This window comes from Streptomyces sp. NPDC026500, assembly GCF_055567635.1.
Genome location: NZ_JBVHQB010000021.1, coordinates 1 through 114,889 on the forward strand (window position 1 = coordinate 1; position 114,889 = coordinate 114,889).

General features: G+C 71.3%; 92 protein-coding genes, 2 pseudogenes and 1 riboswitch (1 of these 95 cut by a window edge). Of the genes and pseudogenes, 62 read left to right on the plus strand and 32 right to left on the minus strand.

Features of this window, described 5'->3' with window-relative positions:
• The 3 genes from ACZ4N5_RS31515 to truA all read left to right on the plus strand — a co-directional run.
• The coding region (locus ACZ4N5_RS31515; protein WP_324612174.1) for a DNA-directed RNA polymerase subunit alpha C-terminal domain-containing protein at nucleotides 1–384 on the plus strand (384 nt) is incomplete at its 5' end.
• 125 nt (nucleotides 385–509) lie between these two features.
• A complete protein-coding gene (gene rplQ, locus ACZ4N5_RS31520) occupies nucleotides 510–1,007 on the plus strand; it encodes a 50S ribosomal protein L17 (RefSeq protein ID WP_328670906.1) in 498 nt (165 codons plus the stop codon).
• Nucleotides 1,008–1,099: 92 nt separating this feature from the next.
• A complete protein-coding gene (gene truA / locus ACZ4N5_RS31525; protein ID WP_467760441.1) occupies nucleotides 1,100–1,966 on the plus strand; it encodes a tRNA pseudouridine(38-40) synthase TruA in 867 nt (288 codons plus the stop codon).
• Between the two features lie 202 nt (nucleotides 1,967–2,168).
• On the opposite strand, the gene ACZ4N5_RS31530 is transcribed toward truA, so the two are convergent.
• A complete protein-coding gene (locus ACZ4N5_RS31530; protein WP_467760442.1) occupies nucleotides 2,169–3,056 on the minus strand; it encodes a hypothetical protein in 888 nt (295 codons plus the stop codon).
• Between the two features lie 312 nt (nucleotides 3,057–3,368).
• Between ACZ4N5_RS31530 and ACZ4N5_RS31535 the strand changes: the two genes are divergently transcribed.
• From ACZ4N5_RS31535 to glmM, 4 genes are all read left to right on the plus strand, one after another.
• Nucleotides 3,369–3,746: a hypothetical protein gene (locus tag ACZ4N5_RS31535; protein ID WP_467760443.1), complete on the plus strand. Its 378-nt coding sequence runs from the start codon at nucleotides 3,369–3,371 to the stop codon at nucleotides 3,744–3,746.
• 596 nt (nucleotides 3,747–4,342) lie between these two features.
• Nucleotides 4,343–4,786 (plus strand): 50S ribosomal protein L13, encoded by a 444-nt coding sequence (gene rplM / locus ACZ4N5_RS31540; RefSeq protein WP_168529673.1) that lies wholly within the window; start codon nucleotides 4,343–4,345, stop codon nucleotides 4,784–4,786.
• 42 nt (nucleotides 4,787–4,828) lie between these two features.
• A complete protein-coding gene (gene rpsI, locus ACZ4N5_RS31545; protein WP_351126548.1) occupies nucleotides 4,829–5,356 on the plus strand; it encodes a 30S ribosomal protein S9 in 528 nt (175 codons plus the stop codon).
• 194 nt (nucleotides 5,357–5,550) lie between these two features.
• A complete protein-coding gene (glmM, locus tag ACZ4N5_RS31550) occupies nucleotides 5,551–6,909 on the plus strand; it encodes a phosphoglucosamine mutase (protein ID WP_467760444.1) in 1,359 nt (452 codons plus the stop codon).
• A gap of 84 nt (nucleotides 6,910–6,993) precedes the next feature.
• On the opposite strand, the gene ACZ4N5_RS31555 is transcribed toward glmM, so the two are convergent.
• Both ACZ4N5_RS31555 and coaA read right to left on the minus strand, forming a co-directional pair.
• Entirely contained in the window at nucleotides 6,994–7,947 is a 954-nt protein-coding gene (locus tag ACZ4N5_RS31555; protein ID WP_467760445.1) for a DUF389 domain-containing protein, read from the minus strand.
• A 91-nt stretch (nucleotides 7,948–8,038) separates the two neighbouring features.
• Nucleotides 8,039–9,028, minus strand: a complete 990-nt coding sequence (gene coaA, locus ACZ4N5_RS31560) for a type I pantothenate kinase (RefSeq protein WP_467760446.1) — start codon at nucleotides 9,026–9,028, stop codon at nucleotides 8,039–8,041.
• 167 nt (nucleotides 9,029–9,195) lie between these two features.
• Here coaA and glmS point away from each other — a divergent pair, with 167 nt between their 5' ends.
• The 7 genes from glmS (at nucleotide 9,196) to tsaE (ending at nucleotide 17,638) form a co-directional block, all read left to right on the plus strand.
• A complete protein-coding gene (glmS, locus tag ACZ4N5_RS31565) occupies nucleotides 9,196–11,043 on the plus strand; it encodes a glutamine--fructose-6-phosphate transaminase (isomerizing) (protein ID WP_467760447.1) in 1,848 nt (615 codons plus the stop codon).
• A 52-nt stretch (nucleotides 11,044–11,095) separates the two neighbouring features.
• A complete protein-coding gene (locus ACZ4N5_RS31570; protein ID WP_467760448.1) occupies nucleotides 11,096–11,467 on the plus strand; it encodes a holo-ACP synthase in 372 nt (123 codons plus the stop codon).
• Nucleotides 11,468–11,936: 469 nt separating this feature from the next.
• The gene (locus ACZ4N5_RS31575) at nucleotides 11,937–13,367 is read left to right on the plus strand and encodes an NAD(P)H-hydrate dehydratase (RefSeq protein ID WP_467760449.1); all 1,431 of its coding nucleotides are present in this window, start codon (nucleotides 11,937–11,939) and stop codon (nucleotides 13,365–13,367) included.
• A 197-nt stretch (nucleotides 13,368–13,564) separates the two neighbouring features.
• On the plus strand, nucleotides 13,565–14,473 hold the full coding sequence (locus ACZ4N5_RS31580) for a L,D-transpeptidase family protein (RefSeq protein WP_467760450.1): 909 nt from the start codon (nucleotides 13,565–13,567) through the stop codon (nucleotides 14,471–14,473).
• A 114-nt stretch (nucleotides 14,474–14,587) separates the two neighbouring features.
• On the plus strand, nucleotides 14,588–15,760 hold the full coding sequence (gene alr, locus ACZ4N5_RS31585) for an alanine racemase (RefSeq protein WP_467760451.1): 1,173 nt from the start codon (nucleotides 14,588–14,590) through the stop codon (nucleotides 15,758–15,760).
• 143 nt (nucleotides 15,761–15,903) lie between these two features.
• Nucleotides 15,904–17,139 (plus strand): alpha/beta fold hydrolase, encoded by a 1,236-nt coding sequence (locus ACZ4N5_RS31590; RefSeq protein WP_467760452.1) that lies wholly within the window; start codon nucleotides 15,904–15,906, stop codon nucleotides 17,137–17,139.
• Nucleotides 17,105–17,638, plus strand: a complete 534-nt coding sequence (gene tsaE / locus ACZ4N5_RS31595) for a tRNA (adenosine(37)-N6)-threonylcarbamoyltransferase complex ATPase subunit type 1 TsaE (protein WP_467760453.1) — start codon at nucleotides 17,105–17,107, stop codon at nucleotides 17,636–17,638. Before ACZ4N5_RS31590 ends, tsaE begins: the two co-directional genes overlap by 35 nt.
• A 796-nt stretch (nucleotides 17,639–18,434) precedes the next feature.
• Here tsaE and ACZ4N5_RS31600 read toward each other — a convergent pair.
• Entirely contained in the window at nucleotides 18,435–18,989 is a 555-nt protein-coding gene (locus tag ACZ4N5_RS31600; RefSeq protein ID WP_467760454.1) for a hypothetical protein, read from the minus strand.
• Nucleotides 18,990–19,099: 110 nt separating this feature from the next.
• Between ACZ4N5_RS31600 and tsaB the strand changes: the two genes are divergently transcribed.
• The 4 genes from tsaB to ACZ4N5_RS31620 are packed head-to-tail and all read left to right on the plus strand — an operon-like array spanning nucleotide 19,100 to nucleotide 21,594.
• A complete protein-coding gene (gene tsaB / locus ACZ4N5_RS31605) occupies nucleotides 19,100–19,753 on the plus strand; it encodes a tRNA (adenosine(37)-N6)-threonylcarbamoyltransferase complex dimerization subunit type 1 TsaB (RefSeq protein WP_467760455.1) in 654 nt (217 codons plus the stop codon).
• Between the two features lie 17 nt (nucleotides 19,754–19,770).
• Nucleotides 19,771–20,244 carry a ribosomal protein S18-alanine N-acetyltransferase gene (gene rimI, locus ACZ4N5_RS31610; protein WP_467760565.1) on the plus strand — a complete coding sequence of 158 codons (474 nt, stop codon included), beginning with the start codon at nucleotides 19,771–19,773 and terminating at the stop codon, nucleotides 20,242–20,244.
• Nucleotides 20,237–21,340: a tRNA (adenosine(37)-N6)-threonylcarbamoyltransferase complex transferase subunit TsaD gene (gene tsaD / locus ACZ4N5_RS31615; RefSeq protein WP_467760456.1), complete on the plus strand. Its 1,104-nt coding sequence runs from the start codon at nucleotides 20,237–20,239 to the stop codon at nucleotides 21,338–21,340. The genes rimI and tsaD overlap by 8 nt, the downstream gene beginning before the upstream one ends.
• Nucleotides 21,337–21,594: a hypothetical protein gene (locus ACZ4N5_RS31620; RefSeq protein WP_467760457.1), complete on the plus strand. Its 258-nt coding sequence runs from the start codon at nucleotides 21,337–21,339 to the stop codon at nucleotides 21,592–21,594. The genes tsaD and ACZ4N5_RS31620 overlap by 4 nt, the downstream gene beginning before the upstream one ends.
• Before the next feature lie 232 nt (nucleotides 21,595–21,826).
• On the opposite strand, the gene ACZ4N5_RS31625 is transcribed toward ACZ4N5_RS31620, so the two are convergent.
• Genes ACZ4N5_RS31625 through ACZ4N5_RS31640 form a run of 4 tightly spaced genes read right to left on the minus strand, consistent with a single transcriptional unit; the run spans nucleotide 21,827 to nucleotide 27,306 of the window.
• A complete protein-coding gene (locus tag ACZ4N5_RS31625; protein WP_467760458.1) occupies nucleotides 21,827–24,133 on the minus strand; it encodes a beta-xylosidase/alpha-l-arabinosidase in 2,307 nt (768 codons plus the stop codon).
• Nucleotides 24,134–24,183: 50 nt separating this feature from the next.
• A complete protein-coding gene (locus tag ACZ4N5_RS31630) occupies nucleotides 24,184–25,083 on the minus strand; it encodes a carbohydrate ABC transporter permease (protein WP_467760459.1) in 900 nt (299 codons plus the stop codon).
• Nucleotides 25,084–25,087: 4 nt separating this feature from the next.
• Nucleotides 25,088–25,996 (minus strand): carbohydrate ABC transporter permease, encoded by a 909-nt coding sequence (locus ACZ4N5_RS31635; RefSeq protein ID WP_467760566.1) that lies wholly within the window; start codon nucleotides 25,994–25,996, stop codon nucleotides 25,088–25,090.
• A gap of 2 nt (nucleotides 25,997–25,998) precedes the next feature.
• Nucleotides 25,999–27,306 (minus strand): ABC transporter substrate-binding protein, encoded by a 1,308-nt coding sequence (locus ACZ4N5_RS31640; RefSeq protein ID WP_467760460.1) that lies wholly within the window; start codon nucleotides 27,304–27,306, stop codon nucleotides 25,999–26,001.
• A gap of 138 nt (nucleotides 27,307–27,444) precedes the next feature.
• Between ACZ4N5_RS31640 and ACZ4N5_RS31645 the strand changes: the two genes are divergently transcribed.
• The 7 genes from ACZ4N5_RS31645 (at nucleotide 27,445) to ACZ4N5_RS31675 (ending at nucleotide 34,942) form a co-directional block, all read left to right on the plus strand.
• Entirely contained in the window at nucleotides 27,445–28,473 is a 1,029-nt protein-coding gene (locus ACZ4N5_RS31645) for a LacI family DNA-binding transcriptional regulator (RefSeq protein WP_467760461.1), read from the plus strand.
• Between the two features lie 223 nt (nucleotides 28,474–28,696).
• The gene (locus ACZ4N5_RS31650; protein ID WP_467760462.1) at nucleotides 28,697–30,064 is read left to right on the plus strand and encodes an endo-1,4-beta-xylanase; all 1,368 of its coding nucleotides are present in this window, start codon (nucleotides 28,697–28,699) and stop codon (nucleotides 30,062–30,064) included.
• A gap of 106 nt (nucleotides 30,065–30,170) precedes the next feature.
• Complete coding sequence (locus tag ACZ4N5_RS31655) at nucleotides 30,171–31,226, plus strand: LCP family protein (protein ID WP_467760463.1); 1,056 nt, start codon at nucleotides 30,171–30,173, stop codon at nucleotides 31,224–31,226.
• 281 nt (nucleotides 31,227–31,507) lie between these two features.
• The gene (locus ACZ4N5_RS31660) at nucleotides 31,508–32,374 is read left to right on the plus strand and encodes a hypothetical protein (RefSeq protein WP_467760464.1); all 867 of its coding nucleotides are present in this window, start codon (nucleotides 31,508–31,510) and stop codon (nucleotides 32,372–32,374) included.
• 59 nt (nucleotides 32,375–32,433) lie between these two features.
• The gene (locus ACZ4N5_RS31665) at nucleotides 32,434–33,012 is read left to right on the plus strand and encodes a Uma2 family endonuclease (protein ID WP_467760465.1); all 579 of its coding nucleotides are present in this window, start codon (nucleotides 32,434–32,436) and stop codon (nucleotides 33,010–33,012) included.
• A gap of 153 nt (nucleotides 33,013–33,165) precedes the next feature.
• The gene (locus tag ACZ4N5_RS31670) at nucleotides 33,166–33,522 is read left to right on the plus strand and encodes a YciI family protein (RefSeq protein WP_467760466.1); all 357 of its coding nucleotides are present in this window, start codon (nucleotides 33,166–33,168) and stop codon (nucleotides 33,520–33,522) included.
• 136 nt (nucleotides 33,523–33,658) lie between these two features.
• On the plus strand, nucleotides 33,659–34,942 hold the full coding sequence (locus tag ACZ4N5_RS31675) for an RNA polymerase sigma factor (protein WP_467760467.1): 1,284 nt from the start codon (nucleotides 33,659–33,661) through the stop codon (nucleotides 34,940–34,942).
• Nucleotides 34,943–35,233: 291 nt separating this feature from the next.
• On the opposite strand, the gene ACZ4N5_RS31680 is transcribed toward ACZ4N5_RS31675, so the two are convergent.
• On the minus strand, nucleotides 35,234–36,427 hold the full coding sequence (locus ACZ4N5_RS31680; RefSeq protein ID WP_467760468.1) for a THUMP-like domain-containing protein: 1,194 nt from the start codon (nucleotides 36,425–36,427) through the stop codon (nucleotides 35,234–35,236).
• 91 nt (nucleotides 36,428–36,518) lie between these two features.
• On the opposite strand from ACZ4N5_RS31680, the gene ACZ4N5_RS31685 reads away from it, so the two are divergent.
• From ACZ4N5_RS31685 to groL, 4 genes are all read left to right on the plus strand, one after another.
• On the plus strand, nucleotides 36,519–37,460 hold the full coding sequence (locus ACZ4N5_RS31685; RefSeq protein WP_467760469.1) for a polysaccharide deacetylase family protein: 942 nt from the start codon (nucleotides 36,519–36,521) through the stop codon (nucleotides 37,458–37,460).
• On the plus strand, nucleotides 37,457–38,209 hold the full coding sequence (locus ACZ4N5_RS31690) for a polysaccharide deacetylase family protein (RefSeq protein WP_467760470.1): 753 nt from the start codon (nucleotides 37,457–37,459) through the stop codon (nucleotides 38,207–38,209). The genes ACZ4N5_RS31685 and ACZ4N5_RS31690 overlap by 4 nt, the downstream gene beginning before the upstream one ends.
• Nucleotides 38,210–38,473: 264 nt before the next feature.
• A complete protein-coding gene (gene groES / locus ACZ4N5_RS31695) occupies nucleotides 38,474–38,782 on the plus strand; it encodes a co-chaperone GroES (protein ID WP_261705370.1) in 309 nt (102 codons plus the stop codon).
• A gap of 155 nt (nucleotides 38,783–38,937) precedes the next feature.
• Nucleotides 38,938–40,563: a chaperonin GroEL gene (gene groL / locus ACZ4N5_RS31700; RefSeq protein WP_355844042.1), complete on the plus strand. Its 1,626-nt coding sequence runs from the start codon at nucleotides 38,938–38,940 to the stop codon at nucleotides 40,561–40,563.
• A 276-nt stretch (nucleotides 40,564–40,839) separates the two neighbouring features.
• Here groL and ACZ4N5_RS31705 read toward each other — a convergent pair.
• The 3 genes and pseudogenes from ACZ4N5_RS31705 to ACZ4N5_RS31715 all read right to left on the minus strand — a co-directional run.
• A pseudogene (locus tag ACZ4N5_RS31705) lies at nucleotides 40,840–41,133 on the minus strand (ester cyclase); the annotation flags it as partial.
• Nucleotides 41,134–41,308: 175 nt separating this feature from the next.
• Nucleotides 41,309–42,082 carry an SDR family NAD(P)-dependent oxidoreductase gene (locus ACZ4N5_RS31710; RefSeq protein ID WP_467760471.1) on the minus strand — a complete coding sequence of 258 codons (774 nt, stop codon included), beginning with the start codon at nucleotides 42,080–42,082 and terminating at the stop codon, nucleotides 41,309–41,311.
• Nucleotides 42,083–42,224: 142 nt separating this feature from the next.
• The gene (locus ACZ4N5_RS31715; protein ID WP_467760472.1) at nucleotides 42,225–42,893 is read right to left on the minus strand and encodes an MOSC domain-containing protein; all 669 of its coding nucleotides are present in this window, start codon (nucleotides 42,891–42,893) and stop codon (nucleotides 42,225–42,227) included.
• Nucleotides 42,894–42,972: 79 nt separating this feature from the next.
• Between ACZ4N5_RS31715 and ACZ4N5_RS31720 the strand changes: the two genes are divergently transcribed.
• Nucleotides 42,973–43,869 carry a LysR family transcriptional regulator gene (locus tag ACZ4N5_RS31720; protein ID WP_467760473.1) on the plus strand — a complete coding sequence of 299 codons (897 nt, stop codon included), beginning with the start codon at nucleotides 42,973–42,975 and terminating at the stop codon, nucleotides 43,867–43,869.
• A 237-nt stretch (nucleotides 43,870–44,106) separates the two neighbouring features.
• On the opposite strand, the gene ACZ4N5_RS31725 is transcribed toward ACZ4N5_RS31720, so the two are convergent.
• On the minus strand, nucleotides 44,107–44,436 hold the full coding sequence (locus ACZ4N5_RS31725; protein WP_467760474.1) for a WhiB family transcriptional regulator: 330 nt from the start codon (nucleotides 44,434–44,436) through the stop codon (nucleotides 44,107–44,109).
• Nucleotides 44,437–44,825: 389 nt separating this feature from the next.
• Between ACZ4N5_RS31725 and ACZ4N5_RS31730 the strand changes: the two genes are divergently transcribed.
• From ACZ4N5_RS31730 to ACZ4N5_RS31745, 4 genes are all read left to right on the plus strand, one after another.
• Nucleotides 44,826–45,437, plus strand: coding sequence for a response regulator transcription factor (locus ACZ4N5_RS31730; RefSeq protein WP_003948568.1), 612 nt, complete (start codon nucleotides 44,826–44,828; stop codon nucleotides 45,435–45,437).
• 268 nt (nucleotides 45,438–45,705) lie between these two features.
• On the plus strand, nucleotides 45,706–46,281 hold the full coding sequence (locus ACZ4N5_RS31735; RefSeq protein WP_315903658.1) for a sigma-70 family RNA polymerase sigma factor: 576 nt from the start codon (nucleotides 45,706–45,708) through the stop codon (nucleotides 46,279–46,281).
• 446 nt (nucleotides 46,282–46,727) lie between these two features.
• Nucleotides 46,728–48,236: an IMP dehydrogenase gene (gene guaB, locus ACZ4N5_RS31740; protein ID WP_355844078.1), complete on the plus strand. Its 1,509-nt coding sequence runs from the start codon at nucleotides 46,728–46,730 to the stop codon at nucleotides 48,234–48,236.
• A gap of 136 nt (nucleotides 48,237–48,372) precedes the next feature.
• Nucleotides 48,373–49,497 carry a GuaB3 family IMP dehydrogenase-related protein gene (locus tag ACZ4N5_RS31745; protein ID WP_328553915.1) on the plus strand — a complete coding sequence of 375 codons (1,125 nt, stop codon included), beginning with the start codon at nucleotides 48,373–48,375 and terminating at the stop codon, nucleotides 49,495–49,497.
• 157 nt (nucleotides 49,498–49,654) lie between these two features.
• Here the strand turns inward: ACZ4N5_RS31745 and ACZ4N5_RS31750 are convergent, their stop codons facing one another.
• Nucleotides 49,655–50,227, minus strand: a complete 573-nt coding sequence (locus ACZ4N5_RS31750) for a hypothetical protein (protein ID WP_467760475.1) — start codon at nucleotides 50,225–50,227, stop codon at nucleotides 49,655–49,657.
• Nucleotides 50,228–50,380: 153 nt separating this feature from the next.
• Nucleotides 50,381–51,589, minus strand: coding sequence for a nucleotide sugar dehydrogenase (locus ACZ4N5_RS31755; RefSeq protein WP_467760476.1), 1,209 nt, complete (start codon nucleotides 51,587–51,589; stop codon nucleotides 50,381–50,383).
• A 271-nt stretch (nucleotides 51,590–51,860) separates the two neighbouring features.
• Here ACZ4N5_RS31755 and ACZ4N5_RS31760 point away from each other — a divergent pair, with 271 nt between their 5' ends.
• Complete coding sequence (locus ACZ4N5_RS31760; RefSeq protein ID WP_467760477.1) at nucleotides 51,861–53,567, plus strand: glycerol-3-phosphate dehydrogenase/oxidase; 1,707 nt, start codon at nucleotides 51,861–51,863, stop codon at nucleotides 53,565–53,567.
• Nucleotides 53,568–53,643: 76 nt separating this feature from the next.
• On the opposite strand, the pseudogene ACZ4N5_RS31765 reads toward ACZ4N5_RS31760, so the two are convergent.
• Nucleotides 53,644–54,029, minus strand: a pseudogene (locus tag ACZ4N5_RS31765) (serine hydrolase); the annotation flags it as partial.
• Between the two features lie 209 nt (nucleotides 54,030–54,238).
• Between ACZ4N5_RS31765 and ACZ4N5_RS31770 the strand changes: the two are divergent.
• The 7 genes from ACZ4N5_RS31770 (at nucleotide 54,239) to ACZ4N5_RS31800 (ending at nucleotide 69,341) form a co-directional block, all read left to right on the plus strand.
• Entirely contained in the window at nucleotides 54,239–56,425 is a 2,187-nt protein-coding gene (locus ACZ4N5_RS31770; RefSeq protein ID WP_467760478.1) for a serine/threonine-protein kinase, read from the plus strand.
• A gap of 169 nt (nucleotides 56,426–56,594) precedes the next feature.
• Nucleotides 56,595–59,690, plus strand: a complete 3,096-nt coding sequence (locus ACZ4N5_RS31775; RefSeq protein WP_467760479.1) for a protein kinase — start codon at nucleotides 56,595–56,597, stop codon at nucleotides 59,688–59,690.
• Between the two features lie 188 nt (nucleotides 59,691–59,878).
• Entirely contained in the window at nucleotides 59,879–61,636 is a 1,758-nt protein-coding gene (locus ACZ4N5_RS31780) for a serine/threonine-protein kinase (RefSeq protein WP_467760567.1), read from the plus strand.
• A gap of 62 nt (nucleotides 61,637–61,698) precedes the next feature.
• Nucleotides 61,699–63,366, plus strand: a complete 1,668-nt coding sequence (locus ACZ4N5_RS31785; protein WP_467760480.1) for a serine/threonine-protein kinase — start codon at nucleotides 61,699–61,701, stop codon at nucleotides 63,364–63,366.
• A gap of 108 nt (nucleotides 63,367–63,474) precedes the next feature.
• A complete protein-coding gene (locus ACZ4N5_RS31790) occupies nucleotides 63,475–65,283 on the plus strand; it encodes a serine/threonine-protein kinase (protein WP_467760481.1) in 1,809 nt (602 codons plus the stop codon).
• A 209-nt stretch (nucleotides 65,284–65,492) separates the two neighbouring features.
• Complete coding sequence (locus ACZ4N5_RS31795; protein ID WP_467760482.1) at nucleotides 65,493–67,448, plus strand: succinic semialdehyde dehydrogenase; 1,956 nt, start codon at nucleotides 65,493–65,495, stop codon at nucleotides 67,446–67,448.
• Nucleotides 67,449–67,520: 72 nt separating this feature from the next.
• A complete protein-coding gene (locus tag ACZ4N5_RS31800; RefSeq protein WP_467760483.1) occupies nucleotides 67,521–69,341 on the plus strand; it encodes a GMC family oxidoreductase N-terminal domain-containing protein in 1,821 nt (606 codons plus the stop codon).
• A 170-nt stretch (nucleotides 69,342–69,511) separates the two neighbouring features.
• Here ACZ4N5_RS31800 and ACZ4N5_RS31805 read toward each other — a convergent pair whose 3' ends face one another.
• Nucleotides 69,512–70,153 carry an LPXTG cell wall anchor domain-containing protein gene (locus tag ACZ4N5_RS31805; RefSeq protein WP_467760484.1) on the minus strand — a complete coding sequence of 214 codons (642 nt, stop codon included), beginning with the start codon at nucleotides 70,151–70,153 and terminating at the stop codon, nucleotides 69,512–69,514.
• Here ACZ4N5_RS31805 and ACZ4N5_RS31810 point away from each other — a divergent pair.
• Nucleotides 70,146–70,559 (plus strand): hypothetical protein, encoded by a 414-nt coding sequence (locus ACZ4N5_RS31810; protein WP_467760485.1) that lies wholly within the window; start codon nucleotides 70,146–70,148, stop codon nucleotides 70,557–70,559. The two genes, ACZ4N5_RS31805 and ACZ4N5_RS31810, sit on opposite strands and share 8 nt — an antisense overlap.
• Nucleotides 70,560–70,711: 152 nt before the next feature.
• Nucleotides 70,712–71,911: a hypothetical protein gene (locus tag ACZ4N5_RS31815; protein ID WP_467760486.1), complete on the plus strand. Its 1,200-nt coding sequence runs from the start codon at nucleotides 70,712–70,714 to the stop codon at nucleotides 71,909–71,911.
• Nucleotides 71,912–72,442: 531 nt separating this feature from the next.
• Here ACZ4N5_RS31815 and ACZ4N5_RS31820 read toward each other — a convergent pair.
• Nucleotides 72,443–72,727 carry a chorismate mutase gene (locus ACZ4N5_RS31820; RefSeq protein ID WP_467760487.1) on the minus strand — a complete coding sequence of 95 codons (285 nt, stop codon included), beginning with the start codon at nucleotides 72,725–72,727 and terminating at the stop codon, nucleotides 72,443–72,445.
• Between the two features lie 364 nt (nucleotides 72,728–73,091).
• On the opposite strand from ACZ4N5_RS31820, the gene guaA reads away from it, so the two are divergent.
• Complete coding sequence (gene guaA, locus ACZ4N5_RS31825; RefSeq protein WP_467760488.1) at nucleotides 73,092–74,672, plus strand: glutamine-hydrolyzing GMP synthase; 1,581 nt, start codon at nucleotides 73,092–73,094, stop codon at nucleotides 74,670–74,672.
• 26 nt (nucleotides 74,673–74,698) lie between these two features.
• Here guaA and ACZ4N5_RS31830 read toward each other — a convergent pair whose 3' ends face one another.
• Nucleotides 74,699–75,169, minus strand: coding sequence for a pyridoxamine 5'-phosphate oxidase family protein (locus ACZ4N5_RS31830; RefSeq protein WP_467760489.1), 471 nt, complete (start codon nucleotides 75,167–75,169; stop codon nucleotides 74,699–74,701).
• A 156-nt stretch (nucleotides 75,170–75,325) separates the two neighbouring features.
• Between ACZ4N5_RS31830 and ACZ4N5_RS31835 the strand changes: the two genes are divergently transcribed.
• Entirely contained in the window at nucleotides 75,326–76,120 is a 795-nt protein-coding gene (locus ACZ4N5_RS31835) for a class II aldolase/adducin family protein (protein WP_467760490.1), read from the plus strand.
• Nucleotides 76,121–76,175: 55 nt separating this feature from the next.
• Here the strand turns inward: ACZ4N5_RS31835 and ACZ4N5_RS31840 are convergent, their stop codons facing one another.
• A complete protein-coding gene (locus ACZ4N5_RS31840; RefSeq protein WP_467760491.1) occupies nucleotides 76,176–77,057 on the minus strand; it encodes a DUF4429 domain-containing protein in 882 nt (293 codons plus the stop codon).
• Between the two features lie 604 nt (nucleotides 77,058–77,661).
• On the opposite strand from ACZ4N5_RS31840, the gene ACZ4N5_RS31845 reads away from it, so the two are divergent.
• Both ACZ4N5_RS31845 and ACZ4N5_RS31850 read left to right on the plus strand, forming a co-directional pair.
• On the plus strand, nucleotides 77,662–78,900 hold the full coding sequence (locus ACZ4N5_RS31845; protein ID WP_467760492.1) for a hypothetical protein: 1,239 nt from the start codon (nucleotides 77,662–77,664) through the stop codon (nucleotides 78,898–78,900).
• A gap of 270 nt (nucleotides 78,901–79,170) precedes the next feature.
• Nucleotides 79,171–79,701, plus strand: coding sequence for a DoxX family protein (locus ACZ4N5_RS31850; protein WP_467760493.1), 531 nt, complete (start codon nucleotides 79,171–79,173; stop codon nucleotides 79,699–79,701).
• Nucleotides 79,702–79,708: 7 nt separating this feature from the next.
• On the opposite strand, the gene ACZ4N5_RS31855 is transcribed toward ACZ4N5_RS31850, so the two are convergent.
• A complete protein-coding gene (locus ACZ4N5_RS31855; protein WP_467760494.1) occupies nucleotides 79,709–79,933 on the minus strand; it encodes a hypothetical protein in 225 nt (74 codons plus the stop codon).
• Complete coding sequence (locus ACZ4N5_RS31860) at nucleotides 79,920–81,296, minus strand: PspC domain-containing protein (protein WP_467760495.1); 1,377 nt, start codon at nucleotides 81,294–81,296, stop codon at nucleotides 79,920–79,922. The genes ACZ4N5_RS31855 and ACZ4N5_RS31860 overlap by 14 nt, the downstream gene beginning before the upstream one ends.
• A gap of 176 nt (nucleotides 81,297–81,472) precedes the next feature.
• On the opposite strand from ACZ4N5_RS31860, the gene ACZ4N5_RS31865 reads away from it, so the two are divergent.
• Together ACZ4N5_RS31865 and ACZ4N5_RS31870 are read left to right on the plus strand one after the other, a co-directional pair.
• Entirely contained in the window at nucleotides 81,473–82,765 is a 1,293-nt protein-coding gene (locus ACZ4N5_RS31865; RefSeq protein ID WP_467760496.1) for an ATP-binding protein, read from the plus strand.
• Nucleotides 82,762–83,535, plus strand: a complete 774-nt coding sequence (locus tag ACZ4N5_RS31870; protein ID WP_467760497.1) for a LuxR C-terminal-related transcriptional regulator — start codon at nucleotides 82,762–82,764, stop codon at nucleotides 83,533–83,535. Before ACZ4N5_RS31865 ends, ACZ4N5_RS31870 begins: the two co-directional genes overlap by 4 nt.
• Before the next feature lie 12 nt (nucleotides 83,536–83,547).
• Here ACZ4N5_RS31870 and ACZ4N5_RS31875 read toward each other — a convergent pair whose 3' ends face one another.
• On the minus strand, nucleotides 83,548–84,639 hold the full coding sequence (locus ACZ4N5_RS31875) for a C40 family peptidase (RefSeq protein WP_467760498.1): 1,092 nt from the start codon (nucleotides 84,637–84,639) through the stop codon (nucleotides 83,548–83,550).
• Nucleotides 84,640–85,082: 443 nt separating this feature from the next.
• On the opposite strand from ACZ4N5_RS31875, the gene ACZ4N5_RS31880 reads away from it, so the two are divergent.
• Nucleotides 85,083–85,436 (plus strand): hypothetical protein, encoded by a 354-nt coding sequence (locus ACZ4N5_RS31880; protein WP_467760499.1) that lies wholly within the window; start codon nucleotides 85,083–85,085, stop codon nucleotides 85,434–85,436.
• Between the two features lie 96 nt (nucleotides 85,437–85,532).
• On the opposite strand, the gene ACZ4N5_RS31885 is transcribed toward ACZ4N5_RS31880, so the two are convergent.
• The gene (locus ACZ4N5_RS31885; RefSeq protein WP_467760500.1) at nucleotides 85,533–86,513 is read right to left on the minus strand and encodes a tellurite resistance/C4-dicarboxylate transporter family protein; all 981 of its coding nucleotides are present in this window, start codon (nucleotides 86,511–86,513) and stop codon (nucleotides 85,533–85,535) included.
• Nucleotides 86,514–86,679: 166 nt separating this feature from the next.
• Nucleotides 86,680–87,864 carry a C40 family peptidase gene (locus ACZ4N5_RS31890; RefSeq protein WP_467760501.1) on the minus strand — a complete coding sequence of 395 codons (1,185 nt, stop codon included), beginning with the start codon at nucleotides 87,862–87,864 and terminating at the stop codon, nucleotides 86,680–86,682.
• Between the two features lie 8 nt (nucleotides 87,865–87,872).
• Nucleotides 87,873–88,026: riboswitch (cyclic di-AMP (ydaO/yuaA leader) on the minus strand.
• Between the two features lie 637 nt (nucleotides 88,027–88,663).
• On the opposite strand from ACZ4N5_RS31890, the gene pcrA reads away from it, so the two are divergent.
• Nucleotides 88,664–91,150, plus strand: a complete 2,487-nt coding sequence (pcrA, locus tag ACZ4N5_RS31895; protein ID WP_467760502.1) for a DNA helicase PcrA — start codon at nucleotides 88,664–88,666, stop codon at nucleotides 91,148–91,150.
• Between the two features lie 109 nt (nucleotides 91,151–91,259).
• On the opposite strand, the gene ACZ4N5_RS31900 is transcribed toward pcrA, so the two are convergent.
• On the minus strand, nucleotides 91,260–93,044 hold the full coding sequence (locus ACZ4N5_RS31900; RefSeq protein WP_467760503.1) for a M23 family metallopeptidase: 1,785 nt from the start codon (nucleotides 93,042–93,044) through the stop codon (nucleotides 91,260–91,262).
• Nucleotides 93,045–93,194: 150 nt separating this feature from the next.
• Entirely contained in the window at nucleotides 93,195–94,058 is an 864-nt protein-coding gene (locus ACZ4N5_RS31905) for an esterase/lipase family protein (RefSeq protein ID WP_467760504.1), read from the minus strand.
• A 774-nt stretch (nucleotides 94,059–94,832) separates the two neighbouring features.
• On the opposite strand from ACZ4N5_RS31905, the gene ACZ4N5_RS31910 reads away from it, so the two are divergent.
• Nucleotides 94,833–95,249: a cobalamin B12-binding domain-containing protein gene (locus ACZ4N5_RS31910; RefSeq protein WP_037626795.1), complete on the plus strand. Its 417-nt coding sequence runs from the start codon at nucleotides 94,833–94,835 to the stop codon at nucleotides 95,247–95,249.
• Between the two features lie 284 nt (nucleotides 95,250–95,533).
• Here the strand turns inward: ACZ4N5_RS31910 and ACZ4N5_RS31915 are convergent, their stop codons facing one another.
• Together ACZ4N5_RS31915 and ACZ4N5_RS31920 are read right to left on the minus strand one after the other, a co-directional pair.
• A complete protein-coding gene (locus ACZ4N5_RS31915; RefSeq protein ID WP_467760505.1) occupies nucleotides 95,534–97,153 on the minus strand; it encodes a DUF5691 domain-containing protein in 1,620 nt (539 codons plus the stop codon).
• A gap of 61 nt (nucleotides 97,154–97,214) precedes the next feature.
• Complete coding sequence (locus ACZ4N5_RS31920) at nucleotides 97,215–98,570, minus strand: SWIM zinc finger family protein (RefSeq protein ID WP_467760506.1); 1,356 nt, start codon at nucleotides 98,568–98,570, stop codon at nucleotides 97,215–97,217.
• A gap of 132 nt (nucleotides 98,571–98,702) precedes the next feature.
• Between ACZ4N5_RS31920 and ACZ4N5_RS31925 the strand changes: the two genes are divergently transcribed.
• The 5 genes from ACZ4N5_RS31925 (at nucleotide 98,703) to sucD (ending at nucleotide 106,464) form a co-directional block, all read left to right on the plus strand.
• Nucleotides 98,703–99,848 (plus strand): ATP-binding protein, encoded by a 1,146-nt coding sequence (locus ACZ4N5_RS31925; protein WP_467760507.1) that lies wholly within the window; start codon nucleotides 98,703–98,705, stop codon nucleotides 99,846–99,848.
• Nucleotides 99,845–102,685: a DUF5682 family protein gene (locus ACZ4N5_RS31930; protein ID WP_467760508.1), complete on the plus strand. Its 2,841-nt coding sequence runs from the start codon at nucleotides 99,845–99,847 to the stop codon at nucleotides 102,683–102,685. Before ACZ4N5_RS31925 ends, ACZ4N5_RS31930 begins: the two co-directional genes overlap by 4 nt.
• Nucleotides 102,682–103,854, plus strand: coding sequence for a VWA domain-containing protein (locus tag ACZ4N5_RS31935; protein ID WP_467760509.1), 1,173 nt, complete (start codon nucleotides 102,682–102,684; stop codon nucleotides 103,852–103,854). The genes ACZ4N5_RS31930 and ACZ4N5_RS31935 overlap by 4 nt, the downstream gene beginning before the upstream one ends.
• Nucleotides 103,855–104,380: 526 nt before the next feature.
• Nucleotides 104,381–105,559 carry an ADP-forming succinate--CoA ligase subunit beta gene (gene sucC, locus ACZ4N5_RS31940; protein WP_351133701.1) on the plus strand — a complete coding sequence of 393 codons (1,179 nt, stop codon included), beginning with the start codon at nucleotides 104,381–104,383 and terminating at the stop codon, nucleotides 105,557–105,559.
• A gap of 20 nt (nucleotides 105,560–105,579) precedes the next feature.
• A complete protein-coding gene (gene sucD / locus ACZ4N5_RS31945) occupies nucleotides 105,580–106,464 on the plus strand; it encodes a succinate--CoA ligase subunit alpha (RefSeq protein WP_467760510.1) in 885 nt (294 codons plus the stop codon).
• A 76-nt stretch (nucleotides 106,465–106,540) separates the two neighbouring features.
• On the opposite strand, the gene ACZ4N5_RS31950 is transcribed toward sucD, so the two are convergent.
• Nucleotides 106,541–107,743, minus strand: coding sequence for a helix-turn-helix domain-containing protein (locus ACZ4N5_RS31950; RefSeq protein ID WP_467760511.1), 1,203 nt, complete (start codon nucleotides 107,741–107,743; stop codon nucleotides 106,541–106,543).
• 108 nt (nucleotides 107,744–107,851) lie between these two features.
• Between ACZ4N5_RS31950 and ACZ4N5_RS31955 the strand changes: the two genes are divergently transcribed.
• Entirely contained in the window at nucleotides 107,852–109,720 is a 1,869-nt protein-coding gene (locus ACZ4N5_RS31955) for a cell division protein PerM (protein WP_467760512.1), read from the plus strand.
• A 129-nt stretch (nucleotides 109,721–109,849) separates the two neighbouring features.
• On the opposite strand, the gene ACZ4N5_RS31960 is transcribed toward ACZ4N5_RS31955, so the two are convergent.
• A complete protein-coding gene (locus tag ACZ4N5_RS31960) occupies nucleotides 109,850–110,734 on the minus strand; it encodes a hypothetical protein (protein WP_467760513.1) in 885 nt (294 codons plus the stop codon).
• Between the two features lie 471 nt (nucleotides 110,735–111,205).
• Between ACZ4N5_RS31960 and purN the strand changes: the two genes are divergently transcribed.
• Nucleotides 111,206–111,826, plus strand: coding sequence for a phosphoribosylglycinamide formyltransferase (purN, locus tag ACZ4N5_RS31965; protein ID WP_467760514.1), 621 nt, complete (start codon nucleotides 111,206–111,208; stop codon nucleotides 111,824–111,826).
• Nucleotides 111,823–113,412: a bifunctional phosphoribosylaminoimidazolecarboxamide formyltransferase/IMP cyclohydrolase gene (gene purH / locus ACZ4N5_RS31970; RefSeq protein WP_467760515.1), complete on the plus strand. Its 1,590-nt coding sequence runs from the start codon at nucleotides 111,823–111,825 to the stop codon at nucleotides 113,410–113,412. The genes purN and purH overlap by 4 nt, the downstream gene beginning before the upstream one ends.
• Before the next feature lie 279 nt (nucleotides 113,413–113,691).
• Here the strand turns inward: purH and ACZ4N5_RS31975 are convergent, their stop codons facing one another.
• The gene (locus ACZ4N5_RS31975) at nucleotides 113,692–114,327 is read right to left on the minus strand and encodes a hypothetical protein (protein ID WP_467760516.1); all 636 of its coding nucleotides are present in this window, start codon (nucleotides 114,325–114,327) and stop codon (nucleotides 113,692–113,694) included.
• Nucleotides 114,328–114,594: 267 nt separating this feature from the next.
• On the opposite strand from ACZ4N5_RS31975, the gene ACZ4N5_RS31980 reads away from it, so the two are divergent.
• Nucleotides 114,595–114,889, plus strand: partial view of a bifunctional methylenetetrahydrofolate dehydrogenase/methenyltetrahydrofolate cyclohydrolase gene (locus ACZ4N5_RS31980; protein ID WP_081218974.1) — the 5' end (the start) only. Its footprint extends 560 nt past the window's final position; only the first 295 of its 855 coding nucleotides appear in the window; it begins with the start codon at nucleotides 114,595–114,597; its stop codon lies beyond the right edge, outside the window.

Below are 114,889 nucleotides of genomic sequence, written 5' to 3' on the forward strand. Positions count from 1 at the left end.
ACCCTGGTCGAGCTGTTCGGTCTGGCCCGCGAGCTCAACATCGACGCCGAGGGCATCGACATGGGCCCGTCCCCCACGGACGCCGCCCTTGCCGCCGATCTCGCGCTGCCGATCGAGGAGCTGGAGCTCACGGTCCGCTCGTACAACTGCCTCAAGCGTGAGGGCATCCACTCCGTGGGTGAGCTCGTCGCCCGCTCCGAGGCCGACCTCCTGGACATCCGCAACTTCGGCGCGAAGTCCATCGACGAGGTCAAGGCGAAGCTGGCCGGCATGGGCCTGGCCCTCAAGGACAGCCCGCCCGGATTCGACCCGACCGCCGCCGCCGACGCCTTCGGCGCCGACGACGACGCGGACGCGGGTTTCGTGGAGACCGAGCAGTACTGAGCCAGTACTGGGACGGCTTCCGTCCTCCGGGGTCCTTCGGGACCCCGGATCTTCGACGGGCAATCGCCCGCTCGGACACTGTCCCCGGTACCTGATACGGCCGGGGCAGACACCTAGGAGAAACAATGCCGAAGCCCGCCAAGGGTGCCCGTCTGGGCGGCAGCGCCGCGCACGAGAAGCTGCTCCTCGCGAACCTCGCGAAGTCGCTCTTCGAGCACGGCCGCATCACCACCACCGAGGCCAAGGCCCGTCGCCTGCGTCCCTACGCGGAGCGTCTGGTCACCAAGGCGAAGAAGGGTGACCTTCACAACCGCCGTCAGGTGCTCTCGGTGATCACGGACAAGAGCATCGTGCACACGCTCTTCACCGAGATCGGCCCGCGTTACGAGAACCGCCCGGGTGGCTACACCCGTATCACCAAGATCGGTAACCGCCGTGGCGACAACGCGCCCATGGCTGTCATCGAGCTGGTGGAGGCCCTGACCGTGGCCCAGCAGGCCACCGGTGAGGCCGAGGCGGCCACCAAGCGTGCCGCCAAGGAGACCGAGGCCCCGGCCAAGGTCGAGGACACCAAGGTCGAGGACGCCGCTGAGGCTCCCGCCGAGGAGTCGAAGGACGCCTGAGGCACTGCCTTGCTGTGAGCGGGTCCGTCCCTTCGGGGGCGGGCCCGCTTTCGCGTTGCCGGGGAGGAACCCGGTGCTGAGAGGATCTAGGTGTGAGTGACGAAGCGGAGCCCGGGTTCGTACGGGTGCGGTTGGACCTGTCGTACGACGGGAGCGAGTTCTCCGGATGGGCCAAGCAGGCCGGGGGACGCAGGACCGTGCAGGGCGAGATCGAGGACGCGCTGCGGACGGTGACGCGGACGAAGGACACCACGTACGAGCTGACGGTGGCCGGGCGGACCGACGCCGGGGTGCACGCGCGCGGGCAGGTGGCCCACGTCGACCTCCCCGAGGAGCTGTGGGCCGAGCATCGGGAGAAGCTGCTGAAGCGGCTCGCCGGGCGGCTCGCGAAGGACGTACGGGTGTGGTCGCTCACCGAGGCGCCGGCCGGTTTCAACGCGCGGTTCTCCGCGATCTGGCGGCGCTACGCCTATCGCGTCACCGACGAACCCGGCGGCGTCGACCCGCTGTTGCGCAGTCATGTCCTGTGGCACGACTGGCCGTTGGACGTGGACGCCATGAACGTGGCGGCCGAACGGCTGCTGGGGGAGCACGACTTCGCCGCCTACTGCAAGAAGCGCGAGGGCGCGACGACCATCCGTACGCTCCAGGAACTGAGCCTGGTACGCGGTGAGGACGGTGTCATCACCGCCACGGTGCGGGCCGACGCCTTCTGCCACAACATGGTGCGGTCGCTGATCGGGGCCCTGCTGTTCGTGGGGGACGGGCACCGCGGGCCCGAGTGGCCGGGGAAGGTGCTCGCCGCCGGCGTACGGGACTCGGCCGTTCATGTCGTACGGCCGCACGGGCTGACGCTCGAAGAAGTCGGTTACCCCGCGGACGAGTTGCTGGCCGCGCGGAACAAGGAGGCCCGGAACAAGCGGGCGTTGCCGGGTGCGGGCGGGTGCGAGACCTGCTGACACCTGCGCGTGTTCGCCGGGCGCGGAGCCTCGACCGGGAGTGCCTCGACCGGCAGAGCCTCGGCTGGCAGTGCCTCGACCGAGGGCGCTTCAACTGCCGAGTGCCGGGATCCACTTGATGACCGTGGACGGTCGCGGGTGACCCGGCGAGGGCGGCGGAGCGGGGCGGCGGCCGGTGTTCGTCGGCCGCCGCCCGGAACCGCTACTGGTTGGCCGCGGCCGATGCCTGGGCCTGGCCCCGCCGGCTGATCTGACGGAAGGCGAACTCCGCGAGATCGTCGCCGGTCGTGAACACCGCGGTGTCCTTCGCCGTCACGTCCTTGCCGTTGGTGAAACCGGCGAGGGTGAAGTAGGCGTAACGGCCGTAGGCGTTGGTGGTCGAACGGCAGACGGCCGAATCGCAGAACGCCTTGATGCCGTTGCCGGGGAGCGAGGCGATGATGCTCTTGTTGTCCGCGTCGGCCTTGGCCTTGTTGGCCTTCGCCTCGGTGTCGAAGACCGCGACGCCGACCGTCACCGCCACCCCGTCCTTGACGTAGGTGACGCGCAGGAAACGGGTGCAGCCGTCCTTGGTGAGGACCGGTGGCAGCGTGCCCTTGGCGGCCGAGGCGCAGTTCTTCGTGTCGGCCGTCGGACCCTTGCGGTACACGCGGTCGCCCATGGTGAGCTGCGTACCGGGGAAGAGGATGTCCGGGCTCAGCGGCGCCGTGTCCTTCTGCGCGCTGGCTATGAACTGCTTCGGATCCAGCGGCGGCGGAGCCGAGGTCGGCGCGAAGGACGGAGCGGGAGTCGTGGCGCCCGGGATGTCCGCGCTGGCGGGCAGTTTGGACGGCTCGTTCCCCGCCTGATTGTTCCCGTTCGCGTTGGCGACGGCCATGGCCACGGCCGCGCCGACCGCGACGGTGGCCAGCGCCCCGCCCACGATGAACAGCACTTTGCGGCGCCTGTTGCGCGTTTCGGAAGCCTCTGCCATTGCGGCCCAGTCGGGATTCCCGCCGGACCGCTGATTGCCCCACTGAGGCGGTTGCTGAGACCCCGGCTTCCAGGGGTCCCACGGGGGCTGCCCCTGCCCACCCTGCCCATAACTCATGCGCCGCATCTTAGACGGGCGTTGGGGGGTGCCGGTCCGCTCCACCGGGCACTTGAGCCCCTAGCGTGATCTGACTGCGGATGGGCAAAAGTGACATCTCCGGGTGGTTGGTACGTAGGGCCTCCTGGCATGCGTGGGCGGTGTCGGGTGCGGTGCTCTGCGTGCATGCCGTGGAGGTCGCGCGCGACACCGCGACAGGCGGGACGGAGCACGCGATCGTCGTACGGGCCGCGCGCACCTGGCTGGATGGCGGCTCGCCCCACGCAGACCGGCGCTTCCTCTATTTCCTGAGCGCGGTGCTCGCCGCGGTGCGTGACGGCCGCCGCGGCGCTGCCTCTCGCCCTGCTGCAGGCCGCGCGGGGGCGGCGGGGGTGGGCCGGTGTGGTCGTCGGCGCGCTCCTCGCCCTGAAGCCGCTGCTCGCGCCGGGCGGCGCCGCTCTTCCTCTTCGCGCGCCGCCGGCGCGGGCCGGCCGTGGTGGTCCTGGTGCCGGCCCCGGGGCGGCACTGCTGATGCCCGATCCTGCGGCGTTCGTCACACGGACGCTGCCGTTTCCGCTGCGGAGCCGTGATCGATTCGTACGCCTTTACGAAGCTTCTCCGGTGGCGGTGCCGCCGCGGCTCGGGGTGCCGTCCTGGGTGGCGGTGCCGCTCGCCTGCGCGGCGGCGGGTGCCGGGGTCCTGGGCGCGTGACGCCGCTGGTCGGGCGGTGTTCCCGGGCCCCTGCGGCTCGTTGGGGCCGCGGTGCCGCTGATGCTCTCGGCGTTCCTGGTGCCCCGGCCGTCGTACGACCACTGTCTGCTCGTCGTGGTGCCGCTGCTGCTCGCGGGGCTGCCGTATCCCGGTTCGGCGGCCCGTGGGCCCTCGTTCCGGCCGGCTCTGGTGTCGCAGGCGCCCGGCGCCGAGGGGCCCAGGCCGGAAGCGCAGTCCCGGCGTTCCGTCCGGGACTGCTTTACCCTGTGTATTGACTGCATCGGTGGCGCTCCGGCGTCCCCGGCATCTGCCGCTCGGCGGCCCCGACCACTTCGTCGCTCCGCGGCAGGGACGACGGGCGACGAGGGTGTGAGCACTCGCGTTTTGACCCTTCCGGGGCCGCGCGGGTAAGCTTGCAGTTCGTTATGTGTATTGGCTTGCTCATTCTCACGTGAGGGGCCCTTACACCGGTCCACCGGGGCTGATGACCAGCGACCAGCACGCGGTATGCGTCACCGCAGTGCGGTCAAGGCTGTCGTGATCGTCCGTGGTGGCCATGTCAGGACCCACTCACTGAAGAAGCGAAGGCTACGACCGTGCGTACGTACAGCCCCAAGCCCGGCGACATCACTCGCCAGTGGTACGTCATCGACGCCCAGGATGTCGTCCTGGGTCGTCTGGCGACCACTGCTGCGAACATTCTGCGCGGCAAGCACAAGCCGATCTACGCGCCCCACGTCGATGCTGGTGACTTCGTCATCATCATCAACGCCGACAAGGTGCACCTCTCCGGCAACAAGAAGACCCAGAAGCTGGCGTACCGCCACTCCGGTTACCCGGGTGGTCTGCGCTCCGTCCGTTACGACGAGCTGCTGGCGAAGAACCCCGAGAAGGCCGTCGAGAAGGCCATCAAGGGCATGGTTCCCAAGAACACCCTGGGCCGTCAGGTGCTCTCGAAGCTGAAGGTCTACGCGGGCGAGAACCACCCGCACGCTGCGCAGCAGCCGGTCCCGTTCGAGATCACCCAGGTCGCGCAGTAGTTCCGGCCACCCCCTAAGACGAAAAAGAATCTGAGGAGAATCGTGGCCGAGACCACCGTTGAGCAGCCGGTCGAAGAGACTGAGACCGAGCTTGTCGACATCGAGAGCTACACCAGCGAGTCCGAGGTGCCCGTCGAGGGCGAGTACACCTCCGAGTCGCTCGCCGGCCGCTTCGGCGACCCGCAGCCGGCCGCCGGCCTGGGCCGTCGCAAGAACGCCATCGCCCGCGTCCGGATCGTCCCGGGCACCGGCAAGTGGAAGATCAACGGTCGCACCCTTGAGGACTACTTCCCCAACAAGGTGCACCAGCAGGAAGTCAACGAGCCCTTCAAGGTGCTCGAGCTCGACAACCGCTACGACGTCATCGCCCGCATCTCGGGTGGCGGCGTCTCGGGTCAGGCCGGTGCCCTGCGCCTCGGCGTGGCCCGCGCGCTGAACGAGGCCGACGTGGACAACAACCGCGGCGCCCTCAAGAAGGCCGGCTTCCTCAAGCGCGACGACCGTGCGGTCGAGCGCAAGAAGGCCGGTCTCAAGAAGGCCCGTAAGGCCCCGCAGTACAGCAAGCGTTAATCTTCGCCGCTTGTTTCTGCGCGTAGTACGCGTAGCTCCGAACGCCCCGGCTGCACGCCACAGTGCCGCCGGGGCGTTCGTTTATCACAGTGGTTGGGCGTATAACGGCACAAGGTGCTCAAAGGCTCATGTGATCGGATGACCTCCGTATCCTCGGGGGACTTCCGTACTCTGCAGCTTTCTCAGGAGGACAAGTGGGACGACTCTTCGGCACGGACGGCGTGCGCGGTGTCGCCAACGCGGATCTGACGGCCGAGCTCGCGCTCGGGCTTTCCGTGGCAGCGGCGCACGTACTCGCCGAGGCGGGCACGTTCGCAGGCCACCGGCCCGTGGCCGTGGTCGGGCGGGATCCGCGCGCGTCCGGGGAGTTCCTGGAGGCCGCCGTGGTCGCCGGCCTCGCCAGCGCGGGCGTGGACGTCCTGCGCGTCGGCGTGCTGCCCACCCCGGCGGTGGCCTATCTCACCGGGGCGCTCGGCGCCGACCTCGGTGTGATGCTCTCCGCCAGCCACAACGCCATGCCCGACAACGGCATCAAGTTCTTCGCCCGTGGCGGGCACAAGCTCGCCGACGAGCTGGAGGACCGGATCGAGGGCGTCTACGAGGAGCACCGCACCGGCGCTCCCTGGGACCGCCCGACCGGCTCCGGGGTCGGCCGGGTGAACTCGTACGACCAGGGCTTCGACCAGTACGTCGCCCACCTCATGGGCGTCCTCCCGAACCGCCTCGACGGTCTGAAGGTCGTCCTCGACGAGGCGCACGGCGCGGCCGCCCGGGTCTCGCCCGAGGCCTTCGCGCTGGCCGGTGCCGAGATCATCACGATCGGCGCGGAGCCCGACGGGCTCAACATCAACGACGGTTGCGGCTCCACCCACCTGGAGCTTCTCAAGGCCGCCGTCGTCGAGCACGGTGCCGACCTCGGCATCGCGCACGACGGCGACGCCGACCGCTGCCTCGCCGTGGACCACACGGGCGACGAGATCGACGGCGACCAGATTTTGGCCGTTCTCGCGCTGGCGATGCGGGAGCGTTCCGCACTGCGCTCCGACACCGTTGTCGCGACGGTCATGTCCAACCTGGGGTTCAAGCTCGCCATGGAGCGCGAGGGCCTCGCCTTCGTCCAGACGGGGGTCGGCGACCGCTACGTCCTTGAGGAGATGAAGCGGCACGGCTACGCCCTCGGCGGCGAGCAGTCCGGGCACGTCATCATCCTCGACCACGCCACCACCGGCGACGGCACGCTGACCGGCCTGCTGCTCGCCGCCCGGGTCGCGCAGACCGGCCGTACGCTCCGGGACCTCGCCTCGGTCATGGAGCGGCTGCCGCAGGTCCTCATCAACGTGCCCGACGTCGACCGCTCGCGGGTGAACACCTCCCCCGAGCTGGCCACCGCGGTGGCCGACGCCGAGCACGAACTCGGCACCACCGGACGGGTGCTGCTGCGCCCCTCCGGCACCGAGCCGCTCGTCCGCGTCATGGTCGAGGCCGCCGACATCGAGCACGCCCGTTCGGTGGCCGCCCGTCTCGCCGACGCGGTGAAGTCGGCGCTCGGCTAGTTCTGCGCCTGAACGCGTGAGGCCCGGCACCCCAGGGGTGCCGGGCCTCACGGCTGTGCGCGGCGCCGCCGCCAGGGCGGCCTTTTACCGGGCGGGGTCCGGCCGGGCGACCTGCCGCTTGCGCTGCATCGCCCAGAACCACTTCTGGGTGAGCAGTGTGAGCGTGCCGGCCACCACGATGCCGAGCAGGTTGAACAGCAGCTGCTTGGTGGATCCCCAGGTCTGGGCGTAGTCCGTGTAGCTGAGGGCCACGGCGGCGTTCGCGGCGGCCGGGACCGTGGTCACCGAGATGGCGACGCCGATCAGGGCGCCCGACTTGGCGGACGTGAGGGACAGCGTCCCGGCGATTCCGGCGAGGAACGCCACCACGAACGACATCCAGTCCGGCTTCCAGATGAACGCCGTGTTCGGCCGGGCCGCCTCCACCATGGACTTGTCGAACAGCCCGAAGACGTCCATCAGCCAGCTGAAGCCCGCGGTCATGACCATCGCCGCCGCGAAACCGGCGAGCAGCGCCCACAGCGACCGCCACACCAGCTGCGGGGCCCGCTGCACCAGCGCCGTGCAGATGCCGGCCAGCGGCCCGAACTCCGGGCCCACGGCCATCGCGCCGACGATCAGGATCGCGTTGTCCAGCATCACGCCGCAGGCCGCCAGCATCGTGGCCACGGTGAGGAACGCGAGATAGGTGACGTTGAGCGTCGACTCCTCGTGCGTCGCGTCCCGCAGCTGCTCCCACAGCACCGCGTCCGCGCCCTCGCCCGGGGCCTCCTCCTCCGCCTCGTCGGCCCGCGTCGACAGCGACAGCTCGATGGTCTCGACGGCGATCGACCCGGTCCGGTCGAGCCCCGACTCCCGCAACGCGCCGATGAGTTCGTCGCCCGCCTCGCGCGCGACGTCGCACATCACGACATCGCCCGCCGGATTGCGGGCGACACCCGGGAGCACGACGAGGTGCGTGGTACCGACCGTCTTCTCGATCAGGCGTACTACGTCGTCGGTCCGGTCGGCGGGAGTGATCAGGCGCAGGTGCAGCATGGCCGCAGACTAGTCGTCCGTCTGGGACTGCCGTAGGGGCGGTTGTACGAGGCCGCCGGGCAGGGCGGTCGCGCCGGACGCCCGTCCGGGACTACAGCTTGCGCAGGCTGAGACGCTGGACCTTGTGGTCCGGGCCCTTGCGCACGACGAGGGTCGCCCGGCCGCGGGTCGGGGCCACGTTCTCCAGCAGGTTCGGCTTGTTGATGGTGCGCCAGGTCGTACGGGCGTAGTCGAGGGCCTCCTCCTCCGAGACCTGGGTGTACCTGCGGAAGTACGAGTCGGACTTCTGGAAGGCCGTCGCGCGCAGCTTGCTGAAGCGGTTCAGGTACCAGCGCTCGATGTCCTCGGGGCGGGCGTCGACGTACACACTGAAGTCGAAGTAGTCCGCGAGGCCGACGCGGGTGCGGCCGTCCTTGCCGGGCAGCGCCGGCTGCAGCACGTTCAGGCCCTCGACGATGAGGATGTCGGGGCGGCGGACCGTGAGCCGCTCGCCGGGCACGATGTCGTAGATCAGGTGCGAGTAGACGGGTGCCGTCACCTCGTCCTTGCCCGCCTTGATGTCGGCGACGAACCGGGTCAGGGCCCGGCGGTCGTACGACTCGGGGAAGCCCTTGCGGGACATCAGGCCGCGCGCTTCGAGCGCCTTGGTCGGGAGCAGGAAGCCGTCCGTGGTGACCAGTTCGACGCGGGGGTGCTCGGGCCAGCGGGAGAGGAGGGCCTGGAGCAGCCGCGCGACGGTGGACTTGCCGACGGCCACGGAACCGGCGACGCCTATGACGAACGGGGTCCCGGACTGCGAGCCCTTCTCGCCGAGGAAGGTGTTCAGCGCGCCTCTGAGCCCGTCAGTGGCGCCGATGTACAGATTCAGCAGTCTGGACAGCGGCAGATAGATGTCCCGTACCTCGTCGAGGTCGATGACATCGCCCAGGCCGCGCAGCTTCTCGACCTCCTCGGCGTTCAGCGGGAGCGGCGTCTTTTCACGCAGCGCGCTCCACTCGGCACGAGTGAGGTCGACGTAGGGAGTCGCCTCCGGCTTTGACCGGTGGGCGCTCCGCGGCAACGAGGAGACCGGAGAGATCACAGTCCATTGTTACGGGAGTATGGCCGGGATGGAGGGTGGGGTCCGTCACGCCGGGTGACGCGGGAGGGGTCCGGGGAGCCCGGCGGCCGCCGCCAAGGGCGCCAGAATTTCCGATATCGGGCACGGTGAGCCTGATTCGGACGGGCGGCGAACCGTACGCTGCCGCCATGTGCGGAATCGTGGGTTATGTGGGGTCGCAGTCGGCGCTCGACGTGGTGATGGCCGGACTGAAGAGGCTCGAGTACCGGGGTTACGACTCGGCGGGTGTCGCCGTCCTGGCGGACGGGGGGCTCGCCGTCGCGAAGAGGGCCGGGAAACTGGTCAACCTGGAGAAGGAACTGGGCAGTCGGCCGCTGCCGGCCGGAACGACAGGGATCGGGCACACCCGCTGGGCCACCCACGGGGGACCCACGGACACCAATGCCCATCCGCACCTCGACAACGCGGGCCGGGTCGCCGTCGTCCACAACGGCATCATCGAGAACTTCGCCCTGCTCCGCGCCGAACTGGCCGAACGGGGCCACGACCTGGCCTCCGAGACGGACACCGAGGTGGTCGCCCATCTGCTCGCCGAGGAGTTCTCCTCGTGCGCGGACCTGGCGGAGGCGATGCGGCTGGTGTGCCGACGCCTGGAGGGGGCGTTCACGCTGGTCGCGGTGGACGCCGACGATCCGGACGTGGTCGTGGGGGCGCGCCGGAACTCGCCGCTGGTGGTCGGCATCGGCGAGGGGGAGGCCTTTCTCGCCTCGGACGTCGCCGCGTTCATCGCCCACACCCGGTCGGCGATCGAACTGGGGCAGGACCAGGTGGTCGAGCTGCGCCGCGACGGTGTGACCGTCACCGGGTTCGACGGCAGCCCCGCCGAGGTCCGCTCTTACCACGTCGACTGGGACGCGTCGGCGGCGGAGAAGGGCGGCTACGACTACTTCATGCTCAAGGAGATCGCCGAGCAGCCCAAGGCGGTCGCCGACACCCTGCTGGGGCGGATCGACGCGGCCGGCTCGCTGACGCTCGACGAGGTGCGCATCCCGGTCCAGGTGCTGCGCGAGGCCGACAAGGTCGTCATCGTCGCCTGCGGGACCGCCTTCCACGCCGGGCTGATCGCCAAGTACGCCATCGAGCACTGGACGCGCATCCCGTGCGAGGTGGAGCTGGCCAGCGAGTTCCGCTACCGGGACCCGATCCTGGACCGCCGTACGCTCGTCATCGCGATCTCGCAGTCCGGCGAGACCATGGACACGCTGATGGCGCTGCGGCACGCCCGCGAGCAGGGCGCGAGGGTGCTGGCGATCTGCAACACCAACGGCTCGACGATCCCGCGCGAGTCCGACGCGGTGCTCTACACGCACGCCGGCCCCGAGGTCGCCGTCGCCTCCACCAAGGCGTTCCTGACCCAGCTCGTGGCCTGCTACCTGGTGGCGCTGTACCTGGGCCAGGTGCGCGGCACCAAGTGGGGCGACGAGATCCAGGCCGTGATCCGGGAGCTGTCCCGCATCTCCCGCGAGGTCGAGCGGGTCCTGGAGACCATGGAGCCGGTACGGGAGCTCGCGCGCTCCCTCGCCCACAAGGACACGGTGCTGTTCCTCGGGCGGCACGTGGGCTATCCGGTCGCGCTCGAAGGCGCCCTGAAACTCAAGGAGTTGGCGTACATGCACGCCGAGGGCTTCGCGGCGGGGGAGCTGAAGCACGGTCCGATCGCGCTGATCGAGGAGGACATGCCGGTCGTCGTCGTGGCCCCCTCGCCACGCGGGCGCTCGGTCCTGCACGACAAGATCGTCTCCAACATCCAGGAGATCCGGGCCCGGGGCGCCCGCACGATCGTCATCGCGGAGGAGGGCGACGAGGCGGTCGTCCCGTACGCCGACCACCTCATCCGTATCCCGGCCACACCCACCCTCCTCCAGCCGCTGGTGTCCACGGTCCCCCTCCAGGTGTTCGCCTGCGAACTGGCCACGGCCCGCGGCAACGAGGTGGACCAGCCGCGCAACCTGGCGAAGTCGGTGACGGTGGAGTGAGCGGCGCCGCAGCGTGAGGCCGTGCCGCGGCCCCGCCCTCTAGGGTGCGGACATGAGCATCATCGGGGTCGGTATCGACGTGGCCGAGATCGATCGGTTCCGGGTGTCGCTGGAGCGGACGCCCGGGCTGGCCGAACGTCTTTTCGTGGAGCGTGAGTTGCTGCTTCCCAGCGGTGACCGGCGGGGCATGGCCTCGCTCGCGGCCCGCTTCGCGGCGAAGGAGGCGCTCGCCAAGGCGCTGGGCGCCCCGGCGGGACTGCACTGGACGGACGCCGAGGTCTATGTGGAGGACAGCGGCCAGCCGCGGCTGCGCGTGAAGGGCACGGTGGCGGCCCGAGCGGCCGAACTGGGCGTTCGTTCCTGGCATGTGTCGCTCAGTCACGACGCGGGGGTGGCCTCGGCGGTGGTGGTGGCGGAGGGGTAGCCGGGCGGCGGCGCGGGGCCGGGCGGTCCTGCCCGGCCCGGCTCCGCGCCGCGTCCTGCCCGGCTCCGCGCCGCGTCCTGCCCGGCTCCGCGCCGCGTCCTGCCCGGCCCGGCTCCGCGCCGCGTCCTGCCCGGCCCGGCCCTGTGCCGTGTCCCGCCCGGCTCCGCGACACCTTCTGCCCGGCTCCGCCCCGTGCGGTGTCCCGCCCGGCTAGCGGTCTGGACGTCGCCCTTGCCGATGAAGCCGGTGCCCGTGGCGGGGTCGTAGCCGGTCGCCGCCGCTGTTCCGCGCCGCGTCCTGCTCGGCTCTGTTCCGCGCCGCGTCCTGCCAATCCCGCCGCGCTGCGCTCCGCTGTGCTCTGCCGCGCCGCTCCGCCGCGCCGCGCTCCGCTCCGGCCAAAGGCGGCGCCGCACCGGGAGGTGTCCTGGATGGGGCGCACGGTGGGGGGCGGTGCGGGAGACTCGGCAGCATGCGTACTGCGTACAGCGTGGAGACAGTGAGGGCCGCCGAGCGGGAGTTGATGGCACGGCTCCCCGAGGGGGCGTTGATGCAGCGGGCGGCCGCCGGGCTCGCCGCCGCCTGCGCGGATCTGCTGGGCCGGGTGTACGGCCGCCGGGTGGTGCTTCTGGTGGGCAGCGGGGACAACGGCGGCGACGCCCTGTACGCGGGGGCGCGCCTCGCCCGGCGCGGCGCCGGCGTCACCGCGGTGCTGCTCGCCCCCGAACGGACCCATCCGGGGGGACTGGCGGCGCTGTTGCGCGCCGGCGGCACCTCGGCCGCGCCCGGCGCCGCCGAACCGCTCCTGCGGCGGGCCGATCTCGTCGTGGACGGCATCGTCGGGATCGGCGGCAAGGGCGGCCTGCGGCCGGATGCCGCACGGCTCGCCGAACTCGCGCACGCGTCCCGTGCCGCCGTCGTCGCCGTCGACCTCCCGAGCGGGGTCGAGGCGGACACCGGAGAGGTGCTCGGCGCGGCCGTCCGCGCCGACCTCACCGTCACCTTCGGCACCCACAAGCCGGGGCTGCTCGTCGACCCGGCGCGCGGGTACGCCGGTTCCGTACGCCTCGTCGACATCGGGCTCGACCTGCCGGACCCGGCGGATCTGGAGGCTCTCCAGCACGCCGACGTCGCGGCCCGGCTGCCCCTGCCGGGCGCGGAGAGCGACAAGTACCGGCGCGGGGTCGTCGGGATCGCCGCGGGGTCCGCCCGCTACCCCGGAGCCGCGGTGCTCGCCGTGTCCGGGGCGCTGCGGGGCGGCGCCGGGGCGGTGCGGTACGTCGGGCCCGCCGCGGACGCCGTCATCGCGCGCTTTCCCGAGACGCTGGTGTCCGACAAGGGGCCGTCGAAGGCGGGCCGGGTCCAGGCCTGGGTGGTGGGACCCGGGGCCGGGGACGACGCCTCGGCGGTCGGGGAGGTGCTGGACGCGGACGTGCCGGTGCTGGTGGACGCGGACGGGCTGCGGCTCGCCGAGCGGGGGGTCGTGCGGGCCCGCAGCGCGCCGACGCTGATGACCCCGCACGCCGGGGAGGCCGCCGCGCTGCTCGGGGTCGCCCGGGAGGCGGTGGAGGAGGCCCGGCTCGCTTCCGTACGGGAGCTCGCGGGGCTGTACGGGGCGACCGTGCTGCTCAAGGGGGCGACGACACTCGTCGCCGATCCCGTGGGCGGGGCGGTGCGTGTCAACGCCACGGGGACGGCGTGGCTGGCCACCGCCGGGAGCGGGGACGTGCTGTCGGGGCTGGCGGGGTCGCTGCTGGCGGCGGGGCTCTCCGCGCTCGACGCGGGAAGTGTCGCCGCGTATCTGCACGGACTCGCCGGGCGCTTCGCGGCGGACGGCGCGCCCGCCGGCGCGCACGACGTGGCCGCCGCCATCCCGGAAGCCTGGCGCGACACCCTCGACTGACCACCGCCCCACGAGGCTCGGCCCTCGCGGTCCGTCGGCCACGAGGTTCACCCCCTCGGCGTCCGCGGTCCCGCACAGGGCTCGTCCGCGGGTGTGGTGCGGGCCGGGGACCGGGCGGCGGACGCGTTGCCCGGATCGGGGGACCCTTTCCGCGCGGCTCACCCGGGGGCGGCGCGTCGTTGCGTATGGCTGTTCGCATGATGAGCAGACGAAAGGTGTGCCGGGGGTTCGCGGTGCTGCTGGCGGTGGTGGTGGCCGTGCCCGCGGGGACGGCGGCGGCCGCGTCCGCGCCGCCGCTGCCCGCCGTCGGCCCCGTCGGCCCCGTCGGCCAGTCGCTGCCCGGTGCGGCGAGAGGACCGCATCCGTCCTGGCAGGGCGAGACCTTGGGCCGCCCGGTGCCGCCACCGGCCGTGGACACGTCCACCGCCCGGGAGGACGAGCGGGAGGCGCGGGACGCGCCCGAGGACACCGGTGCACCGATCACGTACGCGCCGTTCGGGGAGGCCGTCGCCCGTCCGGCGGCGTGCGGCGGGCGCAGGGGCCCGTACCAGCGGCAGGCCGAGCGGTGGCTGAAGCTGAGGGTGGACGGGAAGCAGTCGGCGGCCGACTGCCGGGCCATCCGTGCCTTCCAGAAGAAGCACGGCATCGAGCCGGTCACCGGAATCGCCGGACCGTTGACCTGGGCCCGCATGCGGATGCTGTCCGCCCGGAGCGCCCCGCACGTCACCCGCGGCTGCCCGGCCCGTTCCTACCGGGTCGCCTGTGTCGACCTCACCCACAAGATCACCTGGGTGCAGCAACGCGGCAGGACCCTGTACGGGCCGGTGCCGATGCGCAGCGGCGGGGCGGGACACCGCACCAGGACCGGCTGGTTCAGGATCTTCTGGAAGCACCGGTACCACTGGTCGACCCTGTACAACACCCCCATGCCGTACGCCCAGTTCTTCAGCGGCGGGCAGGCCTTCCACGCCGTCTACGGAAGCATCCGCACGGTCGGCGGTTCGATGGGCTGCGTGAATCTGCGGCTCGCCGACGCCCGCGCGCTCTGGAAGGTGCTCAGGACGCGCGACCGCGTGTACGTGTGGGGCCGGAGGCCCGGCAGCTAGGGCGGATCGAGCGGACGGGTCCCGTTGCCGTCGCAGCGCCCGGAGCGGCCCCCGGGCCCGTCCCGGGGGCCGGTGCCGGAAGGCTGTCGTTCGCCTCTGAGAGACTGGGGCGCGATGACAGAGACAGCACACCCGCGGACGGCACCCCTGCGCGCCCGCGCCGAGATCGATCTGGCCGCCCTGCGAGCCAACGTGCGGACCCTGCGTGCCCACGCGCCGACCGCGGCCGTGATGGCCGTGGTCAAGTCCGACGCGTACGGCCACGGCGCGGTCCCGTGTGCCCGCGCGGCGCGCGAGGCGGGCGCCACCTGGCTCGGCACGGCCACCCCGGAGGAGGCGCTCGCACTGCGGGCGGCCGGCCTGCCGGGGCGCATCATGTGCTGGCTCTGGACCCCCGGCGGCCCCTGGGCCGAGGCCATCGAGGCCGACGTCGACGTGTCGGTCAGCGGGATGTGGGCGCTGCGGGAGGCCGTGGCGGCCGCCGAGGCCGTCGGCTCGCCCGCCCGGGTGCAGCTCAAGGCCGACACCGGCCTCGGACGCGGCGGCTGCCAGCCCGCCGACTGGCCGGAGCTCGTCGCCGAGGCCCTGGGCGCCGAGGCCCGCGGGCTGATCACCGTCACCGGGCTCTGGTCGCACTTCGCCTGCGCCGACGAGCCGGGGCACCCCTCGATCCAGGCCCAGCTCGCGCTCTTCCGCGAGATGGTGGCGTACGCCGAGGAGCAGGGGCTGCGCCCCGAGGTGCGGCACATCGCCAACTCGCCCGCGACGCTGACCCTCCCCGAGAGCCACTTCGACCTCGTACGGACCGGGATCGCGGTCTACGGGATCTCGCCGAGCCCGGAGCTCGGCACCCCGGCCGACTTCGGACTGCGTCCGGTCATGACGCTGAGCGCGTCGCTCTCGCTGGTGAAGCACGCTCCGGCGGGCCACGGCGTGAGCTACGGCCATCACTACGTCACCCCCGGCGAGACCACCCTCGGCCTCGTCCCCGTCGGCTACGCGGACGGCATCCCGCGGCACGCCTCCGGCACCGGCCCTGTCCTGATCGGCGGCAAGTGGCGTACGGTCGCGGGCCGGGTCGCGATGGACCAGTTCGTCGTCGACCTCGGCGGTGACCAGCCGGAGCCCGGCGCCCGGGCGGTCCTGTTCGGGCCCGGCGACGGCGGCGAGCCCACCGCCGAGGACTGGGCGCGCGCGGCGGGCACGATCGCGTACGAAATCGTCACGCGCATCGGAACCCGCGTTCCGCGCGTCTACGTGAATGTGAAAGAGGAACAAGGCGGGTAACACCCCTTAGCCGAACAGGCGCGCGGGCCCGGCGAGCGGCGGGCCGCACACGGTGGACGAGAGCCGCACCGACGCGCGCACAGACACAGCCACAGCCACAGACAAAGCCAACAGCCGACAGCCGGAGCGAAGAGGAGCGGGACGTGAGCGAGAGCAGTGCGGAGGTCGTCGTGAGCGCGGCCTCGGCGGCCGCCGCCTCCGCCGGGAACTGGCGCAAGGCCGGAGTCGCCGGCGCCGCGATAGGCGTGGTCGCGGCGGGCGCCGCGGCCGGAGTCGCGATCGAGCGGCTCACCGTCGGCCGCGGCATGCGCAAGAAGGCGCGCCTCGCCCTCGACTCGACCGGCCCGTACGGCTCGCTGCGCGGCACGCCCGGCAAGGCCTACGCCGACGACGGCACCGAGCTGTACTACGAGGTCGACGAGGCCGAGCCGGAGGCCTCGCTCGCCCCGCGCCGGCGCAGGCTCTTCGGCCGCAAGGCCCCCGCCCCCGTCACCGTCGTCTTCAGCCACGGCTACTGCCTCAACCAGGACTCCTGGCACTTCCAGCGCGCCGCGCTGCGCGGTGTCGTGCGCACGGTGCACTGGGACCAGCGCAGTCACGGGCGGTCCGGGCGGGGTGTCGCCCAGCTGGAGGACCGGAAGCCGGTCACCATCGACCAGCTCGGCCGCGACCTGCTGGCCGTCATCGAGGCGGCGGTGCCCGAGGGCCCGATCGTGCTCGTCGGGCACTCCATGGGCGGTATGACCGTGATGGCGTTCGCCGATCACTTCCCCGAGCTGATCCGCGACCGGGTCGTGGCCGTCGCCCTGGTCGGTACGTCGTCGGGGCGGCTCGGCGAGGTCAACTTCGGGCTGCCCGTCGCGGGCGTCAACGCCGTGCGGCGCGTGCTGCCGGGCGTACTGAAGGCGCTCGGGCAGCAGGCCGCCCTGGTGGAGCGGGGACGGCGGGCCACGGCCGACCTGTTCGCCGGGGTCATCAAGCGGTACTCGTTCGCGAGCCGGGACGTCGATCCGGCCATCGAGCGGTTCGCCGAGCGGATGATCGAGGGCACACCGATCGACGTGGTCGCCGAGTTCTACCCGGCGTTCACCGAGCACGACAAGACCGCCGCGCTCGCCCGTTTCACCGAGATGCCCGTCCTCGTCCTCGCCGGGGTCAAGGACCTGGTGACGCCGAGCGAGCACAGCGAGGCCATCGCCGACCTGCTGCCGGACGCGGAGCTGGTGCTCGTCCCCGACGCGGGACACCTGGTCATGCTGGAGCATCCCGAGGTCGTCATAGACCGCCTCGCCGACCTCCTCATGCGCGCGGGAGCCGTGCCGGCAGGCGCTACCGTTGGCGGCTATGGAAGCACCAGCAGCAGCGCACAACCCGGCTGAGCCCGCCCAGGACGGCGTCGGCGTGCAGATCACCGTCAACTCTCCCGAACAGATGCAGGAGTTGGGCCGCAGACTGGCCAAGCTGCTGCGCGCGGGCGACCTCGTGATGCTGAACGGCGAGCTGGGCGCGGGCAAGACCACGCTGAGCCGCGGACTCGGTGAGGGGCTCGGTGTCCGCGGCGCGGTCACCTCGCCGACCTTCGTCATCGCCCGCGTGCACCCCTCCCTCGGCGACGGACCGCCGCTCGTGCACGTGGACGCGTACCGCCTCGGCGGCGGGCTCGACGAGATGGAGGACCTCGACCTCGACGTCTCGCTCCCCGACTCCGTGATCGTCGTGGAGTGGGGCGAGGGCAAGGTCGAGGAGCTGACCGACGACCGTCTGCACGTCGTCATCCACCGGGCCGTCGGGGACACCACCGACGAGGTGCGCCACGTGACCGTCACGGGACTCGGGCAGCGCTGGGCCGCCACCGACCTGACCGTGCTCGCGGCCTGACGACGACAAGATCGCTGCCTGACGTCCAGACGTTCGCGGCCCGACCGCGCCGACGTTCCCGGCGTCCCCGCGGCGAGCATGCGGCCTGTCCGTGCCGAGCCTGCGGCCCGACCGCGCCGAGCATGCCGCCCGACCGTGCCGAGCTCTCGGCGTCCCCGCGGCGAGCATGCGGCCTGTCCGCGCCGAGCATGCCGCCCGACCGTGCCGAGCTCTCGACGTCCCCGCGGCGAGCATGCGGCCTGTCCGCGCCGAGCATGCCGTCCGACCGTGCCGAGCTCTCGGCGTCTCCGTGCCGAGCTTGCGGCCTGTGCGCGCCGAGCCCGCAGCCTGTCCGCGCCGAGCTCCCGGCCTCTCCGCGGCGAGCGTGTGGCCTGGCCGCGACGAGCTCGCGGCGTCTCCGTGCCGAGCTCGTGGGCTCACCGGGGTCTTCGCGGCGTGGGCGTCTTTCGCTCGTACATTCGGCCAACGTTTCCGACAGGACGTCGGCAAAATATTGCGTTCGGCGTCCCGGCCGTGGTCACATGGACATCAGTACGTAGTTAGGTCTACCTAACCGAGCTTGCCCCCGAAGCCCGAGGAGGCGTCCATGTCGGCATCAGAGTCGGCTGCAGTGCCGGCTTCAGAACGTGACGTGCCGGCCGCGCCGCGCGCGATGGCCGGGGTGTCGATGCGGGATCTGCTGGCGGCGTGCGCCGCGGCGGAGGCGGTGTCCAGGCCGCCCCGCGCGCCCCTGAGTGAACCGAGCGCTTCCGAGCGACCCCGCAAGGCCGCCTGACGCCGACGCGGCAGGGTGCCGCTAACCGACGACGACGACCTTCGCGCCCACCATCGCGAACGCCCACATCGCGTCGCCGTCGGCACGCGAGGCACGGATGCCGCCGAGCTTCTTCTCGGGGTCCGGGGCGTCCGTGGAGCCGTCCACCGCGGCGCTGAAGCCGATCGCGACGCCGTTGACCAGCGTGAACCGTACGACGTGCTCGATATGCGTGCCGTCGGACCCGGTGACCGCGCCGGCCCGCGTCGTGACGGCGTAGGTGCCGGCGGCCGGGTCGACGGTGCCCGGGGTGACCTTGAAGGTGCGCCGCACCTTGTTGCCCGCGCCGACCAGCCAGACGCGGTCGCCGCCGGTGGAGTACACGACCCGCACGCCGGTGCCGGAGGGGGTCGGCAGCGCGGCCGGGTCCTTCTTCTTCTGGGGTGCCTTGTGGGCGGAGGCCTTGGCCGAGACGCTCGCACTGGGTTCACCCAGGGTGTCCGGAACGTTCGCGGATGCCTGGAAGGCGAGGAAGCCGACTGCCGCGATCGCCGCCACGGTGAGCCCGGCCACGATTCCCGAGCTGCTCCTAGCCACCTTGTGTGCCCACCTCTCGACCTTCGTACGTACTTGCTGTGACGGTAGCAGCCGAGGGACGGGAGTCCCGGGCGGCCTTGCGTCAGGCTCCGGCGCCGTACGCTGTTTGCGTGCTCTTGCTCGCTCTGGATACCGCCACCCCCGCCGTGACCGTCGCCCTGCACGACGGCACGTCCGTCATCGCCTCGTCGAGCCAGGTGGACGCGCGCCGGCACGGAGAGCTGCTGCTGCCGGCCGTCGACCGGGTGCTCACCGAGGCAGGCCTCAAGCTGGACGCCGTCACCGGCATCGTCGTGGGCGTCGGCCCCGGCCCGTACACGGGGCTGCGCGTCGGCCTCATGACCGCCGACACCTTCGGACTCGCGCTCGGCGTGCCCGTGCACGGTGTGTGCACCCTCGACGGGCTCGCGTACGCGGCCGACGTGGAGGGTCCGTTCGTCGTCGCCACGGACGCCCGCCGCAAGGAGGTCTACTGGGCGCGCTACGCCGACCGCCGTACCCGGCTGTCGGAGCCCGCCGTGGACCGCCCCGCCGAGATCGACGGGACGGTCGCCGCGCTGCCCGCCGTCGGCGCGGGCGCCCTCCTGTACCCCGACACCTTCAAGGACGCCCGCGCGCCCGAGTACGTCTCGGCCGCCGCGCTCGCCGCCCTGGCCGCGGAACGGCTCGCCGCCGGCGAGGAACCGGAGCCGCCCCGGCCGCTGTATCTGCGCCGCCCGGACGCCCAGGTGCCCAAGAACTACAAGGTGGTCACCCCCAAGTGACCGTCGTGCTGCGCGAGATGCGCTGGTGGGACATCGATCCCGTACTGGAGCTGGAGAAGGAACTCTTCCCTGTGGACGCCTGGTCCCGGGGCATGTTCTGGTCCGAGCTCGCCCACTCCCGCGGGCCCCAGGCGACCCGGCGCTATCTGGTCGCCTGCGACGGCGACCGGCTCGTCGGATACGCCGGGCTCGCCGCCTCGGGAGACCTGGGCGACGTGCAGACCATCGCGGTGCGGCAGGACCAGTGGGGCACCGGCCTCGGTGGCCGGCTGCTCACCGAACTGCTGCGGGCCGCGAGCGACTTCGACTGCGCCGAGGTGATGCTCGAATGCCGCGTGGACAACGTCCGCGCGCAGAAGCTGTACGAGCGCTTCGGCTTCGAGGCCATCGGCTTCCGGCGCGGCTACTACCAGCCGGGGAACGTGGACGCCCTGGTGATGCGCCTGCACGACCCATCGACCTCCGTACAAGGAACAGAGACCCATGGCTGACGAACCTCTCGTCCTCGGCATCGAGACCTCCTGCGACGAGACCGGTGTCGGCATCGTCCGCGGTACCACCCTGCTCGCGGACGCGATCGCGTCGAGCGTCGACGAGCACGCGCGTTTCGGCGGGGTCGTGCCGGAGGTCGCGTCCAGGGCGCACCTGGAGGCGATGGTGCCGACCATCCAGCGGGCGTTGAAGGACGCCGGGGTGTCGCCCAGGGACCTGGACGGCATCGCCGTCACCGCCGGACCTGGGCTCGCCGGGGCGCTGCTCGTCGGGGTCTCGGCCGCGAAGGCGTACGCCTACGCGCTGGGCAAGCCGCTGTACGGCGTCAACCACCTCGCCTCCCACATCTGTGTGGACCAGCTGGAGCACGGCGCGCTGCCGGAGCCGACGATGGCCCTGCTGGTGTCCGGCGGCCACTCGTCGCTGCTGCTGTCCACCGACATCACCTCCGACGTACGGCCGATGGGCGCGACCATCGACGACGCGGCCGGCGAGGCCTTCGACAAGATCGCGCGTGTGCTGAACCTCGGCTTCCCGGGCGGCCCGGTCATCGACCGGTACGCGAAGGAGGGCGACCCGAAGGCGATCGCGTTCCCGCGCGGTCTGACCGGTTCGCGCGACCCGGCGTACGACTTCTCCTTCTCCGGCCTGAAGACCGCCGTGGCCCGCTGGATCGAGGCCAAGCGGGCGGCGGGAGAGGACGTGCCGGTGCGCGATGTGGCCGCGTCCTTCCAGGAGGCCGTGGTGGACGTGCTCACCCGCAAGGCCGTCCGCGCGTGCAAGGACGAGGGCGTCGACCACCTCATGATCGGCGGTGGCGTGGCCGCGAACTCGCGGCTGCGCGTGCTCGCCCAGGAGCGCTGCGAGGCGGCCGGGATCCGGCTCAGGGTGCCGCGCCCGAAGCTCTGCACGGACAACGGCGCGATGGTCGCCGCGCTGGGCGCCGAGATGGTCGCCCGGAACCGGGCCGCCTCCGACTGGGACCTGTCGGCGGACTCGTCGCTGCCGGTCACGGACCCGCATGTGCCGGGGCGCGGGCAAGCGCACACGCATGATCACGTGCACGAGGTCGCGAAGGAGAACCTCTACCCGTGACCGTCGCGCTGATGTGGGAGGCACGCGCCGTCTCCGGCCGGGGTGATGACCTGCTCGCCTGGGTGCGCGAGCAGGAGATCCCCGGGGACCCGGTGCGGCGGGAGATCCTGCGGGCACCCCAGGACCGGGTCCTCGTCATCACCTGGTGGGACGCGGCATACGACGCGGACCTGCCCGAACTGCCCGAGCCGGACGGTGAGTTGGTGACCCGGGCGGTGCACAGATGGCGCTTCGAGTCGGTCCACGCACACTGACCGCCGTCCTTCGGCCGACGGTCACCCGTGAGTCCCGCAGCCCACGCGGCTGACCACCGGTGACTCCCGCCGTCCACGCGGCTGACCACCGGTGACTCCCGCCGTCCACGCGGCTGACCACTGGTGGGTCCCGCCGCCCGGGCGCGGGCCGGACGTACGGGCTGGATCCCCCGAGGGGCCGGTCGCCGAGTCCTCACCCGGCTGCCGGCCCCCCGGAGTGCCCTCCGTCGGATCAGGACACCTGCTCGACCTCGGTCTCGCAGCGCATGCGCCGGTCCGTGCCCAGCTTGCGCACCGGACCCGTCAGGTTCAGCCCGGCCGTGTGGCGCACGTCCGCGCTGGAGGCGGCGAGCCGCAGCTCCAGGGCGCCCGGTTCGACGATCCGGGCGCCGGTGCGGTCGGTGAACGCCGAGAGGTCCGCGTGGAAGCGGAAGGTCACCCGGCGGGCCTCACCCGGTGCCAGGTCCAGGCGCCGGTAGCCGATCAGCCGCACGTCCGGGCGGGTCACCGAGGCCACCGGGTCGTGCAGGTAGAGCTGGACGACCTCGGCGCCCGCGTGCTCACCGGTGTTGCGGACGGTCACCGACACGTCGTACGAGCCGTCGGTGCCGATCTCGGTCTCGGGAACCTCGGCCGGCTCCCAGTCGAACGACGTGTACGAGCGGCCGTGGCCGAACGGGTACAGCGGCGTCGGGTCCAGGTTGCTGACCTCGCCCTTCAGGCCCAGCGGCGGCTGGAGATAGGTCCACGGCTGACCGCCCGGGTCGCGCGGCACGCTCACCGGCAGCCTGCCCGACGGGCCGACCCGTCCGGACAGCACGCCCGCCACCGCGGGGCCGCCCTCCTCGCCGGGGAAGAACGCCTGGACGACGCCGCCGAGACGGTCCTGCCAGCGGCCCAGCGCGTAGGGGCGGCCGGTGAGCAGCACCAGGACGACCGGGACCCCCGTGGCGACCAGGGCGTCCAGCAACTCGCCCTGCACGCCCGGCAGGCCGAGGTCGGCCACGTCGCAGCCCTCGCCCGAGGTGCCCCGGCCGAACAGTCCGGCACGGTCGCCGAGCACCGCCACGCACACGTCGGCCTCGGCGGCCCGCGCCACCGCCTCTTCGAAACCGGACCGGTCCGGCTCCGAGACCTCGCAGCCCTGCGCGAACGTCACCTTGGCGTCCGGCAGTTCGGCGCGCAGCGAGTCGAGCACGGTCGGGATGTCCACGCCGATCGGCACCTCGGGGTGGTGCATGAGCACGTGCGAGGGGAACGAGTAGCAGCCGAGCATCGCCAGGGGGTCGTCCGCGCGCGGGCCGACCACCGCGATCCGGGTGTCCGGGGCCAGCGGCAGCACGCCGTCCGCGTTGTCCAGGAGGACCACCGATTCCTCGGCGAGCTTGCGGGCGAGCGCCCGGTTGCCCGCGGAGTCCAGGTCGACGGGGCGGCCGGTCTCCGGCTGCCAGTCCTCGTCCAGCAGGCCGAGCTCGCACTTCTGGAGCAGCACCCGGCGGGCCGCCCGGTCGATCAGCGTCTCGGGGACGGTGCCCGCGCGGACGGCGGCCACCAGCGGCTCGCCGTAGCACTTCAGCGTGGGCAGCTCGACATCGATGCCGGCCTCCAGCGCCTTGTGCGCCGCCTCGGCCTCGGTGCCGGCCACCCGGTGCAGCGTCTGGAGGAAGCCGACGCCGAAGTAGTCCGAGACCACCGTGCCGGTGAAGCCCCACTCGTCGCGCAGCAGCTCGGTCAGCAGCTGCGGGTCGGCCGACGCCGGGACGCCGTCCGTGTCGTTGTAGGCGGCCATCACCGAACGGGCGCCGCCCTCGCGCAGTGCCATCTCGAACGGCGGCAGCGTGATGTCGGCGAGCTCGCGTACACCCGCTCGCACCGGCCCCAGGTTCCGGGCACCCGCCGAGGCCGCGTATCCGGCGAAGTGCTTGAGCGTGGCCACGATCCCGGCCGACTCCAGGCCCCGCACATAGGCGGTGGCGACGGTGCCGACCAGGTACGGGTCCTCGCCGATCGTCTCCTCCACCCGGCCCCAGCGCAGGTCGCGGACCACGTCCAGGACCGGGGCGAGGCCCTGGTGGACGCCGACCGAGCGCAGGTCCTCGCCGATGCGCAGGCCCAGCTCCTCCACCAGCTCCGGGTCGAAGGTGGCGCCCCAGGACAGCGGGACCGGATACGCCGTCGCCTGCCATGCCGTGAAGCCCGCCAGGCACTCCTCATGGGCGACCGCGGGTATGCCGAAGCGGCTCGCTTCGGTGATCCGGCGCTGGGCGCGGGCAAGGGCCTGCGCGCCCAGCGCCGGGTCCACGGGGGCGGTGCCGAACGAGCGGGTGAGCTGGCCGAGACCGAGGGTGATCAGCTCGTCCCAGTCGTAGTCGGAGGACATCTCGCTCTGGAGCGGGGCGACTCCGCCACCGTCCGTGGCGGCACCGACCCACACGCCGTAGAGCTGGGCGGTCTTCTCCTCCAGGGTCATCCGGGAGAGCAGGTCGTCGACGCGGGTCGCGGCGGGCAGGGCGGGGTCGCGCCAGGGAGCGGTGGTCATGGAACTCCTGTCGGGGAAAGGGGGGTTCGAGCGCCCCTGGTCGTACACGTTCACTTGCCGCCCACACCCATGAGGCCGCCGACCAGCGCGCGGCGGGCCACCAGGTACACGATGAAGATCGGGACACCGGAGAGGACGACCGAGGCGAGGATCGCGGGAATGTTCACGCCGAACTCGCTCACGTAGTCGAACAGGCCGAGGGTCAGCACCCGTGGCCCTTCGGACTGGGTGAAGATCAGCGGGAAGAGGAAGCCGTTCCAGGCCTGGAGCGCCGCGTAGATGACGACGGTGCTGATGCCGCCCTTGGACATCGGGATGACGAGCTGGAACAGCATCCGGGTGGTGGAGGCGCCGTCCAGCGCCATCGCCTCGTACATCTCCTCCGAGATGTCCCGCAGCGTGCCGGTGAGGATCAGCACCGACACCGGCATGGCGAACGCGGCCGTCGGCAGCACGATCGCGAGCAGGCTGTCGTAGAGGTTCAGCTTGGCGATCATCAGGTAGAGGGGCACCACGACGGCCTGCGCCGGGATCGCCACGCCCAGCAGGAACAGCCGGAACGCGGCCCCCGACCACACGCTGCGGGTCCGCACGGCCACGTAGGACAGCGGGACGCACAGCACCAGGACGATCAGGACGACGCCGGCCGCCGCCAGCACCGTGTTCCACAGCAGGTGGCCGAAGCCGTTGTGCAGGACGGTGTTGTAGTTGTCCAGGGTCGGATGGGACGGCGGCTTCAGGGCGTTGTGGCCCAGCGCCTCGTCCTGGTGGGTGAGCGAGGCCGAGAACATCGCGTAGATCGGGATGATCACGACGGCCAGCCAGATCAGCGTTCCGGCGCCGGCGAGCGGGTTGGCGCGCCTGGCCCAGTGCCTGCGGCGGCGCGCGGGCCGCTCGGCGGCCGGGGTGGAGTCCGTCTTCACGGGACGGGACAATGTGTCGTGTGACATGCCGTCACATTCCTTCCCGGGTACTGCGCATCGCGCCGAAGCCGGACAGCTTCACCATCAGCAGGGACAGCGCGGTCGCCGCGAGCACCAGGAACGAGGCGACGGCGCTCGCGTAGCCGAAGTCGTAGCTCTTGAAGCCCGCCTCGTACATCAGGTACGGCAGGATCGCCGTGTCGGTGCCCGGACCGCCCTGGGTGAGGATCAGGACCGTCTCGAAGTACGTCAGCGAACCGACGACCATCAGCACACCGGACGTCGTCGCCGTGTTGCGGAGCTGCGGCAGCGTGATCGAGAAGAACTGCCGCAGACGTCCGGCCCCGTCGATCGCCGCCGCCTGGTAGAGCACCTCGGGGATCTGCCGTGCTCCGCCCTGGTAGATCAGGGTGTGGAAGGGGATGAACTGCCAGCCGCCGACGAACACGATCGCGAGGAACGCGCCGCTGGTCGTCCCCAGGGTGTCCTTGTGGATGATGCCGAAGTTCGGGTCCAGCAGTGCGTAGAACAGCAGGGAGATCGCCGTCGACGACAGCAGGAACGGCACGAAGAAGATTGCCGAGAGAACAGCGCGATTGCGCTGCCTGCCCGCCGCCCAGACGCCCAGCAGCAGGGAGATCACCGTCTGGAACGCCCAGCTCACCACGGTCAGCGCGACGGTGACCGTCAGCGACTGGGTCAGCCGGTCGTCGCTCAGCAGCTTGCGCCAGTTGGCCAGACCGGCCGGCTGCGGGTCGCCCAGGCCGTTCCACTTGGTGAACGACAGGTAGAAGGCCAGGACCATCGGGGCGAGGGCGAAGAACGCGAAGAACAGGACGCCGGGAAGGGCCAGCGCCGCGCTCGGGCGTCCGGCCCTGTTGCGTCGGTTGGAGCGGGGGCGGCCCGCGTCGTTCCGCGGGCCGCCCTTGACCTGCGTCACGCTCACTTCAGCTCCTTGAGCGCCGACACGAACTGCGTCGGCGAGGACTTGCCCACGAACAGCTTGTTGACCTCGGTGAGCATCGGGGTCGACACGTCCGGGTCGACCGCCTGGTCCCAGCTCAGCGTGAACGCGGGGGCCTTCTGCACCATCTGGTACTGGAACTTGGCGAACTCCGGGTTCGGCGAGGCGTCCAGGAGGGTCGCCGCGTTCGAGGTGGCCGGGACGTCACCGTTGGCTATGAGTTCCTTCGTGTACGCGAGGGAGGCGGAGTCCCGCAGGAAGGCGATCGCCGCGTCCTTGTTGGAGGTACGGGCATTCACCGACCAGTAGTTGGTCGGGTTGCCGACCACGTTACGGATGTCGCCGGCGCCGCCCTCGATCTGCGGGAAGGCGCACCAGCCCAGGTTCTTCTTGGCGAAGTCGGGGAACTTGCCGAGCTGCGTGGAGTACTCCCACGAACCCATCAGATGCATCGCGGCCTTGCCCTTGGCGAAGACCGCGGGAGCGCCGCCGTTGCCGTAACCCACCGAGCTGTAGCCCTTGCCGAAGGCGCCGTCGTCGATCAGTTGCTTGACCGTCTGGGCGGCCTTGAGGACGGCAGGGTCGCCCCAGGCGGTGGCGTCACCGTTCTTGATCTTTTCGAAGACCTGGGGGCCGCCGATCCGGTCGACCAGGTACTCCAGCCACATCAGCTCGGGCCAGATGTCCGCTCCGCCCAGGGCGAACGGCGTGATGCCCGCCTTCTTCAGCTTGGTGTTGATGTCCAGCAACTGGTCCCAGGTGGTGGGCGGCTGGAGCTTGTGCTCCTCGAAGACGGTCTTGTTGTAGAAGAGGATCACGGGCTGCATGCCACGCATCGGCACGCCGTAGTTCTTGCCGTCCAGTCCGCCCGACGCCAGCACCGACGGCAGGAAACCGCTCTTGAGCACGGAGTCGGACGCGATGACATCGGTCAGGTCGACGAGCTGGCCGGCCTCCCGGTAGGCCTTGATGGAGCCGCCGCCCCAGTTGAAGAACACGTCGGGGGCGTTGGGCGAGCCCATGGCCGTGCGCAGCTTGGCCGGGTAGTCGGTGGCGGGCACCTTCTGGAGCTTGATCGTGCCCTTGGCCTTCTTCGCGGCGGCCGACGCGTTGAACCGGTTCACGGACTTGACCTGGATCTTCGCCGCGTCGTCACCGTATACGAACGCGGTGAGCGTCCCGTCGGCGCTCGAGCCGCTGCCGGAGCCGCAGGCGGTGAGCCCGCCGACAGAGGCCAGCGCGGCCGTGCCCGCGCCGAGGAACCAACGTCTGCTGTGGGACTCCATAGGACGGCACCTTTCGGTAGGCGCGAAGGATCGGCGATGATCCATCGCGAATGTTTCGAGTTATTTTTCGAATGTTCCGGGAAGGTAAGACGATCCGATGGGCCCGTCAAGGGGTCGCGCAGATATACGATCGCCGCCATGAAGCCTGGGAAGTCCGCAGAACCACAGACGGCGACGCTGGCCGAGATCGCCCGGGAGGCCGGCGTTTCGGCTCCGACTGTTTCGAAAGTCCTCAACGGTCGCGCCGACGTCGCCCCCGCGACCCGCTCCCGCGTCGAGGAGCTGCTGCACGCCTACGGCTACCGTCGCCGCCGGGCCGAGGCCTCCCGCTCGCCGCTGATCGACCTGGTCTTCCACGAACTGGAGAGCGCCTGGGCGATGGAGGTCATCCGGGGTGTGGAGAACGTCGCCAGGGAGGCCGGCCTCAGCGTGGTGCTCTCCGAGTCCGCCGGGCGGCTCACCCCCGGCCGGACCTGGGCCGACCAGGTCGCCGCCCGCCGACCGCACGGCGTGGTGCTCGTCCTCTCGGGCCTCGACGACTCCCAGCGTGCCCTGCTGAACAGCAGGTCCATCCCGTTCGTGGTGATGGATCCCGCGGGCGACCCCGGAGTCGACGTGCCCTCCATCGGCGCCACCAACTGGCAGGGCGGCCTCGCCGCCACCCGCCACCTCGTCGAACTCGGCCACACCCGGATCGGCGCCATCAGCGGGCCGTCACGGATGATGTGCAGCCGGGCGCGGGTCGACGGCTACCGTGCGGCGCTGGAGACGGCCGGGCTGCCGGTCGACCCCTCGCTGATCGTCGCCGGAGACTTCCACCACGAGGCCGGCCGCCGGATCGGCCTCGACCTGCTGCGCCGTCCCGACCGGCCCACGGCCGTCTTCGCCGGCAACGATCTCCAGGCGCTCGGCCTCTACGAGGCGGCCCGCGAGCTGGGGCTGCGCATTCCCGAGGACCTGAGCGTCGTCGGCTTCGACGATCTGCCGGTGGCGCGCTGGGTGGGGCCGCCGCTGACGACCGTACGGCAGCCGCTGACGGAGATGGCCGAGGCGGCGGCGAAGCTGGTGCTCGACCTGAGCCGCCAGGAAAGGCCGTCGGCCGGGACAAGGATGGAACTGGCGACGAGCCTGGTCGTGCGCAGCAGCACGGGGGCGCCTCCGGCGTGAGGGGTGCGCCGCCGGCGGGCGGGTCGCGGGGTGGGGTGTCCGTCCGTGGCCCGGGTTGTTCGCGTGGCCTGTGTGTCCGTGCGGTGCCGGGTGCGGCTTGGGGCCGAGGTGGCCGGATCGGCTCGAAGTCGGCCGGGGGGCCGTATTGACGGGTGGGGCATCCCCCTCCACACTCCTGCGAAGTCAATCGGTTATACGACCGAAACTTTCGGAGGCACCCGCCATGAGAACCTCCAGAACCCGCCCCTTACGCCGCAGCGTCGCCGCCCTGTTCGCAGGACTCGTGACCGTGGGCGCCCTGCTCGCGGCCGGTACGACGGCGCACGCCGCCGACGCCCCGCTGCGCGACCTCGCCGCCGCCAAGGGCAAGGTCATCGGCACCGCGGTCACCGGCTCCAAGCTGACGGGGACATACGGCGACATCGCCGGGGCCCAGTTCAACTCGCTGACGCCGGGCAACGCCATGAAATGGGGCACTGTCGAGCCCACCCGGGGCAGCTTCAACTGGTCCGAGGCCGACCAGATCGTCGCGTTCGCGCAGGCCCACAACCAGCAGGTGCGCGGTCACACCCTGGTCTGGCACAGCCAGAACCCGAGCTGGCTGACGAACGGTACCTGGACGACCGCCGAGCTGAGCGGCCTGCTCCAGGACCACATCACCACCGAAGTCACCCGCTACAAGGGGAAACTGGCCGCCTGGGACGTCGTCAACGAGCCCTTCAACGAGGACGGCACCTACCGCTCGACCCTCTGGTACAACGGCCTCGGCGCCGACTACATCGCGCAGGCGCTGACCTGGGCGCACGCCGCCGACCCGAGCGCCAAGCTCTACATCAACGACTACAACGTCGAGGGCGTCAACGCGAAGAGCACCGCCCTCTACAACCTGGTCAAGTCCCTCAAGGCGCGCGGCGTCCCGATCGACGGCGTCGGCCTCCAGGCCCACCTCATCCTCGGCCAGGTTCCCGGCACCCTCCAGCAGAACATCCAGCGCTTCGCCGACCTCGGTGTCGACGTCGCGATCACGGAGCTGGACATCCGGATGCAACTTCCCTCCGACAGCACCAAGTTGACTCAGCAGGCCGCCGACTACAAGGCCGTGTTCGACGCCTGTGTCGCGGTGACCCGCTGCTACGGCGTGACCGTCTGGGGCTTCACCGACTCCGACTCCTGGATCCCGGACGTCTTCTCGGGCTACGGCGCGGCGACACCGTACGACGAGAACTACGCGCCCAAACCGGCGTACAACGCCATCGCCACCTCGCTCGGCGGCGGAACCTCGACACCGCCGCCCACGGGCGCGTGCACGGCGACGTACAGCGTCCAGAGCCAGTGGAACACCGGGTTCACGGGGCAGGTGCGCATCGCGTGCTCCGGGGCCGCGCTGGCGTCGTGGAAGGTGAACTGGACGTACGGCGCGGGCCAGCGGATCACCCAGGCCTGGAACGCGACCTGCACCCAGACCGGCACGGCGGTGAGTTGTGCCAACGCCTCCTACAACGGGTCCGTCCCGGACGGCGGTTCGGTGACGTTCGGGTTCAACGCCTCCTGGAGCGGCAGCAATCTGGTACCGACAGTGACGCTGGGCTGAGGTTGCACTGAGGCCGGTGTGAGGTCGTTCTGAGAAGCGTGAGAGTTTTCGAAGAAACGTCACATCGAACCTCCGCTCGTAATATTTCGGACTTACGTTCCTCCTCGTGACGGGACACAAAGAGGGCGGGGGCGGGGTCGGGCCGGTGGGCCGGCGGTCGCGGATACTGAAGGCCGTCGGCTTCACCCTGGCAGGAGTGCTGGTGCTGGGCGTCGGCACGGCGGGCTGGGCCTACTGGCATCTGAACCAGAACATCAAGAGCGTCGACATCAACAGCGCGCTCGGCGACGACCGTCCGGCGAAGGCCGTGTCGACGCCCTCGTCCCAGGCGTCCGCGTCGGCCTCCCCGCTGCCCAGCGGCGCCCTCAACATCCTGGTCCTCGGCTCCGACTCGCGCAGCGGCAAGGCGAACGCGAAGCTCGGCGGCGGCGACAGCTCCGGCGCCCGTTCCGACACGGCGATGGTCGTGCACATAGACGCGGGACGCACCCGGGCGACCGTGGTGAGCATCCCCCGGGACACCCTGGTGACCCGGCCGGCCTGCCCCACCTCCTCCGGGGGGACGACGGCGGTGGCGTACAACGCGATGTTCAACAGCGCCTATTCGATCGGCGGCCCGGTCTGCGCGGTGAAGACGGTCGAGTCCCTGACCGATGTCCGCATGGACCACTACATCGAGATCGACTTCTCCGGCTTCGCGGCCCTCGTGGACGCGCTCGGCGGTGTCACGGTCACCACGGACGAGAACATCGACGACGACAAGAGCCATCTGCACCTCGCCGCCGGCGAACACCACCTCGACGGCACGCAGGCGCTGGCGCTCGCCCGTACCCGGCACGGTATAGGCGACGGCAGCGACCTGGGCCGCATAGGGCTCCAACAGAAGCTTGTGAAAGCTCTGTTGGCGCAGATCTCGTCGGCCGGCCTGCTCACCGACCCGGCCAAGCTCTACAACGTGGCGAACGCGGTCACCGGCAGCCTCACGACGGACACCGGGCTGGACTCGCTCGGCGAGTTGACGAAACTCGGCCAGAGCCTGAAGTCCCTCTCCTCCGACGCGGTCACGACGGTGATGATGCCGGTGGTGGCGGCCCCCTCGGACCACAACCGAGTGGTCGCGAACGAGCCGGAGGCGAGCGATCTGTGGGCCTCGATCAAGTGACGCCACGACTCAGGTGACACCCGGGGAGAAGATCCGCGGCACTTGAGCTTCGGGGGTCGGGATTCGAGCCTCTTCTGTATGGAATGGGCGGGAGGTCCAACCCACCCTCCCTCCCTTGCCGACGGCCGAAGTGCCGTCCGGGCCAGGGGATATGACTTTTCGTGATCGGGTCGCGGCGGAGCGTGGCAGACGTGTAGCGTGCGCCGGGAAAACTTCGACCCCCGTGGGTGTTGGCGCACCGCGCGGGGGTCTGACCACGTTGATCGAAAGCGAGTCGATCCATGGCTGTCACCCAGCCTAGTGCTGCCCCGCGCCCGTCCGCCCATCCCCTGGCCAACCCGGGCTATGGAAAAAGGTCGGCGCCCGACCAAACCCCACGTACGGGTCGGGAGTTCGTACATCTGCCCACTCGCGAGGCGTCGATCGCGACGTACATCGACCGGCTCGCCGACGAGTCCGACCTCTCGATCAAGACCCTCGCCAAGCACCTCCCGTACGGCCAGTGCGCCCTCTCCACCGCCCTCAACAACCTCTCCGCGGCAGGCCATTTGCGCAGGGTGCGCCGCCCCGTCACCGTCGACGGCTGCCCCCGCTGGGTCTGGCACACCTTCTTCTCGCGCACCGCTCACGACGACGCCTGGTGGAATTCCTTCCTCGCTGGGGAGACGCCCGTGACCGAGCGGCCCCCGGCGCAGGCGGCGCGCTCGACGGCGTACAGCGTGCTGGCGCGGCTCGGCCGGATCGACGCCCGCTTGACGCTGTCGGCGGGGGAGTGCGCGGCACTGGAGGAGGAGGCCGCCGAGTGGTTCGCGCGGGGCGCGGGTGAGCCACAGCTCGTCCAGGCGCTGACGGCGGGGCTCCCGGAGCGGGTGGCCCACGCGTACGCCTTCGTACGCGCCCGGCTTCTCGCCAAGCTGCCCCCGCGGCCCGAGCCGCAGCCACCGGCGCCCCGCTACGAGGTGGTCTGCACTGCGTGCGGGGAGCCGGGCGGGGACGGTGTCGAGCTGCGGGGCGGGTTGTGCGGGGCGTGCTGGGGCGGGCGGCCCGTGCTCGCGGCGCATGAGGTGCGCGCCCATGCCGGACGGCTGCGCGCCGCTCTGCGTACCGGGACCCGCACGGAGAAAACCGGGAAAGGAGCAGGCGCATGACGACCTTGCAGCACGGTCCGCCCGTGGCCGGGGCAGGATGGACGGGAGGAGGTGACGCAATGACCCCCAGCACGTCCGACCGGCCCCAGATGCTCGTCGAGGAGTTCGAGGAGCTCGCCCGCAACGCGCCCGAACTTGTGCGGCTGGAGTTCATCAACGGAAAGGTCGTGGTCAAGCCCATGCCGGACGGCAATCACGGCGAGATCGTCGCCTGGCTCCTCAAGCGGTGCATGCAGCACCGGCCTGACCTGTTCCTCTATCTGGAGCAAGGGTTGAAGGTCGAGGCATACCGCAAGGGGCGGGCCAAGCCGGACGGGGTCCTGGCGCCCGAGGAGTACTTCGCCGGAAAGGGCGAGTGGTCCGAGCCCGCGGGTGTCCTGATGGTCGTCGAGGTCACCTCGCACGACCGGGACGCCGACCGGCGCGACCGGATCGAGAAGCCCGACGGATATGCGGCCGCCGGCATCCCCGTCTACCTCCTCGTCGACCGGGACACGGACAGTGTGACCGTGCACTGCGACCCCGAGGGGGGCGTCTACCGCTCTCTCACCACCCGGGCGTTCGGAGCGGCGATCGAGCTGCCGGATCCGGTCGGGTTCACGCTGGACACACAGAAGCTCAAGGACTTCGCCGACTGACCCGATGCCTCGATTGACCCGTCCGACCCCGCGCGGAGAAAGAAATCAAAGAAATCCGGGGACGGTGTCGAAACAGGTGTCTCCTGTTCGACGCACGGGTGAGAGGCAGGGAGAAGCCCCGCCTCCGAGGCACCACAGACACGAGGAGTCACCATGCCCCGCTATCTTTCGCTGGTCCAGATCGACGAGAGCACCGCGCCCGCCGAGGGTCCAAGCCCCGAACTGATGCAGCGGATGGGCGAGCTCATCGAGGAGATCACCAAGGCGGGCGTCATGCTCGAGACCGATGGCCTCACGCCCACCGCGCAGGGCAAGCGCGTCCACTGGTCGGGCGGGCAGCTGTCCGTCACCGACGGTCCCTTCACCGAGTCCAAGGAGGTCGTCGGCGGCTACGCGATCATGCAGTGCAAGGACATGGACGAGGCCGTGGAGTGGACCAAGCGGTTCCTGAAGACGCACGAGGAGTTCTGGACGGTCACCTGCGAGGTGCGGGAGATCGCCGGGGGCTGAGTGCTCTCCTCGGCCTGAGCGGTCCCTGCGGCCTGAGCGGTCCACACGGTCTGAATGGGCCCCTCGGTGCGAGCGGTCCCCACGGCCCGAGTGGTCTCCTTGGCCTGACGCCGCCGCGGGTGTCTGATGGTGAACTGTGGAACAGCAGCCCACCCGAGCACCCGCAGACGGTGTCGACACGGCCGTCGAGACCATCTTCCGTATCGAGTCCCCGCGCATCATCGCGGGCGTCGCCCGGATCGTCCGTGACGTCGGCATCGCCGAGGAACTCGCCCAGGACGCCCTGGTCGCGGCGCTGGAGCAGTGGCCGCGGGACGGCGTGCCGGACAATCCCGGCGCCTGGCTGACGGCCACGGCCAAGCACCGGGCGATCGACCTCGTACGCCGCCGGGAGCGCTACGCGCACAAGCTGGCGGAGGTCGGGCGGGACCTCTCGCTGTCCGCGCCGCACCACATCGACGAACCCGCCGACCCGGACGACATCGACGACGACCTGCTCCGCCTCGTCTTCACCGCCTGCCATCCCGTCCTGTCCGCCGAGGCCCGCATCGCGCTGACGCTGCGGCTCCTCGGCGGCCTGACGACGTCCGAGATCGCCCGCGCCTTCCTCGTCCCGGAGGCGACGATCGCCCAGCGCATCGTGCGGGCCAAGCGGACGCTGGCGACGAAGGGGGTCGCCTTCGAGGTGCCGTACGGCCCCGACCGCGAAGCCCGGCTCGGGTCCGTACTGGAGGTCATCTATCTCGTCTTCAACGAGGGGTACGCGGCCACGGCCGGCGACGACCTGCTCCGTCCGGCGCTCTGCGAGGACGCGCTCCGGTTGGCCCGGGTGCTCGCCGAGCTGATGCCCAAGGAGCCCGAGGTGCACGGTCTCGCCGCCCTGCTGGAACTCCAGGAGTCCCGGGCGGCCGCCCGCACCGGGCCCGACGGCGAACCCGTCCTCCTCAGGGACCAGCAACGTCGCCGCTGGAACCGCATGCTGATCCGCCGCGGCTTCACCGCGCTGGGCCGCGCCAACGCAGTCGCCACCGGCAGCCCGGGGCCGTATGTCCTCCAAGCCACCATCGCCGCCTGCCACGCGCAGGCCTACGCCTACGAGGACACGGACTGGCGGCGGATCGCCACCCTGTACGGCCTGCTGGCGGCCCGCACGCCCTCTCCGGTCGTCGAGCTGAACCGTGCCGTGGCCGTCTCCATGGCTGATGGACCCGGCCAAGCCCTGGAGATCGTGGACGCCCTCGCCGAGGAACCCGCCCTGCGCGACTACCACTTGCTGCCGAGCGTGCGCGGTGACCTGCTCGCGCGGCTGGGACGTACGGCGCAGGCGCGGGCGGAGTTCGAGCGGGCGGCGGCGCTGGCGCGCAACGAGCGGGAGCGGGAACTGCTGACGGCACGGGCCCGTGAGCTGCGGAGTTCGTGAAGTTCCGTTCGGTATCCCCGTTCCCAACGCGATCAGCATGGGGCCCAGGAACGCCGTCGCCGGGTCTGGGGCGCCGACGTCCACGGCAGCAACATCGCCGCGTCCCGCTGGACCGGGAACACGCGGGTGCGGCGGTCAGCGCGAGCAGCAGCCAGTGGACGTACGCGCCGTACTACAACGGTGTGGCGCCGATGGCGAGTTCGTACTCCTCGGCCGGATCGGCCGCGGGTGCTCCGGCGGTGCGGACCGGTTCGGCGCCGCGGCCCGTCGCCGAGCCGGACCTCGGTGCGCTCAGTACCCGCCACCAGCAGTAGGCGGCTGTGCGGGTGCCCCCACCAGCATGGTCGGGGCGCCCGCCACCCGGGTCAGGAACACCGTCGCGGACCGGGGGCCCCGCGGCTTCACCTTCCGCCGCAGCTCCTCCGGCTCGACGGCCGACCCGCGCTTCTTCACGGTCAGGACGCCGACCTCCCGCTCCCGGAGCAGGGCCTTCAACTTCTTCATATTGAAGTGGAGTTGATCGGTGATCTCGTAGGCGGAGGCGTACGGTGTCGGGCGCAGTTCGTCCGCGGTGATGTAGGCGATCGTCTCGTCGACCAGCCCGCCGTCCAGGTCCTCGGCCACCTCGGCGACGAGGTGTGCGCGGATGACGGCGCCGTCCGGCTCGTACAGATAGCGTCCGACCGCTCGCACAGCCGGATCCGGCAGCGCGCGTCCGCGCAGTTCGCGTGGTCCGGGCAGCAGGGTGGCGCGTACCAGGCCCGGCTCCGTGCCGAACCACAGCACCGCCTCCTTCACGTCCCCGCCGTCCGAGATCCATTCGGCCTCCGCCTCCGCGGGGATCGCCTCGTGCGGGATGCCGGGGGCGATCTTCAGGGCGGCGATCGGAGCCCGCAGGGCAGCCCCGACCGCCCAGGACAGCGGCGGCGAGTACCCCTCCGGGTCGAAGATCCGGCCTCGGCCGCCCCGGCGCGCCGGGTCCACGAAGACGGCGTCGTACGACGAGGTGTCCACCTGCGTCACATCCGTCTCGCGCACCTCGATCAGGTCCGCGAGCCCCAGCGCGTCGGCGTTCGCCCGGGCGGCGCTGGCCGTCAGCGGATCGTGGTCGACGGCGAGGACGCGGATTCCGGCGCGGGCCAGCGCGATGGCGTCGCCGCCGATGCCGCAGCAGAGGTCGGCGACGGAGCGGACCCCCAGCGCGCGCAGCCGCTCGGCGCGGTGTGCCGCCACGGTCGTCCGGGTGGACTGCTCGACCCCGTTCGGGGTGAAGAACATCCGTCCGGCGTCCTCTGCCCCGAACTTCGCCGCCGCCCGCTGCCGCAGCCGTGCCTGTCCGAGGGCCGCCGAGACCAGTTCGGCGGGGTGCTCGCGGCGCAGCCGGGTGGCGACGGCCAGTTCCTGTGCCGGTTCGGTGGCGCGGACCTCGTCGAGCAGGGCGCGGCCCTCGTCGGTGAGGAGGGGGGCGAAGGAGACGTCGTTCACCTGGCCATTGTGGGCCAGTCGGTGGACGGTGTGCTTCCGGCGGCGGTGTCGGGGCCTTCGCGGGGGCGGTGACCTGGGAGGATCCGGCTCCATGCGACCCGTACGACAAAATGATAAAAACGGCGCAAACGGGGCCGGTGCGTGCTGGGGAGTCGGCGTGCTCGCCCTCGCCCTCCTCGTCTCCGGCTGTGCCGAGACCGGTTCCGGAGCAGGCGCCGACGGAGCCAAGCCGGCCCACGGCCCTCTGGTCGGGCTCCAGGCGCCCCCCGCCCGCGCCCTCGCCGGGTACGCCTCCCGGCTCCGCGTGGCGCAGGTCCGGCGCGCCGCCGTCGCCAGGCGCTGGGGGCTGGCCGAGGTGCCGCTGACACCCCCGGCGCCGCCCGCCAGGAAGCCGGTCATCGGGCCCCGCAAGGGGTTCGAGGTGGACGACCAGGAGGAGCTGAGACTGCCGCCGGTCTTCACGACCGTCCCCACCAAGGACAAGGTCGTCTTCCTCACCGTCGACGACGGGGATGAGAAGGACCCCGCGTTCCTGCGGATGATGAGCGACCTGAAGATCCCGTACACCGCCTTCCTCAGCGACTACCTCGTCAGGGACGACTACGGGTACTTCCGGAAGATGCGCGACCGCGGCATCACCCTCAACAACCACACGCTGCACCACCTCTATCTGCCCGCCCTGTCGTACGAGCGGCAGAAGCACGAGATCTGCGGCATGCAGGGCGTGATGGAGAAGGAGTTCGGCAGGCGCCCGACCGTCTTCCGCCCGCCGTACGGCAACTACGACCAGGACACCCTGCGCGCCGCCAAGTCCTGCGGCATCAAGTACGCGCCCATCTGGGACGAGGAAGTGTTCGTCGACCACTGGGAGTACCGCGAGGAGGACCGGGACCTGCATCCCGGCGACATCGTCCTCACCCACTTCCGGGGGCGCGAGGACTGGAAGGGCACCATGCCCGACATGGTCCGCCGCTTCCTGAGGACGGTCACGGCCAAGGGGTACGCGGTCGCGCGCCTGGAGGACTACCTGTGAGGGTGCGGGTGCCGGCCGCCGGGCTGCTCGTGGCGGTGCTGCTCAGCGGCTGCGCGCAGTCCGTCGACCCCATCGAGCGGCTCGGCAAGAAGGCGGCCCAGCGGGTGCGTCCGCAGGAGTCGGCGTACCGCCGCTGGGGTCTGGCCAGCCCGCTCGCCCCGGCGCCGAAAGTGCCCGCCCGGACCGCCGCGCGCACCGCGGGTCGGGGACTTCCGCCCGTCGTGGACCATGTGCGCACCCGCGACAAGGTGGTCTTCCTGACGTACGACGACGGGGCTGAGCGCGATCCGCGGTTCGTCGACATGGTCCGCGAACTGCGGCTGCCGGTCAGCGTGTTCCTCACGGACAGTGTCGTCGGGCCGGGGTACGGGCACTTCGCCCGGCTGCGGGCGGTCGGCGCGAGCGTCCAGAACCACACCCTCGACCACGCCTCCCTGCGCGGTCTGCCGTACGCCGGCCAGCGCGCCGAGATCTGCGGGCAACAGGACAAGCTCAGACGGCGCTTCGGCATCCGGCCCCGGCTGCTGCGGCCCCCCTACGGCCGGTACGACGAGACCACCCTGCGGGCCGCCGCCGACTGCGGGGTCGCCGCCGTCGTCCTCGGCCGGGCGGCCGACGCGCACCGGCTCCGGCCGGGCGACATCCTCGCCGACTTCGGCGAACCCAATCTCACGGACGCCACGCTCCGGCTGCTCCGCCGGATCCAGCGGGAGGGCTTCACTCCGGCGCGACTGGAGAACTACCTCTGAGGGGCCGCCGTTCGGTGCGGCTGGAGAACGGCCTCCAGGGGGCCGCCGTTCGGCGGGGTCCGACGCCGTTGGGGTCACGCCACGCCGACGCCTTTGGCACTCCGCTTGACCGAGTGCTAATCGCAGTCATAGTCTCAGGTCTGGCACTCCCCCATGGAGAGTGCCAATAGCGACAGGCAGATCCGGCACCCGCGACGACGGATCCACCTGGTCGCCACCTCAGACAGTTAACCCCGTGAGATCTCCGAAGGGGGAGGTCGGATCGTGACGACCACCAGCTCCAAGGTTGCCATCAAGCCGCTCGAGGACCGCATTGTGGTCCAGCCGCTCGACGCCGAGCAGACCACGGCCTCTGGCCTGGTCATCCCGGACACCGCCAAGGAGAAGCCCCAGGAGGGCGTCGTCCTTGCCGTGGGTCCGGGTCGCTTCGAGGACGGTAACCGTCTTCCGCTCGACGTCACCGTCGGCGACGTCGTGCTCTACAGCAAGTACGGCGGCACCGAGGTGAAGTACAACGGCGAGGAGTACCTCGTCCTCTCGGCTCGCGACGTGCTCGCGATCATCGAGAAGTAATTCACCCGGTAAGGGCGTTCGGGGTCATTCCCCGGACAACCCCGCACCAAGCATTGCAGTGAACTGCGCCCCTGGCCCCCGCTACCTTTGATGAACCGGGCGCTGGGGGCGCCGTTCGTTTCTCCCAAGTTTTCCGAGAGGGCTGAACCGCTCCCATGGCGAAGATCCTGAAGTTCGACGAGGACGCCCGTCGCGCCCTTGAGCGCGGCGTCAACAAGCTTGCCGACACGGTGAAGGTGACGATCGGCCCCAAGGGCCGCAACGTCGTCATCGACAAGAAGTTCGGCGCCCCCACCATCACCAACGACGGCGTGACCATCGCCCGCGAGGTCGAGCTCGACGACCCGTTCGAGAACCTCGGCGCGCAGCTGGTGAAGGAGGTGGCGACCAAGACCAACGACATCGCGGGTGACGGTACGACCACCGCCACCGTGCTCGCCCAGGCGCTCGTCCGCGAGGGCCTGCGCAACGTCGCCGCCGGCGCGTCGCCCGCCCTCCTGAAGAAGGGCATCGACGCCGCGGTCAAGGCCGTCTCCGAGGAGCTCCTCGCGACGGCCCGCCCGATCGACGACAAGTCCGACATCGCCGCCGTGGCCGGGCTCTCCGCCCAGGACAGCCAGGTCGGCGAGCTCATCGCCGAGGCGATGGACAAGGTCGGCAAGGACGGTGTCATCACCGTCGAGGAGTCCAACACCTTCGGTCTGGAGCTGGACTTCACCGAGGGCATGGCCTTCGACAAGGGCTACCTGTCCCCGTACATGGTGTCCGACCAGGAGCGTATGGAGGCCGTCCTCGACGACCCGTACATCCTCATCCACCAGGGCAAGATCAGCTCCATCCAGGACCTGCTGCCGCTGCTGGAGAAGGTCATCCAGTCGAACGCCTCCAAGCCGCTGCTGATCATCGCCGAGGACGTCGAGGGCGAGGCCCTGTCGACCCTGGTCGTGAACAAGATCCGCGGCACGTTCAACGCCGTCGCCGTGAAGGCCCCCGGCTTCGGTGACCGCCGCAAGGCCATGCTCGGCGACATCGCCACCCTCACCGGTGGTCAGGTCATCGCCGAGGAGGTCGGCCTCAAGCTCGACCAGGTCGGCCTGGACGTGCTGGGCAGCGCCCGCCGCGTGACCGTCACCAAGGACGACACCACCATCGTCGACGGTGGCGGCAGCTCCGACGAGGTCCTCGGCCGCGTCAACCAGATCAAGGCCGAGATCGAGAACACCGACTCCGACTGGGACCGCGAGAAGCTCCAGGAGCGCCTCGCGAAGCTGGCCGGCGGCGTGTGCGTGATCAAGGTCGGCGCCGCCACCGAGGTGGAGCTCAAGGAGAAGAAGCACCGTCTGGAGGACGCCATCTCCGCGACCCGCGCCGCGGTCGAGGAGGGCATCGTCTCCGGTGGTGGCTCCGCGCTCGTCCACGCCGTGAAGATCCTCGAGGGCAACCTCGGCAAGACCGGCGACGAGGCCACGGGTGTCGCGGTCGTCCGCAAGGCCGCCGTCGAGCCGCTGCGCTGGATCGCCGAGAACTCCGGCCTGGAGGGTTACGTCATCACCGCCAAGGTCGCCGAGCTCGACAAGGGCCAGGGCTTCAACGCCGCGACCGGCGAGTACGGCGACCTGGTCAAGGCCGGCGTCATCGACCCGGTCAAGGTCACCCGCTCCGCCCTGGAGAACGCCGCCTCCATCGCCTCCCTGCTCCTCACGACCGAGACCCTGGTCGTCGAGAAGCCGGCCGAGGACGAGGGCGACGCCGGGCACGGCGGCCACGGGCACTCCCACTGACGTTTGACGTCATGAGTGCGGACACGCCCACCGAGGCGTGACGACGTGAAGAGGTCCCCGTTCCGGCAGGAACGGGGACCTCCCGCGTTCTACGGGGCTGTTCCGCGACCGTTCCGCAGGTCTCTTCCGCGGAGCCGGCGGACCTGCTTCTCCGAGGCTGTTCCACCGAGTCGGCGGACCCGCTTCTCCGGGGCTGTTCCGCGGAGCCGGCCGATCTCCTTCTCCGAGGTATGCCGACATCCGCTCTTCACCTGGAGATGCGGACGCTCGCCCTCAGAGCTTGTCGTCGCGCACCACGTCCAGGTCCGTGAACGTCGGCATCCCGTCGCAGAGCGCCACCATCTCCTGGAAGATCTGCTCGGTCTCCGGCATCTTCGAGTTCTTCATCGCTTCCTCGTACGACGGGAACTCCACGATCTCCACGAAGTGGTTCGCGTCGGAGCGGTCCTTGCCGATGACGCTGTGCGTCGCGGTCCGTCTCCCGTTGGTCTTCTCGACCCATGTGTCCATCAGCTGGTTCAACTCGTCGAACCGACTGGTTTTGCAGTCAATCAGCTGTACGAAGGTCATGGCGCCGCCTCCGGCTCCCCTGGTCCGGTTGAATCGGTCGAATCACCACCAATCCTCCCACCGGAGGGGCGACACCACCCACCGCACGATCAACGCGAGCGTCCGCCCCGTGATCCGCGGCGCGCCTCACGTGATCGCCCTTGCCGGGGGCCGTACTTCACTGGGGGTCCGTACTTCACTGGGGTCCGTACTTCCGCCCGGTCTTCGACGTGATCCCGCCGAGCAGCGCCCGCGGGGTCACCTTCACCACGCCCATCAGCACCTTGTAGCGCGGATCCGGGACGGACAGGGTTCTTCCGCGCGCCAGATCGGCGAGCGCGGCCGCGACCAGCTTGTCGGCGTCGAGCCACATCCAGTTCGGAATGTTGTCCGTGCCCATACCGGCCCGCTCGTGGAACTCGGTGCGCACGAAACCGGGAGCGAGCGCCATCAGCCGCACGCCGCTGCCCGCGAGATCCTTCGCCGCGCCCTGCGTGAACTGCACGACCCACGCCTTCGACGCCCCGTACGTACCCCGCGGCACGAACGCGGCCACCGACGCGACGTTGACGACGCCGCCCCGGCCGCGCTCCCGCATGGCCTCGGTCGCCGCCGACGTCAACCGGAGCACCGCCTCGCAGTGCACCTTGAGCATCATCAGCTCGTCCGCCATCGATACGTCCAGATAGCGGCCCTTGTTGCCGAAGCCGGCGTTGTTGACCAGCAGGTCGACCGGGTTCTTGCGGTCGGAGAGACGGGCGGCCACCGCGTCGATGCCCTCGTCCGTCGACAGGTCCGCCGTGAGCACCTCCGCCTCGATGCCGTGCCGGTCGTGCAGCTCGGTCGCCTGCTCCCGCAGCCGCTTCGTGTCCCGCGCCACCAGCACGAGGTTGTGCCCGTCCGCCGCCAGCCGCCGCGCGAAGGCGGCACCGATTCCCGCGGTCGATCCCGTAATCAGAGCCGTTGTCATGGCGCAAGGTTAGTGACCGGCCGGGGCCCCCGCCGCCCGGTGCCGCCCAACGCCCGACCGTGCTCCACGCGTTCTCCGCACCCCGGCCGCCAAGGGGAACGGACACCCCGTGGACGTCCCAGGGGTGTCCCTCGGGCCGCCCCTAACCGCCGTGCTTCGCCACGTACTCCAGAGCCGTCTCCCGGGACTCGGCGTGCAGTGCGCTGCCCGCCGCCAACAGCCTTGGCAGCAGCTCCCGTTCGGTCGTCGAGGCGCGGAACTGGACGGCGACGGTGACATCGTGGCCGGGTCGGTGCGCGATCTCGATCGGGTCCCCGGAGCGGATCTCGCCGGGCTCGATCACCCGCAGATACGCGCCGGGCGCGCCCCGCTGCGTGAACCGCTTCACCCAGCCCTTCTCACCGAGGTGCTCCTGGAAGGTGCGGCAGGGGATGCGCCCGCAGGTGACCTCCAGGACGACATCGGAACCTATCCGCCAGCGCTCGCCGATCAGCGCGCCGGACACGTCGAGCCCCACCGTCGTGAGGTTCTCGCCGAACACGCCGTTCGGCAGTGCCCGGCCGAGCTCGCGCTCCCAGCCGTCGAGGTCCTCGCGCGCGACCGCGTACACGGCCTGGTCGTCACCGCCGTGATGCCGCAGGTGGCACACCGCGTCCCCGGCGAGCCCGCTCCCGCCGACCCCCTTGGGCCCCGGTGCCGTCACGCGTACCGGCCCTTCGACCGGTCGCTTGTCGATGCCGGTCATTCCCTCCGGCTGGTCCGTGTACTCGACGGACCGCGCCCGGCCCAGGTTCAGCGACAGAAGCTTCATGGCAACAAGTTAGGCGATCCATCCCAAAGCGTCGATGCGGTATTCGCCGCCCCATCCAAGATGCGCTTATGCTCGAGCAGTGATCGAGGCTCGTCATCTCCGTGTCCTGCGCGCCGTCGCCACCACCGGATCCTTTTCGGCGGCGGGCCGCGAGCTGGGCTGCACCCAGCCCGCCGTCAGCCAGCAGATGAAGGCCCTGGAGTCGTCCGTCGGCACCCCGCTGCTCGTCCGGACGGGACGCGAGATGCGCCTCACCCAGGCGGGTGAGGCCCTCGTCAAGCACGCGACGAGCATCCTGGCCGGCCTCACGGCCGCCGAGGAGGAGGTCGCCGCGATCGCCGGTCTGCGGGCGGGCCGCGTCCGCCTGGTCTCTTTCCCCAGCGGCAGCTCCACCCTCGTTCCCACGGCCCTCGCCGCGCTGCGCGCCGCTCACCCCGGCACCCGCGTCTCCCTGGAGGAGGCCGAACCGCCCGAGTCCGTCGAGAAACTCCGGGCCGGCGACTGCGACATCGCGCTCGCGTTCCGCTACGAGGGCGCTCCGGGCGTCGAGGAGTGGGACGACCTCGTCGTACGCCCCCTGCTGATGGACCGTCTTGTCGGTCTGGTGCCCGAGGGGCATCCGCTCGCGCGGGCGGAGTCCGTCGCGATCGGCGAGTTCGCCGGTGAGTCGTGGATCGCCGGTTGCCCGCGCTGCCGCGGCCAGCTCGTCGAGGTCTGCCGCGACGCCGGCTTCGAGCCCCGCATCGATTTCGCCACCGACGACTATCCGGCCGTGGTCGGGCTGGTGGGCGCGGGACTCGGCGTCGCCGTCCTGCCGGAGCTCGCGATCGAGTCCGTACGCCCGAAGGGGGCGCGCACCGTGACGGTGGAGCCCGCGGTGCGCCGCGAGATCGTCGCCCTCACCCTCCCGGACCTCGCCGAGGTGCCGGCGGTGGCCGCGACGCTGGACCGGCTGGCACGGGCGGCGGCCCGCTAGGGCCTCCCCGCAGGCGCAGCCCTGTAATACGCATAGCCCCGTACTACGCACCGCCCTGCACTGGGCGGCACCCTGTACTACGGCGCGTCCCGCAACTACGGCGCGCCCTGCACGAAGCGGCGCCCTCCACCACGGCGCGCCCTGCACGACGCGGCGCCCCGCACGCACGCCGCACTTACCGCCCTGCACGCACCGCCCCTGTCCGGGCGCTGTGCACACCAGGGCAGAAACGTTCCTTCAGTTGTTCGAAGCGGAAGCGTTTCCGGTGGTCGATGCCGAGACCAGTCGGTTGCGTGCCCGCCCCATGAGCTCTTCGCGCTCGTCCTCGGTCAGTCCGCCCCACACGCCGTACGGTTCACGCACCGCCAACGCGTGTGCCGCGCACTCCGCGCGCACCGGGCATCTCATGCAGACCTCTTTGGCCGAGTTCTCACGAGCGCTCCGTGCCGCACCACGCTCGCCCTCCGGGTGGAAGAAGAGCGAGCTGTCGACCCCGCGGCAGGCCGCGAGGAGCTGCCAGTCCCAGAGGTCCGCGTTCGGACCGGGAAGGCGGGAGAAATCTGCCATTGCGTGTCCCCTTGTTGCCGTTCTGGGCTGCTCTGTGCCCACCGACCGTACATCTACGATCTAAGGAGATGAAAATATGACTCATTGCGAATCTAGCCTCAGACACCAGCAAATGGGAAGAAAACAGGCTAAATGGGGCATGGGTTGTGATGAAACGTTGAGGGTCGGCGCGCATGTCTGCACCGTGTCTGCGCCCTCACGTACAGTGCCGATGACGGCCGACTGCCCCGTAACTCTTTCGAGTGACCATCGTTGAGATGGCTGAGGCGGTTGAAGGAACAAGCGCTCGGGTAGGCGGTCATATCCGCCTGCGAGTGTCGACCGCACAGGTGACGATTCGTAACAGCCTGGAGGCTCAAGGTGACGCGCATCAGCTGCGGAGGACGGTCATGACATCCGTCCTCGTCTGCGACGACTCCCCGCTTGCCCGAGAGGCGCTCCGCCGCGCGGTCGCGACCGTGCCCGGTGTCGAGCGCGTGACGACGGCGGCCAACGGCGAGGAAGTCCTCCGCCGCTGGGGAGCCGACCGTTCGGATTTGATTCTGATGGACGTACGTATGCCCGGACTGGGCGGCGTGGAGACGGTCAGGCGGCTGCTGTCCGCCGACCCCGGTGCGCGCATCATCATGCTCACCGTGGCCGAGGACCTGGACGGTGTGGCACTCGCCGTAGCCGCCGGCGCCCGCGGCTATCTGCACAAGGACGCCTCGCGGGCGGAGCTGCGCGCCACCGTGACCCAGGCGCTCGCCGATCCGACCTGGCGGCTCGCGCCGCGCAGACTGCGTTCGGCGGAGATGGGCGCCGCGCCCACCCTCACCGCGCGTGAGATCCAGGTCCTGGAAGGAATGAGCCACGGCCGCTCGAACGCGGAGATCGGCCGTGAGCTTTTTCTCTCCGAGGACACGGTCAAAACCCACGCCCGGCGGCTCTTCAAGAAGCTCGGCGCCTCGGACCGGGCGCACGCGGTCGCGCTCGGATTCCGGTGGGGCCTGGTCCGCTAGGTGAGTCGCCTCGCGGGTATCACGCCAGTAGTCCCTGCCCGCCGGAAGGCGGGTGGGGCCGGGCCCTCGGAGAGAGCCTCTTCGGTGTCCGATCCCCGTTTCCCGGCGGATGCCGCATCCTTGAGGTGTGGAGTTCCTTGGGGACAAGTCGGTCGAGCGGAAGGGGAGGGCGCAGGAGATGAGTTCCGGCGCACCTGCTCATAACGCTTCGGTGCACAACTATGGACGCGGTGCCACGGACAGGACGACGTCAAGGCACCATGGACCGATGCGTGAAGACGAGACGACGGGGATCGGTGCGCTCGTCCATCGCGCGGTCGACGGCGACGAACAGGCCACACACGACCTGCTCGCCCACGTACACCCGCTCGCGCTGCGTTACTGCCGCGCCCGTCTGTCCCGGCTTCCGGGGGACGCGCGGCACTTCGTGGAGGACTTGGCGCAGGAGGTCTGTGTCGCGGTGCTCCTGGCGCTGCCGCGCTACAAGGACACCGGACGTCCCTTCGAGGCGTTTGTCTTCGCGATCGCCGCGCACAAGGTCGCCGACCTCCAGCGCGCCGCGATGCGCCATCCGGGGTCCACGGCCGTTCCGTCCGACGAGATGCCGGAGCGGCCCGACGACTCCCTCGGGCCCGAGGAGCGCGCGCTGCTCAGCAGCGACGCCGAATGGGCCAAGAAACTCATGGCCAACCTCCCCGAGAACCAGCGCGAGCTGCTCCTTCTGCGCATCGCGGTGGGTCTCACGGCCGAGGAGACGGGCCAGATGCTGGGAATGTCACCGGGCGCCGTCAGGGTGGCCCAGCATCGGGCGCTCAGCCGGCTGCGGGCGCTGGCGGAGCAGTAGGAATGCGTCCGGTCGCGGCGACGCGACCGGGGCGGCATGTTCCCGCCGTGCCGACCGGCTCCCGGTCGGAGTGACACGTTCCGGTGATGCCGATCGACACCCGGTCGGGCGAGCCGGTTCGGCGTGCCACCACGCCGGATCCCTTTCCCTCCGCAAATTGCAGGCAAAAGTTGGCGGGCCCCGGCGGCACCGGACCGGTTCGCCCAGGACGGACGGCGCCTTCCTCTCCACCACGGAGCCGGGGTGCCGGCCGGCGAAGACCCACCAGGCGGGGCGGTCCCGGCAGGGGCCCCGGCGCCTTGTCCGGGCACGGGTCTGAACGGGGACGACCTTCATCCCGTACGAACATACGAAGCCGAAGCCCACCCTCAACCGTGGAATGAGAGAGCCATGCTTCCCGTTAGCATGGACATCCGCACCGATCAAGGCCATTTGGGGAAGGTGTCATGACTGCCAACGTCGACGGAGTGCCCGCCAAGTTCGCGACACTCGGGCTGACCTACGACGACGTGCTGCTGCTGCCGGGCTCGTCGGACATGGCGCCCGACCAGATCGACACCGCCTCGCACATCTCGAAGAACGTCCGGGTCAACATCCCGCTGCTGTCCGCCGCCATGGACAAGGTCACCGAGTCGCGCATGGCGATCGCGATGGCCCGCCAGGGTGGCGTCGGTGTTCTGCACCGCAACCTGTCCATCGAGGACCAGGCCAACCAGGTCGACCTGGTGAAGCGCTCCGAGTCCGGCATGGTGACCGACCCGATCACCGTCCACCCGGACGCCACGCTCGGCGAGGCCGACGCGATCTGCGCCAAGTTCCGCATCTCCGGTGTGCCCGTCACCGACGGCGGCGGCAAGCTGCTCGGCATCGTCACCAACCGCGACATGGCCTTCGAGACCGACCGCTCGCGCCAGGTGCGCGAGGTCATGACGCCGATGCCCCTGGTCACCGGCAAGGTCGGCATCTCGGGCAACGACGCGATGCAGCTGCTGCGCCGCCACAAGATCGAGAAGCTTCCGCTGGTCGACGACGCGGGCGTTCTCAAGGGCCTCATCACGGTCAAGGACTTCGTCAAGGCCGAGAAGTACCCGATGGCCGCGAAGGACGCCGAGGGGCGTCTGCTGGTCGGCGCGGCCGTCGGTGTCGCGGGCGACGCCTTCGAGCGCGCCCAGGCGCTGATCGAGGCGGGCGTCGACTTCATCGTCGTCGACACCGCGCACGGTCACTCCCGGCTGGTCGGCGACATGGTCGCCAAGATCAAGTCGAACTCCTCGGGCGTGGACGTCATCGGCGGCAACATCGCCACCCGTGACGGCGCGCAGGCGCTCATCGACGCCGGTGTCGACGGCATCAAGGTCGGTGTCGGCCCCGGTTCCATCTGCACCACCCGCGTCGTCGCCGGTATCGGCGTACCGCAGGTGACGGCCATCTACGAAGCGTCGCTCGCCGCCAAGGCGGCCGGCGTCCCGGTCATCGGCGACGGTGGCCTCCAGTACTCCGGCGACATCGCGAAGGCCCTGGTCGCGGGCGCCGACACGGTGATGCTCGGTTCGCTGCTCGCGGGCTGCGAGGAGTCCCCGGGCGAGCTGCTCTTCATCAACGGCAAGCAGTTCAAGTCGTACCGCGGCATGGGCTCCCTGGGTGCCATGCAGTCCCGTGGCGAGCAGCGCTCCTTCTCCAAGGACCGCTACTTCCAGGAGGGCGTCGCCTCCGACGAGAAGCTCGTCCCCGAGGGCATCGAGGGCCAGGTGCCCTACCGGGGCCCGCTCTCCGCGGTCGTCCACCAGCTGGTCGGCGGTCTGCGCCAGTCGATGTTCTACGTCGGCGGCCGCACGGTGCCCGAGCTCCAGGACCGCGGCCGGTTCGTCCGGATCACCTCGGCGGGTCTCAAGGAGAGCCACCCGCACGACATCCAGATGACGGTCGAGGCGCCGAACTACAGCCGCAACAAGTAGTCACCCGTACACGTGAACGGGCTTCACGCGCGCGTGAAGCCCACGACAAGGGCGGCCCCTGAGGTTCAGGGGCCGCCCTTGTCGTGGGCGTCGGGGATACTGGGAGGCGCAGAAACGAAGACGGAAAGGCCACAACGTGACTGAGATCGAGATCGGGCGCGGCAAGCGCGGCCGCCGGGCGTACGCCTTCGACGACATCGCCGTCGTCCCGAGCCGCCGTACGCGGGACCCGAAGGAGGTCTCGATCGCCTGGCAGATCGACGCGTACCGCTTCGAGCTGCCCTTCCTGGCCGCCCCGATGGACTCGGTCGTCTCCCCGGCCACCGCGATCCGTATCGGCGAGCTGGGCGGCCTGGGCGTCCTGAACCTGGAAGGCCTCTGGACGCGGTACGACGACCCGCAGCCGCTGCTGGACGAGATCGCCGGGCTGGACTCGGAGACCGCGACCCGCCGCCTCCAGGAGATCTACGCGGCTCCCATCAAGGAGGAGCTGATCGGACAGCGCATCAAGGAGGTGCGCGACTCCGGAGTCGTCACCGCCGCCGCGCTGTCCCCGCAGCGCACGGCGCAGTTCTCCAAGGCCGTGGTCGACGCGGGCGTGGACATCTTCGTCATCCGCGGTACGACGGTGTCGGCCGAGCACGTCTCCGGTGCCGCCGAACCGCTGAACCTGAAGCAGTTCATCTACGAGCTCGACGTCCCGGTGATCGTCGGTGGCTGCGCCACGTACACCGCGGCCCTGCACCTGATGCGCACCGGCGCGGCCGGTGTCCTGGTCGGTTTCGGCGGCGGCGCCGCGCACACCACGCGCAACGTACTGGGCATCCAGGTCCCGATGGCCACCGCCGTCGCGGACGTCGCCGCGGCCCGCCGCGACTACATGGACGAGTCCGGCGGCCGGTACGTGCACGTCATCGCCGACGGCGGTGTGGGCTGGTCCGGCGACCTCCCCAAGGCCATCGCCTGCGGCGCCGACTCCGTGATGATGGGCTCGCCGCTCGCGCGCGCCACCGACGCGCCCGGCCGTGGACACCACTGGGGCATGGAGGCGGTGAACGAGGAGCTGCCGCGCGGCAAGAAGGTCGACCTCGGCACCGTCGGCACCATCGAGGAGATCCTCACCGGTCCGTCGCACATCCCGGACGGCTCGATGAACATCTTCGGCGCCCTCCGCCGCGCCATGGCGACGACCGGCTACAGCGAGCTCAAGGAGTTCCAGCGCGTCGAGGTGACGGTCGCGGACTCCCAGCACAAGCGCTAGCCGTACGCGTCACAAGCGCCGACGCGCACGCCCGAACATGCGAAGGGCCCGTCCACCGAGTGGTGGACGGGCCCTTCGCATGTGAGGCCGTTCCGTCAGGCGCCTCTCACCGCCGCCGAGAGGCCGAGCAGCGTCAGGAACGGGAAGACGGGCATCCTCAGAGACCGGCCTTGCGGGTGCCCTGGAACGCCACGTACGCGGCGATCGCGAAGAAGACGAAGGTCAGCGGGTCGGCGTTGTCCTTCCACGCCTGCTGGACCACGTCGAAGTGGTCGAAGAAGATCGTGCTGAATCCGAGACCGGTCTCCTTGGCGCCGATCATCGCCTCGCCGATCAGCTGGCCGAGGTAGACCGCGGCCACGGACACGATCACGCTGACCACCGGCAGGGTCTGGTTGCGGCCGCCGACGCGGCCCGCGGCGATGCCGACGAGGAAGCCGACACCGACGGCGGCGTAGCCGATCTCGTGCTTGGTGAGGCCGATGACGAGCCCGTACAGGACCGCGGAGACCACGCCGGCGCCGAGAGCGGCGACGGCACCGAGCGCGAAGTTGTTGCGCAGCGGGGCGGCCGGGGCGACGGGCGCGACCGGGAAGCCCGGCTGGGGCGCGCCCTGCGGCGCAGCCTGCTGCGGAACACCCGGCTGCGGGACGGGCGGCTGATCGACGGGCTGATCGGCGTACGGGTTGTTGTCGACCGGTGGACCGGACGGCGGCGTCGACTGACTCATGTGGTTTCCCCCCAGGGATGCGGGCGCACCTGTGGTGTGCGCGTGGGACTGCGGCGCACAGCTGAGGGCGCCCGGGACTCGGGCGCACGTGTGTGCGAGAGCTGCCGCAGATTAGCAGGGGGGAGTGACAATCCGTGAGGGAAATTCCATCGATCAGAGCCGGTGCGCCGCGCCGGTCGGGGTCGCCCCCCTTGTGTCCAGGAGGAGTTGGGCCTTCACGGACAGTCCTTGAAGGTCGTACGTGCGGTGTTGCTGGAGCAGGATCGTCAGGTCGGCGTCGGCCGCGGCCTCGTAGAGGGAGTCCGCGCGCGGCACGGGCCGCCCGAGGACGCTCCAGGCCGGGACGTGCGGGTCGTGATAGCTGACGGACGCGCCGAGTTCCATCAGGCGTACGGCGATCTCGTGGGCGGGGGCTCCCTGTTGATCGGCGATGTCCGCCTTGTAGGTGACGCCGAGCAGGAGCACCCGCGCGGCACGGGCGGACTTCCCGTGCTCGTTGAGCAGCGCGGCGGCGCGCTGGATGACGTACTGGGGCATGTGGTTGTTGACCTGCTGGGCCAGTTCGACCATCCGGAGGGGGCGCCCGGAGGGGCCGCCGAGGTCCTGGGGGGTCCCGTGCCCGCCGACTCCCGGGCCGGGCCGGAACGCCTGGAACCCGAACGGCTTGGTCTCCGCGCAGCGGATGACGTCCCACAGGTCGACGCCCAGGTCGTGGCAGAGCACGGCCATCTCGTTGACGAGCGCGATGTTGACGTGCCGGAAGTTGGTCTCCAGGACCTGCACGGTCTCCGCCTCGCGGGGGCCACGCGCGCGGACGACCTTGTCGGTGAGCCGCCCGTAGAAGGCGGCGGCCGACTCGGTGCACGCGGGGGTGAGGCCGCCGATGACCTTCGGTGTGCCGGCGGGGGTGATTTCGCGGTTGCCGGGATCGACCCGGCTGGGCGAATAGGCGAGGTGGAAATCGCGCCCCGCGCGCAGGCCGGAGCCGGTTTCGAGGAGCGGGCGGAGGAAGCCCTCGGTGGTGCCGGGGTGCACGGGCGATTCCAGGATCACCGTGGTGTGCGGGCGCAGCCGCGCGGCCAGGGTGCGGGCCGCCGCCTCCACCTGGCCGAGGTCCAGGGTGCCGTCCGCGCCCCGTGGGGTCGGGGCGCAGATGACGGCGGTGCGTACGCGGCCCAGCTCGGCCGGGTTGGTGGCCGGCCGGAAGCCCCCCGAGAGCATCCGGCGCAGTTCTGCGGGGGTGAGAGAGCCGCCCTCCGGCCCTGTTTTGTAGCCGAGGGTGGAGATGCCGGCGGCGACGGCGGCCTGGGCCAGGGGCAGGCCGAGATGACCGAGTCCGATGACGGCGAGGTCTGCGGGCATGGAGTGGGCCGTCCTTCCCAGTAACCGATGCGGGACAGGTGCGCAAGCCCTGTGGACAGGATGGGCGAGAGCAATGTCAGACTAGGAGTAAATATGACCGATTTGCGGGATTGATCGATCAAGATTCCTTGCGCGTCGCCGAGAGTTGTCCACAGGCTGCGGGTGGACGGTGGCCGAGGAGGGGCAAGCCGGTCAGACTTTGGGCAGGGGGGATGCGAGCCGGGCGTCGCCGGACAGGTGCGGCCAGCGCGACCAACAGCGGGAGGCAGCGGTGAGGACAGCGACACTGGGGCCGGCGGAGCGCGCCGAGTCACTTGCGGGAATGGCCGAGCGTGAGCTGGACGTGCTGGTCGTGGGTGCGGGCGTGGTCGGCTCGGGTACCGCGCTGGACGCCGTGACACGCGGCCTGTCCACCGGCCTGGTCGAGGCGCGTGACTGGGCGTCGGGCACGTCGAGCAGATCCAGCAAGTTGATCCACGGCGGCCTGCGCTATCTGGAGATGCTCGACTTCGCGCTCGTCCGCGAGGCCCTGAAGGAGCGCGGTCTGCTGCTCGAACGGCTGGCACCGCACCTGGTGAAGCCCGTCCCGTTCCTCTACCCCCTCCAGCACAAGGGCTGGGAGCGGCTGTACGCGGGCTCAGGCGTCGCGCTGTACGACGCCATGTCGATGGCCCGCGGCCACGGCCGCGGCCTGCCCGGCCACCGCCATCTGAGCCGCCGCCACGCCCTGCGCGTCGCGCCGGCCTTGAAGAAGGACGCCCTGATCGGCGCCCTGCAGTACTACGACGCGCAGATGGACGACGCCCGCTATGTGGCGACGCTGGTGCGCACGGCGGCTTCGTACGGCGCGAAGGTCGCCAACCGCGCGCGGGTCACCGGCTTCCTGCGCGAGGGCGAGCGGGTGGTCGGGGCCAGGGTGCGCGATGTCGAGGGCGGCGGCGAGTACGAGGTCCGCGCCAAGCAGATCGTGAACGCCACGGGGGTGTGGACCGACGACACCCAGGCGATGGTCGGGGAGCGGGGCCAGTTCCACGTCCGGGCGTCCAAGGGAATCCATCTGGTCGTACCGAAGGACCGGATCAATTCGTCGACGGGCCTGATCCTGCGCACCGAGAAGTCCGTACTGTTCGTGATCCCGTGGGGCCGCCACTGGATCATCGGCACCACCGACACCGACTGGGACCTGGACAAGTCCCACCCGGCGGCGTCCAGCGCGGACATCGACTATCTGCTGGAGCACGTGAACTCGGTGCTCTCCGTGCCGCTCTCCCGCGACGACGTCGAGGGGGTGTACGCGGGGCTCAGGCCGCTGTTGGCCGGAGAGTCGGACGCCACCAGCAAGTTGTCGCGCGAGCACACCGTGGCCCACCCGGTGCCCGGACTCGTGGTGGTGGCCGGCGGCAAGTACACGACCTACCGGGTGATGGCCAAGGACGCGGTGGACGAGGCGGTGCACGGCCTCGACCAGCGCGTCGCCGAGTGCGTCACCGAGGACATCCCGCTGCTCGGCGCCGAGGGCTACCGGGCGCTGTGGAACGCGCGAGCGCGGATCGCGGCACACACCGGCCTCCATGTGGTGCGTGTGGAGCACCTGTTGAACCGGTACGGGGCCATGGCCGAGGAGCTCCTCGACCTCATCGCGGAGGACCCGACGCTCGGCGAGCCCCTGCCGGCTGCCGAGGACTACCTCCGGGCCGAGATCGTCTACGCCGCCTCGCACGAGGGCGCCCGTCACCTGGACGACGCCCTGACCCGGCGGACCCGCATCTCCATCGAGACCTTCGACCGGGGCACCCGCAGCGCCCGCGAGGCCGCCGAGCTGATGGCGCGGGTCCTCGGCTGGGACAAGGACCAGATCGAGCGCGAGGTGCAGCACTACGAGAAGCGGGTCGAGGCCGAGCGGGAGTCCCAGCGCCAGCCGGACGACCTGACGGCGGACGCGGCCCGGCTGGGGGCGCCGGACATCGTGCCGTTCTGACCGCCGAGTTCCCGCCCATATCACTCGAACGGGTGTCGTGAGCTGGGATCTTCGGTCGCGGCCCGGCCGTTCTACGGGTGCGGGGACAGAACTCGGCGGCGAGCAGGGCCGGTTCGAGCGTCGGGTCCGTGACCCCGTCCGTGTCCTCACCCGGAAGGTGGGGACACGACGACCGTCGACGGTGGCCGCGCCGCGCACGTAGCCGCCGGAGATACGGCCGTTGTGTCCCCACACCGTGGTCCCGCACGGGAGCTTCACCGGGAACAGCCCCATGCCGTACGAGCCATGTGCGGCGCGGGTGCCGAGCATCTCGCGCAGCCAGTGCGGGGGCAGCAGTTCACCGCCGAGCAGGGCCGTGTGGAAGCGGTTCAGATCGGCCGAGGTGCTCACCAGCTCACCCGCCGCGTCGGCCACGCGCGGGTCGAGCTCGGTGACGTCGGAGCGGTCGGCGGCGGACGTGCGGAAGTCCGATTGGGGGGTAGTCGGTGGGTGCGGGAGCCGGTTGCGGTGCGGTCGGGTGGGTGCGGGGTGCGGCCGCCGGTGAGCCGTCGGCGGGGTCCGGGCGTCTCACTGGCTGAGCTCTTGCGGTTCCAGGGGGCCCCAGGGCGTTGGGCACTTGTCGGGTGAGGGACAATGGAGGCTCTGTCAGGGCGGGTTGCATGAGGGGACGCATGTCGGAGGCGGAGCGGGCGGGAGCATCCCGTCAGGACAAGAGCGAACGTCTCCTCGCCGGGCGGTACCGGCTGGGGGATGTTCTCGGCCGCGGTGGCATGGGCACGGTGTGGCGCGCCGAGGACGAGACCCTGGGCCGCACGGTCGCCGTGAAGGAGCTGCGGTTCCCGTCGGCCATCGACGAGGACGAGAAGCGCCGGCTGATCACGCGCACGTTGCGGGAGGCCAAGGCCATCGCGCGGATCCGCAACAACGGCGCGGTGACGGTCTTCGACGTCGTCGACGAGGACAACCGGCCGTGGATCGTGATGGAGCTCATCGAGGGCAAGTCCCTCGCCGAGGCCATCCGCGAGGACGGACTGCTCACGCCGAAGCGCGCCGCCGAGGTGGGCCTGGCCATCCTCGACGTGCTGCGCTCGGCGCACCGTGAGGGCATCCTGCACCGCGACGTGAAGCCGTCGAACGTGCTGATCTCCGACGACGGCCGGGTCGTGCTCACCGACTTCGGCATCGCGCAGGTGGAGGGCGACCCGTCCATCACCTCGACCGGCATGCTCGTCGGCGCGCCCTCCTACATCTCGCCGGAGCGGGCGCGCGGCCACAAGCCCGGACCCGCGGCCGACCTGTGGTCGCTGGGCGGTCTGCTGTACGCGTCGGTCGAAGGCGTGCCGCCGTACGACAAGGGCTCCGCGATCGCGACCCTCACCGCCGTGATGACCGAGCCGGTCGAACAGCCGAAGAACGCCGGCCCGCTGGAGAACGTGATCTACGGCCTGCTCGCCAAGGATCCCGAGCAGCGGCTCGACGACGCGGGCGCACGGGCGATGCTCAACGACGTGCTGCACGCGCCCGAACCCGAGCAGAGCGTGCCCGAGTCGCCGGACGCGACGAAGGTCGTGGCCATGCCGCCCCTGCCGGAAGAGCCGGGGCGGCGGGGTGCGGGCGCCTTCGGTTCCGGCGCCAAGAAGGGCGAGGAACCAGCGGAGCGACTGCGCGGGGCCCTGCGGTCGGTACGCAAGGCCGCGACCGCGGCCGGGGCCGCCACCGCGGCGGCCACCTCGGCGGCGACGGCCCGCGCCAAGACGGTCGGCGGCTCGGAGTCCTCCACGGCGGAGGGAGCCGCCAAGACGGTCTCCCCGAGCACGGGTGCGGGGTCCGGTGGGGCTGCCGGCACGGTCGGCGGCACCTCTGTGCCGTCCACCTCGGCGGCTTCGTCCGTGCCCGGTGCCCCGGCGGTGCCGGGGCAGGCGGGCAGTCGTGACGGTACGTCGGTGAACTCCAGTTCGCCCGGGGGTGCCGGAGCGGCGGGTGCCGCCGGTACGCGGAGCGCCTCGGGGTCCGGGTGGCCGGTGGCTCCCGAGCGCCCGGCGCGCCCGGTGCCGAAGGCCTCGCTGACGGATGTCGTGCCGCTGCGGACGCTGGTGATCCTCACGGTGGTCGTGGCGCTGGTCGTGATCGGCATCGTGCTGGCCCTCACGCTCGGCGGCGGAGACGACAAAGGCTCCAACGGCAGCAAGAGCAACGGCAGCAAGGCGACCACTTCCAGCGGGGCGACGTCCGGAAGCGGTAAGGGCGGCGACAGCAAGGGCAGCAGCGACGCCGACCACACCGACAGCGGAGACAAGTCGGGCTCCGATTCCGGCTCCGGTTCGGGGGACGGGAACGCGAACGCCTCTTCGGGGACGGACGCGAGCGCGAGCACGTCGGCCGGTTCGAGCGGTGACGGCAAGGAGCCGGGCTCGGGATCGGCTGCCACCGCCGTCACGACGTACAAGAGCGGCCAGGGCTTCTCGATCGGGCTGCCGAAGGGGTGGAAGTTCCAGTCCCAGGACGCCGCGGGAGCCCGGTTCGCGGGTCCCGACGGGCAGAAGCTCCTCGTCGGCTGGACGAACACGCCCAAGGACGACCCGGTCGCGGACTGGGAGAACCAGGAGCGCTACATGACGCGCTCCCAGTACTCGAAGGTGCGCATAGAGAAGGTGGCCTACCGCCACTGGAACACGGCCGACTGGGAGTTCACCTATGTGGACGGGGGCACCAAGTACCGGTCGATCGACCGCGGTTTCGTTGTGAACGCGCATCAGGGGTACGCGTTGATGTACACGGCGAAGGCCTCCGCGTGGGACAGCGCTCTGCGCAAGAGCACGTGGAAGACGCTGACCGAGACGTTCCAGCCGAAGTCGTGACGTACCGCTCGCCGAGGTGACGCTCCGCCACGAAGGGGAGCCCGAGATCTCGCATCACCGCTCTGCGGGTTGCCTCGGGCACGTATCGTGAGTGGTTGCGGACCGAACGAAGCCACAACGGAACGCACGGCGAACGGAATTGACCAACCGGTCGGCTGGGGGAAGCATCGTGGACGACTACGCGGGACGGGTACTCGCCGACCGCTACCGCCTGCCTCTGCCACCGTCGGACGAGTACGAACTCGCCGAGAGCCGGGCCTTCGACACCTACAGCGGGCAGGAAGTCCTGGTACGGCAGGTGCCGTTGCCGGAAGTCGTCGAGGCCGAGGTGCTCGACGCGGACGGCCTGCCCGACGGGTTCGTGGCCCGGGACGGCGGGGTGCGGCGGGCGTCCGCCCGGACCACGCGCCGGCCCACCGAACCGGCGGTGCGGCGCGCGATCGAGGCCGCGCAGGCCGCCGCGCAGATCCCCGACCATCCCCGCCTCGACCAGGTCTTCGACGTGTTCGCCGAGGGCGGGTCGCTGTGGATCGTCAGCGAGTTGGTGCCCGCGAGGCCGCTGGCCGCGCTGCTCGCCGAGAAGCCGCTCAGCCCCTACCGGGCCGCCGAGGTCGCCGCCGACGTCCTGACCGCGCTGCGGGTCCTGCACGCGCACGGATGGGTGCACCGGAACATCACCGTGCGCACGGTGCTCGTCTGCGACGACGGTCGCGTCCTGCTCACCGGACTGGCGGCCGGGGCCGCCGAGGAGGCGCTGTGCGGGTACGACCCGGTGCCGGCGCCTGAGGACGACTTCACGACCGGGCCCGGGTCCGGCCCCCGCGCCGGGCAGCCCGGGAACGGCGGTCCGGCCGGGTCGGACGCGGGCGCTTCCCGGGGTGCCGTCGAAGGCGGGCCGGGTGCCGCGGGCGCGCGGGGTCCCGCCGGTGGCATCGGATTCGGCGGTGCAGCGCGCGGTGTCGCCGTGGCGGCCACGAGCGGCGCCGATGCCGAAGCGGCCCGGCGGGCGGCGATCGAGGCCCGCGCGGAGCAGGGAACGCCGGTTCCCGGGACGCCCACGACGGGCCGGGGGCCGCGTGCGCTCGAACCGGCGGGTCCGGGCGGTCCCGCGGGTCCGGGCCGTCCGGCGGGTCCGGGCCGTCCGGCGGGTCCGGGCCGTCCGGCCGGAGAGGCCGGGCGAGGTGGCGGACCGGAGGCGGGCGGGGGAGCGGAGGACGCCGGGGACGACATCCGCGCCGCGCGCGCCGGAGCCATCGCCGCGTACCGCGCCGGAGCACGCGCCGCGGCCCGCGTTCAGGGGGAACAGCGGGGCGACCCGCTCGCCCTTCCGGCACCCCGGCCCTCGGCACCCGGTGAGCAGGGCGAGCAGCCCGGCCGGGACAGCAGGTACGGCGCCTCCCCGCACTCCACGCAGGCCCAGGCCTACGCCCCGCCGCAACTGCCCGGCCAAGGCGGGCAGCAGCGCCCGCACACCGCGCCTCCGGGTCAGATAGCGGACCCGTACGGAGTCGGCGGGACGAACAGGCACGGGGTTCAGCCGCGTCCCGCCGGAGCCGTCGGCGGGGACAACGGCCAAGGACAGCCCACGCTCCCCTCGGGATCGGGATCGGGATCGGGATCGGGAACCGGCGGCAGGCCGGCCCCGGGTGCCGCGGGGTACGGCAACCCCGCGCTCGCGCCCGGACAGGGGCTTTACACCGCAGGGCACGGCGGCCGTCCCGGCGTCCCGGCCCCCGGAAGGCCCGGCGACAGCGACCGGGTCCCGGACAACGGCCGGTTCTCCGGCGGCTTCCAGGCTCCCGGCCACACCCAAGTGCCCGGACATCCCGGCGGGTTCACGGATTCCGGCCACGTCCGCGTGCCCGGCGCCGCTCCGGCCCCCGACCACACCCGGGTTCCCGGCACCCCGCGGAGCCCCGCCCCCGCCCCGCACAACCCCGAGCGCCGCGGCGGCGGTTGGGGTGAGCTGGTCGTCGGGACGCCACCGCGCCGAGGGCCGGCCACCGCGCTCGCGGCGGAGCGGGCCCGGCAGGCACGGATGGCCGTGGTCGGACCGGTCACCGAGCGCTGGGCGCCGGAGCAGGCCGGACCGGTGCACGAGAACTGGCAGTTGGCCGCCCCGATCGGACCGGCGACCGACCTGTGGGCGCTGGGCGCGCTGCTCTTCCGCGCCGTACAGGGACACGCTCCCTACCCGGAGGAGAACACCGCCGAACTGGTGCAGCTGGTGTGCGCCGAGCCGCCCGCCTTCGCCGAGGAGTGCGGGCCGCTGCGGCCCGTCGTCGAGTCACTGCTGCGCCAGGACCCCACCGAGCGGCTCGACTTCGAGGAACTGCGCGGCTGGCTGCGGTCCCTGGTGCGGTCCGCGCCGGAGCCCGAGGCCGGAACGCATGTCGTGCCCGTACCGCCCGTCGACCCGAGCCGGCTGCCGATCGTACGGCGCCGGGGCGAGCTCGTCCGCAGGCGTCGCGCCGGGCTGCCCGCGGCCAGCCCGCACGCCCGCCACAAGCGAGCCAGGCAGGAGACTTCGGCGCGACCGCGCCGGCTGGGCCGCAACCTGCTCCTGCTGGTCCTGCTCCTGCTGGCCGCGGCGGTCACGTACGCCGTGGTCTTCATGCCCAAGTCGGACCGGAGCGGCACGGGCGACGGACGGACCGGCGCCGCCGGACAGGCCGGCCCCGCCCCCGACACCAGCTCCGACGCCACGTCGAGCAGTCGGCCGCGCCCCGACCAGACCTCGCCGGACCCCGGCAGGAGCCCCTCGGGGAAGTCCAGTTCGACCTCCTCGCACACCACCACGGACCCCGACGTCGCCCAGGGGTTCACGCTCCGCCAGGACCCCGAGGGATTCCAGGTCGCCGTGGCGAGCGGCTGGAACCGTTCGCCGAGGAACGGCAGCGGCCAGATCATCTACTCCCAGGGGGACTTCGAGCTCATCGTCGTACCCGGGCGGGACGGCACGGCCACGTACGGCAGCGACCCGATGACCTACCAGCGGGAGAACGAGAAGGAGTTGCAGCCCTTCCGGGACTCGACCTGGGCCACCTCCAGCGGGATGCGGCGGATCGACGTGGGCGGCAAGGTGATGGCCGAGGGCCAGTTCACCTGGCAGGACTCCGCGGGGCGCTCGCTCTACGTGCGCAACCTCGCGATCCTCGTCGGCGGCCACTACCACGTGGTGCAGGTACGCGGCCCGGATGCCGAGCGCGACGAGGTGACACGGCTCTACGAGCAGGCGTCGTCGACCTACCAAGTCACGGGCTGAACAACCCTTTTGCGCACCGGGCGCCGCGTTTGTGCAGGCGAGGACGCCTGAACGCCAAACGGTTCCCTTCCGTACAAGGAAGGGACAACCGTCACAGTGCGGTCTCCGTACGACCCCGCTTGTTCCCTGAGTGGGTACCGCTCTTTAGTCTGACCCTGTCAATACCATTGCGGGGAAACGTGAATCAGATGCAGGGCCTGCTCCTCGCGGGCCGCTACCGGCTTGTCGACTCCATCGGCAGCGGTGGCATGGGCCGGGTTTGGCGCGCCCATGACGAGGTGCTGCACCGCGCGGTCGCGGTCAAGGAGCTGACCGCCGCGCTGTACGTGGCCGAGAGCGACCTGGCCCGGCTGCTCGCCCGGACCCATGCCGAGGCGCGGGCCGCGGCCCGGATCAACCACTCGGCCGTCGTCACCGTCCATGACGTGCTGGAGCACGACAACCGGCCGTGGATCGTCATGGAGCTGGTCGAGGGCAACTCGCTGGCCGACGAGGTCAAGGAGCAGGGGCGCCTCGAACCGGCCGAGGCGGCGCGGATCGGGCTGTGGGTGCTGCGCGCGCTGCGCGCCGCGCACGCGGCCGGTGTGCTGCACCGGGACGTGAAGCCGGGCAATGTCCTGCTGTCGTCCGACCGGCGTGTGCTGCTCACCGACTTCGGGATCGCGCAGGTCGAAGGTGACACGACCATCACGCGCACCGGCGAGATCGTCGGTTCCGTCGACTACCTCGCTCCCGAGCGGGTGCGCGGCCACGACCCCGGTCCGGCCGCCGACCTGTGGGCCCTCGGGGCCACGCTGTACACGGCGGTCGAGGGACGGTCGCCGTTCCGGCGCACGTCGGCGCTGTCGACCATGCAGGCCGTGGTGGACGAGGAGCTCACGCCTCCGCAGTACGCCGGTGCGCTGGAGCCCGTCATCGTCGCGCTGCTCCGCAAGGACCCCGCGGACCGCCCCGGCCTCGACGAGGCCGAGGAGATGCTCGCCGAGGCGGCGGAGGGGCGCCGTCCGAGGACGGCACAGGCGTATGTGTCGACGCAGCACGTGGACACGCGCGTGGGGCACGGTCCTGCCCATGGGGGAGGAACCCATGGGGGCGGAACCTACGGGGGCGGAACCCATGGTGGTCAGGGCCATGGGGGTACCGCCCACACCGGTCCGTCCTACGGCGGACCGACCGCGGGTGACCACGGCCATGGCACCGGTGCCACCACGCACGGGACCGCTTCCCAGGGCGGCGGCCCCGCCGGGACCATGTACCAGCTCCAGTCCGGCCCCGAGCCCAGGAAGCGGCGGCGCGGCCGCACCATCGCCCTCGTCCTGGTCCTGGCCGCGCTGGTCGGCGGCGGCGGTGCCGTCGCCATGCGGTACGCGGACAACTGGCGGCAGAACAGCGACAACTCCGCCGGAACCGGCGGGAGCAAGCGCGGTGCCACCGACAAGCCCAGCGGCCGGGCCACGGACGACGGGTCGGGGACCACAACCGGCGCCCTCCCCGCCAACTGGGTGCGCGTGCAGGACCCCGACGGCTTCAGCGTCGCCCTTCCCGGCAAGAACTGGAAGCGGACACCCAACAACTCCCAGGTCGACTACAGCCCGGACGGCGGCAAGCATTTCGTCCGCATCGCCGTGGACGACTCGCCGGACTTCGCGGACCCGCACAGCCACCAGCTGGACCTGGAGGAGCAGTTGACGAAGCTCCAGGACTACGCGCGGGTGAGCCTCAGGGCGAACACGTTCCGGGACTGCCACGGCTCCCTCTGGGATTTCACCTGGACCGCGTTGCCGAAGCAGACGCCGTTCCCGGGGCAGCGCCGTGCGATCGAGCAGACCTATCTCGGCAGGGACGGCGTCGAGTACGCGATCTACGTTTCCTCGCCCGCCGCGGACTGGGACACCGCGCGCCGGCAGTTCGACGTGATCCTGCGCAGCTGGAGCCCCAAGGCCTGATAACACCTACGGCGATGTGACCGCTCCGGAGGGTCTCCGTCCGGTGGGGCATGATGGGGCCCATGGGGACCGAGGGGGAGAACGTCCGTGTGATCGCGGGCCGTTACCGGCTGGAGGCCAGAATCGGCCGGGGCGGCATGGGCGTCGTCTGGCGTGCCACCGACCAGCTGCTCGGCCGCCGGGTCGCGGTGAAGGAGCTGGTCCTCGACGACTCGCTGTCGGCGGAGGAGGCCCGGCTCCAGCGCGACCGCACCCTGCGCGAGGCGCGGGCCGTGGCGCAACTGCACCACCCGCACATCATCGTCGTCCACGACGTCGTCGAGGACGACGAGCGCCCGTACATCGTCATGGAGTTGATCGACGGCGGCTCACTCGCCGAACGGATCTCCGCGAACGGGCCGGTCGACGCGCGCGAGGCCGCCCGCATCGGCATCGACCTGCTCGGAGCGCTGCGCCGCGCGCACGACGCCGGAGTCCTGCACCGCGACCTCAAGCCCGCCAACGTCCTCGTCGAGGCGGGCACCGACCGCATCGTGCTCACCGACTTCGGGATCGCCCAGGTCGCGGGGGCGACGACGCTCACCGAGACCGGCGCGTTCGTCGGCTCGCCCGAGTACACCGCGCCCGAACGGATGGCCGGGGCACGGACCGGCCCCGAGTCCGACCTGTGGTCGCTCGGCGCGCTGCTGTGCACGGCGCTGAGCGGAGCGTCGCCCTTCCGCCGCGACTCGCTCGGCGGCATCCTGCACGCGGTCGTCGTCGACGAGATCCGTCCGCCGGCCCAGGCCGCACCGCTGCTGCCCGTCGTACGAGGGCTGCTGGAGCGCGATCCGGAGCGGCGGCTCGACGCGGCGGAGGCCGAGCGGATGCTGCGCGCCTTCCGGGACACCGGCCGTACGCCGCGGCTGTCGGTCCCGTACACGCCGACGCGACGGGACGTACCCCTGCACAGACCCGCTCCCGAGGCGTCGCCGCGCTCTTCCGCCACCCCGGCGGACCAGCCGCCCAGGCAGTCCACGCGCAGTCTCCTCGTCGCCGCCGCGCTGGTCGCCGCGATGGCTGGCGCGGGGGTGTCGGCGGCCGCGCTGCTGATGGGCGGAGGCGGCGGTGACGGCAAACCGGCCTCGTCGAGTTCGCCGGGCACGTCAGGAACGTCGATCACGTCGTCGACATCACGGACACCGCATACGTCGTCCCCGGCGTCCGGCACGCTTTCGTCCCCGCCCACGAGCGCCGACCCCACCGTCACGGTGACCCGGCGGCAGACGTCGGCCGCCACTCCCCGCACGGCACCCTCGGGCTACCGCAGCGCGTCGGATCCGAACGGCTTCTCGCTCGCCGTGCCCGACGACTTCACGCGGGATCCGCAGGGGGAGCGGATCTTCTACATGTCGCCGGGTGAGACCTTCCGCCTCGGCATCAAGGTGGCCGATCCCGAGACGGGCGGTCCGCTCGGCGTGATGCGCCGGGCGGACGCCGACGGGCCGTCCAACAACCCCGGCTATCACGACGGCACGGTCGCCAGGGCGACCCACCACGGACACCCCGCCGCCCTCTGGGAGTTCACCTGGAACGGCTTCAGCGCGGCGGAGGGCGCACGGCACACCTACGACCTGTGCTGGGAGGAGGGCGGCCGGATGTACGACGTCTGGGTCTCCGCGCCGGTGGGCCGGGTGACGGAGGCGAAGGAGTACTTCGACGTGGCGGTGGATACATTCGTGGCCTCGTGACGTCCGTAGCCCCGTAAAGGGGAAATAAGGGATGGCGCGCGTCACGGGTCTGTGACCGGTGGACGAAGAGGCTGGATGGAGAAGCGCCCCCGCGATACAGATGGACGCATGAGTGACGACGGGGGAAGCCCTCATGGGGGCGACGAGCCGACGAGTTTCGGTCTGCAACCACCGAGACCCGCGGTGCAGAGCCGGCAGCCGGGGGTCACGGTGCCGGGCCGGCAGTCTGAGGCGGCGGTGCCGGGCCGGCCTCGGGAGGCCGCGGAGCCGGGCGGGCAGCCGGGAGCCGTGCTGCCGGGAGCCCCGGTCGCCGTCCCGTACCCGGGCAATCCGTATGCCACGCCCGCCCCGACCGTCCCGGACCAGCCGGAGGCTCGCGGACCGGAACCCTCGCGGGAACCGGGGGCGGGCCGCCTCGTCGCCGGGCGCTATCGCCTGCTCGCCAAGCTCGGACACGGCGGCATGGGCACGGTGTGGCGGGCCAAGGACGAGACCGTCGACCGTGAGGTCGCCGTCAAGGAACCCCGCGTCCCGGACCATCTTCCCGAGCGCGAACGGGCCACCGCGTACGAGCGGATGCGGCGCGAGGCGCGCGCGGCGGCGCGGCTCGACCACCCGGCCGTGGTCGACGTCCACGACGTCGCCGTCGTGGACGGACAGCCCTGGATCGTCATGGAGCTGGTGCGGGGCCGCTCCCTCGGCGACGCCCTCCAGGAGGGCACGCTCGGGATCCGCGAGGCCGCGCGGATCGGCCTGGAGGTCCTCGGCGCCCTGGAGGCGGCGCACGCGGCGGGGATCCTGCACCGCGACGTCAAGCCCGACAACGTGCTCCTCGGGTCGCACGACCGCGTCGTGCTCACCGACTTCGGAATCGCCCGGATCGAGGGCGAGACCAGTCTGACGGACACCGGCGGCTTCGTCGGCTCGCCCGAATACATCTCCCCGGAAAGGGTGCTGGGCCAGCACCCCGGTCCCGCCTCCGACCTCTGGTCGCTCGGCGTGGTGCTCTACGCCGCCACCGAAGGCGTCTCCCCCTTCCGGCGCAGCAACACGCCCGCCACGCTTCAGTCGGTTCTCAACTCCACACCGGCCGCGCCCGCTTCGGCGGGAGTCCCGCTCGCGGAGGCGATCAACGGCCTGCTCAGCAAGGAGCCGTCCCACCGGCCCGGAGCGGCCGAGGTCCGGCGCCTCCTGGAGGAGGCCGTACGACCGCCCGCCCCGGCGCCTACACAGGTCACGCGGATCGAGGGACCGGACGGACCCGGAGGACCCGGCGGCAGGGTTTTCCGCGTCGGCCGCAGGGCCCTGACAGTCCTCGGAGCGACGGTCGCCGCCGCGGTCGCCGTGGCCGCGGTGGCGGCGTACCTGGTGATCGCGGACCCGTTCGCCGGTCCGCTGCCCGACGGCTGGCGGAAACGGCCTGTGGCGGACGTCGCCGCGACGCTGGCGGTGCCCGCCGACTACCAGAAGGCGACGCCGGACCGGACGTCGGACAAGGAGCACTGGGTCACGTACACCGACTGGAGCGGGAGCATCACGATCGGGCTGAGCCTGTCCAGGAAGTCCGAGGACGCCGGCAAGGAGATCAAGGACTCGGCAAGGGCCGAAATGTACGCGGACGACGGTGAGTTCAAGGCGAGCGGCTCGTACATCCTGAGCATGCCCGCGGGTCCGAGGACGACCCCGGACGCGAAGGCGACGTACCGGGGCAGGGAGTCCGCCCAGAACACGGCGAAGTACATGACCACCGACAGCCAGAATCCCCGCCCCCGCGAGCTCAGGCTCTTCTACTACAAGTCGAAGGCCGGCGACATGTACAGGCTCACGATCAGCTATCCGGGCAAGGGCGACTTCACCGCGCGGGGCCGTGAGGTCGCCGACGCGGCGATCGCGAACCTGGACATCGACAAGCCGTGATCGAACGCGTCGGCGCCGTGCGGGCGTCGGTCCTCTCGTCCCCGGTGACCGGACTGTGACCGGAGAAACGATCCCCTGGTGATCGTCGGATCGACAACGCCCTGATCAGCGTATTCGCTGCCAGTGATCACTGGCGGTGTGTGAGTACTCCGTGAAAGGCCATTACCGACGGGTACCCAAAGGGAGCGAGCGGGCATACCCTGCGGCTCATGACGGACTCGCAGGCCGCGGAGCAGGCCACGGAAGACACCGGCACCGACGAGACGGCCGGTACCGACGCAGCGGCCGGCGTGGCCGCAGCGACCGGCGCGGACCGGACGCCCGCCGCCGACGCGGCGGCCGGCGCGGACCCGGCGGCTTCCGCTCCCGCGGAGGCCGACGCGACGATCGCCGCCGACGCGATCACCGGCGCCGACGCGGAAACGGCTGGTCCGGGCGAGACCGCCGGTCCGGATGCGAGCGTCGGTCTCGGGGACACCGCGGCCGGCGACGACATCGCGGAGGGCGAAGGCGGTGTGGGCGGCGACGACACCACGGCCGGCGACGACACGGCGGACGCGTCCGCCACTCCCGCTGCCGTCGGCACCAACCCCCTCGCTCCCGCCCCGGCCGGCGCCCGTACCGCCGCCGACGTGGTCACCCCCGAGCTCGTCGCGCAACTCACCAAGGGTGTGGCTGGGTCCGGGCGGACCGCCAACCACACCCCGTTCACCGGCGAGAAGCTGGCCGACGTACCCGAGTCCACCCCGGAGGACGTCGAGAAGGCCTTCGAGCGGGCCCGTGCCGCCCAGGTCGCCTGGGCGGCCACCCCGGTACGGCAGCGCGCCGCCGTCCTGCTCCGTTTCCACGACCTCGTGCTCGCCCGGCAGGCCGAGGTGCTGGACCTCATCCAGCTGGAGACCGGCAAGGCCCGGCTGCACGCCCATGAAGAGGTCCAGGCCGTCGTGGTCGCCGCGCGGCACTACGGACGCAAGGCGCCCTCGTATCTGCGTCCCAAGCGGCACGCCGGCGCGGTCCCGACCCTCACCAAGGTCACCGAACTGCGCCACCCGCGCGGTGTCGTCGGGCAGATCGCGCCCTGGAACTACCCGCTGGAGCTGTCGGTCGGCGACGCGCTGCCGGCCTTCGTCGCGGGCAACGCGGTCGTCATGAAGCCCGACACCGAGACCTGCCTCACCGCCCTGTGGGCGCGGGACCTGCTCATCGAGGCGGGGCTGCCCGCCGAGATCTTCCAGGTCGTCATCGGCGACGGGCCGGTCGTCGGACCCGAGGTCGTCAAGCACGCCGACTACGTCTCGTTCACCGGGTCGACCCGGACCGGCCGCGAGGTCGCCCAGGGCGCGGCCGCCCGTCTCGTCGGCGTCTCCCTCGAACTCGGCGGCAAGAACGCCATGGTGGTCCTGGAGGACGCCGACCTCGACAAGGCCGCCGCGGGCGCCGTCCGCGCCTGCTTCTCCTCCGCCGGTCAACTCTGCATCTCCATCGAGCGGTTGTACGTCCACGAGTCGATCGCCGACGCCTTCGCGGAGCGGTTCGCCGCCCGGACCAGGGCCATGCGGCTCGGCACGTCCCTCGCGTACGGGGCCGACATGGGTTCGCTGGTCGGGGAGCGGCAGCTGGAGACCGTGACGCGGCACGTCGAGGAGGCCGTCGCCAAGGGGGCCAGGGTCGTCGCCGGCGGTGTCGCCCGGCCCGACATCGGACCGTACTTCTACGAGCCCACCATCCTCGACGGAGTGGAGGCCCCGATGGCCGTCTGCGCCGAGGAGACCTTCGGGCCCGTCGTCTCCCTGTACCGGTTCAAGACCGAGGACGAGGTCGTCGAGCTCGCCAACTCCACGTCGTACGGGCTCAATTCGTCCGTCTGGACGAAGGACGGGCGGCGCGGTCGCGCGGTCGCGGCCCGGCTGCGGACCGGCACGGTGAACGTCAACGAGGGGTACGCACCCGCGTACGGCAGCGTCCAGTCGCCCATGGGCGGCATGAAGGACTCCGGCCTCGGCCGCCGACACGGCTCCGAGGGCATCCTGAAGTACACCGAGGCGCAGACCGTCGCCCATCAGAGGCTGCTGCCGATGGCGCCGTCCCTCGGCATGGACGACGAGAAGTACGCGGCGCTCATGAGCCGGAGCCTGAAGCTCATGAAGGTGTTCCGGCTGCGCTAGCCCACGGCCCTTCGCGGGCCCTCGACCAACGATCCACGGTTCCCAACCGGTTCTCGATGAGGAGAGCGGCACGTGTCACAGGAGAGCTCTGTCCAGGAACAGCCGGACGAGGCAACGGACGGGGGAACGTACGACTACGACGTCATCGTCGTCGGATCCGGCTTCGGCGGCTCCGTCACCGCCCTGCGACTGACGGAGAAGGGATACCGCGTAGGTGTCCTCGAAGCCGGCCGGCGCTTCACCCGCGACACGCTCCCCAAGAACTCCTGGGACCTCAAGAACTACCTCTGGGCCCCGAGGCTCGGCATGTACGGCATCCAGCGCATCCATCTGCTGGGCAATGTGATGGTGCTCGCCGGAGCGGGCGTCGGCGGCGGCTCCCTCAACTACGCCAACACCCTCTACGTACCGCCGAAGCCCTTCTTCGAGGACCCGCAGTGGAAGGACATCACCGACTGGGAAGGGGAGTTGAAGCCGTACTACGACCAGGCCCGGCGCATGCTGGGCGTGCGGCTCAACCCGACGATGACCCCGTCGGACGTGCACCTCAAGGCCGCCGCGGAGCGGATGGGGGTCGGCGACACCTTCCACATGGCGCCCGTGGGTGTCTTCTTCGGCGACGGACAGGACGCGGACGGGTCGGCCGGGGCGAAGCCCGGTGAGGAGGTCGCCGACCCGTACTTCGGGGGCGTGGGGCCCTCCCGCAAGGCCTGCACCGAATGCGGCGAGTGCATGACCGGCTGCCGGCACGGCGCCAAGAACACTCTCAACGAGAACTATCTCCACCTCGCGGAGAAGGCGGGCGCCGTCGTCCATCCGATGACGACCGTCGTGTCCGTCACCGACGACTCGCGGGGTGGGTACGCCGTCCAGACCCTCCCGACGGACGAGCGGCGCAAGGGGGAGGGGCGGACCTTCACGGCGCACCGGGTCGTTCTCGCGGCCGGCACCTACGGCACCCAGACGCTGTTGCACCGCATGAAGGCTGGCGGACAGCTGCCGTACCTGTCGAAGAGGCTGGGCGAGCTGACCCGCACCAACTCCGAGGCGCTGGTGGGCGCGCAGACGGACAACCGTCGCTACCGCAAGGCGCACGGGACGCCGAAGGCCGACTTCACCCAGGGCGTGGCCATCACGTCCTCGATCCACCCGGACGAGAACACCCACATCGAGCCCGTCCGCTACGGCAAGGGCTCCAACGCGATGGGCGGCATGTCCATCCTCCAAGTCCCCTACGCGGAGGGCTCGTCGAGGGTGGCCGGATGGTTCGTCAACGCGGCGAGGCATCCGCTGCTGGTGCTGCGGTCGCTGTCCAACCGCCGCTGGTCCGAACGCACCATCATCGGTCTTGTCATGCAGTCGCTCGACAACTCCCTGACGACGTATCTGAGGCCGAAAGGCGCGGGCAAGGGGCTGTTGACGGCACGTCAGGGTCACGGCGCTCCCAACCCCAAGCAGATCAGGGCCGCTTCGCAGGCCGCCGCTGTCCTCGCCGAGGAGATCAACGGCTTCGCGGGCAGCAATGTCGGCGAGCTGATGGGCACCCCGCTCACCGCGCACTTCCTCGGCGGCTGCCCGATCGGCGCCGGTGCGGAGGAGGGCGTCATCGACCCCTACCACCGGCTCTACGGCCACCCGGGCATCTCCGTCGTCGACGGTGCCGCCGTCTCCGCGAACCTCGGCGTCAACCCGTCGCTCACCATCACCGCGCAGGCCGAGCGGGCCATGTCGTTCTGGCCCAACAAGGGCGAGGCGGATCCGCGTCCGGCGCCGGGAGCCGCGTACGAGCGTCTCAAGGCGGTGGAGCCGCACCGGCCCGCCGTCCCCGCGGACGCCTTCGGCGCACTGCGGCTGCCGTTCCTGGGCATGCCGACGGTGCCGCCGAAGCCGTAGTCCCGTCCGGCGAAGGGCCGGGGCCCCGGCCCCGGCCGGCAAGGACTCTGCGGTCCCCGGACAACGAAAAGAAGGACCTGCGCCCCCCTCCGAGCGCAGGTCCTTCTCTTCTCGCGACTTCTTGCGACGTCTTGTCGGGCTGATGCCCGCGTCAGTCGTGCCGGGCCGTGTTACGCGGTCGCGCCACCGGACTTGCGGCGACGGACGACGACCAGCGCACCCGCACCGGCGACGACGGCGATACCGCCGGCGAGGCCGATCATCGGCAGGGCGGAGCTGGAGCCCGTCGCGGCGAGGCTGCCGTCGACCTGAGGCGTGTTGCTCTTGTCGGCCGGCTTGTCCGAGACCGGAACCTCGCCGCCTTCCTGCGGCTTGGTGCCGTCGGTGTCCGTGCCGGACGAGACGATCTGGAACTTGTACGCGACCTCGCCGTAGCCGGTGCACGCCGCGTCGGCGTCGCCGTAGATGCTGGCGCCGAGGGAGAAGCCGGCGCCGACCGGGGCGCTGGACTTCACGTTGATACGGAGCGGGATGTCGACCTCGTAGTCGGGCTTGAGCTCGTCGGTGTAGCCGACGAAGCCGACCGCGTAACCCTCGGAGTCGACGTCCTCCCAGACCTTGTCGTCCGGGTTGTACGCCTGGAGCTGGACCTTCTTGCTCTGGAAGAGGTCCTCGCCCGCCTTGTCGGAGGACGCGCCGGCGAAGAAGCCGAGGTCGCTCAGGGTGGAGTCGGAGTTGTTCAGGACGTCCAGGGAGAACTTGTGCCAGCCGCTGCCCGCCGCGATCTTGCCCGGCAGGCCGCTGATGGACACCTGGACCTTGGAGTCCGAGCACTCGGAGGGCTCGGGCTCCGGGGACTCCGACGCGGACTCCGACGCGGAGGCAGACGCCGAAGCGGAGCCGCTCGGGGCCGGAGCGGACTCGCTCGCGGACTCCGACGCGGAGGCGGAAGAGGAAGAGGAAGCCGACGCCGACTCGGACGGCGCGGGGGCGCTCTCGCTCGCGCTCGGCGAGGCCGACTCGGACGGGGACTCGGACACGCTCGCGCTCGCGGACGGGCTTTCTTCCGCGAACGCGGCCGGCGCGACCGACAGCAACGCGAGCGGTGCTATGACAGCCGTCGCGGCCGCTGTGGCCATGGCACGGCGAAGCTTCATGAAGACCTCGTATGTCCAGTGCGCCGTGAACTCGCGGCGCGAATATGACGTTTATGGGTGAGGCCTCCGCGTGTGGGGCGCGGGTGTGGCCGTTGGTTCTGCAGATGTGACCGGCGAAACCTGAGAATGGTTGTCCTGCGACTCACAGAATTTTTATGTGGCCTGAGTCACAGCCTTGTCCGGCTTGCGTACGTCCGTTCGAGCCGCCTACAAATGTGCTTCGTGTCTGAAAAGCAGCCCGGTGACACCGGTGAGCCGACGGTTCCTGACGATGTGTGGGAACAGTTCGCGCGCGACAGCGAACGCGACATCCGCGCCTCGGCCCCCAAAGAACCGTCCGCCCGGGCGCGCATGGTGACGGAGCGACTGCGTCTGCAGGACGCCCGGGAGGCCGAGCGGGCCGCCCGCCGGGGCGCCCGGAAGGAACCGCGGCCGGGCGCCCAGCCCGAGGGCTGGCGTGCGGGCCCCGCGTGGCGCGAGATGGACGGGCGCGCCGCCCGGCGCCGCAGACTGTGGGCGATCCTCGGGATCCCGCTCGCCGTGGCGGTGGCGGTCGTCGCGATGAAGCCGTCCCTGCTGCCCGGTGATCCCTTCGGCACCTCGGCCGCGTCCTCCTCGGCCGGCCCTCGGCTGCCCGACGAGACCGCGGCCCCCACCGCACCGCCCTCCGCCCCGGACTCCCAGTCGCCCACCCGGGAGCACCCGTTCGCCGGATCGCCCGCGGAGCGCTGGGCGGACGGCGCCGCCGCCATCGTCGTCCCGAAGGCCACCCCGGTCGGTTCCCTCACGAAGGAGCAGGTGGCCACGGCGCTGCGGCAGACCAAGAACCTGCTCGTCGGGGCGAACCTCGACCCGGCGACCCTGCGCGGCGAGCGTCCCGAAGCGGCGATCGCCGTCCTCGACCCCAAGCAGCCCCGGATGATCGACGACGTCGACCGCCGGCTGCGCGCGCCGGACGAGAAGCACGATCCGCTGTCCCTGTTCAGCCGCTTCGACCCCCACGAGGTACGCCTGGTCGGGCATGTGGTCAAGACGCGCGGCCGGATCACCTTCAAGGCGGGCGAGGACGCGTCCGTCGCCATCCACGCCGACTACACCTTCGTCTACCCGGTGTCCCCGGCCGGCGGGAACTCGACCGAGGTGACCCGCACCATCGTGCGCCGCGTCCTCGATGTCGCGTTCTCCGACCCGAGGAAGTTCCGGGTCACTCCGGGCAAGTTGCTGGTCCGCTATTACACCGAGAACATCGGCAACTCCGCCTGCGATGTCCACGACGGCTTCCTGCACCCGCGGTTCGTGTCGACCACGCCCACCGGCGCGCCGCCGACCGGCCCGACCAGCGACCCGTACGACCGCAGCCGTGACCTCCGGAGTTCCCCCAGGGTCGGCTGCGGAATGGTGTCCCGGACCTGACCGCGTCGGTGCCCCGGCGTCCGCGCCTCGGGCACGGTGAAGGGCCCCGCGGGACGGATGTCCGCGGGGCCCTTCTTCCGACAGCACCGACGTCAGGGCGGCGCCGGTGCCTCGAAGCGGCGTCGGGGGATGCGCCGCTGGTCGCGGGAGTGGCCGCCGGTCGTATGCGGCGGCGCACGAGGGCGCGCACATGATGCCGGCCCTGAACGGTTTCCGTCGGACGGCCCCGGGCGTCCCCGGGGCCGACCGTTCTCTTGAGTGACCGGCCTGCTGTCCCCTGCCGTCCGGTCACACCACCTGGAGCGAGGTCCCACGACGCACGGCACGATCCGTGCGTCTCATCGCTCCAGCGAAGCCACGCGTGGTTCCTTCGGGCCCGCCCCTGGCTGACACGGACACCAGAAGAAACGAAGTCCGCGGCACCCCGGTCACGCGCCGTACGGGTGAGAGGGAATGCGTACGTGCGTACGCCGGGTACGGGGCCCGGCCTTCCGGACGCCGCCGCCCGTCGTCGTACTCCGGCTCCGGGATTCAGACCCGGCCGCGGCACAGTTCGAGCAGGGTCATGGCCAGCGAGGTGCCCGGCCTGCCGAGCGCCTCCCGGTAGTGGCCGAGGATCTCCATCTCGCGGGAGAGGTTCACCCGGCGGCCTCCGGAGGTGATCCGGGCCTCCTGGATCACGGCCGAGACGGCCATCCGTTCCTGCACGAGACCGATGATCCGGTCGTCCAGAGCGTCGATGCGCTCACGGGCACCGGTGATCACATCGGCGGCCTCGTCGGTGCGGGCGCCGGTCTTGTCGAGTACGTCGGCCATGGTGGGGCTCCTCGGTGGAAGGGGCGCCCCGGAGCGGCACGGCCCGGAAACGGCAGACGCCCCGGGCCTTGTCGGCCCGGGGCGCCTGGGAAGTCGCTTGTCAGTTGCTCAAGCAGCACGACCATGGCAGCCGGTGGGCCGGTTGCCATAGGTAAACAGGAACGTCGTGTGCGTGAGCATGACGGCAGTATGCACGCCCGCGGGGGCGCCGGCCAAGACGGCTCGGATGGTGAGACCCGGCGTCCGGAACCCCGCGGGCGCCGGGCCCGTCGCGGCCCCCGAAGCCCCGCGGGCGCCATGCCCACCGCGGCCCCCGGTAGAATCGGCCGTACACACCCTTTTGCTCACCGCCGGAAGGCAGACCGTGCCAGAAGCGTCCCCCGCCGCCCCCGACACCGTCCTGGTCGTCGACTTCGGTGCGCAGTACGCCCAGCTCATCGCCCGTCGCGTCCGTGAGGCCCGGGTCTACAGCGAGATCGTGCCGAGCACCATGCCGGTCCAGGAGATGCTCGCCAAGAACCCGGCCGCGATCATCCTCTCCGGCGGTCCCTCGTCGGTCTACGCGGAGGGCGCCCCGCGCCTGGACCGCGAGCTCTTCGAGGCCGGTGTCCCCGTCTTCGGCATGTGCTACGGCTTCCAGCTGATGGCGACCACCCTCGGCGGCACGGTCGACAACACCGGTGCCCGCGAGTACGGCCGTACGCCGCTGCACGTCTCGAAGTCCGGCTCCACCCTCTTCGAGGGCACCCCGGACGAGCAGCCGGTGTGGATGTCGCACGGCGACGCCTGCTCCGCCGCTCCCGAGGGCTTCACCGTCACGGCCTCCACGGACGTCGTCCCCGTCGCCGCCTTCGAGAACGACGAGAAGAAGCTCTACGGCGTCCAGTACCACCCCGAGGTCATGCACTCCACGCACGGTCAGCAGGTCCTGGAGCACTTCCTGTACCGCGGCGCGGGTCTCACCCCGTCCTGGACGACCGGCAACGTCATCGACGAGCAGGTCGCCCTGATCCGCGAGCAGGTCGGCACCAAGCGCGCGATTTGCGGTCTGTCCGGCGGAGTGGACTCGGCGGTCGCCGCGGCCCTCGTCCAGAAGGCCATCGGCTCGCAGCTCACCTGTGTGTACGTCGACCACGGTCTGATGCGCCAGGGCGAGACCGAGCAGGTCGAGAAGGACTTCGTCGCCGCGACCGGCGTGCAGCTGAAGGTCGTGGACGCGGAGGAGCGCTTCCTCACCGCGCTCAAGGGCGTCTCGGACCCCGAGGAGAAGCGGAAGATCATCGGGCGCGAGTTCATCCGCGTCTTCGAGCAGGCCCAGGCGGAGATCATCGCCGAGGCCGCCGAGGGCGAGGACGTCGCGTTCCTGGTCCAGGGCACGCTCTACCCGGACGTCGTCGAGTCCGGTGGCGGCACCGGCACCGCCAACATCAAGTCCCACCACAACGTGGGCGGCCTCCCCGAGGACCTGGAGTTCCAGCTCGTCGAGCCGCTGCGCAAGCTGTTCAAGGACGAGGTCCGGATGGTCGGCCAGGAGCTCGGCCTGCCGGAGGAGATCGTCCAGCGCCAGCCGTTCCCCGGCCCCGGCCTCGGCATCCGGATCGTCGGCGAGGTGACCAAGGAGCGTCTGGACCTGCTCCGCCAGGCCGACGCCATCGCCCGCGAGGAGCTCACCGCCGCCGGCCTCGACCGGGACATCTGGCAGTGCCCGGTGGTCCTGCTCGCGGACGTGCGCAGCGTGGGCGTCCAGGGCGACGGCCGGACGTACGGCCACCCGATCGTGCTCCGTCCGGTGTCCAGCGAGGACGCCATGACGGCCGACTGGTCCCGGCTGCCGTACGACGTCCTGGCGAAGATCTCGACGCGCATCACGAACGAGGTCGCGGACGTCAACCGCGTCGTGCTCGACGTGACGAGCAAGCCCCCGGGCACCATCGAGTGGGAGTAGTCCTCCCGCGAGGGGCGTAGCAGCTCCTAGGTCCGCTTGAGCGTGCGCACCGGCGCGCCGGGCTTCCAGACCTGGACGACCAGATACGTGTCGTCCTCGACGTAGGTCCGCGTGACCTCCGTCAGTTCGGTGCGGAAGAGGTGGAACGGCTCCGGCGGTTCCACCTCTTTCACGTACGCCGCCTTCGCGGGGACGTCGTCGCCCACCTCGACCGCCCGCCCGCTGATCCGCACGTCGCCGCCGCCCATGTCCGTGCCGGCCCCCGGATTCGCCTGGAGCGCGAAGCGCGGGTCGCGGCGCAGGTCGAGGACCTTGAGGGAGTCCGGCATCATGCCGAGCCACAGCTCGCCGTCCAGGAAGCGGACCTCGATGCCGGAGGTGCGCGGCGAGCCGTCCTTGCGGAGGGTCGCGAGGACGTGGTGGGTGAAGGCGCCGAAGCGCTGTTCGACGGTGCCGGCGAGGTCCGGTTCGGCCGTGGAGAGAGCTGCCCAGTTCATGACCCGAGTCTGGCGCGGATACCCGACATCTCCTGTCGGGTATTGCCGGTGTCCATCTTTGGACCTCTTTTTTCTCTCATGGAACACCCCTGTTCTCCTGCGCTGACCGCGGGTAACTTCCGCTCCGTACCGAACACGCCAGTGGCTGGAGGACATATGCACGGGCCCACTCCGCCCCTGCCCCGCCCCACCGACCAGCTGAGCTTCGCCATGCCGCCGATGCACGAATCGACGGACGACGAACGGCAGCATCGCAAGGAGCGGCTGGCCGGCGCGCTGCGGCTGTTCGGACGGCTCGGCTTCGAGGACGGCGTCTCCGGACACATCACGGCGCGCGACCCTGAGCACAGCGACTGCTTCTGGGTCAATCCGTTCGGCATGCCGTTCAAGCACGTCACCGTGAGCGACCTGGTCATGGCCAACCAGGACGGTCAGGTGATCCAGGGCCGCTACCACGTGAACCAGGCGGCGTTCACCGTGCACTCCCAGGTCCACGCCGCCCGCCCCGATGTCGTCGCCGTCGCCCACTGCCACTCCGTGCACGGCCGCGCCCTCGCCGCCCTCGGTGATCTGCTCGACCCGATCACCCAGGAGAGCTGCGCTTTCTATGAAGATCACGCCCTTTACGACGCCTACTCCGGGGTCGCCGTCGACGCCGAGGAGGGCCGCAGGATCGCGTCCGCGCTGGGCAGCCGCAAGGCGCTGGTGCTGCGCAACCACGGGCTGCTGACCGTCGGGGACTCGGTGGACGCGGCGGCCTGGTGGTTCCTGTCCATGGAACGGTCGAGCCAGGTCCAGCTCACCGCGATGGCCGCGGGCCGGCCCCTCCTCATCGACCACAAGCAGGCGGTCGCCACCCGCGAACAGCTCGGCGGCGACCTGGTGGCGTGGATCAACTACCAGCCGCTGTGGCAGGACATCAGCCGCAGCGAACCCGACCTCCTCAGCTAGGACTTGTCCGGACATGGGCCGAGGTCGGATGGGGGGAACGGTCACCGCGACGGTGCTAGAAGCCCCGCAGGACGGCCGCCTTCGTCAGGGCGAACTCCTCGTCCGTCAGAACGCCGTCGCGGTACAGCTCGCCCAACTCCCGCAGGCGGCGCAGCAGTACGTCGTGATGGTCGGACTGCGCCGGTACCGCCGGGGCCGGCCGATGCCGGTCCATGTACGCTCCGGCGCGCGTGGAGGGGTGCGGCAGCCGAGCCGTGACCGCGGTGGCGACCAGCGCGGTGAGCAGGTCGCGGCGGGTGCTGCCCCACAGATCGAGGGCGTACGGGTCCTTTTCGGGCGGCAGTTTGGAGAACACCGCCTCACGTGTCACAAAACGGAGGAAACCGTCCTCGTAACCGGAGTTGGGCAGCCACTCGACCTGCACGAGGTCGCCCAGGGCGATGATCCGCGGACCCGTCGCCCGCTTGACACGGTCGGAGGTGTCCGCCCAGTCGATGCGCACCTGCGTCCCGTCGAAGGAGACCGTGCCGTCGCTGGAACGGACGGACACCGGGACGGGCGGTCCCGCGAGCAGATAGGTCTTCGCCGGTTCCTTGGGGATCTGGTCCAGGAGCAGCGCGCGGCGGATCTCCTCGGCGACGTACTCGGCCACTCCGGAACGGTCGACGTCGACCGACAGCTTGTAGGGGTCCGCCGCGTCGGGCAGCCGGCCCCCGGTCGCCTGGAGCAGTGGGTCGGCACCCTCACGCAACCGCAGCCGCAGCCGGCCACGCTTGCGTTCGGGTTCGTAGACGATGCCCGACACCGCCTCCAGAGGGACGGAGATCTCCCCGTATGTCTGCCGGAACAGGGGCACGGTCCGGTGCAGTCCCGGCGTGATCCTGACCGTGCTGCCGTCGAAGGCCCAGGTTCCGTCGCGCTGGATGATCTCGGCCATGGACAAATTCTCGCAGCCGGGTCAACAAGGGGTCCCTCGCTTCACCCGTGCCGAACCGACCTGACGCGTGCGAACCGTGCTCCGTACGGCACAATTCGCTGTCATCACAGAACAGTTGTCAGGCAGGTGTGCGGCAGTCAGGCGTACGGACGCTCCGGTGTGCGATGGTCTGGCACATCAGGTCCGGCCGCACGACGGCCGGGCACGTCGGGGCGTACCGGATCAGGCCGTGCGGCCGACCGGTGCGGCGTACCGGATTCCGGTCGCGTGGCGGCCTGACGGGTGCTTCGCGTCGTGGACGGTCGGCTGGTCGGGCGGGTGCGGGCTTCGGGCTGTACGTCGGCCGGGCGCACGTGACGCCTCGGCGGTGTGGGGGTCGGGCGTGCGTGGCGTTCCGGCGGTGTGACGGTCGGGCGTATGGACGTTCCGGTTGTACGGAGTTTTCTGGCGCGGGAAGGCGGCAGCGGGCGTGGCGGTGCAGGAGGCGAGACACGGTGCGGGGCACGGTGCCGGGTCGGGTGCCGGGTCGGGCACCGGACAGGGTGGCGGGCGCAGCGGTGGTCCGGGTGGCGGGCCGGGCGGAGGCCTGGGCGGGGGGTCGGGCGTGCACGAGGGCGGCTGCACGTGCGGGGACTGCCCGCACGGGGCGCGTACGGGGCACCGGCGGGCTGTCTCCGCGTTCCTCGCCAAGCGCGACGCGCTGGCGTCCGGACAGGGGCTGCCCGCCGGCGTCGCGCACTCCGCCTCCGCGTCCCGGCAGTGGGTGTCCGACGAACTCACCCAGTCCGCGGACCTCGTCGCCGAACGCGGCCGGCTCGAGGGCGAGACATGGCTGGGCCGGCTGTGGCGGTACACCGCCCACACCGTCTGCGCCGCCGTCGTCGTCCTCCTGCTCGTTCAGGCGCTCACCGCGATCGGGGCCGGCTGGACGGCGGCGCGGACGGCCGGGCTGCTCGCCGCGGTCGTCCTGGCCGGACTCCTGACGGGGGCGGCCTGGCTGCACCGGACGCGGGGCGGGGCCCTCGCGCCGGTCATCGGCGAGGACAACCGGCTCTCCACCTCCCGCGCGGTCGCCGGGGGTTGGGTGCTGCTCGTGGTGTACGCGGTGCTCGTGCTGGTGGGGCAGCTGGCGGTGGCCTCGGCGCCCGGCCGCCGGGACGAACTCATCGCCGGGCTGGAACTCGCCCGGGGCGCCGGTGTCGTGACCGTCGTCGCGGTGGTGTGCGGGGTCGCGGTGCTGGTGCGGCGGGTGGTCGGGCTGCGGGTGCTGGGGCAGCGACTGCAGAAGGTCCGCGCGGACCGGCCGCGCGCGGCGGACCTGCTGACCGACGACTCAGGGCGGGGCAGCTTCGCGGACATCCAGTACGTCGTGATCAGCGGGGTCGCTCTGGTCTTCGCGGCGGTGCGGCTGGCCCGGCGGCCGTCGCAGTTGCCCGATCTTCCGTGGGGGCTGGCCCTGTTGGTGCTGGTGTCGGCCGCGACCTATCTCGCCGGGAAGTACGCGGAGGGCGGGCGCCCGGTGATCCTCTCCGTGGTCCGGTCCCGTGAGGCGGGTGACCTGGACGCGCCCATTCGCACCGGGGACGACATCGAGATCCGCGGGGCCGGGTTCGTGCCGCCGGGGGCGCAGACCGCGGACCGGCTGTCGCGGATGGTCGTGCGGATCGGGCCGGTGCACGTGCATGTGCCGTTGGTGCCGGTGTCCGGGGGGTTCAGCAATCCCACGGACGCGGTGCTCACGGTGCCTGTGCCGGTGGACGTGGAGCCGGGGCGGGTGGAGGTGCAGGTGGTCACCGCGGCGGGGGTCGAGACGAACCGCTACGAGATCGACGTGACGGACTGAGGAAAGGCCGGCGCCGTTGAGGTCGGGGCCGTTGTTCAGCCCCTACGGCGTTTGAGGAGTGGGGGATGGGGCGGAGCCCCGGAGTTGGGAAGGGCAGGGGCGGAGGGGGCGAAGAACCGCTGTGGGGGTGCCGGGGCGCGAGAGGTCGGCCCGGGGTGTTCAGGGAGATGGAGCCCGAAAAAAGGTTCCAGCCCCTGAGTAGGGGAACCGATTCGTACGTATGGTCTGTTGAGTGGTCAACGGCACGCGGGCGAAAGGCGGCGGAGAGCGATGACTCACGGTATGCGGACGGATACTCACACCCAGTATCTGGAGGAGAGGCGGGACTGGCGTGATACCGCTACCCGTTACGCCCTGTTGCCACTCCGTGTCTTCCTGGGTGTCACCTTCATCTACGCCGGCCTCGACAAACTGACCAACAGCGCCTTCATGAAGGCCTCCGGATCGGGCTCGATCGGCGACATGATGCGCACGGTGCGTGACTCCTCCGCCATACCGGCCCTCGTCGACCTGTCCCTGAAGAGCCCCGTCGGCTTCGGCTACGCCATCGCGTTCGGCGAGCTGGCCGTCGGAATAGGCACCCTGATCGGCCTGTTCACCCGCCTCGCCGCACTGGGCGGCGCGCTCATCTCGCTCAGCCTGTGGCTGACGGTGAGTTGGGCCTCCGACCCGTACTACTACGGCAACGACCTGCCCTATCTGATGGCCTGGACCCCCCTCGTGCTGGCGGGCGCCTCGATCTTCTCCGTGGATTCGGCTCTACGAGCCCGGCGCAGGCAACGCGCCGGGGCCTATCGCTAGAACCGTCCTAGGAGTTCACGCCGCGCGGACCTCGGTCCGTGCGGCGTTTGCGTATGGCGTGGTTGACGGATGCCGCGGCGCCCGCCAGGCAGAGGCCGACGACAACGACGGGGATGATCGCGAACCACTCCGTGTCCCACCAGCCGCCCGCGTCTCCCGCGTAGGCGACGCCCCCGGCGGTGAGGAAGAGGCCCGCCACCAGCTTTCCGGGCTGGAACTCATGACGTGGCACGGGCCACCTCCGCCTGGCCGACGCCGACCTGGAGATCGAGGTCGAGGGTGCCGCCGTTCTTGCCGCCCGTCGTCGGCGGCAGGGTCACCTGCTTGTGCTTGCCCGGTTCCACGTCCACGTCCTTCTTGTTGTCACCCGGCAGCTGGATGTCTCCGACGCCCACTTCGACGGTGAGGCGTACGGTCGCGTCCTTGGGGACGATCACCTTCAGCCGGCCGGCGCCCACCTGCGCGTCGGTCTTCACCGTCTGCCCCTTGGCGAGGTCGACGCGGCTGAGGTCGAGGGTGCCCACGCCCGTGCCGAGGTCGTAACTCGGCCGTACGTCGGCCGCGGTCGCCGGAGTCCAGTTCGTCCGCACCCAGTGTGTGCCGATGTCCTTGGGCAGGGCCGCGGAGGCCGCGAGGAGGCCCGCCGTGATCACCGCCAGGAAGATCGTTCCCGCGCCCGTGCGGCCGAGGAAGGAGCTGAGGGCGATGCCCAGACCGAACACGATGAGGGCGGCGGCCAGTCCGGCCTGAAGGCTGGTGCCGAGCGCCTGGCCGTGCCAGTTCAGGCCGGTGGTGAGGCCACCCGCGAGGAGGGCGAGCAGGAACACCCGGCCGCCTATCGGGCGGGGGCCGCGCTGCTTGCGCTCCCGTTCTGTGCGCGGGTCGGGGCGGGAGGTGCCGCGGGCGATGTTGAGCGCGGCCGCGACATCCCGGTCCAGGGTCTCCGGCGGCCCCCACATGTAGCCGGTACCGCCGACGTGCGAACCGTCCTTGACGATCGGGTCGCGCCACCAGGAGGGATAGGAGGCGGGCACGGGCGGGGCCTGCGCCTCCGGCGGGGCGTCGGCGACGGCCTGCGCGGCGAGGGGATCCGGGTCGGTGGCGCCGCGGTTCTGCGACCAGTAGCCCGCGCCGGCCAGCAGCAGGGACAGGACGACGGCGAACGTCAGCACGCTGCCGTTCTTGAGCATGGACAGGAACACTCCGCAGCCGACCAGCGCGAAGAGCACGGCGGTCAGCGCCTGGCCGTCGACACGGCCGGTGAGCAGCTTGCGGACCTCGTTCTCCTCATCCTCGTCGTACGGGACGAAGAGCCAGGCGAAGCCGTAGAAGATGAGGCCGATGCCGCCGGTCGCGGCGAGCACCGCGAGCACGATCCGGAAGATCACCGGGTCCATGTCGCACTGCCGGCCGAGCCCGGCGCACACCCCGCCCAGCATCTTCTGCCGACGGTCGCGCCGGAACCTGCGCGGCACCTCGGGCGCGGCGCCGGCGTCCGCGGCCCGCGCCGCGGCCGCTTCCCCGCGAGCGCGCGGCTCATCACCCGGAGCGGTGCCGGGGTCCGGCTCCGCCGCCGCGTGCTGCTGATCTGTCATGCGTCCATGGTGACGGGCGGGACGGCCCGGCGGCAGTCGGGATGACCCTGGCCGAACCCTGATATCCGCCCGGAGGGGAGGGCGGGGACTGTTCGAGTGCCGATTTCTGAAGATCAGGGGAGTATCGGGGGCCGACCCTGATGCTCCGGTCCGCCGGGCGTGTGAACATCGATGGCATGCCGGAAGCCGCAGCCATGCCCGTCGACGACCCGCGGCCCCCGCGCAAGCTCTACCGCAGCAGCGACGGACGCTGGCTCGGGGGCGTGGCGCGAGGGCTCGCCGGGCATCTCGGGCTGCCCGTGGTCTGGGTGCGGCTGATGTTCGTCGGACTGTTCATGGCGGACGGGCTGGGCGCGCTGCTGTACGCCGCGTTCTGGTTCTTCGTGCCGCTCGGCGTCGGCGGCGTCGGCTCCGGCGGCCGCACTCCGGCGTTCACCACCGAGATCTCGCCCGACGGCCGGCGCAGGCTCGTGGCCCGCAAGCCGGACAAGGGCCAGATCGTCGCCCTGCTCCTCATGGTCGTCGTGGCCATGGTCTTCGTCGGCAATGTGAATCTCGGCGGCGGCACGAAGGCGTATCTGTGGCCGACGGTCCTCGTCGGCGCGGGTGTCGCCCTGGTCTGGCGCCAGGCGGACAACGCGCGGCGGGCCCGCTGGGCGGAGGTCGGCCGCCGTCGCCGTACGCTCACGCTGCTGCGGTCCGCGGCGGGCGTCCTGCTCGTCACCGCCGGCGTCTCCGGGATATTCGTCCTCCAGGGCTCCGCGGCCCACCTCGGCTCGGTGCTCCAGGCCGCTCTCGCGGTCCTCGTCGGCATCGCCCTGCTCGCCGGCCCCTATCTGATCAGGATGACCCAGGACCTCTCGGAGGAGCGCCTGATGCGCATCCGCGCGCAGGAGCGGGCCGAAGTCGCCGCCCACGTCCACGACTCGGTGCTGCACACCCTGACCCTGATCCAGCGCAACGCGGAGAACGCGAACGAGGTGCGGCGGCTGGCCCGCGCCCAGGAGCGCGATCTGCGGGCCTGGCTCTACAAGCCGGAGGGCAGCGGCAAGGACGAGGACGAGGAGCCCGACACCCTCGCCGAGGCGGTCCGCCGCCATGCCGCCGAGGTCGAGGACAAGCACGGCGTTCCCATCGAGGTCGTCGTCGTGGGCGACTGCCCGCTCGACGACCGCCTGACCGCGCAGATGCAGGCAGCGCGCGAAGCGATGGTGAACGCGGCCAAGTACGGTGGCGAGGGCGGCGCCGTACAGGTCTACGCCGAAGTCGAGGGCAGGACGGTCTTCGTGTCCGTCCGCGACCGCGGCCCCGGCTTCGACCTCGACGCGATACCCGCCGACCGCATGGGCGTCAGAGAATCGATCATCGGCCGTATGGAGCGCAACGGCGGCACGGCGCGACTGCGCGCGGTGCCGGACGGCGGCACGGAGGTCGAGCTGGAGATGGAAAGGGCGGAGAAGACGTCATGAGCGACACGAACGAGCCTGTGGAGTCCGGCGGTTCGGCCGGGGAGACCCCTGTGGCCGCCGCGTCCGGAGGCGCCGCCCCCGCGGCCGGTCCGGGCGGCACCGAGGGCGGGCGCCGGGTGCGCGTGGTGCTCGTCGACGACCACCGCATGTTCCGTACGGGAGTGCAGGCCGAGATCGGGGAGACCGAGCGGACCGGCGTCGAAGTGGTCGGCGAGGCCGCGGACGTCGACCAGGCGGTCACGGTCATCACGGCCACCCGCCCCGAGGTCGTCCTCCTCGACGTCCACCTTCCCGGCGGCGGCGGTGTCGAAGTACTGCGCCGCTGCGCCCCGTTGATGGCCGACGCCGAGCAGCCGGTCCGCTTCCTCGCGCTGTCCGTGTCGGACGCCGCGGAGGACGTGATCGGCGTGATCCGCGGCGGCGCCCGGGGATACGTCACCAAGACGATCACCGGCACGGATCTCGTGGACTCCGTCTTCCGCGTCCAGGACGGCGACGCGGTCTTCTCCCCGCGCCTCGCCGGTTTCGTCCTCGACGCCTTCGCCTCCACCGACGCCCCGCCCGTCGACGAGGACATGGACCGCCTCACCCAGCGCGAACGCGAGGTCCTGCGCCTCATCGCCCGGGGCTACGCGTACAAGGAGATCGCCAAACAGCTGTTCATCTCCGTCAAGACGGTCGAGTCGCACGTCTCGGCGGTCCTGCGCAAACTCCAGCTGTCGAACCGCCACGAACTGACCCGCTGGGCGACAGCGCGTCGGCTGGTCTGAGCGATCACGTGATCACGCCACCCGGGTGGCCCCCGCGAAGGGCATCTCGCTGATCGGGGCCAGCCGTACGGGCGCCGACGGATTGGGGGCGTGGATCATCTGGCCGTTGCCGACATAGATACCCACGTGCGTGATTCCCGAGTAGAAGAACACCAGGTCGCCGGGGCGGAGTTCGGAGAGGGTGACCCGCTGGCCGGCGTTGATCTGGGAATAGGTCGTCCGGGGCAGGGAGATGCCCGCGGAACGGTACGCGGCCTGGGCGAGCCCGGAGCAGTCGAAGGCGTCGGGGCCGGTGGCGCCCCAGACGTAGGGGCTGCCGAGCTTCGAGTAGGCGTAGGCGACGGCCGCCGCCGCCCGGGAGTTGGGCGCGGCGACGGTGCTGCCGTCGGCGCCGGGGGCACCGGATGTACCGGACGGGGCCGGCTCGCGGGCCGAGGAGCGAGACACGTGCTGCTGCTCGTCCGCGCCGCCCCGCTGCACGTACTGCGTGCGCTGCTCCGGGGTGAGCCGCTCGAGCAGTCGGCGTGCCGCGTCGAGCTTTTCGTTGATCGTCTTCTTCTGCCGCTTCAGTTCGGTCTGTCGCGACTTGAGCGCGGCCAGTTCGATGTGCGCCGCTCCGCGCAACTGCTCGATCTCACGCAGCTGTTTGCGTACCCCGGCGACTTCCGCCGACTGCCGGGTGCCGACCCGCTCCGCGAACGCGGCCCCGTCAAGGTACTGGTCGGGGTGGTCGGAGAGCGCGAGTTGCACCACGGGGTCGAGTCCACCACTGCGGTACTGCGCCGCCGCCATCGAACCCAGCGCTTCCCGCGCCGAGTTGAGCCGGTCCTCCCGGCGGGCCGCCTCGTCGCGGAGTGTGCTCAGGTGGGCCTCAGTCCGGTCGGCCTTCTCCTTGGCGCCGTCGTACTTCTGGGTGGCGACCTCCGCCTCCTCGTACAACTTGTCGACCTTGGCCTTCACCTGCGCCGGGGACAGCTGGGGGTCGGCATGCCCGATCCCGTCGAAGCCGGTCGCCGTCGCCGCGCCCGCGAGGGCGATGGTGACTGCTGTGCGGGCCGTGGTTCCGCCGATCGAGCGCTGTTTGGCCTTGCGGTGCGCTGCCACGAGGGCCCACATCCTTCCGTGCGACCGCCCTTGCGGGTGCGGTCAAGCGGTGACACGTCCGGCGGCGGCTCACACAGGGGGAGCGGGCCGCCGCCGGACCTTCTCGGCGGTGGTGTCCGACTGCCGCCCCTGGCCCGGGCGGCGGTGGGGAGCCGGTCACCTGGGGGAGGACGCTAAACCTGGGAGTGTGGCGTTGGTAATGCTATGTACGGAACTGTCGCCACTGGATCGCCGAGTGACCGGATGCGACCAGGATTCCGGCCTTGCATCGCCGACTTCACGCAGGGTGATGACCGATGCGGCGAATCCCGGACGACCGGAGTGGCGCCGGTGCTACGGATGACACGCGATGGCCCGGTGGCAAGGGGGTGGCGAGAGGGGGCGGAGCGAAGGGATGGCCCGGTGAGGAGGGGCGACAGGGTGTGCGATTAGGCTCCGGCCCCATGGGCGTACTCATCAATCTCTTCGTCGGCCTGCACATCATCGGCATCGCCGCGCTCCTCGGCGGCTTCTTCACCCAGATGAAGGCGATGGGCCAGGGCACGGCCCGCTTCGTCCCCGCGATGCTGCACGGTGCGCTGACCATGCTGGTCACCGGTGTCGCACTGGTCGGGCTCAACCAGGCCGACGGCAACACGGTCAACACCGTCAAGATCGGTGTGAAGCTGGCCCTGCTGATCGTGATCCTCGGGCTCGTCTATGTGAAGCGGGACGAGGAGACGGTGGACAAGCGCCTCTTCGGTCTGGTCGGCCTGCTGACCGTCACGAACATCTTCATCGCCGTCCTGTGGACCTGACCGGCGTCTTCACCCGCGCGCGGGGCTTGACCGGCTCGCCTCCGTACGGCGGGCTTGAGCGGCCCCTCGCCTCCGTGAGGCGCTTGAGCGGCGCCGTCACCTCCGCGCCGCGGACCTGACGGCGAGGGCGGCGCCCGTGGCGATCGCGAGCCATACCGCCACCGCGATCCACAGCAGGACCTGCCCCGGCCCCTTGAGCCAGAAGACGTCGAGGGCGGCCGCGACCGAGAGGGTGGCCACCGCGGTCATCCCCATCGGGAAGACGGTCGCCCAGCGCCGTGCGTCGTACCGCGGGCGCGGCCACACCGCCTCCGTGACGAGCAGCACGCAGTAACAGGTGAGGTCGAGCACGAGCAGTGTGCCGGTCGCGGCGCGCAGGACGCCCTGGTCGTCGTTGTTCCACAGGTAGATGTTCACGTGGTGCGCGGCGACGAGTCCCGCCCCGGCCAGCGCCGAGATCGCGAGCGCGCCGCCCGCCACCCAGTGGTCCCCGGCACCCCGCTTCACCTCCCACAGGTCGAAGTGCCCGAACGACACCCCGTAGAGCACGATCCCCAGCCAGAACAGCACCATCGCGGCGTGCGCCAGCCAGTCCGAGCCCACGGCGCCGGCGATCGTCGAGCCGAGGACCGAGAGCCCCTGCGTGGCCACGCAGACGAGGAACACCTCTCCCGCCATACGGCGCCGCCAGTGCCGTACGACGGCGACGAGCAGGATCGGCCAGAGCGCCGCCGACAGTGCGAGCAGGGCCTCGGCGAGGCCCTGCCACCCCAGTTCGGAGATCCGGGTGCCGAGCACGGTGGTCGCCGCGACCGCGTTGAGCCCGGCCGGCGTGCCGGCCTGCCGCATCCATTGCTCCCGGTCGCCCACCAGCCGGACGAGGAAGTCCGCGGCGAGCCCGAGCCAGGCGAGCGACGCGAGGACCAGCGCGATCCGGGAGAGGGTCTCGTAGCCGGTCAGGTGCAGCCCGATCGAGATGATGCCGGTGGCCATGACGGCGGTCCCGGCGGCGGGCGACCGCCCCGCCCACCAGGCGCGGAACGAAGCGGTGTCCGGCATGTCCGGTGTGTCTGGCATGCGCCCGATGCTAGGGATCTCCGCACCGGTTGCCGGCGGGGCACGCGCGTGGGGCGCACGAAAACACCGGGCACGCGTGCGGGGGGTACGAAATGCGGGGCACGCGCGCGTGGGGCTTCAGCCGCTCCACGCGCGCGTGCCTCGCGAAGGGCGCTCGCGCCCCGGTCTACGCCGGGCGCACCACGCTGTGGATCGCCGAGGTGCCGTCGTAGTAGATCGATTCCTCGCGGACGTACGCTCCCGGCTTCGGTGCGTGGATCATCATGCCGTTGCCGATGTAGAGGCCGACGTGGCTGATGTCGCTGTAGAAGAAGACCAGGTCACCGGGCTGGGCGTCAGCGAGGGAGACCGTCGTCCCCGCGTTCACCTGGTCGTAGGTGACGCGCGGAAGGCTGACGCCGGCGGCCCTCCAGGCGGCCTGGGTCAGGCCCGAGCAGTCGTACGAGTCCGGGCCGGTGGCGCCCCAGACGTACGGCTTGCCGATCTGCGCGCGGGCGAAGGAGAGCGCCTTGGCCGCCTTCGTCGCGTACGAGGAGTCCGTGGCCGTCGATCCCGTCGCGGATCCGGCAGTCGAACCGGTCGTCGATCCGGTCGTCGATCCGGTCGTCGTGCCCGACGACTGCTGCTGGGCGGCCTTCTCGGCGGCCGCCTGCTGCCGTGCCAGCTCGGCCGCCTTGGCCGTGGCCTGCTCCTGCTTCTTCTTCTCGATCGCCGCCAGCCGCGCCTTCTCCTCGGCGTCGAGCTTCGAGAGCAGGCTGCGGGCCTCGCTGAGCTTGCGCTGCACCGCGGCCTTGGACGTCCTGAGCGCGTTCTGCGAGGCGGTCAGCGACTGCAGGCTCCGACTGGCCTCCGCGCGCTTCTTGGTGGTGGCGGCCTGCTCCGTGATGTAGTCGTCCACGGCCGCCTTCTGGCGGGTCGTCAGACGGCTCATCAGCTGGGTCTGGTCGAAGTAGTCCTGCGGGTTGTCGGCGAGCAGCAGTGTCGCGGTGCTGGGCGCCGCGGCCCCGGTGCGGTACTGCGCCGCGGCGAAGGAACCCAGCTCCTCGCGCGCGGTGTTGAGCTTCTCGGTGCGCTGGGCGACGTCGTCGAGCAGGGTGTCGACGCGCTTCCGCTGCTTGGCGGTCTTCTCCCTGGTCGCGTTGTACTTGTCGGTGGCCGTCTCGGCCTGGTGGTAGAGGTCGTTGACCTTCTTCGAGACCTCTTCGATGCTGGGTTTGGGCTCGGCCGAGGGGGCGGCGTTCGCCGTCTGGGAGAGCAGGGCCACGGAGGTGAGGGCCGCCGTGGCGAGGGCCGGGGTCCGTATGCCTGCGATGCGCGTACCCGTAGGACGCCATTTGCGGTGCGACGCCAAGAGAGGCGACTCCTTCCGTCATCCGCCTACCGAGTTAGCTGTCGGGTTCGGGCGGGTGGTTCCGGAAGGTTGCCCTACGGTCCGCGCACAAGGCGGTCGGACCGATTCACCCCAAGGTCGGTGGGTCCCCGGCTCCGGCGGCCTCGTGGGCGTGCCGAACTCGGCGGAGGCCGCCCGGCCCGGCGAGGTTCGCCGGTTGCGGTCGAGTGGCCTTCCGGCACGCTAGCCAACTGGTGTGGCCCGTGTGAAGGTTGATGTGCGATATGCCCGATACATTTTCGTGACCATTCCCGTGTGCTCCGTCTCCTGTGATGCATTCGCGGTGATCCATCCGCAATGCGGCCCCTATTGGGCACCTGCGCCCTTCATGCCGCGGCTCCCTCGCGGGGTGGCGCGCCGCCCCGTCGCCGCTCTCGCGGCGGCGGGGCGCCCGTCTGCGGCGACGGCTTCCCGCTCTGAGCGGCTTCTGTGGGCATGGGGCGGAGACTCCCGCGGGGCACGGGGTGGCAGCTCGCTCGGGAGTGGCGCATCGCTGCCGGCGTGCCGACGTGCCGTCGCCTGTTCGGATTCCGGGCCGATGTCGATGTCGATGCCGATCGACGTCGATGGCGGCGCCGATGCCGATGCCGACTCCGCCCGTCCGATCCCTCGCCCGGGGTGACCGATCGGCGGTGTGTGGTCACGGATGGTGAGGTGTTGTGGCCGGACGCCCGTCCGCCCGGGATTCGCGTCACGAGTTCCGGTCGAGTTCTCGGGGTGGCGGCGGGCTGTCAGTGGGGCGGCCTAGACTCGGAGAGCGATGAGCAGCCTCTTTGACGACAGCTTCCTGGCGGACCTCAAGCCCTCCGGGGCCCACGAGGACGAACACCCGCCGCCGCCCGAGGACGATCACGTACCGGAGCCGGTTCCGGACGATCTGTTCGGCGGGAAGTTCGACATGCCGCCGAGCCGGGACGCGTACTACCGAGACGGCGCGCCCCGCCCCGCCGTGGACCCGGCGGCCCTGCTGGACGGACTGAACGAGAACCAGCGCGCGGCCGTGGTGCACTCCGCCTCGCCGCTGCTCATCGTGGCCGGCGCCGGCTCCGGCAAGACCCGGGTGCTCACCCACCGGATCGCGCATCTGCTCGGCGAGCGCAATGTCCACCCCGGCCAGATCCTCGCGATCACCTTCACGAACAAGGCCGCGGGCGAGATGAAGGAGCGCGTCGAGGCGCTCGTGGGCCCGCGCGCCAACGCGATGTGGGTGATGACCTTCCACAGCGCCTGTGTCCGCATCCTCCGCCGCGAGAGCAAGACGCTCGGATTCACCTCGTCGTTCTCGATCTACGACGCCGCCGACTCCAAGCGTCTGATGGCGCTCGTCTGCCGTGATCTCGACCTCGACCCCAAGCGTTTCCCGCCGAAGTCGTTCAGCGCCAAGATCTCGAACCTGAAGAACGAGCTGATCGACGAGGAGGACTTCGCGGCCCAGGCCACCGACGGCTTCGAGAAGACCCTCGCCCAGGCGTACGCGATGTACCAGTCGCGGCTGCGCGAGGCCAACGCGCTCGACTTCGACGACCTGATCATGACCACGGTCAATCTGCTGCGTGCCTTCCCGGACGTCGCCGAGCACTACCGCCGCCGCTTCCGGCACGTCCTGGTCGACGAGTACCAGGACACCAACCACGCGCAGTACGCGCTCGTCCGGGAGCTCGTGGGCAACTCCGAGCACCCCGTGGACGTACCGCCCAGCGAGTTCGACCTGCCCCCCGCCGAGCTGTGCGTCGTGGGTGACGCGGACCAGTCGATCTACGCCTTCCGCGGCGCGACCATCCGCAACATCCTCCAGTTCGAGGAGGACTACCCGAACGCGACGACGATCCTCCTGGAGCAGAACTACCGCTCCACCCAGACGATCCTGTCCGCCGCCAACGCGGTCATCGAGCGCAACGAGTCCCGCCGCCCCAAGAACCTGTGGACCAACGCGGGCGCGGGCTCGAACATCACGGGCTACGTCGCGGACACCGAGCACGACGAGGCCCAGTTCGTCGCCGACGAGATAGACCGTCTCACCGACGCGGGCGAGGCCAAGGCCGGCGACGTCGCGGTCTTCTACCGTACGAACGCGCAGTCCCGTGTCTTCGAAGAGGTCTTCATCCGCGTAGGCCTGCCCTACAAGGTCGTCGGCGGCGTCCGCTTCTACGAGCGCAAGGAGGTCCGGGACGTCCTGGCGTACCTCAGGGTGCTGTCCAACCCCGAGGACTCGGTCCCGATGCGCCGCATCCTGAACGTGCCCAAGCGCGGCATCGGCGACCGCGCCGAGGCGATGATCGACGCCCTGTCGCAGCGCGAGAAGATCAGCTTCCCGCAGGCGCTTCGCCGCGTCGACGAGGCCTACGGGATGGCCGCGCGCTCCACCAACGCGGTCAAGCGGTTCAACACGCTGATGGAGGACCTGCGCACCGTCGTCGAGTCCGGCGCGGGTCCGGCCACCATTCTGGAGGCCGTCCTCGAACGCACCGGTTATCTCGCCGAGTTGCAGGCGTCGACCGACCCTCAGGACGAGACGCGGATCGAGAACCTCCAGGAACTCGCCGCCGTGGCCCTGGAGTTCGAGCAGGAGACCGGTGAGGGCGAGAACGCGGGCGGACTCGCCGCGTTCCTGGAGCGGGTCGCGCTCGTCGCCGACTCCGACCAGATCCCGGACGAGGAGGACGGCAACGGCGTCATCACCCTGATGACCCTGCACACCGCCAAGGGCCTCGAATTCCCCGTGGTCTTCCTGACCGGCATGGAGGACGGCGTCTTCCCGCACATGCGCGCCCTCGGACAGGTCAAGGAGCTGGAGGAGGAGCGCCGCCTGGCGTACGTCGGCATCACGCGCGCGCGGGAGCGGCTCTACCTCACCCGGTCGTCGATGCGCAGCGCGTGGGGGCAGCCCTCGTACAACCCGCCCTCCCGCTTCCTTGAGGAGATCCCGGCGACCCATCTGGACTGGAAGCGCACAGGGGCGACGTCGCCCATGTCGGCCGGTCCGGTCTCCGGTGTAGCCGCCTCCCTCTCGTCCTCGCGTTCGCGGTCCGCGGCCTCGGGTGCCTCCGGGTTCGCCACCCGCCGTGGTGTCTCCGAGAAGCCGGTGGTCTCGCTGGCCGTCGGGGACCGCGTCACGCACGACCAGTTCGGCCTCGGCACCGTCGTCGGGGTGAAGGGCAGCGGCGCGAACGCGGAGGCGACGGTCGACTTCGGAGAGCCCAAGCCGAAGCGGCTGCTGCTGCGGTACGCGCCGGTGGAGAAGCTGTAGGCCGGGAGGCCGTTCGCGGGACCGGTTTCGCGGGGACCCTTGGCCGTCAGAGGACGGCCGGGGCGTGGCGGCCGGCCCTCGCACCCCGGGTTGTCACATGCGCCCCTTGTTACGTGGGGTCCAGACCGTGGCTGCGGAGCCAGGGCAGTGGGTCGATCGCCGCACCGCCGGCCGGACGGACCTCGAAGTGCAGGTGCGGGCCGGTCGAGTTGCCGGAGTTCCCGGAGAAGGCGATCTGCTCACCGGCCTTCACGGTGGTGCCGGAGGGGACCTTGTACGAGGAGAGGTGGCAGTACCACGTCTCCGTGCCGTCCATGGCGGTCACGATCAGCATGTTGCCGTACGCGCTGTTCCACTGCGTCCGGGCGGTGCCGTCGGTCGCGGACATCACCGGCGTCCCGTAGGAGACCGGGAAGTCGATGCCCGTGTGTACGGACATCCAGTTGACGCCGGCCTGGCCGAAGTAGGCGCTGAGGCCGCGCTGCGTCACCGGAAGAACGAACTTCGGACGCAGCCGCTCCTTGCGGGCCGCCTCCTCCGCCGCCTTCTTCTTCTCCGTCGCCTGCTGGGCCTTGAGGTCGATACGTTCCTGCGTGCGGCTCGCCCGGTCGGCGAAGTCGTCCGCGCCCGCGGAGAGACTCTGGAGCTGGGTGTCCAGCTTGATGTTGGCGGCCGACGGCTTCACCGAGGTCGCGTCGGAGGCGCCGGCCGTCGTGTCCTTCGAGTTGTCCCCGCCGAGACCGCCGACGCCGCCCACGGACGCGGCTGCGATCCCCGCGACCCCCATCACACAGACCGAGGGCACCGCGACGGTCAGCAGAGCGGAACGTTTCGCGGGGCTGCGGCGCCGGGCACGGGATGCTGTCCGTGTCGCGGGACGCCTGACCGGGGTGACCTCTTCCATGTCGTCGAGCAGCGGCCTCTCGCGCCCCTCGTCGTACGGGTCGTACGCGTCGTCGGAGTCGGCCGTGTCCGCGAAGTCCTCGGCGTCGTCGAACTCGTCCTCGTCGGAGGTGAGTCGACCGTGGGTCGCCTGGTCGAAGGTGGCGGTCGCCTGCTGGTCGAAGGGGACCTGAGCCCCCGGATCGGACTGCCCCTCGTACGTCATGTCGAGCTGGGTGCGATCAGGGTTGTACGACTCGGGCTCGGCGTGCTGCTGTTCGTACGACTCGTGCTGCGTGTGCTGCTGTTCGTACGAGTCGTGCTGCGGGTGCTCGTACGCCTGGTACGTGTCCTGGCCGCCGGCGCTGTTCCACTGCGTGGCGTCGTACGCTCCCGTTTCCTGCGTCGGCACGGTCCACTGCTGGGTCCCGCCGAGCGGCTGCTCGGGCTGGATCCAGGCGTTCGCGTCCCACTGGCCCGAGGCGTCGGGGCCCGGATGCTGCGCGGGGATGTCGGCGAGCTGCTGGTAGCCGTTCGTCCATGCCGTGGCGTCGTGGGCACCGGTGTCGTAGGCGGCCTGGTGCTGCGCCGCGTACGGGTCGTAGCTCAGCGGCTGTTGGGCGCCGGTGTTCCATTGCGTGGCGTCGTACGAACCGGTGCCGCCGCCTCCGCCCGGCATATTGCCGAAGAGCGGGTCACCGGCGAAATCCGTGCCGGGGTAGGTGCCTGCGGTGGCCGCGTTCGCGCCCGAGTCGAAAGCCGTGGCGGAGTAGTCGCCGTACGCGGTGAAGTCGCCGTACTGGGCTTCTTGCGCACCGTAGGGCGCGTAGAGCGCCGAGGCGGCGTCGGAAGCCGGAGCCGGGGGAGTCACGATCCCCGACGGGTGACGGTCGTTCACCAACTTCTCTTTCGCCTCGACAACAGGGGCTGGCAGAGCAGTGCGGCGACTGTACCCGGCGGTATGCGGGCGCGACAATCTTCGGCAGGTTTCCCCTTCGTCGGAAACGGGCATTCGGCCGTGTTTCGGGGGAGGGTGGGCAAGGCTTTGGCCTGGCGTTCGATAAACGTTCGAAGTGTTGGGGGTGTGGGAGGGCTGTCGGCCGGCCGTCAGCCCGTCCTCAGTCCACGCTCACTTCATCCTGAGGCCTCTCTTGTGCCGCCCTCAGGCCACCGTGAGGCCGCCGATCCGGGCGGCGGTGCGGGTCCCGGACACCTCGATGTCGAGTGCCTGCCGGATCCCCGTGGCGACGGCCGGATGCACGGGCAGCGCGAGATGACCGACACCGCTCACGCGGACGTTCTGGGCGAGCAGGTCGGGATGCTCGACGCAGGCCGTCTCCAGCGGGTCCATCAGGTGGTCGAGATCGCTCCAGAAGCTGACGAACTGCGTACGGCAGCCCGGGGCGGGCCCGGTCAGTTCCTCGATCACGGCGGAACCGGGGCGCATCTGCCGGACGATCGGGTGCGCGTTCATCAAAGGGGCGACGCGGGTGCCCGAGTGCGGGGTGCCGAGTGTGACGAGTGTGCGGACGTGGGTGTCGCCGCCGAGGCACTGCACGTAATAGCGCGCGATCAGCCCGCCGAGGCTGTGCCCGACGATGTCCACCTGCTCATGACCCGTGCGCTCGCAGATCTCCTCGATGTGCCGACCCAGCAGCTCCGCCGCGGTGCGGATGTCGCACGTCAGCGGCGAGTAGTTCAGGGACTCGACGTGCTGCCTGCCGTGCTGGGCGAGGTTGCGTCGCAGCAGGACGAAGACGGAGCGGTTGTCGATGAAGCCGTGCAGCAGGACGACCGGTGGTTTGGCCTCGGTGGGCAGCTGGGCGGTGACGTCGGGTGAGGGGAGCGGGTGTCCGGTGCGGCGTTCCTGGGTGATTCCGGAGGGGTAGAGGAGGAGGTGCCCGGCGAGGATCGCGAGCTCCAGAGCCGTTGCCTTCAGGAGAGTCACCGAGAGCCCCGCCAGTTTCGTCGGAAACAGGCGCTGGCAGAGGGGGAGAAAGGGCGACGCAGCCTCAACGACCTTCATGGCCGACCTCCAGTCGGCACGCGGGAGGACCACTCCGTCCCCCGTGTGCCCTAGTGGAAAGCCGTGAGGTCGGCGACGGCGATGGCCGACGGCGCGTCCGCGGCGTGTAAGACCGGTGACGCTACGGAGTGCTCAGCCGATTGGGGCGGGATACGACCCCGACTCCGGCTCCGCGACGGGCGCCGCGCTGGGTGCGCGTGCGTCGCATCGTGGAGTCGTCTTCGTGTTCCCGTGGTCCTCTTTCCGGCGTCGCTCCCCGCTGTCGTGCCGTCGCCGATGTGCCCCAGCACCACGCCGTCCCGCTGACGACACGATGGTGCGGCCACCTGATCGCGGCTCTTCTTGCGCCTGCTCCGGTCGTGGTCCGTACGCCGCAGTTCCCTGCGGCGCCAGTTCCGCGATACGGAACCGTGCGCGGCGAACTTGTCCCAGTGTGTGATTTCCCCCTCGGTCTCCACCGCGAAACTGCCGGGTGCGGGATGCTGGCGATAACGTTCGTTCACTTCCCCGGCCGAAAGGGCTCGGGGCGCCTGTGCCGCTTGACGCGATCGGTGATCCGGAGCAATCCGGTGTGGCGAGCGGAAAATTGAGCGATATGTGTCGATGGTCAGTAGTCGGCACGGTCGACAGGCACCTGTTGGTGACAGCGGGTAGTCAGTACTGGTCAATCGGTAAATTATCGATCAGTGGTCGGCCGTCGTCGGTCGATGGTCGTTGCATGTGTCGGCAGTTCTCGTCGGTGCAGGTTGATGTAGTCGGTTCATGGAGGCAGTGATGGGTGTGGCAGCCGGTCCGATCCGCGTGGTGGTGGCCAAGCCGGGGCTCGACGGCCACGATCGCGGGGCCAAGGTGATCGCGCGGGCGCTGCGCGACGCCGGTATGGAGGTCATCTACACCGGCCTTCATCAGACCCCCGAGCAGATCGTCGACACCGCGATCCAGGAGGACGCCGACGCGATCGGCCTGTCCATCCTCTCCGGGGCCCACAACACGCTCTTCGCGGCCGTCATCGCACTCCTCAAGGAGCGCGAAGCGGAGGACATCAAGGTCTTCGGCGGCGGCATCATCCCCGAGGCGGACATCGCCCCCCTCAAGGAGAAGGGTGTCGCGGAGATCTTCACCCCGGGCGCGACGACGGTGTCGATCGTGGACTGGGTACGGGCGAACGTCAGGCAGCCGGCCGGCGCATAGCCGCCGGGCACCCTTGCCGCCGCCCGGACACCGATGGCCCTCGGCATTCTCCAGCGCCGGAGAGTTTCAGCGCTGGAGAACTTCGGGCTCACTGTGCTCTCCGTGCTCTCCGTGCTCTCGGGGTTCTCGGGGCGCTCCTGGTTCTCCGGTATCCGAGGAGCGGGGGTGTTGTGCGGGTCGGCATGCAGCCGGGCCGGGGTGCTGTGCGGGGCGCCATGCCGTGCCGGCCGTGGCCGCGGACGGGGTGGGATGCGCCGCTCGGGTGCGGGGCGGCGGGCGGGAGCTCATGGCGCCGTGAGCTCGGCGGACATGGTTGCCCTCAGTCGCAAGGTCGTCACGAGTCGCTGGAACGCCTCGGCCCAGTAGCCGCCGGCCCCCGGTGCCGCGTGCTCCGACTCGTCGGGGACCGAGGTGAGGCCGTCGAGTCGCGCCGCCTCGGCGGGGTCGAGGCAGCGCTCGGCCAGCCCCATGACCCCGCTGAAGCTCCACGGATAGCTCCCCGCGTCCCGCGCGATGTCGAGCGCGTCGACCACCGCCCGCCCGAGGCCCCCGGCCCAGGGCACCGCGCACACTCCGAGCAGTTGGAACGCCTCGGACAGCCCGTGCGTTGCGATGAACCCGGCCACCCAGTCCGCCCGCTCCCCGGCGCCCAGAGTGGCGAGCAGCTTGGCCCGCTCGGCCAGGGACACCGCCCCCGGTCCCCCGGCCTCCGGAGCGGAGGGTGCCCCGAGGAGCGCCCGCGACCACCCGGGATCGCGCTGACGCACCGCCGCCCGGCACCACGCCGCGTGCAGCTCCCCCTGCCAGTCGTCCGCAACGGGCAGCGTCACCATCTCTTCCGGCGAACGCCCACCGAGCCGCTCCCGCCAGGTCCCGAGCGGTGCCGCTTCGACCAACTGGCCCAGCCACCACGACCGTTCACCTCGACCGGCCGGGGGTTTCGGCACCACCCCGTCCCGCTCCATCGCAGCGTCGCACTCGTGCGGTGCCTCGACCACGATCACGGGGGTGTCGCGCGTACGGTCGACGGCCACGCACGAGACGGCCCTGGCCGCCATCCGAGCGGCGAGCGCGGAACCCGGCAGCGCGGACAGCAACTCGGCAGCCGTCGCCCGTACATTGCGGCTGCGGTCGGCCAGGGCCCGCTCGAGGAACGGTTCGTCCTCGGCGCACAGTCCGGACCGCAGGGAGTCGAGGAACATCAGCCGATCCTCGGCCCGCTCCGTCGTCCAGGTCGTGACCAGCAACTCGCGCGCGGCGGACGGATCCTTGGCCCGCACCGCCGCCAGCAGCGCGACCCGCTCGGCGAACAGCCCTTCCTGCCACAGTCGTTGTACGTGATCGGCCTCCTCCGGTTCCGGCAGCGCGGCGCCGCCGCCGGGCGAGGAGCGCAGCGCGAATCGCCACTCGGGGTTCAGCCGGGCCAGCCACAGTGCCCGCGGTCCGGCGAAGGCCAGCGCCGCGGGGCGCAGGTCCGTGCGCCCCCGGGCCGCGTCGAGAAGCGCCGGAAGGGTCTGCGGGGGTGCGGCGAATCCGCGCGCGTTCGCCAGGCTCAGCCACTGGGGCAGCAGCTCCATGAGATCGGGCGCCGCCCCTCTGCGCCCGCCGCCGCCCGTGCCGGGGCGGTCCGCCAGCAGCGTCGCCAGTCTGCGGGCCGCGGCGGGCGGCAGCGCGGTCCGCGTGTCCGGCGCCGCGGGCTCCGGACGGACCGCCGCCCGGGCCGGCCGTATTCCGGCCCTCCTGCGCACGGTCTCCACGGCGGCCGCGTCCAGCAGCGCCACCGGAGCCTGCCCAGGGTGGGTCCCCGGGGGCGTACGTCGCTCGGTCCCGAGCAGCGCCACGGTGACGAGCTCCTCCCAGGAACCGCCGAGGGGCGCGCCCGCCGAAGCCGAGGTCGTGTTCATGAGCGTCCTTTGCGTACGGAGGGCATCAGCACGAGCGTGGGGACGAGGGTCATGACGGCGGTCAGCACAGGGGCACCGCCTCGCACTCGCCCTGCGGCCATGCCGTCAGGGGAGTGAAGCCGCGGTGGCCGCACTCGCCGAAAACCGTGACCGGTGCGCCGCCGGACAGGGCGACCAGACGCCACAGATCAGGGCGGGACCGCGAAGAAGGACTGAGGGGAAGCGCCAACTCGCCATCGGCGTCGGCGAGTTGCCATGAATCGCCGTCCGGGATCGGGACGACCCGCTCCAGGGTGACCGGGTAGGAGTCCAGCCACGGGTCGGCGCGCAGGGCCTCTCCGTAACGGGCGGCGGCCTCGGGCGTGGTCAGTCCCGTCGGCCGTATCGCCGCGGGCGCCGGAGGAGTGAACCGCTCGCCCAGCGCCGCCCGCAGCTGACCGGCGCCCGGGTAGGCGGACAGCTCCGCCTCGAAGGCCAGCCCCACCGGAAGCGCCAGCTCGGGTGCCCGGCCGGCAGCGCCGTAGGAGAGGAGCAGGGCGGTGCGGCCGGACTCCGCGCCGTACAGCCAGATCCTGCGCGTCGTGAGCCGGGCGTCCGCCGTGTCGTACTGCGCGAGGACCAGCCAGCGGTCGCGCACCGGCGGGCCGTCCGCCGAGCCGGACAGCCCGATGCGGGAACGGACCGTCGCGGCCAGTCCGTCCGGCAGTCGCTCGCGCCGCAGCCAGCCCTGGTCGAGGAGGTGGAGCAGCGCGCACTCCTCCAGCAGTCGCACCGGCCAGCCCGGTCCCGACGAGGGGATCGCGCCCAACTCCCTGACACGCGCCGCCAGACCGGGTGCCTGCGCGTCGACCATCCGGGCCGCCGTCTCCTCCCACAGCCCGTACCCCGCCCGCTCGGCGGAGGCGAGCCCGCCGCGCAGCAAGTCCGCCAGTCGCTGCTCCAACTCGCCCGCCCCCGCGGTGATCCGCTCGGCCCGCCGCTCCGCCCGGCGCCGCGCCGCCTCGGGATCACCCGGCGAAGAAGCTCCAGATCCCCCGCCCGCCGCATTCCGGCCCTCGGCGCGCTTGCGTCTTCCCTCCAGCCACTGGGCGGCCCACTCCGGCGCCTGCCCGGACGGCACCGCGCCGTCCGTGCCCGCCCAGAGCAACAGCAGCCCCAGCGCGTGCTTGCACGGGAACTTCCGGCTCGGGCAACTGCACTTGTAAGCGGGACCCGTCGAGTCCGCGATGTCGATGACCGTCTGATACGGCTTGCTGCCACTTCCCCTGCACAGTCCCCATACCGTCCCCTCCTCAGTACTGCCCGCTTCCGACCACGGGCCGGCCGCGCCGAGCTTGCTCCCCGCCTTGCGTGACGCGACGTCAGGCGCCAGTGCCAGCACCTGATCCGCCGTCCAGCGCACCGCCTGCTGTGTCATGCCATCGAAGGTAGGTCCCACCACTGACAATCGACCTTGCGAGCGTATTCGCGCAGGTCAGGGGGCATTGTCAGTGGCGTGGTGCACGGTGGAACCAGATCCGAACCGGCCGAGCTGGAGGGGGACCGAGCCATGACCGTGTCCGTTGAACCGACGTCCGTTCACACACCCGCGGGGGAGAGGGGGCCGAGTCGGCCGAGCGAGGTGCTGCGGCCGCACGCCGAGCACGCCTTCGCCGCCGAACTCGCCGCGCTCGCCGCGCAGGACGACCGGCCCCGCCCGGAACGCTGGCTGCTGTCGCCCTGGGCCGTGGCCACCTATCTGCTGGGCGGCACACTGCCGGACGGCACAGTGATCACCCCCAAATATGTGGGGCCGCGCCGCATCGTCGAGGTCGCCGTCACCACCCTCGCCACCGACCGGGCGCTGCTCCTGCTCGGAGTGCCCGGCACCGCGAAGACCTGGGTGTCCGAGCACCTGGCCGCCGCGGTCAGCGGCGACTCGACGCTGCTGGTGCAGGGCACGGCCGGCACGCCGGAGGAGGCCATCCGGTACGGCTGGAACTACGCGCAGCTGCTCGCGCACGGGCCCAGCCGGGACGCGCTCGTGCCGAGCCCCGTCATGCGGGCCATGGCCGAGGGCATGACGGCCCGCGTCGAGGAACTGACCCGCGTCCCCGCGGACGTGCAGGACAGCCTGATCACGATTCTCTCCGAAAAGACCTTGCCGATACCGGAATTGGGCCAGGAAGTGCAGGCCGTCCGCGGCTTCAACCTGATCGCCACGGCCAACGACCGCGACCGCGGGGTCAATGAACTCTCCAGCGCGCTGCGCCGCCGCTTCAACACGGTGGTGCTGCCGCTGCCGGAGAGCGCCGAAGCCGAGGTCGACATCGTCTCGCGCCGGGTCGACCAGATCGGCCGCTCCCTCGACCTGCCCGCCGTGCCCGAAGGCGTCGAGGAGATCCGTCGCGTCGTCACCGTCTTCCGGGAGCTGCGCGACGGGATCACGGCCGACGGGCGGACGAAACTGAAGTCGCCCAGCGGCACGTTGTCCACGGCCGAGGCGATCTCCGTCGTCACCAACGGCCTTGCGCTGGCCGCCCACTTCGGCGACGGCGTCCTGCGGGCGAGCGACGTCGCCGCCGGCATCCTCGGCGCCGTCGTACGCGACCCGGCGGCCGACCGCGTCATCTGGCAGGAGTACCTGGAAGCGGTCGTCCGCGAGCGTGACGGGTGGAAGGACTTCTACCGTGCCTGCCGCGAGGTGAGCGCATGAGCGCGGAGCGGGACGCCGGGCCGCCCGTGCCGGAGGACGGGGTGACCGTCCGGGGCGCGGGGCCGCTGCTGCTCGGTGTGCGGCATCACGGACCCGGGTCGGCGCGGGCCGTGCGGGCCGCGCTGGAGGCGGCGGCTCCACGGGTCGTACTGATCGAGGGGCCGCCCGAGGCGGACGCGCTCGTCCCGCTGGCCGCCGACAAGGACATGCGGCCCCCCGTGGCGCTCCTCGCCCATGTCGTGGACGAGCCCGGTCACTCGGCCTTCTGGCCGCTGGCCGAGTTCTCGCCGGAATGGGTGGCGATCCGGTGGGCTCTGGAACACGGAGCAGCGGCCCGTTTCATCGACCTTCCGGCGGCCCACACCCTGGCCTGGGGGAAGGAAGAGGCGGACCCGGAGCGCGACGCGCCGGGAGGCAGCCCTTCCACGGCCCCGGCCCCGCCCGGGAACCCCGACGCGTCGGGCCCGGGAAGAGACCCGGAGCAGGGAGAAGGCCCCGGGCCGGCAGGTGATTCCGGCCGAGGAGGAGACCACGGGGCGGCAAGTGACCCCGGGGCGCGGGGTGATCCCGGCCAGGGAGGAGACCCCGAGGCGCGGGGTGATTCCGGCCAGGGAGGAGACCGCGAGGCGCGGGGTGATTCCGGTCCGGGAGGAGACCACGGTCCGGCAGGTGAGTCCGGTCTGGCAGGTGATTGCGGACCGGCAGGTGATTCCGGGCCGGCGGGAGATCCCGGGCGGCCGGGCGCGGGCGGTGATACCGACCGTCCCCTCGACGCGGCGGTTGTGCGGATCGATCCCCTCGCGGTGCTCGCCGAGGCGGCCGGTCACGACGACCCGGAGCGCTGGTGGGAGGACGTGGTCGAGCACCGGGCCGGGACGGCGGGCGATCCGTTCGCGCCCTTCGCCGCGCTGGAAGAGGCGATGGGGGCGCTGCGCGAGGCGTTCGGGGTCGGTGGACACGACCGGGACCTGGTGCGCGAGGCGTACATGCGGCTCCAGATCCGGGCGGCGCAGCGGGAGTTCGGGGACGACGTGGCCGTGGTGTGCGGGGCCTGGCACGTGCCCGCGCTGCGACAGCGGACCACGGTCGGCGCCGACCGGGCACTCCTCAAGGGCCTGCCCAAGGCCAAGGTCGACCTGACGTGGGTGCCCTGGACGCACCGCCGGCTCTCCCGGGTCAGCGGGTACGGGGCGGGCATCGACTCGCCCGGCTGGTACGGGCATCTGTTCAGCGCCCCCGACCGCCCGGTCGCGCGGTGGATGACCAAGGTGGCCCGGCTGCTGCGCGACGAGGACCGGGGCGTGTCGTCGGCCCACGTCATCGAGGCCGTGCGGCTGGCCGACACGCTCGCCGCGATGCGCGGTCGCCCGCACCCCGGACTGACCGAGACCACCGACGCCGTCCGGGCCGTGATGTGCGAGGGCTCGGACGTCCCCCTGGCGCTGGTGCGCGACCGGCTCGTGGTCGGGGATGTGCTGGGGGAGGTGCCGGAGTCCGCCCCGGCGGTGCCGTTGCAGCGGGACCTCACGCGGTCGCAGCGGCGGCTGCGCCTCAAGCCCGAGGCGCTGGAGCGGGACATGGAGCTCGACCTGCGCAAGGAGACGGACGCGGGGCGCAGCACGCTGTTGCACCGGTTGCGGCTCCTGGGTATCGCGTGGGGCGAGCCCGCGACGTCCCGTGGCAGCACGGGCACCTTCCGGGAGACCTGGCGGCTCCGCTGGGAGCCGGAGCTGTCGGTGCGGGTCGCCGAGGCCGGTGTGTGGGGCACGACGGTTCCGGCCGCCGCGACGGCCAAGGCCGAGGCGGATGCCGTCGGCGCGCCTTCACTGGCCGATGTCACGGCGCTGGCCGAGCGCTGCCTCCTCGCCGAACTCCCGGACGCGCTGCCCGTGGTGATGCGGGTGCTCGCCGACCGGGCCGCGCTCGACGCGGACGTGGGCCACCTCGCACAGGCCCTGCCCGCACTCGTCCGCTCCCTGCGCTACGGCGACGTACGCGGCACGGACACCCAAGCCCTCGCCGATGTCGCGGCCGGCCTCGCCGAGCGCGTCTTCGTCGGTCTCCCCCCGGCCTGCGCCGCCCTCGACAGCGACGCGGCCGAGGAGATGCGCCGCCACGTGGACGCCGTGCACGGGGCGGTGGGAATGCTGGGGGAGGCGACCGAGGGGGCAGCTTCGCCCGGCAACGGAGCTCAGGCCGGCATCCGCGGGCGCTGGCACTCCGTGCTGCGGGTGCTCGCCGCGCGGGACACCGTGCCGGGGGTGGTCAGGGGGCGGGCGGTCCGGCTGCTCCTCGACGAAGGGGAGCTGGCGCAGGAGGAGGCCGCGCGGCTCATGGGGCTCGTGCTGTCGCCGGGGACCGAGCCGGCGGACGCGGCCGCGTGGATCGAGGGGTTCGTCGGGGGCGGCTCCGGCGGCGGCATGCTGCTGGTGCACGACGAGCGGCTGCTCGGGCTGGTGGACGCGTGGCTGACCGGGGTGCCGACGGAGGCGTTCACCGATGTGCTGCCGCTGTTGCGCCGGACGTTCTCGGCGTACGAGACGGGCGTGCGCAGGACGCTGGGCGAACTGGTCCGGCGCGGCCCGGCGCTGCGGACGCCTGCCGAGGTCACCGGCTCCGGCTCCGGCATACCCGGGTTCGCCCCCGACCTCGACACCGGGCGCGCGGACGCCGTACTTCCGTTGCTGAGCCTGCTGCTGGGGCTGGGTGAATCCGGCGACAGCGACAGCGACACCGAGGGCGACGGCGAGGACGCGGACCACCGGACGGGCGGCGGGGACGGGGCCGACCGGACGCGTCACGGCAACGACAACGATCTGGTGAGGGTGGCTCCATGACCGAGGCAGCGGTGGGTGCCGGCGACGAGCGGCTGCGGCGATGGCGGCTGGTGCTCGGCGGCGACGAGGCGGACGGCACCGGATGCGTGCTCTCCGGACAGGACGCCGCCATGGACGGGGCGCTGGGCGCGCTCTACGGCAGGGGGAGCAACGGAAGCAAGGGGCAGTCGGGGCGGGACCGCTCGGCGGGGCTCGGGGCGTCGGCGCCGTCGGTCGCGCGCTGGCTCGGCGACATCCGGACCTACTTCCCCTCCTCCGTAGTACAGGTGATGCAACGCGACGCCATCGACCGGCTCGGGCTCTCCGCCCTGCTCCTGGAGCCCGAGATGCTGGAGGCGGTGGAGGCCGACGTGCACCTGGTGGGCACCCTCCTGTCCCTCAACAAGGCCATGCCGGAGACGACGAAGGAGACCGCGCGGGCCGTGGTGCGCAAGGTCGTGGAGGACTTGGAGAAGCGGCTTGCCACGCGCACCCGGGCCACGCTCACCGGCGCCCTCGACCGCAGCGCCCGGATCAGCAGACCCCGCCACCACGACATCGACTGGAACCGCACGATCGCGGCCAACCTGAAGCACTACCTGCCCGAGTACCGCACGATCGTGCCCGAGCGGCTGATCGGTTACGGACGTGCCTCGCAGTCGGTGAAGAAGGAGGTCATCCTCTGCATCGACCAGTCGGGGTCGATGGCGGCGTCCGTCGTCTACGCCTCCGTGTTCGGTGCCGTGCTCGCGTCGATGCGGTCCATCGCCACCCGGCTCGTCGTCTTCGACACGGCCGTCGTCGATCTCACCGACCAGCTCGACGACCCGGTCGACGTCCTCTTCGGCACCCAGCTCGGCGGCGGCACGGACATCAACCGGGCACTTGCGTACTGCCAGTCGCAGATCACCAGGCCGGCCGACACGGTCGTCGTCCTCATCAGCGACCTGTACGAAGGCGGGATACGCAACGAGATGCTGAAGCGGGTCGCGGCGATGAAGGCGTCGGGGGTGCAGTTCGTGACGCTGCTCGCGCTGTCCGACGAGGGGGCGCCCGCGTACGACCGTGAGCACGCGGCGGCGCTCGCGGCGCTCGACGCGCCGGCGTTCGCCTGTACACCCGACCTGTTTCCCGAGGTCATGGCCGCGGCGATCGAGAAACGACCGCTTCCGATACCGGACACCAGGTGAGAGGGATCGAAAGGACATGGATCCGGACACGGATCCGGACAGGGGCACAGGGGCACAGGGACACAGGGACACGGAGGGAGAGCGGGACAGGGGGCAGGGAAGCCGGACTGGGGGGTTCATCGGTCTTCGTCCGGACGGCAGACGATCGCGCTTCCGTGGGCTCATGGACCCGGACGGCCGATTGCCGGCGGATCCACCCGACCGGACCTCTGCGCCAGGGCCGGGTGGTCCCCATGGGGGATGGGGACCACCCGCGGATGGCCCTCAGCGGCTGCTCAGAGGGGCCTCCCCAGGTAATCCCCGGCCTGGTGAGGGCCTATCCGGGCCCGTTCTGTGACAGGTATCACCGCTGAGGTGTGATCTGCGATTTAGGGACCCACGTCCCTCGGCGATAACCTGCGAGACGGACATGCCGCGCGCTCGGACACCGTGTGCGCCACCCTTGTGACAGCGGACGTCACGTTGCCCTTCGCGGCACGCCCACGCATCCAACGAACCGCGAGATCACTGATAGGGACGGACGCGCGTGGACCTGTTCGAGTACCAGGCGAGGGACCTCTTCGCCAAGCACGGTGTACCGGTGCTGGCCGGTGAAGTCATTGACACGCCTGAGGCAGCCCGCGAGGCGACCGAGCGTCTTGGCGGCAAGTCCGTCGTCAAGGCCCAGGTGAAGGTCGGTGGCCGCGGCAAGGCCGGCGGCGTCAAGCTTGCCGCCACCCCGGACGAGGCCGTCGCCCGCGCGACGGACATTCTCGGTATGGACATCAAGGGCCACACGGTCCACAAGGTGATGATCGCCGAGACCGCGCCCGAGATCATCGAGGAGTACTACGTTTCGTACCTCCTCGACCGCACGAACCGCACCTTCCTCGCCATGGCGTCCGTTCAGGGCGGCGTGGAGATCGAGGTCGTCGCGGAGGAGAACCCCGACGCCCTCGCGAAGGTGCCGGTCGACGCCAACGAAGGCGTGTCGATCGAGAAGGCCCGCGAGATCGTCGCCCAGGCGAAGTTCCCGGCCGAGGTGGCCGAGCAGGTCGCCGAGATCCTGGTGACGCTGTGGGACACCTTCATCAAGGAGGACGCCCTCCTCGTCGAGGTGAACCCGCTCGCCAAGGTCGCCTCCGGCAAGGTCATCGCCCTTGACGGCAAGGTGTCGCTGGACGAGAACGCCGAGTTCCGTCAGCCGGACCACGCCGCGCTCGAGGACAAGGAGTCGGCCAACCCGCTCGAGGCCGCCGCCAAGGCCAAGAACCTCAACTACGTCAAGCTCGACGGTGAGGTCGGCATCATCGGCAACGGCGCGGGTCTCGTCATGAGCACCCTGGACGTCGTCGCGTACGCCGGTGAGAACCACGGTGGCGTGAAGCCGGCCAACTTCCTCGACATCGGCGGCGGCGCCTCCGCCGCGGTCATGGCGAACGGCCTGGAGATCATCCTGGGCGACCCGGACGTCAAGTCCGTCTTCGTCAACGTCTTCGGTGGCATCACCGCCTGTGACGAGGTCGCCAACGGCATCGTCCAGGCGCTGCAGCTGCTCGCCGACAAGGGCGAGGAAGTCACCAAGCCGCTCGTCGTGCGTCTGGACGGCAACAACGCCGAGCTGGGTCGCAGGATCCTGTCGGACGCCAACCACCCGCTGGTCCAGCGTGTGGACACCATGGACGGCGCGGCCGACAAGGCCGCCGAGCTCGCGGCTGCGAAGTAAGGAAGAGGGACTAAACAGCCATGGCTATCTTCCTCAACAAGGACAGCAAGGTCATCGTCCAGGGCATGACCGGTGCCACGGGCATGAAGCACACCAAGCTCATGCTGTCCGACGGCACGAACATCGTCGGTGGTGTGAACCCGCGCAAGGCGGGCACGTCCGTCGACATCGACGGCAATGAGATCCCCGTCTTCGGCACGGTCGCCGAGGCCATGGAGAAGACCGGCGCCAACGTGTCCGTCCTCTTCGTGCCGCCGGCCTTCGCCAAGGCCGCCGTCGTCGAGGCGATCGACGCGGAGATCCCCCTCGCGGTCGTCATCACCGAGGGCATCGCCGTCCACGACTCCGCCGCCTTCTGGGCGTACGCGAAGGCGAAGGGCAACAAGACCCGCATCATCGGCCCGAACTGCCCCGGTCTCATCACCCCTGGTCAGTCCAACGCCGGCATCATCCCGGGCGACATCACGAAGCCGGGCCGCATCGGCCTGGTCTCGAAGTCCGGCACGCTGACGTACCAGATGATGTACGAGCTCCGTGACATCGGCTTCTCGTCCGCCGTCGGCATCGGTGGCGACCCGGTCATCGGTACGACGCACATCGACGCGCTCGCCGCGTTCGAGGCCGACCCCGACACCGACCTGATCGTCATGATCGGCGAGATCGGCGGCGACGCCGAGGAGCGTGCGGCGGACTTCATCGCGAAGAACGTGACGAAGCCGGTCGTCGGCTACGTCGCCGGCTTCACCGCGCCCGAGGGCAAGACCATGGGCCACGCCGGCGCCATCGTCTCCGGCTCCTCCGGCACGGCCGCCGCGAAGAAGGAGGCCCTCGAGGCCGCGGGCGTCAAGGTCGGCAAGACGCCGACCGAGACGGCCAAGCTCGCGCGCGAGATCCTCGCGGGCTGAGCTGTCGCTCGACCCAACGCCGGTGGGCCCGCACCCTTTGGGGGTGCGGGCCCACCGGCGTTCCCCGCCCCGGACGTCAGCGGATCTCCGGAACCATCCGCTCGGGTCCGCTCACCTCTTGGGACCTCAGCCTGGCGCGGAGCCTCAGCTCCGCCGCGGAGAGCGGCCCGGGGGCGGCCCGGGGCGGCAGGCCGTGGATGGTCTCCGGCGGGGAGAGAGGGGCCTCGTAGTGGTCCGGGGCCGTGCGCAGGGTCAGGGCGGTCACCCCGATCAGCAGGACCGTGAAGGCGATGGCCGCGTGGGTCCACTGCTGGGCCCGGCGCTCTCCGTACCAGCGGACCGTGCGGGGCTTCGCCGCGCGCAGCCGCTCCGCGCTCGCGAGTTCGGCGAGCCGCCAGTGCAGATCCTCCGGCGACGCCAGCTCCGGGAGCCGTGCGGCGACGGCCTCGCGCGCGTGCAGCACCCGGTTGGCCGCCGCGGGCGTGCTCGCCTCCGTCTCGGCCGCCGTCTCCGGCAGCCCGAGCCCGACACCGTCGTACAGCAGCAGGGTGCGCCGGTACACGGGCGGCAGTTCGAGGAGTACGTCGAGCAGCGCGCGGTCGGCGGCGCCGGCGGGCGGCGCCTCCGGGTGCCGGTAGCGCGGGCGCAGCCGATGCCAGGGGGAGAGCGCGTACTCGTAGGCCGTCGCGCGCACCCATCCGGCCGGGTCCCGGTCCACGGCGACCTCGGGCCAGCGGTACCAGGCCTGTTGGAACGCGCGTTCCACGGACTCGCGGGCCAGTTCGCGCCGCCCGGTCAGCAGATAGGTCTGTCGTACGAGGGCGGGAGCGCAGAACGCGTAGAGCGCGTCGAAGGCCTGAGCGGGCGTCAATGACGGCTCGGTGGGATCGGAGTCCCCGTCCTCCGCGAGCAGCTCCCTGGCCCGGGCGGAACGCTTCCTGCCCACGGCGGCCCGCTCCCCGTGATCGGCGGACCGGGCGTCACGGGCCGTCCCCGTACGCGTCCCCGCCCCGGTCCGCGCTCCCACCAGCTCGGGAGTGATCTCCTCCTGACGGGCGCTCACCTCGGCCCGGGTGTGGGCCGGCTCGGCGGTGAGCAGCCTCGCGTACGCTTCCCGCTTGCGGCCGCGCGGCGTCGAGCGGCCGGTCTCCCACGAGCGCACCGTCGCCCGGCTGACGCCGAGCCGGCCGGCCACGTCGGCCTGGGTCAGCGACCGGTCCTCGCGCAGACGGCGGCGCTCCTTGGGCGCCGGCAGCGGGGTGGCGGGGCTCTGTGTCATGTCGGATCCCCCAGGGTGCCCCTTCGTACGAAAAAGTACATAACTGCATATTGAGCGACACATCCAGGGTTCGCCTGTTACGGCGAGAAAGCGCGTGTCGTTGGGAGCATGAGGGCTGTGACCCAAATCACCGACCGCAGGCTCTCGTTGTCGCCCCGGCTCACCCGGATGCGCGGCCGATCACCCGGACTGGCCGCGAGCCTCCTGGGCGGCGCCCTCGCCGCGGGGCTCGGACTCGGCTCGTTCGCCGTCCTCGTCATGGTGCTGTGGATCAGCTCGCCCTACCCGGACAGCGGGCCGGGTGGAGCACTGCATGTCGCCACCGCGCTCTGGCTGCTAGCCCACGGCGTGGAGTTGATCCGCACCGACACCCTGTCCGGCCTGCCGATGCCGGTGGGGGTGACGCCCCTTCTCCTGCTCGCCCTCCCGGCCTGGCTGCTGCACCGGGCCGCGCGGGAGGCGGCCGATGCCACGTCCGGGGCGTCGCCGCGTACGGCGTGGGCCGGCGTCGTGGCCGGCTATCTGTCCGTCGGCTGGGCCGCCGCGCTGTACGCCTCGGGCGGGACGTTGCGTCCCTCCTGGACCTGGGCCGCTATCTGTCTGCCGCTGCTCGCGGTGACCGCCGCCGGAACGGGGGTCTGGACGGCGTACGGGCGCCCGTGGGGGCCGATGCCGTTCCGGAGGCAGCGGTCCGTGGGGGCGCTTCCGCTCACCGGAGTGCGTCCGGTCCTGGCCGTACGCCGTCTCGTCGCCGCGGACGACCGGGTGCTCGCCGGAGCGGCGCGGGCCGCCGCGGCCGGGGTCGCGGTCCTCGTCGGAGGCGGGGCGCTGCTCGTGGCGGCGTCGCTGGTCTGGCACGGGGACACGGCTCGCGCCTCGTTCGTCCAGCTCACCGGGGTGTGGTCGGGCCGGTTCGCCGTACTGCTGCTGTGTCTGGTCCTGGTGCCGAACGCGGCGGTGTGGGGGGCGGCTTACGGGCTCGGGCCCGGTGTCGTCCTGAGCGCCGGTCATGTCGCGGCACCGCTGACCGCGACCGTCGTCGGCGCGCGCACGTCGGCCGATCTGCTGCCGGCGTTTCCGCTGCTCGCCGCGTTGCCGAAGGCAGGTTCCGGGGCGCCGCCGACCTGGTTGAGCGGGCTGGTGCCGATGGCCGCCGCGGTGACGGTGGCGTGGTTCGTGGTGAAGGCGGGGGCCGGACGGGGGACCCCGGGCCGGGAGGAGCCCTGGCCGCACGGGCGGACGGTGGCCGTCGTCTCGCTCGCCGCCGGATGGTGCGGCATCGCGCTCGGTGTGCTCGCCGGGCTGGCCGGGGGGCCACTGGGCGTCGGCGCCCTGACCCATTTCGGGCCGGTGTGGTGGCAGGTGGGGCCCGCGACAGCGATGTGGACGGCGGTCGTCGGGATTCCCGTCGCGGTGGGTGCGTCCGAGTGGAGGGACCGGGGTCGCGGGGCGGCGAAGGGCGCCGGTGCTCTCCGGTACGCGCGCGGAATCGGGCGGACTCCCCGGCTGCGGATGCCCCGCTGGATGCCGGGGCGCAGGGGCACCCCCTCGATGCCGGTGCCGACGCCGGTTCCGATGCAGGCGTCGGCGTCCACCGCGGCTCGGGTCGAACCCGCGCTGCTGGAGTCCGTGCTTGAGGACTTCGACCCGTACGACCCCTACGACTCCTACGAGTCCAACGAGCCGTACGACTTTCTGCCGGGGGAGGCCACGGCGGCCGGGTGGCACGAGGAGACGTCGAGGGAGACCCGCTGGGAGGCCCTGAAGAAGGCGAGCGGGCACGCCGAATCAGAGGACCCGGAGTACCCGGGATACCCGGAGCGCCCGGAAGACCCGGGACACCCGGAGGACCGGGAGGGCCCGGAGGACACAGAGGACACGGAGGACTTCGAGATCCCGGCGGAGCCGGGGACTCCGACCGAGGGCGGGGCGGAGGACCCGGGTCGAAGTGGTCCGGGGAGGGGTTCGCCCCGCTGATCCGGGACCGGGTCTCGCCCCGGCTGATCTGGGACCGGGCCTCGCCTCGGCAGATCCTGCGGGGTTCCCGGGAAGGCGGGCGGCGGGCCGGCCTCCTGCCGGGCCGTGGCCCGGGCAGGAGGCGGGTCGTCAGTTGTGGGTGCCCAGCAGTCCGCGCAGATCCTTCGGGAGAAGGTCGTTGCAGGACTGCTTCGCGGCGTTCGTCAGGGCGTCGTTCGTGCAGGAGTAGTAGTCGCTGTAGACGAGGTGGGCGGTGAAGATCCCGGCGACCATCACGATGGCAAGCGACGCGGTGACCATGCCGCTCACCGCGGCGGTCATCTGGGGGCGGATGTTCGGGTCGGGCGCCGGGGCGTCCGGGTCCGGCGTGCGCGCCTTGGAACGGAGCGCGCTGCCGCCCCAGTACAGGGCGAGGGCGCCGAGCAGCAGGGCCACGTACGGCCAGCCGAAGAGCACGAAGAAGAAGGCCCACATGCCGGAGAGCAGTGCGTAACGGGCGCGGCGCTGGGCCGGGTCCGTGGGATCCCAGCGCATGCCCCCACCGGGTTTGCCGCCGGGCCCTTCGGGACCGCCCTGCCCCTGCGGCGCGCCCGGCCGGTCGCCGAAGCCGCCGCCGTTCGAGGGACCGGGCTGCCGGTCGCTCCACTGGCTGCCCCAGGGGGAGTGCCCCGGGCCCTGCTGTCCGCCCGCGCCGTTCTCGCCCGAGCCCTGTCCGTGCCCTTGTCCGTGCCGGCGCGGCTGCCAGGGCTGGTCGGGTGTCCCCTCCGGCGGCGGCGCGAACGGATTGTCGTCCTGGTTCGAGGGAGCCGACGGGCCGGACGGGGGAGTGTCGGGAGCGTCGGGTCCGCGCTCGCCCGAGGGGCCGCCGCCGCTTCCACCTGCCGAGCCGCCGCCGTTCCCGTCCGCGGAGCCGGGCCCGCCTGTGGAGCCGTCCCCGCCCGACCTCGGCGGGGTGGACGAAGGGCGCCGCTCGCGCAGCAGGAGCGGAGGGAGTCGGAGACTGCGGTCCGGCATCAGGTGAGCGTCTTCCCCTTGGTGGTTCTGGCAGGCGGCGTGTCCACACAGCTTCGCGCTCGCGACGCGCGCCCCGAGCCGGTCCTCCCGGGCTGACGCCTCGGGTCGGTCCGCCCCGGACTGACGCCCCGAGCTTCGCACTCCGGACTCGCGCCCCGAGCTTCGTACCCCCGGACAGGCGCCCCGGATGTCTCCGGAACCCGTGCCGCAGGTGGTGTCGGGGCCGTACCCCGAACGTTCGTCCTTGTCCCAGGTCAACGTCCCGCGCGCACAGGGCGTTCCCCGTGCCGGTGGTGTTCCCGGGTGCATCCTCCCCAGACGCTACCTTCCGGCCTCGCCCCCGTCCCGTGGGGGCCGCCCGGTGTGCCGGTATCGTTGCTGACGGTCGGCCGCTTCGTAGACTTCCCCGTATCCCGGGGCGCGAAGCATTCGTACGACCGTACAAACGCTCCCCCGAGAAAGGGCCCCCTCGTGGCCAAGACCAAGCGCCTCGTCGTGCTGGTCTCCGGATCAGGTACGAATCTGCAGGCACTGCTCGACGCCGTCGCGGAGGCGGGCTCAGCGGCCTACGGTGCCGAGATCGTGGCCGTCGGTGCCGACCGGGACGGCATCGAGGGGCTCGCGCGGGCCGAGCGTGCCGGGCTCCCGACGTTCGTGTGCAAGGTCAAGGACCACGGCAGCCGGGACGAGTGGGACCGGGCGCTCACCGAGGCGACCGCCGCGTACGAGCCCGATCTCGTCGTGTCCGCCGGGTTCATGAAGATCGTGGGGAAGGAATTCCTCGCCCGGTTCGGCGGACGGTTCGTCAACACCCATCCCGCGCTGCTCCCCAGTTTTCCCGGCGCCCACGGCGTCCGCGACGCGCTCGCGTACGGAGCCCGGGTCACCGGCTGCACCGTCCACTTCGTCGACGACGGCGTCGACACCGGACCGATCATCGCCCAGGGCGTGGTCGAGATCCGCAACGAGGACGACGAGAGCGCTCTGCACGAGCGCATCAAGGAAGTCGAGCGAAGGCTGCTCGTCGATGTCGTGGGGCGGCTCGCCCGCAACGGCTATCGCATTGAGGGACGAAAGGTAGTTATCCAGTGACCGCCGACAGCACAGTCACGGCCGAGAGCACCGAGGGCACCAAGCGGGTCATCCGGCGCGCGCTCGTCAGCGTGTACGACAAGACCGGTCTCGATGAGCTGGCCCGCGGGCTGCACGCCGCCGGCGTCGAGCTCGTCTCCACAGGCTCCACCGCCGCGAAGATCGCCGCGGCCGGAGTGCCCGTCACCAAGGTGGAGGAGCTGACCGGCTTCCCCGAGTGCCTGGACGGCCGGGTCAAGACCCTGCACCCGAAGGTCCACGCCGGGATCCTCGCCGATCTGCGCCTCGAGAGCCACCGGCAGCAGCTCGCCGAGCTCGGCGTCGAGCCGTTCGACCTCGTCGTCGTCAACCTCTACCCGTTCCGGGAGACGGTCGAGTCCGGGGCGACCCCCGACGAGTGCGTCGAGCAGATCGACATCGGCGGACCCTCGATGGTGCGCGCGGCCGCCAAGAACCACCCCTCCGTCGCCGTCGTCACCAGCCCCGACCGCTACGGCGACGTCCTCGCCGCGGTCCAGGACGGCGGTTTCGACCTGCACACCCGCAAGCGGCTCGCCGCCGAGGCCTTCCAGCACACGGCCGCGTACGACGTCGCCGTCGCCTCCTGGTTCGCCTCCTCGTACGCGCCGGTCGACGACTCGCAGTTCCCCGACTTCCTCGGTGCCACCTGGGAGCGCGCGCACACGCTCCGCTACGGCGAGAACCCGCACCAGCCCGCCGCCCTCTACACCTCCGGCACGGGCGGTCTCGCCGAGGCCGAGCAGCTGCACGGCAAGGAGATGTCGTACAACAACTACACGGACACGGATGCCGCGCGCCGTGCCGCGTACGACCACGAGGACCCCTGCGTCGCGATCATCAAGCACGCCAACCCGTGCGGGATCGCCGTCGCGTCGAACGTCGCCGAGGCGCACCGCAAGGCGCACGCCTGTGACCCGCTGTCCGCGTTCGGCGGCGTGATCGCGGTCAACCGGCCGGTCACCAAGGAGATGGCCGAGCAGGTCGCGGAGATCTTCACCGAGGTCATCGTCGCGCCCGAGTTCGAGGACGGCGCCCTCGAAGCCCTCACCAAGAAGAAGAACATCCGCGTGCTGCGGGCCCACAACGCCCCCGCCGCCCCCGTCGAGATCAAGCCCGTCGACGGTGGCGCGCTGCTCCAGGTCACCGACCGGCTCCAGGCCGCAGGCGACAACCCGGCCAGCTGGACCCTGGCGACCGGTGAGGCGCTGAGTCAGGGTGAGCTGGACGAGCTGGCCTTCGCGTGGCGCGCCTGCCGCGCCGTGAAGTCCAATGCGATCCTGCTCGCCAAGGACGGCGCCTCGGTCGGCGTCGGCATGGGCCAGGTCAACCGCGTCGACTCCGCGAAGCTCGCGGTCGAGCGGGCCGGCGCCGAGCGTGCCCGTGGCTCCTACGCCGCCTCGGACGCGTTCTTCCCGTTCCCCGACGGCCTGGAGATCCTCGCCGACGCGGGCGTCAAGGCCGTGGTCCAGCCCGGCGGTTCGGTCCGCGACGAGCTGGTCGTGGAGGCCGCCAAGAAGGCCGGCATCACGATGTACTTCACCGGGACGCGGCACTTCTTCCACTGAGCCGCACCCGCGCCGAGCCCGTCCGCGTACGGGATTCGGTGTGGGCGGCGCAAGCACCAGGGCCGTGTCTCCCCTGTACGGGGTGGGACACGGCCCTTGATGTGCGTGACGCGAGCGGTTCGATGAACTGTTTCGATGAACTTTTTCGATGAGCTGTTACGTGCGGTGAACCGTTCGGCGGTGCGGATGGTCCGGTGGTGCGGACGGTCCGGCGGTGCGGATCGTCCTGCGGTAGGAACGGTTCGGCGTTACGGACGGTTTCGCTGTGGGGCGGTCCGCTCAGTAGCGCGGACGGTTGAACCACGCGACGCCGGACGGCGCGATCATCGCCGCCGCCATCACACCGCCGAAGCCGATCCACAGCAGCGCGAACACCAGCGATGCGGAGGAGTTGGCGTCCGCCGCGGAGATCAGGCCGAGGACGCCGAACAGGGAGCCCAGGATGCCGTAGACCATGGTGGTGATCCGGATGCCCTGGCCGCCTCTGGTGAACTTGACTCCCAGCGTGATCGACAGACCCGCGAGGGCGAGGAAGAGCAGCGCGATCACCAGGATGATGCCCGCGGAGTCGTGGCCGAGGTCGGAGAAGCCGTTGTTGCCGAAGGTGTCCTCGCCGGCGTTGGACGCGTCGTTGATGGTGGCGGCGCCGAAGATCGCGAAGATGCCGATGAGGACCTGCACACCGGCGACGATGTAGAGCAGCACGCGGGCGGTGGTCATCAGGCCCGGCATGGTCTGCGGCATCATGGTGCCGCCCGGGTAGCCGGGGTACGCGGGCTGCTGCGGGTAGCCGTAGCCCTGCGGGGGCACGTTGGGCGGGGCCTGCGGGTACCCGTAACCGGGAACTCCCGGCGGCGCGGTGGGAGGCTGCTGCGGCGGCGGGCCGTAAGGGTTGTTCGGGTCGCCGAAACTCATGGCGGGTTTCCTCCGTTGCCTGGTGCGGGGACTACGCGCGGCACGGTTCGGAGGAATTTCTACAGAGCGGTCCGTCCCCCCGGTACTGCCCGCGACACTGTGTGCTCATCGTTCTTTAGCAGACTCTTACTTGTCCAGCGCCATTCCGTAGGTGTTGTCCAAGTGCAACATGAGTGATCATGGCCGGATACGGGCGAATCGGGCGCCGGACGACCGCTATGGCCCCGGATTGGAACCTGGACCGCGTCATCCGGGAGGATGGGGGTCATGACCGCCCAGATTCTCGATGGCAAGGCCACCGCAGCCGCGATCAAGTCCGACCTGACCGTCCGCGTGGCGGCCCTGAAGGAGAAGGGCGTCACGCCCGGCCTCGGGACGGTCCTGGTCGGGGACGACCCCGGAAGCCAGAAGTACGTCGCGGGCAAGCACCGCGACTGCGCCCAGGTGGGTATCGCCTCCATCCAGCGCGAACTGCCCGCGACCGCCACGCAGGAAGAGATCGAGGCGGTGGTCCGCGAGCTGAACGAGGACCCTGCCTGCACCGGCTACATCGTCCAGCTGC

Excerpts from the sequence above, each read along its gene's own strand:
- rplQ (WP_328670906.1), top strand. The coding sequence starts at position 510 with ATGCCGAAGCCCGCCAAGGGTGCCCGTCTGGGCGGCAGCGCCGCGCAC.
- ACZ4N5_RS31530 (WP_467760442.1), bottom strand. The coding sequence starts at position 3,056 with ATGAGTTATGGGCAGGGTGGGCAGGGGCAGCCCCCGTGGGACCCCTGG.
- ACZ4N5_RS31555 (WP_467760445.1), bottom strand. The coding sequence starts at position 7,947 with ATGCTGCACCTGCGCCTGATCACTCCCGCCGACCGGACCGACGACGTA.
- glmS (WP_467760447.1), top strand. The coding sequence starts at position 9,196 with ATGTGCGGAATCGTGGGTTATGTGGGGTCGCAGTCGGCGCTCGACGTG.
- ACZ4N5_RS31570 (WP_467760448.1), top strand. The coding sequence starts at position 11,096 with ATGAGCATCATCGGGGTCGGTATCGACGTGGCCGAGATCGATCGGTTC.
- ACZ4N5_RS31575 (WP_467760449.1), top strand. The coding sequence starts at position 11,937 with ATGCGTACTGCGTACAGCGTGGAGACAGTGAGGGCCGCCGAGCGGGAG.
- ACZ4N5_RS31580 (WP_467760450.1), top strand. The coding sequence starts at position 13,565 with ATGATGAGCAGACGAAAGGTGTGCCGGGGGTTCGCGGTGCTGCTGGCG.
- alr (WP_467760451.1), top strand. The coding sequence starts at position 14,588 with ATGACAGAGACAGCACACCCGCGGACGGCACCCCTGCGCGCCCGCGCC.
- tsaE (WP_467760453.1), top strand. The coding sequence starts at position 17,105 with ATGGAAGCACCAGCAGCAGCGCACAACCCGGCTGAGCCCGCCCAGGAC.
- rimI (WP_467760565.1), top strand. The coding sequence starts at position 19,771 with ATGCGCTGGTGGGACATCGATCCCGTACTGGAGCTGGAGAAGGAACTC.
- tsaD (WP_467760456.1), top strand. The coding sequence starts at position 20,237 with ATGGCTGACGAACCTCTCGTCCTCGGCATCGAGACCTCCTGCGACGAG.
- ACZ4N5_RS31625 (WP_467760458.1), bottom strand. The coding sequence starts at position 24,133 with ATGACCACCGCTCCCTGGCGCGACCCCGCCCTGCCCGCCGCGACCCGC.
- ACZ4N5_RS31630 (WP_467760459.1), bottom strand. The coding sequence starts at position 25,083 with ATGTCACACGACACATTGTCCCGTCCCGTGAAGACGGACTCCACCCCG.
- ACZ4N5_RS31640 (WP_467760460.1), bottom strand. The coding sequence starts at position 27,306 with ATGGAGTCCCACAGCAGACGTTGGTTCCTCGGCGCGGGCACGGCCGCG.
- ACZ4N5_RS31645 (WP_467760461.1), top strand. The coding sequence starts at position 27,445 with ATGAAGCCTGGGAAGTCCGCAGAACCACAGACGGCGACGCTGGCCGAG.
- ACZ4N5_RS31650 (WP_467760462.1), top strand. The coding sequence starts at position 28,697 with ATGAGAACCTCCAGAACCCGCCCCTTACGCCGCAGCGTCGCCGCCCTG.
- ACZ4N5_RS31660 (WP_467760464.1), top strand. The coding sequence starts at position 31,508 with ATGGCTGTCACCCAGCCTAGTGCTGCCCCGCGCCCGTCCGCCCATCCC.
- ACZ4N5_RS31665 (WP_467760465.1), top strand. The coding sequence starts at position 32,434 with ATGACCCCCAGCACGTCCGACCGGCCCCAGATGCTCGTCGAGGAGTTC.
- ACZ4N5_RS31670 (WP_467760466.1), top strand. The coding sequence starts at position 33,166 with ATGCCCCGCTATCTTTCGCTGGTCCAGATCGACGAGAGCACCGCGCCC.
- ACZ4N5_RS31685 (WP_467760469.1), top strand. The coding sequence starts at position 36,519 with ATGCGACCCGTACGACAAAATGATAAAAACGGCGCAAACGGGGCCGGT.
- groL (WP_355844042.1), top strand. The coding sequence starts at position 38,938 with ATGGCGAAGATCCTGAAGTTCGACGAGGACGCCCGTCGCGCCCTTGAG.
- ACZ4N5_RS31710 (WP_467760471.1), bottom strand. The coding sequence starts at position 42,082 with ATGACAACGGCTCTGATTACGGGATCGACCGCGGGAATCGGTGCCGCC.
- ACZ4N5_RS31715 (WP_467760472.1), bottom strand. The coding sequence starts at position 42,893 with ATGAAGCTTCTGTCGCTGAACCTGGGCCGGGCGCGGTCCGTCGAGTAC.
- ACZ4N5_RS31725 (WP_467760474.1), bottom strand. The coding sequence starts at position 44,436 with ATGGCAGATTTCTCCCGCCTTCCCGGTCCGAACGCGGACCTCTGGGAC.
- ACZ4N5_RS31730 (WP_003948568.1), top strand. The coding sequence starts at position 44,826 with ATGACATCCGTCCTCGTCTGCGACGACTCCCCGCTTGCCCGAGAGGCG.
- ACZ4N5_RS31735 (WP_315903658.1), top strand. The coding sequence starts at position 45,706 with ATGCGTGAAGACGAGACGACGGGGATCGGTGCGCTCGTCCATCGCGCG.
- guaB (WP_355844078.1), top strand. The coding sequence starts at position 46,728 with ATGACTGCCAACGTCGACGGAGTGCCCGCCAAGTTCGCGACACTCGGG.
- ACZ4N5_RS31750 (WP_467760475.1), bottom strand. The coding sequence starts at position 50,227 with ATGAGTCAGTCGACGCCGCCGTCCGGTCCACCGGTCGACAACAACCCG.
- ACZ4N5_RS31755 (WP_467760476.1), bottom strand. The coding sequence starts at position 51,589 with ATGCCCGCAGACCTCGCCGTCATCGGACTCGGTCATCTCGGCCTGCCC.
- ACZ4N5_RS31770 (WP_467760478.1), top strand. The coding sequence starts at position 54,239 with ATGTCGGAGGCGGAGCGGGCGGGAGCATCCCGTCAGGACAAGAGCGAA.
- ACZ4N5_RS31780 (WP_467760567.1), top strand. The coding sequence starts at position 59,879 with ATGCAGGGCCTGCTCCTCGCGGGCCGCTACCGGCTTGTCGACTCCATC.
- ACZ4N5_RS31785 (WP_467760480.1), top strand. The coding sequence starts at position 61,699 with ATGGGGACCGAGGGGGAGAACGTCCGTGTGATCGCGGGCCGTTACCGG.
- ACZ4N5_RS31790 (WP_467760481.1), top strand. The coding sequence starts at position 63,475 with ATGAGTGACGACGGGGGAAGCCCTCATGGGGGCGACGAGCCGACGAGT.
- ACZ4N5_RS31795 (WP_467760482.1), top strand. The coding sequence starts at position 65,493 with ATGACGGACTCGCAGGCCGCGGAGCAGGCCACGGAAGACACCGGCACC.
- ACZ4N5_RS31810 (WP_467760485.1), top strand. The coding sequence starts at position 70,146 with ATGGACACCTGGACCTTGGAGTCCGAGCACTCGGAGGGCTCGGGCTCC.
- ACZ4N5_RS31815 (WP_467760486.1), top strand. The coding sequence starts at position 70,712 with ATGTGCTTCGTGTCTGAAAAGCAGCCCGGTGACACCGGTGAGCCGACG.
- ACZ4N5_RS31820 (WP_467760487.1), bottom strand. The coding sequence starts at position 72,727 with ATGGCCGACGTACTCGACAAGACCGGCGCCCGCACCGACGAGGCCGCC.
- ACZ4N5_RS31830 (WP_467760489.1), bottom strand. The coding sequence starts at position 75,169 with ATGAACTGGGCAGCTCTCTCCACGGCCGAACCGGACCTCGCCGGCACC.
- ACZ4N5_RS31835 (WP_467760490.1), top strand. The coding sequence starts at position 75,326 with ATGCACGGGCCCACTCCGCCCCTGCCCCGCCCCACCGACCAGCTGAGC.
- ACZ4N5_RS31840 (WP_467760491.1), bottom strand. The coding sequence starts at position 77,057 with ATGGCCGAGATCATCCAGCGCGACGGAACCTGGGCCTTCGACGGCAGC.
- ACZ4N5_RS31850 (WP_467760493.1), top strand. The coding sequence starts at position 79,171 with ATGACTCACGGTATGCGGACGGATACTCACACCCAGTATCTGGAGGAG.
- ACZ4N5_RS31860 (WP_467760495.1), bottom strand. The coding sequence starts at position 81,296 with ATGACAGATCAGCAGCACGCGGCGGCGGAGCCGGACCCCGGCACCGCT.
- ACZ4N5_RS31865 (WP_467760496.1), top strand. The coding sequence starts at position 81,473 with ATGCCGGAAGCCGCAGCCATGCCCGTCGACGACCCGCGGCCCCCGCGC.
- ACZ4N5_RS31870 (WP_467760497.1), top strand. The coding sequence starts at position 82,762 with ATGAGCGACACGAACGAGCCTGTGGAGTCCGGCGGTTCGGCCGGGGAG.
- ACZ4N5_RS31880 (WP_467760499.1), top strand. The coding sequence starts at position 85,083 with ATGGGCGTACTCATCAATCTCTTCGTCGGCCTGCACATCATCGGCATC.
- ACZ4N5_RS31885 (WP_467760500.1), bottom strand. The coding sequence starts at position 86,513 with ATGCCAGACACACCGGACATGCCGGACACCGCTTCGTTCCGCGCCTGG.
- pcrA (WP_467760502.1), top strand. The coding sequence starts at position 88,664 with ATGAGCAGCCTCTTTGACGACAGCTTCCTGGCGGACCTCAAGCCCTCC.
- ACZ4N5_RS31900 (WP_467760503.1), bottom strand. The coding sequence starts at position 93,044 with ATGCCCGTTTCCGACGAAGGGGAAACCTGCCGAAGATTGTCGCGCCCG.
- ACZ4N5_RS31905 (WP_467760504.1), bottom strand. The coding sequence starts at position 94,058 with ATGAAGGTCGTTGAGGCTGCGTCGCCCTTTCTCCCCCTCTGCCAGCGC.
- ACZ4N5_RS31910 (WP_037626795.1), top strand. The coding sequence starts at position 94,833 with ATGGGTGTGGCAGCCGGTCCGATCCGCGTGGTGGTGGCCAAGCCGGGG.
- ACZ4N5_RS31915 (WP_467760505.1), bottom strand. The coding sequence starts at position 97,153 with ATGAACACGACCTCGGCTTCGGCGGGCGCGCCCCTCGGCGGTTCCTGG.
- ACZ4N5_RS31920 (WP_467760506.1), bottom strand. The coding sequence starts at position 98,570 with ATGACACAGCAGGCGGTGCGCTGGACGGCGGATCAGGTGCTGGCACTG.
- ACZ4N5_RS31925 (WP_467760507.1), top strand. The coding sequence starts at position 98,703 with ATGACCGTGTCCGTTGAACCGACGTCCGTTCACACACCCGCGGGGGAG.
- ACZ4N5_RS31930 (WP_467760508.1), top strand. The coding sequence starts at position 99,845 with ATGAGCGCGGAGCGGGACGCCGGGCCGCCCGTGCCGGAGGACGGGGTG.
- ACZ4N5_RS31935 (WP_467760509.1), top strand. The coding sequence starts at position 102,682 with ATGACCGAGGCAGCGGTGGGTGCCGGCGACGAGCGGCTGCGGCGATGG.
- sucD (WP_467760510.1), top strand. The coding sequence starts at position 105,580 with ATGGCTATCTTCCTCAACAAGGACAGCAAGGTCATCGTCCAGGGCATG.
- ACZ4N5_RS31950 (WP_467760511.1), bottom strand. The coding sequence starts at position 107,743 with ATGACACAGAGCCCCGCCACCCCGCTGCCGGCGCCCAAGGAGCGCCGC.
- ACZ4N5_RS31955 (WP_467760512.1), top strand. The coding sequence starts at position 107,852 with ATGAGGGCTGTGACCCAAATCACCGACCGCAGGCTCTCGTTGTCGCCC.
- ACZ4N5_RS31960 (WP_467760513.1), bottom strand. The coding sequence starts at position 110,734 with ATGCCGGACCGCAGTCTCCGACTCCCTCCGCTCCTGCTGCGCGAGCGG.
- ACZ4N5_RS31975 (WP_467760516.1), bottom strand. The coding sequence starts at position 114,327 with ATGAGTTTCGGCGACCCGAACAACCCTTACGGCCCGCCGCCGCAGCAG.